Source organism: Halodesulfurarchaeum sp. HSR-GB (assembly GCF_031432215.1).
Taxonomy (GTDB): Archaea; Halobacteriota; Halobacteria; order Halobacteriales; family Halobacteriaceae; genus Halodesulfurarchaeum.
Window position 1 is genome coordinate 1,330,895 of record NZ_JAVKGN010000001.1, and the last position, 110,916, is coordinate 1,441,810.

Consider the following 110,916-nt stretch of genomic DNA (forward strand, 5'->3'; position numbering starts at 1 on the left):
CGCCCGTGTCGAACTAGACGAGTCCGCAGTCGAGGCGTTCACCGCCGAGTTCCAGGACATTCTGGGCTACTTTGACGCCCTGGAGGAGGTCCCGGCGGTCGAGTCCGAACCCGACCTCGTCAACGTGATGCGGGCCGACGAGGTTCGGCCCTCCCTCTCACAGGCAGACGCGCTTCGAAACGCCAGCGAGTCCGAGGACGGTCGATTCAAGGGGCCGCGGGTCTCATGAGCCTGAACGCCTTCATCACGCGCACGGAAATCGAGGGCGAGGCCGCGGGGCCACTCGCGGACACGACGGTAGCCGTGAAGGACAACCTCAGCACCGAGGGTGTCCGGACGACCTGTGGCTCGGAGATGCTCGAAGACTATGTCCCGCCCTACGACGCGACCGTCGTCAGCCGGCTGAAGGCGGCCGGCGCGACCATCGTCGGCAAGACGAACATGGACGAGTTCGGGATGGGGACGACCACGGAGACCTCGGCCTTCGGGCCGACCCGAAACCCGGTCGACGAGGACCACGTTCCAGGAGGCTCCTCCGGCGGGAGTGCTGCCGCCGTCAAAAACGGGGATGCCGACGTGGCGCTCGGAACGGACACGGGTGGGTCGATCCGGTGTCCCGCTGCCTTCACCGGGACGGTCGGCATCAAGCCGACCTACGGGCTCGTCTCCCGGTACGGTCTGGTCGCCTACGCCAACAGTCTGGAACAGGTCGGCCCGATCGCGCCCACGGTTCGCGAGGCGGCCGAACTCCTCTCGGTCATCGCCGGGCCCGACGAACACGACGGAACGACTCGCGAGGCGGGCGCCGATGTCGACTACGCCGCCGTCGCGGATGGCGACGTCGAAGGCCTCACGATCGGGATTCCTACGGAACTGGTCGAAGGGAGCGAACCGGGCGTGCGCGAGCGCTTCGAGGCAGGTCTGGAGACACTCCGCGAGCAGGGCGCCCGAACGGTCGAGGTCGATCTTCCCTCCGTCGAGTACGCCGTCGCGGCCTACTATGTCATCGCGATGTCCGAGGCCTCCTCGAACCTGGCTCGCTTCGACGGCGTTCGTTATGGCGTCTCGGGCGGCTTCGAGGGCGACTGGAACGAGGCGTTCGCGAAGAGCCGCTCGGCGGGCTTCGGCGAGGAAGTCATTCGCCGCATCCTGTTGGGGACCTTCGCGCTCTCGGAGGGCTATCACGACAAGTACTACAAGCAGGCCCAGGAGGCTCGCTCGTGGGTCAAACAGGACTTCGATGCGGCCTTCGAGGAAGCTGACGTGCTGGCGACCCCGACGATGCCCGTCCTGCCGCCGAAACTGGGTGAAAGCCTCGACGATCCGCTGCAGATGTATCGCATCGACGCGAACACCGTCCCGGTGAATCTCGCGAACCTGCCGGCCATCTCGGTCCCGGTCGGCGAGCATGACGGGTTGCCCGTCGGCTTTCAGCTGATCGGGCCGGCCTTCGGCGAAGAACAGATCATCCAGGCCGGAAGCGCACTCGAGTAGCTACTCCTCGTAAACGAGGTTCATGATCCACTGGGAGAACCGGTCGGACTCGGGATCGATGTTCTCCTCGCCGACGAAGGGCGAGAGCATGTCCCCGGCCATCAAGAGTGAGAAGTCGAGGTCTTCTTCCCGGATCACTGGTTTCAGCAGGTAGGTCTGGTTGCCCCCGTGGACGGTTCGTTCCCGCTCGATCAACCCGGTCTCCTCCAGGGCCGTCGCCAGGCGACTCCCCTTGCGTGAGGAGACATCGAGTTCCTTCCAGAATTCGGATTGGTGGATCGACCCTCGTTCTCTGACGAGTTCGAGGCCGGCCCGTTCGTCCGCCGAGAGTTCGGCCTCGATGGATTCCCCGCTCATTAGTTTACACTTCCGGCGAAACCGTTTAAAGGTTCATTCTTGACTGCCGGGAGTGTGCGCCTCGAACGCCCCTTCGAGTGCCGTCCGATCGACGGTGCCAGAGGCCGTCCGGGGCAGTGAATCGAGTGCGATAACCCGTTTTGGAAGCGCGTACTCCGGGATTTGCCCCCGGAGTATGTCTCGGACCGCCTCAGTTTCGATCGCTGTCGCTCCCGCTTCGAAGACCACTGCTGCAGCCACGCGCTCGCCCCACTCCGCGTCGGGAATGCCGAGGACGGCAACCGCTTCGACGGGGAGTGTCTCCCGGATCGCGGCCTCGACGGTGCGCGGCGAGACGTTCTCCCCGCCGGTGACGATCAGATCGTCGATTCGCCCCGTCACAGTGAGCCAGCCGGCCGGCGAGAGACGGCCACGGTCTCCCGTTCGGAACGCCCGTCGTGGCCGGCTTCGCTCGCTTGCAAGGGTTCCGGGGCTCACGATGGCTCCGGAAACGGCGATTTCGCCCACCTGGCCTGGATCCAGCGGCGCGCCGTCGGGCCCCAGAATCGAAACGCTCGCTGCACGGACTGGGCGACCCACGGTCTCTGGGTCCTGGCGGAGTTCAGCGGGGGTCGCCGTGGCGATTCCGGAGGCCGTTTCGGTCATGCCGTAGGACGCGAAAATCGGCACGTCGGCTTCGAGCGCCTGCTTCACGAGAGACGGGGGCGTCTCGGCCCCGCCCACGAGGGCAAATTCGAGGGTTTCGGGAACCCCAGGACCGTCCAGCAGTCGGCGGAGCATCGTCGGAACCAGGGAGACACCGGTTACCTCGTATGCCGCCATGGTCGCCGCCGTGGCTTCGGTATCGAATCCCTGACGCAGGACGGTCGTGGCCCCGAGCATCGCGGTTCTGATGGGAATCGAGAGCCCGCCGGCGTGGTAGATCGGCAGATCGAGCAGCCAGCGATCGGCGGCCGTGACGCCCAGTCGCGAGACCGTCGAGGCGGCACTCGCTCCCAGATTCCGGCCCGTGAGCCGAACGCCAGTCGGTCGGCCGGTCGTCCCGGAGGTGAACAGGACGACTCGTGTCCGATCGAGGCGCTGTGATCCCGCCTCGGGAGTTCGCTCGTCGGACTGCCGAGTCGTGGAGTCTTCCCTTGGCACGGACTCGATCCGAATCCGGTCGGTCCCGTCCGAAGCCACCGCTTCGGCCGTCCTCTCCGTCTCACTCCCGCAAATGCAGGCCTCGATTGCAGCCCGGTCACATCGGGAGCGCAGATTCTGGGGCGGTTCGTCGGCATCGAGTGGGACCAGCGTCCCGCCGGCCCGGAAGACCCCCCAGATTGCCGCGATCGCAGCGGGGTCGCGCCCCAGGAGCAGCGCGACCCGATCGCCCGGTTCGATGTTTCTGTCGACGAGCGCGCTCGAAATCGAGTCGGCCCAGCGGTCGAGTTCGGCGTAGGTCAATCGATTCTCACTGGCGGCGTCGATGAGGGCGACTCGATCAGGGGTCTCTCTGGCCCATCGCCGGAGGTACTCATCCATCGACTCCCACCTCCCCGATCCCAAGGCCGGGGCCGGATGGGGGGATCACGACGCCGCCCTCGACCGGGGCTGGATCCGCAGCGAGGTCAGTCACCAGTCGATCGGCCGTGGCGAGCCCGGCTGCCTCCGTCGTATCAAGTGCCGCGGCCAGGTGGACGGCCGCCGTGCGACCCACGACGCTCTCGAAGATCGAGGTGCAGATCGGGGTCCGGCCCTGGCGAGCGACCCGCTTCCCGACACCGGCGGCGACGTCGACCCCGCCGAGGGCCATCGGTTTCAGGACGTACCAGTCGGCGACGTCCGCGGCCAGGAGGTCCTGCACGGGGAACTGTGCGAGACTTTCGTCGACGGCGATTGGGGTCCCCAGTCCGCGCAAGTCTGTGTGGGCCAAGGTCTGTTCTACGGGGAGGGGCTGCTCGACCGCGGCCAGATCCAGGGCAGCGGCGTCCCGGAGAAACGCGGCCGCCGTCTCGGGTGACCAGGCCCCGTTCGCGTCGACGCGCACTGAAACCGTCGAGCCGACCCGCTCGCGAACGGCCCGGAGGCGTTCGAGGTCCCGATCGACGGCTCCCCGACCGACTTTCACCTTCACGGCCTGGAACCCCCTGTTTCGGGCGTCAGCGACCGACTGGGCGGTCTCGCTGGGGGAGCCATCACCGACCGTCGCGTTGACCGGGACCGGCGTTCGGGCTGTTCCGCCGAGCTGTTCGAACAGTGGTTCCTCCTGGGTTCGCCCCCGCCAGTCCAGCATCGCGAGCGAGACGGCGTGACGAGCGGCCGGATATTCCAGGCGGCCGTTGTGCCGGCTGGAGACGACTCTGAACGCCGCTGGCCAGCCCTGCTGGTCGTAGGCGTCTGCCGCACGCTCCAGTGCTGCTCGACTCTCCTCGTAGGGCTCCGTGAACGGCGGGAGCGGAGCTGCGTCGCCGATCCCACCCGGCCCCTCCTCGGCCCGGAAGAGCAGCCCTCGTCTGGTTTCCATCGTCTCGCGGGCCGTCCGGAGCGGCGGGTCGAGTGCCAGTTCGTAGGGCTGGACGCGGCTCATAGCCCCAGTCCGACCCCGAAGAGAACCCCGAAGGCCGCGACCAGCTTGCCGGTTCGTTCGAGGGCCGGATTGAGCGTCTCGGTGTCACGGCCGGCATAGAGCTGTCGCGTGGCCGAGATTGCCAGTGGGAGACTCAGGACGGGCAACAACACGACGGCTCCCGCACCCCGAGCGAAAAACCAGAGCGGAACCGCGTAGGCGAGGGCCGTGAGCAAGACGTACTCGACCCGACTCCAGCGATACCCGAGGTAAACGGCCAGGGTGTGCTTGCCCGCCGCCCGGTCGTCATCGATGTCCCGTATGTTGTTGACCACGAGGATGTTCGTGATCAGCCCGCCCATCGAGAGACTCGCCACGATGGCTGCGAGCGGGAGTGTCTCCGGGTGAACCGTCACCGGAATGGTCTCCAGCAGGACGGCACTCGCCTGGACGTAGTACGTCCCGGTAACCGCGATCACGCCGAAAAAGAGGAAGGCAAAGATGTCCCCGAGTGCGTGGGAGGCGATGGGGTACGGGCCACCGGAGTAGGCAACGCCGCTGGCGATGCTGGCCAGCCCGATCACGACGATCGGAAGCCCCCCGATCGACACGAGATAGATCCCCAGGAGGAAGGCAAGCCCATAGCAGAGCACGGCCGCCCCGAAGACGCGGCGAGCGGGGATCAACCCCGACTGCGAGACCCGGACGTACCCGGCCGACTCATCCGAATCAACCCCCTTCGCGTAGTCGAAGTAGTCGTTGGCGAAATCCGTCCCCGTCTGGATGAGCAGCGCGCCAAGCAGGGCCGCGACCGCCGGGAGCGCCGCAAACACTCCCTGATGAACGGCTAATCCGGTCCCGACGATCACGGGCGCTGCGCCGGCCGGTTTCACGTGTGGCCGGGCGGCGATCACCCAGGCCTCGCGGCGAGAGATGTCGGCTGTGTCCGCCATCAGTAGTGCCAGGGGAACTCCTCGAACTCCGGCTCGCGATCCTCCAGGAACGCGTCCCGGCCCTCCCGGGCCTCATCTGTCATGTAGGCGAGTCGCGTCGCCTCGCCGGCGAACACCTGCTGGCCGATCAGCCCGTCGTCGACGCCGTTGAAGGCGTACTTGAGCATCCGGATCGCGGTCGGACTCTTCTTCGTGATCGTCTCGGCCATCTCGATGGCCCGGTCCTCCAACTGTTCGTGTGGGACGACCTCGTTGACCATGCCCATCGCCTTCGCCTCGGCCGCGTCGTAGGTCTTCCCGAGGAAGAAGATCTCGCGGGCTCGCTTCTGGCCGATCTGGCGAGCGAGGTAGGCCGAGCCGAATCCCCCGTCGAAGCTGGCGACGTCCGGATCGGTCTGTTTGAACGTGGCCTGCTCCTCGCTCGCGATGGTGAGATCACAGACCGCATGGAGACTGTGCCCGCCCCCGACCGCCCAACCCGGGACCACGGCGATGACCGGTTTCGGGAGGTGGCGGATCTGCCGTTGCACTTCGAGGATGTGGAGCCGTCCGGTCGAACCGCCCTCGTCCGCGCCGTATTCGTAGCCGGAGTCCGAGCGGACGGCCTGATCGCCACCCGAGGAGAACGCCCAGCCGCCGTCATTGGGGGATGGGCCGTTCCCCGTCAGGAGTACTGCCCCGACGTCGGTCTGCCGTTTCGCGTGTTCCAGGGCCGTCGAGAGTTCGTCGACAGTCCGGGGGCGAAAGGCGTTGCGGACCTCGGGTCGGTCGAAGGCGATCCTGACTGCGCCGACCTCGGTCCCGCGGTGATACGTGATGTCCGAGAACTCGAACTCCCGGACCGGCGTCCACCGGTCGGGGTCAAAGAGCGTCGAGACCATTACCGAAATCCAACGGGCCGGTCCCAAAAAGTTTCGCTGTTCCTCACTCGTGATCGGCGAGTCGGTTCCCGACCGTCTCGCGGAGCCGTTCGCGAATCTGCTGGCTTCGTTCGGCGTCGGTTCGGACCTCGAGCACCTGGGTTCCGGGGGCCGTTGTGCTCGCAGCCACGGCCGCGCCGATCTCTGCGGGTTCGACGCGGTCGAAGTCTAGCTCGTAGAGCGCCTCGGTGGCCTCGAAGTCAAGTCCGTGTGGGGTCTTGAACTGGCGTTCGAAGGGCGGATCGAAGTCCGCGATCGGCAACTTGTGGAAGATGCCGCCGCCGTCGTTGTTGAGCAAAACGATCGTCGCGTCGAGCCCGAACCGGCCCAGCGCGAGCAGCCCGTTCATGTCGTGGAAGTAGGCGAGATCGCCCGTGATCGCGATCAGCGGGTCGCTGGTTGCGCTGCCGGCCCCGAGTGCGGTGCTCGCGATGCCGTCGATCCCGCTCGCCCCGCGGTTCCCGAGCACCGTCAGGTCGGCCTCCCGGGGGTGCCCGTACCGGTCGAGGTCCCGGACCGGCATGCTGTTCGAGACGAACACCGTCGCCGGATCTGGCGCGGCGGCAACGACCTGGTGGAGGACTCCCCCCTCCCAGCCCGGCGCATCGACGTCCGCGACGGCAGCCTGATGAACCGCCTCGGCCTGGCGGAACCGCTCCGTCCAGCCGGAGCGAACCGCGGCGTCCACGTCCCCCAGCGCCTCGACGAGCGCCGGAATCGAGGTCTGGAGTCGGTCCGTCGCGGTGAAGGTCGCCTCCCGCCAGCCGCCAGCCGGGTCGATAACGAACTGTCGGGTGTCGGCGTCCCGGAGCCAGTGTCGGAGGGGTTTCGAGGTCGGTGAGGCGCCGACCCGAATCACGAGGTCCGGATCGGGCCAGGCGGCCGTGCCTGCGGTGCCCAGATAGCCGTCGTAGCCACCCAGTATCAGTTCCGGCGGCTCCCGACCGTATCGCAAGTTCGAGAGCGGGTCTGCCAAAAGCGGGACGCCCGTTTCTCGGGCTAGCTGGTAGAGCGCGTCGCGACGTGCTGGGTCAGGGGCGAGCGGGCCAGCGACGAGCAATCCCCGCTCGGACTGTTCGATGGCCGTCCGAAGTTCGGCCACAGCGTCATCGCTGGGCGAGACCGTTCCAGCGTGCGTGCGAACGAAGGGGCCATCCAGTCCCGTTTTGCCCGGGCCGGTCTCGGGGAGCGGCCCGCGCAGGGCAGTCGAATCCTCCACCGGGGCCAGTGGCTTTCGCAGGGGAACGTTGAGGTGAACGGGGCCCGGATTCGGTGGCTCCGCGGCGGCGAGTGCTCGATCGACGGTCGTCCGGAGTGATCGGAGGCTCCGGTCGGCCGGATCGGGGGTGGGCAGCGTGCGATCGAAGCGCGTGGCCGACCCGTAGAGTTCGCGCTGGTCGATGGTCTGGTTCGCGCCGCTGTCCTGCAGTTCCGGGGGCCGATCCGCGGTCAGCACCACGAGCGGGGTTCTGGATTGATGAGCCTCGACGACGGCGGGGTGGAAGTTCACCGCGGCGGTCCCCGACGTCGAGACGAGCGCGGCCGGGGAGCCAGTCCGCTTGCCGATTCCCAGGGTGTAGAAGCCAGCCGAGCGCTCGTCGAGGTGCGTCTCGGTGTCGAGTGCCGGGTGCTGGTCTGCCGCGACGGTGAGCGGCGTCGAACGGCTCCCGGGGGCGATCACGACCCGGTCGAGCCCGGCTCGCGCGGCTTCCTCGATCAATACCTCGGCCCACAGCGTACTCAGGTTGGGGGCGGTCATTCGAGCACCTCCCGGATCGGCCGGAACTTGGCCGCGAGTTCCTCGTATTCTGTTTCGGGGTCGCTACCGGCCACGATGCCGTTTCCGGCGAAGAGCGTGACCCGTCTGTCGCGTGCGAGCGCAGATCTGATGCCGACGGCGAACTCCCCGTCGCCGTTCGCGTCGAACCAGCCCACTGGGGCCGCATACCAGCCACGAACCGTCGATTCGACGTCGTGGATCGTCTCCAGTGCCGCTTCCAGTGGATGCCCCCCAACTGCCGGCGTGGGGTGAAGCGTGGCGACGAAATCCAGTACGTGTGTGTCCGTATCGAGTGTGACGTGGATGGGAGTTCTGAGATGGTGGACGTTCGCCAAACTTCTGACCTCGCGGTCATCGACCGCGACCGTGGCCGCCCGCGCACGGAGTTGTTCGGCGATCCGGCTGGCGACGAACTCGTGTTCGGCAGCCAGGGTCGAATCCCGGGTTAGCCGTCTGACGTTCGCCGCATCGATCGCCTCGGTGGATCCACGCTCGACGGTCCCCGCGAGCGCTTCGGTCTCGACGGTCCGACCTCGTTTGCCGACGAGTTGCTCCGGGGTCGCCCCGAAGAACTGCGCCGGTGGGGTTTCGCCCGCCTCGGTGCCTGGGGGTGTGAAGCTGAACCGGTAACAGGATGGATACCGATCGGTCAGGGCCTCCAGCACCGCTCCGAGTGGGAGTGGGTCGGTCAACTCCACGTCCAGGGCTGCGGCGAGGACGGCCTTCTGGAGCGGGCCGGTTTCGATGCGATCCTGGATGGCCCTCACACGTTCGATCCAGTCCGGCCGGTCGGCCCGGAGGTCAGTCGCGGTCGCCGAGATGCGTGGTTCTGTTGTCGTCTGTTTTCCATCGCGTGCGTGTGCAAGTTGCTGGACGACTTGGTCGAGTCGAGACGGGGCTGCCCCGTCACCGAAGCCGGAAACGAGGGTCTGGTCTCGACCCAGCGTTACCTGGATCGCCGGCAGGACGAATGCGGCCGGCTCGAAATCGGTCCAGGGGGGTTCGAGTGTAGGCTGGTCGAAGAAGGAAAATCCACCAAACAGGCGCGGCTGGGCTCGTTCAGGCAGGTGGGCTGTCTCGACTCGTTCGAGCACTCGATCGCCACGTCTCTTCACCGCCTGGAACCGATCTGGTTCCGACCCGGTGACCGTTTCGGCCTGTCCCACCGCGAGGACCGGCGGGGCGTCTGGACTCGCCCAGACTGCGGTGATCGGATCCAGCGCTGTGATCGCCTCGCGGAGCGTGCGGGGGTCGGTCGTCCGGATCGCCGCGTCGAGTCGGTCTGCCTGCTGGAGTTCGCTTACGTCCTTCGCCATGGCTCCTCCGGGTGGTAAACGGTGGTTCCGTGGGCTGGTTCTTGCATCGGTCAGCTATACCGATCCTCGGCCCAGGGGTCGGCGGAGACCGAGTAGCCCCGCTTTTCCCAGTAGCCCCGGACGGGTTCGGTACGAAATTCGATACCAGTGAGCCACTTCGCGCCCTTGTAAGCGTATTTGTGGGGCGTGACGACCCGGAGTGGCCCGCCGTGTTCACGTTCGAGTGGGTCGCCGTCGTGTTCGAAGGCCAGGAGCACCTCCTGGCGCAACACGTCCGCTAGTGGAAGGTCGGTCGTGTAGCCGTCCGCCGCATGGAACAGGACGTGGGTCGCCGCCGGATCGATGTCGATCCGATCCGCGAGCGTGGGAACGGGGACGCCCGTGAACTCGTGGTCGAAGGAACTCCAGCCCGTGACACAGTGGACGTCCTGGCGCTGGGTCTCCGTGGGCAAGTCCCTGAACGTCTCCCAGTCGAAGGTCCGCTCGGTGGCGACAGCCCCGGTGATTTCGAGGGTGAGTGTCTCCCGATCGACGGCGGGAGTGTCGCCTTTCGTGAAGACCGGAAACTCCTCGGTCCGGTGCTGGCCCGGTGGAAGCCGGTCCGTACCGAATTCCGCGTAGAGCCCGGTCACGTCCCTCACAGCCATACGGCGACTATCGGGGGCTCGGATTAGTCCCTTGTGGTCCAGGCGACGGCCTCGATGCCTGTTGGGGGCCCGTCAGTCTTAAGAAGGGAGGGGGCCAAACCCGCTCGATAGATGCCGACGGTGGAAATCAACGTCCCCGACCACATCGAGATGCAGATCGCTCAGCTCGTCGACCAGGGGGAGTTCCTGAGCCAGGAAGAGGCGATCGAACAGCTACTGTCCGCGGGCATCAAGGCCTACAAGACATCCGGCCCGATCGAAGAGGAGGAGGGCGGGTTCGAGGACGAGGGAATGATGGGCCACGAGGACGAGTACGTCTTCTAAGGGCGTGTGGCCGCCTGGGGCCCCGAGAGACTTTTAACCCGCAACCCCCTCACCTTCGAGTAATTATGCACAAAGACGAACTGCTGGAGCTTCACGAGGAGATGGTCCACATCAAGGACCGATTTGCCGGCTTCGAGGAGATCAACGCCGAGCACTTCGAGCCCTACGAGGAACTCGACGTGGACCCCTCACACGTCCACAAGTCCAAAAGCGAGCACAAACACGCCGTCTTCGTTCTCGGCAACGCCCTGGCGTCGGCGATGAGCGAGGACGAGTTCAGCTCGGCGGGCCGGCTCTCCAAGCGCATGGCGGAGCTCGCCGAGGACGCCGAGGAAAAGCTGTAAACTGGCCAATAACTCTCTCCCGCAAACTGGCTCCCTGTCGCTATTTCCTATCGGTACCCTCACTGACGGCTCGGGAAAGTCTTTTTACCGGCATGCTCCCTTCGGTTGGGTATGCACTCACGCACGGTCGATCAGGTTCGATCCTGGGACTCTCGACCGTTTGCCGGCGGGCTGGGGGGCCTCTCCGAACTTTCAGAGCGCGATCACACCGGCGCGGTGGTCGCCGGGGACACCTGGCTTTTCATGCTGAACGGTCGGGTCATCGGCGTCTTCGAGGGCTCGCTTTCGGACTTCGAGGAATCGGGGACGGTGTATGGGGCACCGCACGACTCCCTGCCGCTGTTGTTCGCGATGCAGGAGCGAGGTGGGCAGCCACGGGCGCGGTACTTCACCGAGGACACGCCCCTGGCGGAGGCAGACCGCACCCTTTCGGAGGCCAACTTCACCGGCTACGTCGAACTCTCGGAGAACGTCCTCAGCGGGGATTATTACCTCGTCTACTACGGCGGGACCCGACGGGCCGCTGCCTTCATCGGGGAGAGCGGTCGCCTGGAGACGGGCGAGAAGGCCTACGAACTCGCCGCGGACGAAGTGGGACTGTACGAGGTCATGGACGTCTCCATGACGATCACGGAGATCCCGGAGCCGGCGGCCACCGCGGCCGGGACGGCGACGGACACCGCGACCGCCACGGCTGCGGATTCCTCGGAAGCGACTGACGCTGCCGTGTCGGCCCCAGACACCGAGTCGAACGAGTCACCGGCAGCGGAGGACCAGGGCAGCGAGGAGGATTCCACGCCGTCGGAGTCACCAGCGGAGGCAGAATCGAGCACTTCTGCGTCCGCCAGCACCGCTGACGGAAGTAATTCCACGACCCAGGAGGCGAGTTCGGCGGACGCCGAATCGCCGGCCGACCCTGAACCGGAGGCCGAATCGCCGGCCGACCCAGAACGGGAAGCCGGCCCGTCACCGAGTACTGGAACCGCGAACGCAGCCGCGGCCGAAGGGCAGGAAGCTCCCGAGACGGGAAAGGCGTCGACCGAGGCCGAGTCGGACCCGCGCTCGGAATCCGCCGTCGAAGCCGACGCGGACTCGGACCTCGACCGGATGTTCCGCGCAGAGGCGGAGTGGCGGCGGACCCGTGCCATTCCCGCGCTCGATCCGGACGAAACCGAACCGGTCGATTCCGATGCGGAACCGAACACGAGCAGCGCCGCCACGTCACAGCCAGCCGATTCGGCGGGGCGCCAGTCGAGCCAACCGACCGGACAACCGGAATCGGTGTCCAGCACTTCCTCGACTCCCACGGCAAACCGGGCAGCCACCGGTTCGAATGCTGGTCGCAGGAAGAAGCTCGAAGCGGCCCTGGCAAAGCGAGACGAGCGAATCGAGCGCCTCGAAGAGCAGCTCCAGTCGGCCGAATCCCAGCGGGAATCCCTCGAATCTGAACTCGAAGCGGCCCGGTCCGAGCGGGCCCGCCTGGAGGAGGAACTGGCCGATGTTCGGAGCGAACGCGACGACCTGCAGGCCCGTGTCGAAGAACTGGAGGCCGGTGGCGGGCCATCGGGAGCTGGGGGACCGGACGCCATCGACCCGGCGACAGCCCTGGCCGGCACGAACCTCTTTGTCAGGTACGAGTCCAAGGGCAAACCGACCCTGGAGGCGATCGCCGAGGCCGACCCGGACGCGATCAACGCGAACCTGCAACTCGAACACCACACGCAGTTCGAGAGCGAGTCAGCCAAGGTCGACGGGCAGCCCTACCGGTCCTATCTGGAGGGGACCGGTGCGTTCCGATTCGTCTCCTGGTTGCTCCGGGAGTTCCCGTACGAACTGCTCGAACTGGAGGCCGACTCGGCGATGGGTGAACTCTTCGAGGCGATCCCGCAGATCGATCGGGTCGAGTTCGACGGGTCGGTGACCGTCGATCCGGAGTCTGGTGCCCAGGAGGAGTTTGCCATCGTCATGCGGGACCGGATGGGCAATCCGCTCGCCGTCGCGGCGTACAACGAGGGGCGAAATCCCGTCCAGGGTGAGGAACTCGAGACGCTTCTGGACGGGGCCCGTGCGGTCGCGGGAGCCGTCGACTCGCTTGCGGGTGCCTTCTACGTCACTGCCAGTTTCTTCGAACCGCAGGCACTCGAAAGCGCAGAATCAGCCGCCTCCTCGGGCGGGCTCTTCAGCCGGAAAGAGAAAGCGAGTTACGTCAACCCGGACGGGGGCAGTGGCTTCCACCTCGGACTGATCGAGGACCGGAGCGAAGCGTTCCACGTGACCGTGCCCAAACTCTAATTACTCGGCTGCTTCGGGGACCGAATCGATCTTCATCGCTTCGAGTTTCTCCATGATCTCCTCGATCTCACCGTCGAGATCCTCGACGAAGTCCGCGGTGTCCTCCGTCGTGATGGCGCCCTGACTCGACGGCTCGATGAGGTTCTCCTCCTCGAGTACCCGCAGCGAGTATCGCACCTTGTGGTGGGGATAGCCGGTTTCGTTCGACATCTTCACGATCCCGATGGGTTCGCTCTCGATGACCATCTTCAGAACCTGCAGATGGCGCTCTAGCATATCGACCTCTTTGGCCAGGCGATCTATCATGCCATTTGTTAACTTGTCGTAGGTGGATTTAAACCTTGCCGTCCGGAGCAACCAGTATTTCCACGTTAGCGGCCCGCACGCTTAACGCTTCGGGTGGTAACATGTGACGGATTTTTCACTTGCCCGGGAGGCAGTGTGCTGCCAATTTGTCAGGTCTGTCCCCGGGCTCGGGTGCCCGAACGTTCCGTAATAAGTTTACCCCGGGGGTCGAAATTCCTGGGTATGACTGTGACGATCGTCGGGGCGCAGCTGGGCGACGAAGGGAAGGGCCGTGTCGTCGACCTGCTGGGCGAACGAGCCGACGTCGTGGTACGATATCAGGGCGGGGACAACGCGGGCCACACCGTGGTCGACGGGGACGAGGAGTACAAACTCTCCCTGGTGCCAAGTGGAGCGGTCCGGGGCAAGATCGGCGTGCTCGGCAACGGCGTCGTGATCAACCCGCGAACGTTCTTCGACGAGGTCGATCAGCTCCGCGAACAGGGGCTGGATCCCGACGTTCGGCTGGCAAAACGCGCCCACGTGATCATGCCCTACCACCGGGCCATCGACGGCATCGAGGAGTCCGCAAAATCCGACTCGGATCTGGCGGCTGGAACGACTGGTCGCGGCATCGGGCCCACCTACGAGGACAAGGCGGGTCGCCGTGGCATTCGTGTCGGTGACCTGCTCGATCCCGCGGTGCTCCGGGACCGCCTGGAGTACGTCGTTCCGCAGAAACGCGCGCTCTACGAGGAGGTTTACGGTGGCGAAGCCGACGAAGCGTTCGATGTCGCGGCCCTTTACGAGGAGTACAAGTCATTCGGCGACCGGATTCGGTCGGAGGGCCTGGCCGTGAACGCCGGCGAGTTCCTCGACGAGCGCATCCAGGCGGGCGATCAGGTCATGCTCGAAGGGGCCCAGGGCACCTCCCTCGACATCGATCACGGGATTTACCCCTACGTCACCTCCTCGAACCCGACCGCCGGCTACGCGGCGACCGGCTCCGGGCTCGGCGTGACCACCGTCGGACAGGGGGACGTGATCGGTGTGGTCAAGGCCTATCTCTCCCGGGTCGGGACTGGTCCGCTCCCCACTGAACTGGATGGCGATCTGGCCGAATACATCCGTGATGAGGGTGGCGAGTACGGCACCGTGACCGGTCGCCCGCGTCGGGTCGGCTACCTCGACATGCCAATGTTGCGCACGGCGACCCGGGCGAACGGCTTCACGGGCCTCGCGATCAACCACCTCGACGTGCTGGCCGGCCTCGAGGAGGTCAAAGTCGGTCACGCCTACGAGCACGAGGGCGAGACCCGGTATACGATGCCCGCGACGACCGAGCGGTGGGGCGAGTGCGATCCGGTCTATCGGACGTTCGATGGGTGGCCAGATGTCGACTGGAACGCGGTCGCGGCCGAGGGATACGAGGCGCTGCCGACCGCCGCCCAGGAGTACGTTTCCTATATCGAATCGGAACTCGGGGTGCCGACGGTGACACTGGGCCTCGGCCCGGCGCGGGAGACCGCCATCGTCCGCGAGAATCCCTTCGCCTGAGTCGCCGGTACCCGGCAGCCTTTTTTCGACCCCCCTCGATTATCGAGTCGGTGAACGGGTCGTGAACGAAGAACTCATGGACATCGTCTGTTGCCCGGTGGACAAGGCCGAACTTGAACTTTCAGTCGAAACGCGAGACGACGGGGAGATCGTGGCGGGATCGCTTACCTGCACGGAGTGTGGGACCGTCTACCCGATCGAAGACGGAATCCCGAACCTCCTCCCGCCGGACATGCGGGAGACGTCCGCCTGAACCTTTTTGACCAGGGTGGCCGTAGGTGGAGACGTGCGGGAGCTCACCGTCTACCTCAACCGCGACGGGATGAATACCGTCGAGACCGACGAGCGGACGGTCCGAGCCACCCAGTCGATGGCGCTGCTCCTGGAGAACCACGGAAAACCAACCCACATCCACTTTCACCCGGACGACGATCTGGCCGCGCTCGGGTCCATGACGGAGCATCACGTCTTCGTCCCGAAAGGTGAGTGGCGACGCGTCGAGTTGCAGTTCATGGAGACCGCCGCGGGGACCGGCCGGCTCGAAATCACTGCCGGCTACGGACAGGAGAAAACGACCGTCGACATCGAGGTCACCCCGGCCGAACCAACTGACTCGACCGAATCGAGTTCCGAATCGGCCGTCCAGACCGAAGGCGAGGCCGACACCGAGCCGTCACCGGACGGCTCGCTTCTGGCCGGACTCGATACCGAACGCCTCGAAAACCCCGTCGTGCTGGGTGCGGCCGGGGCGTTCCTCCTCGTCGTGATTCTGCTCGCCGTTGTCAACCCCCTCGCGGCCATCGCCTCGATCGTTGCGGCCGCGATCGTGGCCGTTGGCGTCGGGGGCTATCTCGCTGAGTGGGACCCATTCGAGTCAGAGGAACCTTGACTTCGGCGCGTTTTTGTCCGCTCCGATCGACCCGGCTGGTATGGGATCGATCGCCGCCGAGACCCGTCGTGCCGTCGACCGGACGCCGTACCTTCGGCGGGCCCTGCGAGCGGGGGTCCTGAACTACACGGCCGCGGCCCGCGAACTCGACGTGTCTGCGGAGACCGAAGCTGTCGCTTCCGCGCTCCGGCGGTACGCTGCGGAACTTCCGGCTCTCGAACCCGACACCTCGCGGGTCTCGGTCCGGATGGAACGGGACACCGACGAGCGCGTGAGCGTCTCCGGACAGTCCTCGGCGGCCGAGTCGCCCACGGCGATCAGATTGCGGGGCGACATCGATCCAGGACGGTTCGGGAACGCGCTCTGGGCCCTTTCGGTTTCGGACGTGCCCGTCTTAGGTGCTGGAACGGTCGGTGAGACCGCGGTCGTGTTGGTTCCTCGGGGCGACGGGCCGACGGCCCTTCGGCTGGTCGAGGACGCTTTGGACAGGGACTGACCGTATGAGATAAACCGCTCGGGCGAGCAAGTCACACGCAATGCCGCTTTCCGTGACGAACACGCTCACCGGCGAGCGCGAACCGTTCGAGCCGCAGGACCCCGACTCCGTATTGCTCTACTACTGTGGGCTGACGGTCTCGGACGACGCGCACCTGGGCCATGCACGCTCCTGGGTGCAAGTCGACGTGATGCACCGATGGCTCGAACACCTGGGCTACTCGGTTCGACACGTCGAGAACTTCACCGACGTGAACGAGAAGATCGTCGCCCGGGTCGGGAGCGACGAGTTGGGCACAGACGAGCAGTCGGTCGCGATGCACTACATCTCCTCGGTCATCGAGGACATGCGGGGGTTGAACCTCAAACGCGCCTCGGTCTATCCTCGCGTGTCCGAACACGTTCCCGAGATCATCGACCTCATCGAGCGACTCATCGAACGGGACCACGCGTACGTCTCGAACGGCTCGGTGTACTTCGACGTCTCCTCGTTCCCCGAGTACGGCAAGCTCTCCGGTCAGAACCTCGAGGCGATGGAGTCCCAGGGACCCGAAGCCGAACGCGCCGAGAAGAAGGCCCCCCAGGACTTCGCACTCTGGAAGGCCGGGCCCGTCGATCCCGAGACCGTCGCCGAACACCGCGACGGTGATCCGGCGGCAGTCGAGGCCGAGGGCCAGACCTGGGACGCCCCCTGGGGCGAGGGCCGACCGGGCTGGCACATCGAGTGCTCGGCGATGAGTATGGCGCACCTGGACGAGTCGATCGACATCCACGTCGGCGGCCAGGATCTCGTCTTCCCACATCACGAGAACGAGATCGCCCAGAGCGAGGCGGCCACGGGTCACCAGTTCGCGAAGTACTGGCTCCACGTCAACCTTCTCGAGACCGAGGGCGAGAAGATGTCGACGAGCCTGGAGAACTTCTTTACCGTGAAGACCGCGCTGGACGAGCTCGGGACCAACGCCGTGCGGATGTTCCTGCTCTCCGCGCAGTACCGCCAGTCCCAGACCTACTCCGAAGGAACGATCGAGGAGGCCATCGAACGCTGGGACCGCCTCGAACGGGCCTACGACCGTGCGGTCGACGCCGCGGACTCCCCAGACGCGTACGCGACCGAAGTCGACGAAACCCTCAGAGCGACGATCTCGGACCAGCAGGCCGCCTTCCGGGCGGCCATGAACGACGACTTCAACACCCGGGGGGCGCTGGCGGCCCTGTTCGAAATCGTGGGCGCCGTGAACGAACACGTGACCGACCGGGACCGGTACGACTACGAGGGGCTGCACGAGGCCATCGAGGCCTTCGAGACGCTCGGCGGCGAGGTATTTGGGTTCGTCTTCGCCGGCACGAGTCGGGATGGCGAGGTCGAACTCGCCGCGGAACTGATCGAGGAACTCCTCTCGGTTCGGGAATCCCGGCGCGAGGCGGGGGACTACGAGTCCGCCGATCGGATCCGGGACCGCCTTTCGGAACTGGGTGTCGAGGTTCAGGACACCGACCAGGGGCCGGAGTTCCGACTCTAGCCCACCGCGAGCGGCACGAAGAGCACGCCCATCAGGTGGACTCGTCGGCTGTCGAAGTAGATCGGCAGGTGACCGATCAGGGCGCTCACCCCGAGGACGAACACGCCGAGCGGGCCGGTGAAGACCCAGGTGAGGACGGCGATGAGCAGGCCGACGCCTATCGAGAGCCGTTTGCTGTCGGCGTTGCCGACCAGGTCCAGATATCGGTCGCCCAGGACGGGGACCAGTACCAACCCTGCCGCCGCGGCAATCAGGATCGCGACGAGCAGGAGGGGGAGGTTCGGCGGCAGTGAGGCCCGCTCGAACGCCACGAGCACGCCCGTTCGGGGTGCGCCCAGTGCGAGTAACGCGAACAGCGCGAACACCGTGTTCGCCGTGTTCACGCCGCTGATCGCCACGATGAAGCCCCGGTCGGTTGCCTCGCCTGGAAGACCGATGAACGCGAGGACGGCGGCGACGGCCGCGGAGACACCTGGCACGTACGCAACCACAGCTCCCGAGACGGCCCCGACGAGGCTCCACTGGCCGAGTTGGCGGCGGTCGGTCGCGAGTGTCGTCCCCGACTGCGGCGGCAATCCCCCGCCTCGGGCGGCCAGAACCAGAACCGGGATGCCGAAGAGCCCGGCGAGCAGGGGAAGCAGCATATCGCCACCCGGGAGCAGACTTTCGGGCTCCAGATCGAGGGTGAGCAAGCCCAGGCCCCCGCTGGCCAGGATCGCGAGTACGCCGCCCACTCGCGCCCGTTTCGACCGTTCGGTGAGCACCATCAGGGCCGCGACCACGAGGAGAACGATCCGGAGATGCTCGATCAAAAGCGGTGCGACCCGGCTCATCAGCCAGGTCACCGGGAGCCCGAGGACGACCGCAGTCAGGATAGCGCCGCCGCTACCCAGGGCCGAGAGCCGGAGCGCTTCCCGCCCCCGGCCACCGAGTACGAGCCGGTGGCCGGGGAGCGCCGAGACGGCCATCGCGGCGTCCGGGACGCCGATCGCGAGTGTCGGGACGATGTCGAGAAAGGAGTGGACCACACCCGCGGCCAGGAGTGCGGCCCCGACCAGATGGGGAGCGGCCGGGATCTGTGGGGCGAGCGCGGCGAGTAAGATCGCCAGCGTGTTGACGTGGAGTCCGGGGACCAGCCCGCTTGCCGTGCCGAGCCCCACCCCGCCGGTGATAAACCCCAGCGCGAGGATGGCTCCAGTCGGGTTCGAGACCATCCTGATCCCCAGCACCTCCATGGGCCGGCATGGTCCGGGCTTCGGGGATAAAGGGTCGGACAGAAAGCTGTCGCTGACGGAAGTCCTAAGGTGGGCCTCCCCCTTCGGAGTCACGTGTGATAATCGGCATCGATACGGGTGGGACCAACGTCGACGGTGTCGTCCTCAATGAGGATGGTGTGTGTGGCACCGCGAAGGTCCCGAATACCGAAACCAGGGCGAGCATCGAGGCGGTCATCGAGGCCCTCCGGGAGTCCTGTGACCGCTTCGAGATCAGCCGCGTGGTCGTCGCGACGACCCTCGTGGTCAACGCGGCCGTCCAGGATCGGCTCCCGTCCTGTACGAGTGTCCTGATACCCGGGCCAGGCCTGGCCCCCGATCGGAGCTTCTTCGGAACGGAGAATCACGTCGCCGAGGGGGCCGTCGACCATCGCGGACGGGTGACCGAACCGCTCGGCTACGACCAACAGCCGTCCCACGACGTCCGCGCCGTGACAGCGAAGTTCTCCGACCGGAACCCCGACCTCGAACGCGAACTCGCGGCGGCGTTCCCCGACGATCTGGAGGCCCTCGCGCTGGGTAACGAGTCCGGAGCGGGACTGACCTTCCCGGAACGGGCGGCGACCACAGTCGCGAACGCTCGGGCCAAACCCGTCTTCTCGGCGTACGAACGCGCCGTCGAGCAGGCGATCGCGGCGGCCGGGATCGACGCGCCGGTCTACTATCTCAAGGGCGACGGCGCGATGCTCGGGAGCGACGCGATGGTGACGACCCCGGCGCATACGATCCGAAGCGGCTCGGCCGCGAGCGCGCTCGGCCTCGTCGCGCTCACCGACATGGACGCCGGGATCGCGGTCGACATCGGCGGGACGACGACCGACGTGAGCCGGATCGTCGAGGGATTCCCGGACACCGAACCGGACGTCGCCGAAGGCGATCTGGAGACTGCGTACGCGGGAATCACCGCGACCAGTCTTCCGATCGGGGGCGATACGCTGATCCAGTCCACGACAGACGGATTCGAACTCGCCGACGAGCGTATCGGGGACGCGGTGGCGCTCGGCGGGAGCCAACCCACGCTCACAGACGCCCTCCACGTCCTGGGGATCTTCGAGGTTGGCGACGTCGAAGCTGCGCGCGCGGCCCTGGCTGCCCTCGGGCCGGCCCCCCAAACAATTGCCGAGGCGGTGCTCGGGGAGTTCGAAACCCGGGTCGGCGAGGCCATCGACGAACTTCGGCGGGACGATCCGACCCGAATCGCGGTCGGCGGAACCCTCGCACCGATTCTCGGCCCGCGGCTGAGCGATTCCCTGGAGACGGTCCAGGCGGCCGAGGTCCCGGGGTATGCCGACGTGGCCGGGGCCGTCGGCTGTGGCGTCGCCCGGGTGAGTGTCGACACCGCCCTCCACATCGACAGCCACCGTGGCATCAAGACGGTCACGGCGGTCGGCTCCGAACGGGTCGACTCGGTCGAGACGGGCCGGCAGTTCTCCGACCAGGAGGTCCGGGAACTCGCGGCGACGGCGGCCCAGGAGGCCGCGCTGGCTGCGGGCGGGGAGCCAAACAAGCCGGTCGAGATTCAGGCGACAGACGGCTTCAGCGTGGTCGAACGGGGCACTGTCGTGGGCCAGATCATCAACGCCCGGGCGCGTGTGGCTCCGGGTATCGAGCGCTGGTTCGTAGGTGAGCAGCCATGACGATGGGACTGATCTATCACGACGCGTATCTCAAACACGAACACACCCCCACCCATCCCGAGCGCCGCGAACGGCTCCAGTACACGATGGACCAGCTCCGGGAGGAGGGGGTCCTGGACGACGAGGACGTATGCCAACTGGATCCCATCGAGGTCACCGACGAGCAGATCGCCCGGGTTCACACCCAGCGATACGTCGACCGATTGCGGTCCATGTCCGCGACCGGGACCGGCCGACTCAGTGCAGACACCCACGTGTCGGAGCACACCTGGGAGACGGCCAAACTCTCGGCCGGTGGCGTGATCCGGGGCCTGGAAGCCGTCGAGTCGGGCGAGGTAGCCTCCGCGTTCGTGATGGCCCGTCCCGGTGGGCACCACGCCTTTGCCGACGACGGCCACGGTTTCTGTTATCTCAACAACACGGCCGTGGGCATCCGTCACTTGCAGGCCACGACTGACGTCGACCGGGTCCTGATCTGGGACTGGGACGCCCATCACGGGGACGGGACCGAATCGATCTTCTACGAGGATCCATCGGTGCTGGTCATGTCGACCCACCAGGACGGCCGGACGCTGTTCCCCGGGACCGGCGACGTCGAGGACGTGGGTGAGGGACCTGGCGAGGGCTACAACGTCAACGTTCCCCTGCCCCCAAAGACGACCGACGAGGCCTACATGCAGGTCGTCACGGAGATCTTCCGACCGATCGCCGAACAGTACGATCCTGATCTCGTCTTCGTCGAGGCCGGCCAGGACAATCACTTCACCGACCCGATCACGGACCTGGGTGTGACCGCCCAGGGGTACGCCGCGCTCATGGACGCGGCGGTGGACGCAGCCGACACCCTCGCTGGCGGCGACATCGTCGCCTCGCTCGCGGGTGGCTATGGGATCGAGGGTGGGCTTCCCTACACCAACCTCGCCGTGATTGCCACACTCCTGGACTACGAGACGGCCTACATCCGGGAACCGGCGATCTACGAACCCCCGACAGAGAATCCGGACGTCTCGGGAATCATCCAGCGGGTGAGAGAGGTCCATGAGGAGTACTGGGATCTCCCCTCGGAGTAAGTACCAAACTGTTTTGGGCCAATACTTTAGTTACAGGTTTCGCAAGACTAAACTGCCGGTCGTCGACCGGCGGCCAGGTGAATCCCCCTCGTCTGGCTAGTCACCCTCTCCCCTCACCGGAAAGCGGAATTCACCCGCTTTCTTGGTGACTTTCGAGATGTGCGACGTGTCGATTCGTCAATTCCAGGAGCCGTTCGGTCCAGGCTTCGAGGTCGAAATCGGCGTCGTCGGTGCGTGCAGCCGCGACCTTCGAGAGCGCCTGGTACAGATCGACGCCGAGTGCGTCGGCCTGGAACGCTCGATCGAAGTGTTCGGCAGTTGGTGTCTCGTCGAGATCCGCCTCCTCGATACCGAGTTTGGCGCCGACGTGTCCGGCCCAGAACGCGAGCAACCCGTCGGCCGCCGTCGAGGTGGCTCCCGATTCGAGGACGTCCTGTACCGTGTCCGTCAGTGTGAGCACGGCGTCGACCGTGTCGTCGGCGAGGTCGTCGTGTGACTTGGCGGCGATGGCCCGGCCGAGGTCTCGAGTCGCCGGCCGGTCGATCTGGGGCTCGTCCATGGCCCTGTTTGGTCGGGGGCACTCAACTGAGTTTCGAGGTAGAAAAACGCGGCCGGGATGAGAGCAGTCGTCTGGCAGTCGGTGGCCGCGTTGGCCAGATGGATCGGGTGTGGGCAGGTCCGTTCCAGTGGCCAAATTGCTACTTCCTTGGGGTCCTGTAAACCGTTGGTGGCATGTGCAATTGTTGCACCGACGACTGCAGTGCCTCCGATGTTGGCACTCCAACCCACGAGAATAGCTCGCACAGTCCGGCCCGCGTCCGAATCACAATCTTTACCTCTACCCTGTAGCAACTTCCAGTCGTCAGTCTTAGGGGTGCCTAATTATGGATAGCAACTATCGAGCGAGGTGGACCGAACGGGCGATCGGTCCCCTCTCAGTCGTCGATTATCGGTCTGTCGGGACGAATCGCAGTCCGTTCTGTCAGTCGAGACACCCAAACGCGGGGCCGGTTCTCGGTTGGCGCTTCAGGACCGCAACTGCTCATCGCGTCTCCCCTCTCCCTGACCGATGAGCGACTCACCCATTCTCCTGATGGGACACCCCAACGTGGGGAAAAGCGCGATGTTCAACCGCCTCGCGGGGGCGGACATCACCGAGTCGAACTACCCGGGAACGACAGTTGATTACACGGAGAGTGATCTGGCTGTCGAGGGGACGACTCGGCGGATCATCGACGTACCGGGGACCTTCTCGCTCGATCCGAAGGACAGCGCTGAATCAGTCGCTGTCGATCTGCTGGACGAGAACCCGGACGCGACCGTGGTGTGTGTTCTCGACGCCACCCGGATCGAACGGGGCCTCAACCTCGCTGTCGAGATACTCGAGCGGGGCTATGATCTAATCGTCGCGCTCAACATGTGGGACGAGGCCGCCTCGGGGAACATCGACATCGATGTCGACGAACTGTCCTCGGTCCTCGACGTGCCTGTGGTTCCAACCGTCGCCACGGAGGGAACCGGTATCAAGGCCCTCATCGACCGGCTTCCAGAGGCGAATCCGACGCCCATCGAGTCGGTACTCGACGCGGTTGGATTCGCGAGGGCGGAGGCTTTGGACTCGGCGACCCGCTGGGATCTGGTCGACGCGATCGTCGATGCGACCGTGGAGTACGGCGAGACCGAACCCACACTCCCGGAGTTGATCGGAACCCTGACGGTCAAGCCCTGGACCGGGCTGCCCTTCGCACTCGCCGCGCTCTACGGGATGTGGGCCTTCTTCAGCGCGGTAGCGGGCTTTTTCACCGACGGGTATTTCGTGCCACTCTTTGACGCCCACTGGTTGCCGTGGCTCCAGGAGACGTTCCCCTTCGAGGGGACCTGGCTTTACTTCATCCTGGTTGGCGATCCGGCGGCGACGAACTCATTCGAGGCGTTTGGCATGCTCACGAGTGGATTGTTCGTCGCGATCGGGGTCGTCCTGCCCGCAGTCTTCGCGCTGTATCTCGTCCTCGCGGTCTTGGAGGACTCCGGGTACATGGCCCGGTTAGCGGTGCTTCTGGACACGATCTTTCACAAAATCGGCCTCCACGGTTTCGCGATCGTGCCGATGGTGCTCTCCTTTGGTTGCAACGTTCCGGGGGTCGCCGCCACACGGTCCTTCGAGACGGAGAAACAGCGCTTCGTGATGATGACGCTGCTCTCGGTTTTCATTCCCTGTGGAGCCCAACTCGCGGTGATGCTCTCGCTGATCCCGCAGTATACCGGATTTATCGTGCTCTACCTGCTCGCCGGGTTCTTCGTGTTCGGCGCGATCCTGGACAAACTCGTCCCCGGATCCTCCCCCGAACTCATCGTGGACGTCCCGCCGCTGCGGGAACCCCGAATCGGTAACATCGCGACCAAACTCACGCTGCGGACCCGCGAATTCCTCAAATCAGCCGTTCCGTTCGTTCTGCTGGGGGTGGGCATCATCAACGTCCTCTATCTGGGCGGGGCGATCGAATGGCTCGCCGGGGCACTCGAACCGGTTCTCACCGGGTGGTTCGGCGTTCCGACCGATACCATTCCCGCGCTGATCGCCGGGTTCCTCCGGAAGGACCTCGCCGTGGCTCAGTTGAGTGCGATCTCGATGACGCCGTTCCAGACAGTCATGTCAGTGATCATGGTCAGTATCTACTTCCCCTGCCTCGCGACCTTCGCGATGCTCATCAAGGAAGGTTCGAAGAGTGGTGGCGTTGTCAAAATGCTGGGTGGCGCACTGTTGACGCTGGTCGCCGCGCTGTTCCTCTGGGGTGGGCTCTTCCACCTGGGTGGCATCCTCACGGGGGTGGCCTGAATGGGACGTTTCGATACGCCATACTTCGGGCTCGTCGGCGTTGTACTCGTGGCCGCCGGGGCGGTCTCGGTCCTGCTGGGACTGACCGGCGGGAGCCTCGAATACTGGCCGCTCGCGATTGCGGGTCCCTTCTCCATCTGGCGAGGCGCCGTTGTTCTCGCCGCGGGGGCCTTCTACCTCACGGCCGTCAACGGTCGGATTACGAATCGCGAGGACGAAGCCCTCGTCTTCATGGGAAGTCTGATGATCTGGATCGTGGGCGGCATGGAGGTGCTCTCGATCCTGCTGGGCGCGATTCCCGGTGGCCCGGAGGTGTGGATCGCCGGCCCCACTGAGTTCTTGGCTGCAATCGCTCCACCCTACTCGCCATCGGTGCTTGCGATCCCACTCTCGCTTCCGGCGTTTCGATACGCCGAGGAGGACGTTGTGACGGTACTCAAGCGACTCTTCTCCGGAGAAAATTGAAGCCAGTTGTTTGATTCACGCATTATTTTTTGTTGGATTTCTTTTTGGATTATTTTCTCAATGTCAAAATCCGCAGTCTCCTCGATAGATTGACATTTTCTTAAAACGATTTCACTCCGATCCGTGATGCCTCGAAATGGTGATCGAGCACTTCGGTGAGTATTAAGTACGCTCTCAATGATATATGGGTATGAAAGAAGGATCTGAGTTGGGCAAAAACTCGCGTATACAGCGACTCCGGACTGCCATGCGAGCAGCCAATATAGCGTGGTGGGAGATGGAGATGCCGGAGGGCACGACTAATTTTCATGATCGAAAAGCAGAAGTCCTCGGATATGATCCCTCAAACTTCAATAATTATGAGGATTTTACCTCGCTCCTACATCCCGATGACTACGACCGGGCAATGACTGCGATGAAACGGCATCTAAATGGTGAAGCAGAGCGGTATGAGGTTGAATATCGGATTGAAGCAAACGACGGGTCCTATCATTGGTTCCACGATATTGGTTCTATAACTGATCGTTATGACGACGGAGCTCCAAAGCTAGTTTCGGGGTTAGTTATTGACATTTCAGCTCGGAAAGAGTACAAAGAGCAAATAGCCGAACAGCGCGATAACCTTGAGGTACTCAATCAAGTACTAAGGCACGATATACGAAATGATTTACAACTTATATCGGCATACACTGATTTGCTTGCAGAAAACCCCGAAGAGAGCCAAGAGTATATTGACAAAATCCAGAAAAACGCAAGGCACGCAATCGACCTAACGACTACTGCCCGGGATATGGCAGAGGTGTGGGTGTCAGAAACGGAGAACTTAGTGGAGGTACCAATCAAGCCCGTCCTTGAAAGTGGGATCCAAAATGTCCAATCCACTGCTCGTGATCCTGGTGTGTCCACAAATGGCTCGATACCAGACCGATCTGTTCGTGCTGATAATATGCTCAATTCAGTGTTCAATAATATACTGATGAATGCCGTACAGCACAACGACAAGAGTAGACCAAAAATTGAAGTGGAAGTTGAGGAATCAAACGAGTTTCTGCAGGTGCGAATAGCTGATAACGGCCCCGGAATATCAGACGACCAAAAGGAGGCCATCTTTGGGAAGGGCGAAAAAGGGCTTGATAGTACTGGGTCCGGTCTAGGCCTTCACCTGGTGAAATCGCTTGTAGAACGGTACCATGGTGACATTTACGTCGAAGACAACAACCCAGAAGGCGCAGTTTTCGTCGTCGAATTACCGAAATACACTCCTTCCTCAAGCTAATGCCCGAGGTTTTCGGACTGTCACCCAAATTCTAAAGTCAAAAATCCCAGTTAAGTGAACCGACGAAACGATTCTGACGTTAGTTCTTCTGGATGTAGTAGATGACTGCCACCAGTCCGACCGGAACTAGCAGCTGTAGGAAGGAGACTCACAGTGGACCCCGGTCCGCGGTCGACGGGTCTTCCAGTGTGATAGTAGTGGTTGTCGAGGACCCGGTCGTTCCATCCGTTTGTGCCACCGTGACATCCCTGCTCGCGCCATCCGTCCGTCCAGCGTCGTTCGCGACGGCTACTTGAACAGTGTGCTCACCCATTCCAACAGATTCTCGTCACAGTTTCGCTCGTTTTTGCCAAGTTCGGCGTATTTCCGCCGACGATTTGGCCTTTCCTCTTGGTGAAACGTCCAACCTGGCGAGTAAGTGTAGTGCGGTGGATTTGCCACTATCACTTGTCCCTTCAAGGCCGACGATCTCCTCCGGAGCGACCGACAGCGAAACTGAATCTATGGCAACAACTGTCTGTCCGATTCGGCTCCGACTGAATAACCCGCAAGTAGATCCACCGCGGGTATACTCTTTAGTGACGTTTTGCCAGGCGACAAGTAACGACGATGGCGATTCGCCATTTAACTCTTACAGGCTAAGTCCCCGTCCTCAAGGAGCGAACCGCGCAAGCGGTGAGCGAGTAGGGTGGGGTATTTCACTGTATTGCGTGAGCCCTGGCCGAATTCTATTATCAATTGTCTACCCTGGAGTAATCAAAGTGATGCGCTGGCCGCTGAAAGACCCAACTCCGAAACCGGTTGGCGCAATTATTATAAATTTCAATCCTGGGCAAACATTTATGCTGGATACCGATAGTAGATACAATATGGTCTCGGTCGGCGACATGCAGATGGTCGATCCGGATGGCCCATACGCGGAGTTGATGCAGCGACTGCTGGAGGCCACCGAAGACGAGTTGCGGCTCGTCTTTCAGTACGACTCCGAATCGGTCGATATCGCCTTTCTTCGGGAGGACTTTTTGAGCGAGGACATGGTCCCGCGGGTCGACGAGCTACACAGCCGAGCCAAGATCATCGAGACAATGCCGACCGAGGATACACAGGCAGCCTACGGTGACCTGGAAGCCAACGTCACCGTCCACGAGGACGTTTTCGTGCTGCACTTCTTTGGGACGGAGGGGGACGGGCTCGTCGCCGTCGTCGACAGGGGAAATGGCTCGGTTATTCGATCTATCTTCTAGAACTGATTTTGGATTTGTTGGGAGGGGATCCTTCTAGTGGCCTGGTGTCGTAGGGGTCCCTATGAGCGCCAACGGCTGGACTGACGCCGACCTCCCGGACCTCTCAGGTCGAACGGCGATCGTGACGGGGGCCAACAGCGGAATCGGCTACGAGTTGACCCGGATGCTTGCCGAGGCGGGCGCACACGTTGTCATGGCCACGAGGAGTGTCAAACGCGGCCAGGCGGCCGCAAGGGACCTTCGGGGTGAGCTGGACGGTGAACTTTCCGTTCGGCGGTGTGACCTGGCGGACCTCGATTCGGTTCGTGCGTTCACGTCCGATTTCATCCGGGACTTCGAGCGCCTCGACTTGTTGTTCAACAACGCCGGCGTGATGGCGATCCCCCGCAGCGAGACCGCAGACGGCTTCGAGACACAGTTCGGCGTCAATCACCTGGGGCACTTCGCGCTGACTGGCCTGCTCTTCGAGATGCTACGTGAGACCCCCGGTGAGAGTCGCGTGCTGACCCAGTCGAGTGGGTTCCACCAGCGCGGGCAAATTGACTTCGAGGATCTCCAGAGCGAAGCGTCCTACGACAAGTGGGACGCCTACGCCCAGAGCAAGCTGGCGAACGTGCTCTTTGCCTACGAACTCGACCGACGGATCGACCGAGCCGGAATCGAGGGGATCACGAGTGTCGCCACCCACCCCGGCTACGCGGACACGAACCTCCAGCGCCGCGGCCCCGAGCAGGCCGGTTCGCAATTCCGGCTCTGGCTTATGAAAGCCGCCAACGCCCTCTTCGCCCAGTCACCTCGAAAGGGTGCCTGGCCGATGCTGTACGCCGCAACGGCCGAGGAACTCACTGGTGGGGAGTACGTGGGACCGACCGGACTGTTCAACATGCGTGGCCCACCGGGGACCCAGTCCTCCAGTGACCGCTCCTACGAACCCGAGACCGCAGAACGGCTCTGGGACGTTTCGAAGGGACTGACGGGGATCGACTTCGAAATCGAGTGACTACGCCTCCGGCGGTTCGACTTCGATGCCGACCTCGTTCCGACGCATGAAGGGCGGCGTCCCGGGGTCGTCGTATCGCAGCAGGAACGGCTCCCCGACCATTTCGATCCCGGCGGATTTGAGCACGGATCGCAGGCGATCGCGATAGGCCCGTACCCGCCAGTCCGGCGCGTACCACGAGAACTCGATGACGGCCAGCGTCCGGGCTGGCTCCTCGCGGAGCTCTACATCCGCGTCAGTTGGCTCGGGAGCGGACTCGAGGTCGTACTCCGCCGGGAGGTAGAAGGCCATCCGGGTCAGTTCGCCCTCGCCAGCCGATTCGGAGCGAACGGGGGCGGTCATCGAGATGGACTGCCCGGCTGCGGTCTTGACTGGCGCGGTCATCGAGACCGATTCGCGGGCCTCGTTCGAGCCCGTGATGTAATCGAAGAGTCGCCGGAAGGCGGTCATCTCGTTTCGAGCGGTCGTTTCGGCGACGACGGTTGGGGGATACTGGCGAATCTCAACGTCCTCGTAGGTGTCCCGTACTTCGTAGGGAACGGTCTCGGCCGACCGGCCGGCGTACAGGCCCCACGCGACCCAGCCTGCGAGGAGCCCGCCACCGATTGCAACGGCTTTCGTAAGTGTTCGCATACGTAGACCTTCGAATCCCCAACACATTAAGCTCCCGTCAATTTCCAGCACTGCCAGCCGTCGGCGCCAGGGACGGTTGCACGCAGGCTTTGGCAAGCCCTAAGAGACTGCACAAATTCATCGGGGATATGCGACGAACAGATCTCTTCGTTCCAACCTCGAAGGAGGCCGAATCGAGCGCCCAGGTCCGGAGCGCCGAACTCGCGCTCCGGAGTGGCCTCGTCGATCACCCCGGTGCGGGCATCTTCAGTTACTCCCCGACCGGCGAGCGTGTGCGCAAGAACATCTCCGATATCATCCGGGAGAAAATGAACGAGATCGGGGCTCAGGAGGTCTCCCTCCCCGGGCTCCAGTACGCCGATATCTGGCGGAAGAGCGGCCGGTGGGAGGAATTCGAGGGCGAGATGTTCACCTTCCAGAATCGGGAGGGCAAGGACATGTGCCTGGCGACCACCCACGAGGAACCCATGGCCGGTCTCGTCCGCGAACGGGTCCGATCCCCGAAGAACATGCCGCTGGTCCTCTACCAGATCGGCGAGAAGTACCGGGACGACCACCCGCGAAACGGGCTGCTTCGGGCCAAGCAGTTCACTATGAAAGACGCCTACTCCTTCACCACGGACGAGGCGGCCCTGGACGAGATCTATCAGGAGATGCGGGCGGCCTACATCGAGATCTTCGACGAACTGGGTGTGGAGTACGCCATCGTGGACGCCGACCCGAGTTCGATGGGCGGCACCGCCTCCGAGGAGTTCCAGGCCCCCGCCGAAGTCGGCTCCGACGAGATGGCCTACTGCCCGGCCCCGGACTGTCACTTCGGGACGCTGGATTTCGATGTCGATGCGTGCCCCGAGTGTGGAACCGACCTCGTCGAGACCAACTCGATCGAACTGGGCCACATCTTCAAGCTCGGGACCCGGTACAGCGACCCGATGGACCTGACCTACGACACCGAGTCCGGCCAGGAAGAGGTCATCATGGGCTCCTACGGGATCGGGGTCAGCCGGCTGATTCCCGCCCTCATCGAACAGCGAAACGACGAGAACGGCATCATCTGGCCTGAATCGGTCGCGCCGTTCTCCCTGAGTGTGGTTCCGCTCAACGAGGATCCCGAAATCATCGAGATGGCCGAGGAGATCCACGACCGTGTGGGCTCCGAGGAGGTCCTGCTCTTCGATGGCGACACCGCGATCGGCGAGAAGTTCGCCGAATCAGATTTGATCGGGGTCCCCGCGAAGGTGATCCTGGGGAACACCTTCCTCGAAGACGGCGAACTCGAAGTCGAGTTCCGTGACGGCGGCCGCGAGTACTACGAACCGGCGGACTTCTTCGAAACCTACGCTTGACATCCTGCCCGCCCTGAAGGGCGAGGATTCCTCGCGTTGGAGTCTCAGTCGTCCTGAGTCTCCACGGAGGCAACTTTCCCACTCGGCGTGGTACTCCGGTCTGTGTAGTCCTCGTTGGCCGTTGTCTCCACCGCGATGGAGGGCGGGCCATGATGTTCCCGCCATTCGTGATTGTTCCACTTGAGGTACACGGGCCGTGCCATCGGCCCAACCGCATTCGTCTGCCGTCTCAGGAACGATTCCGATGCCACGAGGTCAGCGTGCCCCTCGAATCCACACGGGCACGTCAACGAATCCTCGTGGCGAATCGTCTCTTCGCGTTCTCCACATTCGGGGCACTCCTGACTTGTCCACGCCTCGGACTCCTCCTCGACCACAATACCGTACTCCTCACACACGCTTTCGAGGCGGTTGATGAATCGGCGGTACGCCCAGAAGTTGTGCGTCTTCTCGTTCACAACTGGAGACCAGTGCGTCGAGAGAACGCCCTTGATGTCGCCAACGTACAGCGTCGAAACGCCCTCGTCATACAGGCGTTCCACGAGGTCTCGAACGAGGGCGTCTTGGGCATGGTCGCGTCGGTTCGTGCGTTTCTGGTACAAGCGGTCGATGCGCTTGCTAGTCTTCTTCTGGTCTTCGAGTCGCGACTGGAAGTACGCAATTCGCTCCGTGATGTTACGGAACTCCCCGAACAGGTCGCGCCCCTCGTACAGGAGTTGTTTGCCGGTCGATACCGTGCAGGCGACGAGGTTGTTCGCGCCCACATCCAGAGCGGCTGAATGGTCAGCCAGTGGTGAATCCAGTCGAGACTCGTTTATGGTGACTGGTTGGAAAGCCCTGAACGTGTCTGCGAGTTCGTCGTACACGAGTTCGAGTCGGCCTTGCTCGCCGCTCCACTTCGGGTCGCCAGCAATTTCAACGCGAAGGCGTTGATTCCGATTCAACCCGAGTTCGTCTTTGAGTTCGGAACCAATCGGTACTTCGAGGCGAGAGCGTTCTCCGTACTCGATGGTGTACTGGTCGTTGCGGACGTAGGTGCGGAGTATGCGCCCGTCTTCTTCGTTGCCCCAGTATCCCGGCGGCGATGGTTTCTCATCGAGTTTGCCGGCGTGGTACTTCTCGTTACTACTGAAAAACGAACGCCACGCTTCCGAGTTTTTGCGGATGATTTGCTGGGCGACACTACTGCTGAGAACGCCTTTGTATTTGCCTTCGAGTTTGCCGGTGTCGGCATCCCAGACGCTTTCGTCGTTTTCGAGGAATGCTTGGCGACGAGCGTAGTTTGTCTCGTTCCAGAGACTCGCAGAAGCGTCCAACCAGCGTTTGAACCCCTCACGCTCTTTAGCAGAGCGAGGGCGAACGTCGAACTGGTTGGCTCGCTTCATCACCACATTCTACGAAATGTTTGTTTGTAAAGGTATGGATTGGCTTGGAAGACTCGGCCCTGCCATCATCGATTGATTGTGGAGTGCTTCGTCGGATTCATCCCCGCCCTAAAGGGCGGGGCTTTCTCCTTGATTCTCCGTAATCCGAGGACTCGCTTTCTTCGAAAGGACCCGACTCAGTCACTCGCGCTCTGTCCCGCTTGCAGGTAGGCCGTTCCCTGTTCGGTGACCATGTAACTGGTCGGTCCCTGGATATCGCCCATCGGGCAGGAAGCGGACATCGGACACACGTCACAGGAGTCATCGACACAGCCGAGTTCCCGGAGATGCCCCTCTCGAAGCATCGACTCGACCATTCCACGGAGCGCGTCGGGACGAACGTCGAGGTCGGAACTCACTGTTTCCAGTGAGTGGCCACGGTGTATCCGTTCGAGGACGGTGCGATACGTGTTCATGTCAAAAACCGGGCGCTACTCGAGCGAAACGATAATCTGGCGGGCGTATTCGCGACTGAGAGAGGTCATGGAGTGACCGACCGAGACGACGACAGGTCCGTTGAAGGGCTGTTTCGTGTGAAATTCGAGTTCCTGTCCCGGGCGGACGCCCATGGAGGTTACCTGCTTTCGGATCTCGGCACCGACCCGTTCGATCCGGCCGGTCTGACCGGCCTCCATCTCCGCGACGACCGTCCCAGATTCCTCGGAACTGTTCATATCGGAACCCTGCGACCCTGTCAGACTTGGTTTAGAGGTGACACCCATGATTTGGCCCGCCTAATTTAGGCATTACTAACTGAGAACTCGGGGGCCATAAACCTAGCGAAGGTTCGCCGAACGCTGGAACGGGTCCCTGGTCGATTGACCGTTCGTTCAAAAGGTACTTGCCCCTGCTCCTGTTGGGGCCAGTGAAGTACCCCGCGCACGGTGGCGCGGGGCGTCCGTGTTTACGGAAAATCTAGGAGAAAGCCCCGTGCTTTAGCACGGGGATGAATCCGACGAGACATTTAACAAACCACCGGACGTAGCTCACTTGTAATCCATACGTTTATATTAATAGACATATTATCTTGACGTGTGAGCAACCGGCCACAACGAACGAACACGTACACTGCCGAGCCGGTAAGTGACCGGTATCGGGAGTGCCTGTTCGACTGGCTGGCCGCACACGCTCCGCTCTGGAACCAGATCAACTACCGCCGCCGTCAACAGTACTTCGACGAAGATGGCGACGTATGGGACGCCGAATACACTGATCTCTACGACGACTACGCACCCATCCTCGGCAAAGCAACGTGCCAGCAACTCGCCCGGAAAAACAGTGAGGCCTGGCGCAGCCACTTCAAATTGCTCTCACTATATCGTGATGAATCTGAGCAGACGGTGACGGAGAAACCGTCACCGCCCGGCTATTGGGGGAACCGTGATGAGGGCTACGAGTTGCACGGCGTCGTTCGAAATGACTTGTACGACTTCGACTGGAACGAACAACGCAGTACACTCGAATTCGGCGTCGGTGACGTGCTTGAAGACCGCTACGACTTCGATCATAATGAGCGCGTGACACTCAAAGTGCGTGGTAATCCGCACTGGCGTGGCGATGACAGTCGATTGGAACTCATCTACGAGGAACACGCTGACCAGCTTCGTGTCCAGCACCCTGTCCGCATTCAGTCAGATAAACTACAATCACAGCGGCAGGCTGCCTTCACTCACACACTCGAAACCGAGAACACGACCCACTCAGCAGCGATCGACGTCGGGGCAAACAACACACTCGCGATCGTCACCGAAGGCGGGGACACCGCCGTCTACCACGCTCGCCCAGAATTTGAACGGTTCCAGCAGCAGTCGGAACGAATCGCAACACTTCAATCGGAACTCCCGGACGGCCAGTACACTAGCACACAGATCCAACGCCTGTACGACGAGCGGACACGGCAGCGTGATCATGGCCGTGATGCCGCGGTGAAACACGCCGCCGAGTGGCTCCTCGAACGCAATGTCGAGACGGTGTACGTCGGTGACTTAACGGATGTACTGGAGACACACTGGTCGGCTGACGTGAACGAGAAGACACACGAGTTCTGGTCACATCGCCAACTCGTTGACCGAATCACACTCACGCTTGGCGATGTTGGGATCAGTGTACGGGAGACTGGTGAGTATAATTCGAGTAGTGAGTGCCCGAAGTGTGGGAGTACTTCTGTCATTCGGAGTGGTGATTCGTTCCGGTGTGACGCGTGCGAACTAGAGGCGCACGCGGATGTCGCTGGGGCGTGGAATATCTTGCAATCGGAAGTTGGGCCGATGGCTCGGCCTGCTGCCCTGTCTGCTGAACGCGGCAGGGACGCACCCTATGAGGGGGCGTACTGGCAGTGGAACGACCACGACTGGACACCCGCCAGTTTTGGGGAACAGTTATGGTCGCCTGACCAACCCAGCCTCAGCGAACCCGCAAGTTCACAGCCGGGGTAATCGACTGACTGGATTACCCACGGAGGAATCCCCGCCGTTCACGGCGGGGAGGAAGTCAATTGCGCGTGGTATCAGCGGGGGACCTGGCGGGAGAAGCGACTGGCCTGATCACTCGACGGTGACGTTGATGGGGTTCTCGGTGACGTGCATGTAGGTCAGGTAGTACCCCTCCGTCGTATTGAGTGAGACATAGCCCGTCGAGATCTCCTCTTCGACGGTATCCTGTGAGGAGTCGGCCACCGTGAGTTCAGCACTCGGCCCCATGAGCGCCAGATAGTGATTGGTAACGTGTGAAACGTTCGCCGTACTCCCCGTCGTGTAGGTCGTATTCTCGTCCGCCGGATGCTCGTCGAAGGTCACGCTGTCGTCGAAGGTTGACGCATCGAAATCGCAGTTCGACATCGAGTTCACGTTGTTTTCCTCGAAGTACTCCGCCGTTGCTGATCCCGTGAAATCCAGAACCAGCCGTTTGTCCTGCTGGTCGCCGTCTCCGTTCCAGTCAGCGTCCGCGGCAGCTTCCGTTTCAAACGTGAAGTCCTCTGTTTTCCAGGTCTGATAGCGCGAACCGTCAGGGGAGTAGTAGATGATCGTTTCCGCCGGGTCGCCGTCCCCGGTTCCCGTGTCTTTGCTGACTCGAATCTCGAACTCCTGACTGCCGGACTGGCTACACATCGACCAGTCGAGATTGTTGAATTTGGCGCTGTCATCCTGATCGTGAAACAGCGTTAGCGTGAAGTTCTCCACCTGGTGACCCCTGACTCCCTGGAGCGTGAGGCTGTTCCCATCCAGTGGCATATCAAAGCCCCCCATCGTCCCGGGGGCGACCAACTCTACGGCGGCCGTTTCGTTTTCGTTGTCGATGCTCACCTCCCCCGAAGTTCGAGTCCGGAAGTACTCGCCCCAGGCCCGGTAGTACGTGCTCTCGACGGTCACCGTTACGATGCCGCCGCCGACCGGATTGACCCACTCCTCGCTGCTGTTTTTCAGCGTCGCCGACTCGTTGGGGAAGACCACCGTGCTCGGGACCGGCTGTCGAACCACTCCCCGTGGATTCCCAGCGACGCTGCCCTGACCACCGATCCGGATGACTGGTAACGTCAGTGTCGACTTGCGATAGTGAAATTCCGGTGGCGAGAGCATGACACTGCCCTCGTCCATGCGCCACACGCCCCCGCCCTGATAGCCGATTTCGGTGTCGCCGTCGCTGTACCGGACGGCGCCGAACGGTTCGTCGTAGAATACCGTCGTGTCGTTGGTCTCCTGGTCCTCGTGTGTCACCCGGATCGAGCCGGCATCCGGATCGACGGTGTAGGTTCCCTGTTGGCCGGCCCCGAAATTGACCGTCTGGATATCGCTTCGGCCCAGGGCGACCATCGAGGCTCGCGAGTCGAACTGACTCATCGCGTGTTCGGCGTTTTGGGCCCCGATTTGGGCCTGTGTCGTGTCCAGGGTCGCCCCGCCGAAGGCCGCTATCGCGCCGACGCTGATCAGCGTGAACCCGAGGATCAGGGCGAACCCGATCGTCTCGCTTTGTCCCCGGGTCCGGTCCATAGTCTCACTCACTCCGCCCGAGGGAATGAAAGTGCCGGCCTGGATCGATTCTCCGAATTAGAGCACAGAGAGGACGACCTGTGCTATCGCGTCGGTGACCGTCTCCCAGACCGAGACGTCATAGAACACCGCAAGCAGGGTGTCGACGCCGAAGAAGGCAAAGAGCGTGGCGCCCACGTAGTGAGCCACGTGCAGATCGAAGTACTGGGAGAACCGATGGAAGAAAAAGGCGTTAACCATGCTCACTGGGATGATTGCGGCCATCTCCCCGAACCAGATCGCCGGATGAGCCCCGTACTGGGCAGCAAGCCCGATCGTCACGAGCTGGGTCTTGTCGCCGAACTCGCCGGCGGCCATCATCGCGAAAATCGGGAGGTACCCGCCGAGATACGGGGGGATATCGTACCCGAGGATCGTCACGTCGAGTTCGACGGCGTCAAGTTCCGCTTCCGAGGGCGTCCTATCCGCCGGGCGTGACCGCCAGAGCAGGACCGCAAACAGCAGGAACAGACCCGCCGTGAACAACTCCAGGTAAATACCCGGCAACATGTTCATCAACGCGTTCCCGACGACGAGTTCGATGGCGGTCCAGCCCGCAAAGGCACTCCCCGCGGCGGCCACGACGATCCAGGGGTTGAAGCGAGTCGAGAGGCCAGCGATGATGAACTGTACCTTTTCCCCGGGGAGCACCGCGAGCTGGGCCGTCATCGCGATCACGAAAATCTCGACCCAGCTCATGCCTCCTGCTCCGCCCGCGGGTCCTCGTGCCCGTCACGATCGGCCGGCCGAACCCACAGCACGTTTGCGGTCGATTCGGGGAGATGTCGGGTTGTTCCCTCGACTGTGACCTGATAGACCCCGAGTGGTGTCCGGTCCCGAATCACGAGTTCCGTTCCCGGTTCGATTCCGATCTCGCCGAGGTGGGTGAGAATCGCCGGGTCTTCGTCCCGGACTCGACAGACCAGCACTCGATCACCAGGTTCGAACGTCGTGAGGGGACTGGTGTCGTCCTCGGTCACGGTCAGATCCGTCCCTGGAATCGGGTCCCCGTGTGGGTCGGTTCGTGGGTGGCCAAGTGCCTCGGCGACTCGTTGCTCGAACTCCTCGCTGATGTGGTGTTCGAGCACCTCGGCCTCGTCGTGGACCTCCGACCACTCGTAATCGAGGTGTTCGGCCAGGTAGGCTTCGAGCAACCGGTGATGGCGCAGTATTTCGAGGGCAACTGTCTCGCCCTCCGGTGTGAGCCTGACGCCGGTGTACTTCTCCCGCTCGACGAGTCCTCGCTCTTCGAGGGACTCCATCATACTCGTCACCGTCGGAGCCGTCACGTCGAGTCGCGCTGCAATCTGGGAGGGTGGAATCGGCGGCTCCTCGCTCTCCTGGAGGGTAAAGATCGCCTTGAGATAGTCCTCCATGACGTCGCTCAGCATTCGATAGCTGGATTAGACGCATCTAACCAATAAATACGTCGATTCAAACAACTTCAGACGCGAGTCAGCAACGTTCAAATCGCTGGCGGATGACCCCGTTCACATGGAGTTCACATCTACCGAGCAGGGTATCGTCGTCCTGCTGGAACCGGGAGACGAGGTCCTCGAATCCCTGGCCACCGTTCGGGAAGCGGCCGACGTGACCGGCGGCTTTTTCACCGGCATCGGGGCGGTCGACCGAGCGACGCTCGGTCACTACGACACGGACACCCAGGAGTACACCGAGGAGACCTTCGAGGGGCAGTTCGAGGTGACGGCCTTCAGCGGGAACGTCGGGCCGGACAAGATCCACGCACACATCCAGCTCGCAAAACGGGACTTCTCGACCATCGGGGGGCACTGTTCCGGGGCGCGTGTCTCCGGGACGTTCGAAATTCTGCTTGTCCCGAGTGGGACGACACTCGAACACGAACTCGACGAGCGAACCGGCCTCGACGTGTTCGACCTGCCCGAGTAGTTACCCGGTGTTTTTCATCCCCGCTGCGATCCCTTTCACCGTCAGCCGCAGGGTTCGCTCCTCCTGGGGCGTGCGATGTGACCGGGAGAGCAACTGGATCTGGAGGAAGTTCAGCGGATCCACGTAGGGATTCCGTCGGTCCAGACTCTCGCGGAGCCAGCTTCGGTCGACCAAATCCTCGCGGGGGATGATGTCAAGCACTCGCTCTTTGGATCGCTCGTACTCGTTCTCGATGGCCGGGAAGATACGGGCCTGGAGATCGTCGTCCGCGAGGGTGGCGTACTCGCTGGCGATTTCCATCTCCGTGCGGGCCAACGAGAGGGCCGCGTTGTCGAGCATCGTCTGGAAGAACGGCCAGGACTCGTACATCGCCTTGAGCCGTTCGAGGCCGTCGTCGGTCTCTGCGAGGTAGGCGTCGATCCCCGAACCGATTCCAAACCAGCCCGGGATGATGGCCCGGGACTGCGTCCAGGCAAACACCCACGGGATGGCCCGGAGGTCCTCGACGTTCCGCTCGTCGCTGCGTGAGGCGGGCCGGGAACCCAGGTTGAGCCCCTCGATCGTCTTGATCGGGGTCGTCTGCTCGAAGTAACTGACAAAGCCCTCCGTCTCCAGGAGCGAGCGGTAGGTCTCTCGTGCCGTGTCGGCCATCTCGTCCATCGCCTCGACCCAGGGCTCTGGCAGGGTCGGGTCCGGCTCGCTCATGTTGGCATGCCGGGCGCGGATCTGTGCGTTGAGCATCTGTCCCATCTCCCGACGGGCGATCCGCGCGTTGCCGTACTTCTCCGAGATGGCCTCGCCCTGCTGGGTGAACTTCACTTCACCCGTGACTGTCTGCTTGGGCAGGGCCAACAGCGCGTCGTTCATCGGGCCCCCGCCACGGGAGATGGTGCCGCCTCGGCCGTGGAACAGACGCAACTCGACGCCGTAGTCGTCGGTGATCTCGGCCAGCCGGCGCTGGGCCCGGTCGAGTTGCCAGTTTGCGGCCAGGTAGCCGTTCTCCTTGTTCGAATCCGAGTACCCCAGCATGATCTCCTGGGTCTCGTCCCTGGCCCGCATCGCCGCGCCGTAGGCCTCGTTCTCGAACAGCGTGCCGATGATGTCCCGGGCGTTCGAGAGCGCCGATTCGGTCTCCAGAAGTGGGACGATGTCCAGCCCCGAATAATCGGGATAATCGACGACGCCGGCCTGATCAGCCAGGAAGAGCACTTCGAGAACGTGACTGGGCTCCTCGGTCATGCTGATGCAGTAGGCGTCGATGCTGTCGGGGCCGAACTCCTCGTGCCAGTCGGCCAGGCGGTCGAACCGTTCGAGGACCACTGCCGTCTCCGCGGTGAACTCGCCCCGATCCGCCAGGTCGAGCACGGGGGCCGACCGCGTGATCGCCTCCGTCAGGAACTCCTGGCGCTCGGATTCGTCCATGCCCGCGTAGTCGATGTCTTCGGCTCCAAGTGCCTCCGAGAGGGCCTGGGTGTGTTGTTGCCGGTGATCGCGCAGGTCCAGCGAGGCGAGGTGGAAGCCGAAGGTCTGGACCTGGCGTTTTAGTGGCGTGACGAACTCCGAGACGATCGAATCCAGGCCCTCGGCCGACAGTCCTGCTGCAAGCGCGGAGAGGTCCTCGAGGAGTGCCTCGCCGTCCTCGTACCCGCCAGGACGGACACTCTCGACGCGGTCGACACGCTCCAGGATGACCGTCGTCGCCTGGCGGAACGGCTCACGGGGGTAGCGTTCGGCGGCCGTCTCGGCGATGGATTCGGTCGTCGACTCCCCGGTCATGATCGTATCGAGGTACGTATCGACGTCCACCCGGGTCCCGTCCTGGCTCAGCACACCGAGTAAGTCCTCCAGGGACTCACGGTAGCGGGCGAGCGCGAGCGATCGCTGTCGGTGGAGGGTCTTGTCGGTAACCTCGGGGGTGACATTGGGGTTGCCGTCGGCGTCGCTGCCAGCCCAGGACCGGAATTCGAGCACGTGAGCCGGGTCAGGTGGGTCCTCGAAGTTCTCCTCGAGGGCCGCTTCCAGTTCGGCGTAGATCTCCGGGATCACGTCGAAGATCACGTTGTCGAGGTACCACTGGACGTTCCGGGCCTCGTCGAACGGTTCCGGTCGCCGGTCCCGAATATGCTTCGTGGTATAGAGACTTTCGACGACCGCGTTCAGGCGCGCGATGAGCGCTGTCTCCTCCTCGTTGGTCAACCGCCGCTCGTCGAGGTCCTCGAGAATCTGCCCGACTCGCTGAAGGATGCCCTTGACGGTCTTCCGTCGGGCTTCCGTCGGGTGGGCGGTGAACGTCGGCACGACGTGCACGTCCGAGAGGATCTGGCCGACCGTCTCGGCCTCTGCCCCCGACTCCGCGAGGTTCTCCATTGCCTCCGTGATCGAGTGGGAGATCGTTCCCTGCTGGCGGAAGGTTCGCAGCGCGCGCACTCGCTCTCGCTCCTCAGCGAGGTTGATCAACTGGAAGTAGATGGTGAAAGAGCGCGCGAGAACGGCGTTTACGGCCTCGGAATTCGAGCCGACGACCGAAGTCAGCGGTTCGCGATCGTCGGTTCGGCCACGCCGGTAGGCAATCGCTTCGTTACGTGCCGACTCGACGAGTTCGAAACTCTCCGGTGGGCTGTGAGCGGATACGACATCTCCGAGGAGCGCCCCGAGTTCGCGGATGTCCTGTCGGACGCTCCGGTTGTGTAGATCCATGCGTTGCCGGCACTACGGGCGGGGGGCCCTATGAAGTTCAGGGAAAGACGAAGATTTGAGTCACGAACTCGTGTCCGATCCGGTCCGCACTCCGGACCACAAAAGTTAGGCCGGTTCTGGGGCTCCGTCGGGCTATGCGACGAGCCATTGGCGGTGTCTTGCTCCTGGTTTTACTGGCCGGCTGTGCCGGCCTGCCGATGGGCCCTGGGACTGGGACCGCCGATCAGGCGGTGAACGTCACCGTCACCGAGGTCGTCGACGGTGACACCATCGACGTGCGGTTCGCCGACGGTCGAACCGACCGGGTTCGGCTCCTCGGGGTCGACACCCCCGAAGTCCACGTGGAGAACGATCCGGCCGAATTCGAGGGTGTTCCCGATACGGCCGCCGGGGAGCGCTGTCTCCGAGCCGCTGGGGAGAACGCCACGACGTTCGTCGAGAGTCGGGTGGCCGACTCGACGGTTCGGCTCGAATTCGATCCCCTGTCTGATCGCCGCGGGGGTTACGATCGACTCCTCGCCTACGTCTACCTGAACGAGACGAACCTGAACCACCAACTGGTCGAGACGGGCCACGCCCGGGTCTATGACTCCGAGTTCACGATGAGCGGGGAGTTCTACGCGGCCGAACGGGACGCCCAGGCAGCAACCCGTGGCGTCTGGAACTGCACGACCCAGGCGGCGAGCTAGTCACTCGAACACTCCCTCTAGAAGGTATCGCTCGCCGGTGTCGGGAAGGATCGTGACGACGGTCTGTGACTCGTCGGATTTTGCAACGCTGGTGGCGACGTTCACGGCCGCGCCCGCGGAAACGCCGGCCAACAGGCCAGTTTCCCTGGCGAGTTCCCGGGCCGTCTCCCGGGCCGCCTTGGGGGTCGTTCGCTCGACCGTGTCGATCAACGCCAGTTCGAGGACATCCGGAACGAACCCGGCCCCGATCCCCGGGATGTTCTCGTTGCCCGGCTCTCCACCCTCGAGAACCCGCGAGTCCGCCGGTTCGATCGCGACCACCTCGAAGTCCGCCCGGCCCAGGTCTCGCTTGAAGTACTGGGCGATCCCCGTGATCGTTCCGCCCGTTCCGACACTCGCGACCAGGACGTCGACCTGATCCAGCGCGGCCTCGATTTCGGGCCCGGTCTCCGTCCGGTGGGCAGCGGGATTGGCCGGGTTCTCGAACTGCCTGGGTCGGTAGGTGTTCCCCGTGGCGGCGATGGCGTCCGCCCGCTCGATGGCCCCAGGCATCCCCTCCTCGGCGGGAGTGAGTTCGAGATCCGCGCCCAGGCCCCGGAGGATCTGTCGGCGCTCCTCGCTCATCGACTCGGGCATCACGAGACACACCTCATAGCCCATCGCCGCGCCGGCGAATGCCAGCCCGATCCCCGTGTTGCCACTCGTCGCCTCCACGACCGTCGTCTCTGCGTCGAGTTCGTCGTTTGCCGCGGCCCTCTCCAGCATGTTGACGGCGACCCGGTCTTTCACGGATGAGAGCGGGTTGAACGATTCGACTTTCCCGTAGAGGTTCGGCGCGAACTCCTTTAGGTGCAAGATCGGGGTCTCTCCCACGAGGTCAGTCAACCGCTCGGCAACGGGGCCGGAGCCAGCGCGTTCGGGCATCGGGTGCTCTCCGGGGCCGAGACTGAAAAGCTCCGCCCCGGGACCGGTTGCAGTCTGTGTGAACCCGAGCGTTCATGACGATTGGGCAACAAACTAACCGTATGGTAGTTGGTGCAATCGTTTCGTTCGTCGTCGCCCTCCTCATCGGTGGCCTTGGCATCTATCTCGGTGCCGCCTTCGTCACGGACGTAGAGGATTACAAACACGCGGTGATTACTGCGTTCATCGGCGCGATCGCCTGGGGGCTGGTGAGCTGGATCCCACTGGTCGGCGGCCTGATCGCCCTCGTGGTCTGGATCGCGGTGATCAACTGGCGATACCCTGGCGGCTGGGTCGACGCCGCCGTGATCGGCCTGCTCGCGTGGATCGCCACGACAGTCGTCCTCTGGATCCTCAACTCCCTGTTCTCGCTCGGCATCGGTGCGTTCGGCGTGCCCGGGGTCTGATCAACTCGGTATTTGAGCGACGCGAACCTTCTTCCGGTCGGCCAGCGCAGTCCGGGGCAGATGCAAACCGAACTAACCCACCGGCCGTCTTTCACCCACCTGATCGTCGATCTCGACGCCGGCGAGTCGATTCGTGCCGAGCCAGGGGCGCTGGTCGGCCACTCCGAGACGATTCATGTCGAGACGACGACCAGCCGTGGCGGGTTGCTCAGCTCCGCGAAGTCCATGCTGGGCGGGGAGTCGATGTTCGCAAACGAGTTCGTCGCGGAGGACGGCCCCGGTCGGGTGACTTTCGCGCCCGGGACGCCGGGGGACGTCATGGAACACGAACTTACTGGGGAAACCCTCTATGCCGCCGATGGGGCCTTTCTGGCGGCCACGCCCGGAATCGACATCGACTCCGAACTCGGCGGACTGAAGTCCGTCCTTGGCGAGGCCGGGCTGACGCCGCTCGCGCTCAAGGGAACCGGGTCGGTGTTCATCGATGCCTACGGCGGACTCGAGCGGATCGATCTCGACCCGGGCGAGTCCTACGTCCTGGATAACGAGCACTTGATCGCCTGGGACAGTGAGATCGACTTCTCGACCCGGACGGTCGGTGGCCTGAAATCGACGCTTCTGGGCGGCGAAGGCCTGGTCTTCGAGTTTACCGGGCCTGGCACCGCCTGGTACCAGACCCGGGATCTAGACGCGTTCGTCTCCTCGATCGCGCCGCGGCTGCCAAACGACCAGTAGTCACTCGGTCCGGGTCGACCTGGCCGGTCGTCCCAGTTCAGCTTCGACGGACTCGACTTTCGCACTGGCGTCGTGATCGGCCGTTCGCTTGTCGTCGATCTTCAGAACCGTACTCACCCGGTCGGCCTCGATGGCCTTGTGGGCGGCTCCGACGGCTGCAAGCAACGTGTCGATGTCCGGGGCCTCGATGGTGGTCGCCATCGGGTTCGTCTCGTAGGCGACATCGTAGTCGTCCAGTGCCTCGATGGCTGCGGCCACGTCTTCGGCCATGTCCCCGTCCCGAACCGGTGCCACCGAGAGCAGTGCGAAAACGGTCATAGTCGGGCTACGGGTCTGCCGAAATTGAAGCTACCGGGCGAGTGCCCTGATCAGGGCCGCTCGGCAAATCGTGGAGTCGCCAGGTCGATCATCGTCGCCAGTCCCGGTCGGCCGCCTTTGACACGTGGGGCGGCGTTCACCACGACTGCGGGAGTGGTTACGTCACCGTGGAATCCGCCGTCGACGGTCACGTGCAGGTCCGGAGTCCCGGAAATCTCGATTTCGTCGCGTGGGTTTTCGGCCCCCAGGAACATGCTGAGGTCCAGTTCGATCGCCGGCTCGCCATCGACGTACCCCGTTCCAATCTGGTGGATGCCAGCGACTTCACCCGGTTCGGCAGTGAAATACTCGCTCTCGGTCCGGGTCTCGGCGACGACCGGGTCGATCGTCTCCTCGATCGACTCCAGGTCCCAGTCCAGCGCGGCTGCGAGCATGGCGATGGACTCGGGGAGGCCAACGTGGCCCGCCTCCGGCGCGATTTCCTCCTCCCAGACCTCCTCCGCGAGCCCCGCGCCGACCTTCTCCTGGAGTGGCTTGCGGCGCTGGCTCGCGTTCTGTACCCGGGTGATTTGCACTCGGTCGAGGTCCTGACAGGGCGTAGTGAGGACCGCCGGCAGCGTGTCCATCGCGAATCCGGGGTTGATCCCGGTTCCAAGCACCGTCTGGCCGTTCTCCCGGGCGATCTCGTCGAGTTCCGCGGCGGCATCCGGCTGGTGATACCAGGGGTAGGAGAGTTCCTCGGTGGTCGATATCACGTCCGCGCCGGCAGCGACCGCGGCCTCGATCTGTGGGGTGATGGCGGTGACGTCCGAGAGCGTGGAGTGAAAGACCACGTCGGGCTCCTCGGCGAGTGCCGTGTCGGGATCGTCGGTCACCGTTACTCCCGTCTCGGTATCGAGATTCGCGACTGCAGCGAGGTCCTGACCAACTTTCTCCGGGTCGATGTCGATGGCCCCGACGAAGTCGATGCCGCGTGCGGCTGCCACCTGGACGATTCGCCTGCCGATCGGACCGATCCCGTATTGAACTGCTGTCGTTGTCATAGAACCTCCTCCGCCTGTAGTTCCTGTATCACTTCCTCGCTCGATTCGAGCAGGTCTTCGAGTTGTGCCTCCGTCGTCTGGTAGGAGACACTCCCCATGTGTCCCGGGAGGTGGTAGTGTCCCCGGTCGATCAGCCGGTCGTGGAATTCCACGAGGGCGGATCGATTCGTTGCCGTCTCGACTGCTTTCACGTCGGTCAGGGGTGCTTCTGGCTCGAAGTGCGGACAGAAGAGCGAACTCGTTCCAAGTACCCTGGCGTCCACACCCCGGTCCGCGAAGATTTCAGCGAGTCCTGAGCGCACCGTCTCGCCCCAGGATTCGGTGTGCTCGTAGACTGGCTCTGATTCGAGCACCTCCAGGGTGGCCAGGCCCGCCGTCGCGGTCATCGGATTCATCGTGAACGTCCCGCCGCCCGCCAGGATTGCCTGCTCCGGAGGCACGTTGGCGTTCGGTTTCGCCCGCTCGAAAAGATCCGCACGACCGGCGAGGCCGCCGATCGGAAGCCCCCCGCCGGCGACCTTGCCGAAGGACGTCAGGTCGGGCTCGATACCGACTCGCGCCTGATAGCTTCCGGGTGAAACCCGGAACCCGGTCACCACCTCGTCGAAGATCAACTGGGCGTCGCGGCGTCGGGTCTCCTCCCGGAGAAAGGCCAGGAAATCCGCCTCGCACTCGACCCCACCGCCGGCGAGCAACATGGGCTCGACGATGACACCGCCCACGTCGTACTGCTCGAACAGGTCCTGGACGGCCGCTTCGTCGTTGATCGGGAAGGCGTGAACGTGCTCCTCGACTCCCGGCGGGAGTCCGGCTGTCGTCCGTCGGTCGAAGGGGCTGTGGACGGCACTCGACAGGTCCGAACTGCCCCCGTGCCAGCCGCCCTCGGCCTTGAGGATGTGGTCCTTGCCAGTCGTGGCCCTTGCGAGTCGGACGGCGTACATCGTCGCCTCGGTCCCAGAGGACGTAAATCGCAGGCGTTCGGCGGCTGGAAAGGCCTCCAGGATCTTCCGCCCGAAGGCGAGTCCCCGTTCGTTGGGGGTGCCATAGTGCAGTCCGTCGGCCGCCTGCTCCTGGACCGCTTCGACGACCGTTGGGTAGGCATGCCCCAGGACGCTCGTCTGGTGGTTCATCCAGTAATCGACGTACTCGTTGCCGTCGACGTCCCGGATCGTCGCGCCGCTCGCTGACTCGACGTAGAGCGGGTGTGGCTCGTGGTATCTGATGTTGTGTGAGACCCCGCCCGGGAAGACCTCGGTCGCGGATTCGTGGAGGCGCTCGCTCCCGGGGGTCGTCCGTTCGGCGTGGTGTTTGTTACCGCCTGATTCCATAGTCGGCAGTTCAGTTGGCCGCGCCATTACGTTTTGGTTCGTGATGGCCCCCATCGATTTTGTACTCGGGCGTCGAAGGGAGGGCCATGCCCGAACCCTCCCTCTCGCTCGGACTCTCCGTGGCCGTGGCCTTCGGGATCGGTGCGATCATCGGCATGGAGCGCGAGCAGAGCGAGTCGGGAGGGGCCTACGCCGGGAGTCGCACGTTTCCGCTCTTTGCACTGTACGGGGCCCTCGTCTCCGCGTTCTTTCCGGCAGGGGTTCCACTCGCGCTGTTCACCGTAGCGCTGCCGCTGACCGTTGCCTACGCGGCGAAGATACACATCGAGGGGGACATGGGGCTCACGACGCTGGTCGCGGGCCTTGTCACGGTGGTTCTGGGAGCGATGACCACCCACTCCGACCGGGCGATGATCGCGGCTATCGTGACCGCAGGGATCGTCGTCGTGCTGCTCTCCTCGAAGGGGTGGATTCACGGTATTGCCGACAACATCGGTGAGGCCGAGCGCCGCGCGAGCGTGAAGTTCATCGTGGTCGTGCTCGTGGTGCTGCCCCTGTTGCCCGACCGAAATCTGGACGTGCTGTTGGGGCTCAATCCGCGGTACGTCTGGTTGATGGTCGTCTTGGTCTCGGGCCTGAGTTTCGCCGCGTACCTCCTGGGAGAGACGATCGGGGCCAAGCGAGGGATCGTCGCGACCGGGGTGCTCGGTGGTTTCGTCTCCTCGACTGCGACGGCGATGTCGATGGCCGAACGGACCCGGGAGGCCCCGTCGCTGTACCACATCACGGCGTTCTCGGCAGTCATCGCGTCGATCGTGATGTTTCCCCGGGCGCTGGTCGAGGTCGCAGTCGTCAATCCGGCGTTGTTCCCACTCGTGCTCGTCCCGCTCGGGGGCATGACCGTCGCCGGGGCGGCGATCGCGGCCGTCGTCTACTGGCGGTCGACCGCTCACCAGAAAATCGAGGCCGACATTCAGAACCCGTTTCACCTCAGACCGGCCCTCGTCTTCGGGGCAGTGTTCGCCGTCGTCCTGCTGGTCTCGGAGTACGCCAACACCTGGTTCGGGGTCTCGGGGATCTACGGAACCGCGTTCGTCTCCGGGCTGGCGGACGTGGACGCGATCACGCTCTCGCTGAGTACCCTCTCGGCGAACGGTGAGATCTCGGATGCGGTCGCGACGACGGGGATCGTGATCGCCGCCATCGCGAACACGCTGGTCAAAGCGGGGCTCACCTGGGTGCTGGGGACCCGCGCGCTGGGACGCCTGGTGACGGCGATTCTGGGCACGGTGGCGATCGTGGGCGTGGTCCTCGTGCTCCTGCTCTGAGGAAGTTGGAACAACGGCGATTGTGACACTCCAAAAGTTAACCTGGTGACGTGTGAAGCATTCAAACACCGATACTCGGGAGACGAAATGAACGACAAACCGATCGAAACGCCGTGGGCGGCGGACGCCTCGACGGTCACAGAGCACTACGAGGTGGACCCTGAGACTGGGCTCTCCGATCGTGCCGTCGCCGCCCGGACGGACCAGTTCGGCCCGAACACGCTCCGGGAGCAGGAGCAGCGCTCGGCTTGGCGAACCCTTTTCGACCAGTTCCGGAGTGCGATCGTCCTGCTGTTGGCCGCTGCCGGGGTGGCCGCGTTCCTGCTGGGAAAGTTCGTCGAGGGGGTCTCGATCTTCGTCGTTCTGGTGATCAACGGGGCCATCGGGTTCGTCACCGAACGGCGAGCGATCGCCTCGGTCGAAAGCTTACAGGAACTCTCGGAGATCGAAGCCCGTGTTCGACGTAACGGGGAGGTAGTGACGATCTCGGCTGCCGAGCTGGTGCCCGGCGACGTCGTAATTCTGAACGCGGGGGCGGTCGTGCCGGCCGACCTGCGGGTGCTAGAGGCCTCGAAGTTACAGGCTGATGAGTCCGCACTCACGGGTGAATCCGTCCCGGTTGGGAAATCCAGTGCGCCCGTCGATGCCGACACACCCCTCGCCGAGCGGGAGAACATGCTCTACAAGGGGACTCACGTCACTCGCGGCACGGCGGAGGCGGTCGTGGTTGCGACGGGGATGGACACCGAACTCGGCACGATCTCGGCCTCGCTCGCGGAGACCGCGAGGGAAAAGACCCCGTTGCAGGCTGACCTCGACGAACTCGGACACACCCTGGTCCCGTTTCTGCTCGTCGTCGCGGCGATCGTCCTCGTTTCGGGGTGGTTCCGGGGTCAGGACCTCTTCTTGATGGTCGAGACGGCGATCGCGCTGGCCATTGCCACAGTCCCTGAGGGGTTGCCGGTCGTGGCGACGCTGTTGCTCGCGAGGGGGATGTGGCGGATGGCCGATCGTGATGCCCTCGTGAGTAATCTGGCATCTGTCGAGACGCTGGGCTCGACGAACGTCATCTGCACGGACAAGACCGGCACGCTGACGGAAAACGAGATGACTGTCACCGAGTATCTCCTTCCCAGCGGGTCCGTCTCGGTGACGGGGACCGGGGTCGATTCGACCGGGACCTTCGAGCAAGCGGGTGAACCGATCGAGACGCCATCGGGGCCGCTCCTGGAAGCCCTGGAAGTGGGTGTGCTTTGTAACAATGCTGCTGTGGAACCCGGATCCGAGGGTGACCTGGCGGCAACAGGTGACCCGACGGAGGTCGCACTCCTGGTGGCCGGGCTGAAAGCCGGTATCGACCGATCGGAACTGCTCGAAACCGTCCCGGAGGCCCGGGAGGTGTCCTTCGATCCGGCGCGGAAGATGATGGCGACCTACCACGAGGCGGATGGGCAATACCGGGTCGCTGTCAAGGGCGCGCCGGAGGCGGTAGTGGAAGCCGCGGACAGGGTGCTTGGGGAAGATGGGACGGATTCGCTCTCGGAGGCCGACCGAGAGGCGTGGCTCGCGGAGAGCGAACGCATGGCCGAGGACGGCCTTCGGGTGCTCGCGCTCGCGACGAAGACGGTCGGCGACTCCGAGGCCCCACCCTACGAGGGGCTCTCACTGATCGGCCTGGTCGCGATGATCGACCCACCCCGAACGGCGGTCGCGGAGACGATCCAGCGCTGTCAGGACGCGGGTGTCAGGGTTGTCATGGCGACTGGTGATCACGCCGGGACGGCCAGGAACGTCGGCCGGAGCGTCGGCCTGGCGACGGACGAGGATCCCGAGCCGGTCCTTGGGTCGGCCCTTGACGATCCCGAGTCCCTCGCAGAATCGGAGCGCGAGCGCCTGCTTGATGCCTCGATTTTCGCCCGGGTGAGTCCCGAGAACAAACTCGACCTCATCGAACTCCACCAGACGGCCGGGTCGGTCGTCGCCATGACCGGCGATGGGGTGAACGACGCGCCGGCCCTGAAAAACGCCGATATCGGGGTTGCGATGGGGCAGCGAGGGACACAGGTCGCCCGAGAAGCCTCGGACATGGTCCTCCGGGACGACAACTTCGAGAGCATCTATCACGCCATCCGCGAGGGGCGGGTCATCTTTCGGAACATCCGGAAGTTCGTCGTGTACCTCATGTCCTGTAACCTGAGCGAGTTGCTCGCGATCCTGCTGGCCTCGATCGTCGGATTTCCGCTCCCACTGTTGCCGCTGCAGATCCTCTTTCTCAACGTCGTGACCGACATCTTTCCGGCCTTTGCGCTGGGTGGCTGTGCCGGTGATTCGGAGATCATGTGTCGGCCGCCGCGGGACCAGGACGAGCCGATTCTGACCCGCGCTCACTGGACGGAGTTGGGTCTCTATGGGGCTTTGATCGCGGTCGCGACCGTGGGGGCATTTGCCCTCGGCGGGCAGCTCTACGGCGGGATGGGCCACCCGGAAGTCGTGACCATCTCGTTTTTGACCCTGGCCTTCGCTCAGCTCTGGCACGTGTTCAACATGCGCGATCCCGCTTCGGGGGTGTTGCGAAACGAGGTGACCGAGAACGGGTACGTGTGGGGCGCACTCGCGCTCTCATCGCTGCTTGTGGTGGGCACGGTCTACCTGCCCGGCGTTTCGCTGGCGCTCGGGACCGCACCGATTCAGGCCGAAGGGTGGCTGGTGGTCCTCGGGATGAGCCTGGTGCCACTCCTGGTGGGCCAGGTGGTGTTGGCGCTCAGAGATCGCCTGAACTCGCCCGACCCCGACAGTGGCAACCGTTCGTAACCGGGAAAGTGTCTTTGGGACTGCCCCCCACCCTCCGTTCATGGAACCGGAAACCGTCTCGCGGGTCTCGCCCGGATCGGCCCTCTACTATCTCGATCCGGGGGCGTTCGGGCCGGCGACCTACTGTTCGGTGTACGTTTATGACACTCCGCGACCGGCCGTGATCGACACCGGCCTGGGGACGAACTATCAGGCGATTCTAGACGCTCTGGAGGCGCTGGGCATCGACTGTGGGGAGTTGGCCATCATTCCAACCCACGTCCATCTGGATCACGCGGGCGGGGCTGGCTACCTCGCCGAGGCGTGTCCCGGGGCCGAGGTATTGGTCCACGAGGCGGGAGCGTCCCATCTGGTCGATCCGGCCCGGCTCTGGGCGGGGACGAAGGCCGCCGTGGGCGAGCAGATTCAGTACTACACCGAACCGAAACCGGTCCCGGAAGCACGGATCGTCGAACTCGGTGATGGGGACAGAATCGACCTGGGCGACCGAGAGCTTTCGGTTCACCACGCGCCAGGGCACGCGTTCCACCAGGCGGTGTTCCAGGACGAGGCCACTGGCGGAGTGTTCACCGCTGACGCGGCCGGCATTCATACTCCCGGTGTTGACGGTGTCCGACCGACCAGTCCGCCACCCGGGTTCGATCTGACGGGCTGTCTGGCGGACATCGACCTGATCCAAGAACTCGATCCGACGGCCCTCTACTACGCACATTTCGGTCCGGCCGAGCCAGCGGACTTGCTCGCGGAGTACGCCACAGTGCTCGAATCCTGGGTCGAGTCAGTTGCAGACAAGCGACGGGAGTTGGGTGCCGATGATGCGGTCGTGGAGTATTTCGTCTCGCGAACGGACACCGTCGAGGCCTGGGGCCCGGTCAAGGCACGGGCGGAGGTCGCGATGAACGTGCGAGGTGTGTTGGAGTATTTGGACGGCGAGTGAAGTGACGAAATCTCCGCAGACTGTTAGGGTGACGTCGCGCTCCCGCTGGTTCAGGATCACCCGCCGACCGTCGGGATCGCGGTAGTTTTTGAGTTGCATCTTCGTCCGAGTTATCGATAGCCCGGACCATAACCCAAAGATTTGGGCCTCGATCGAGCCCGATCGGCGGCGAACCAGACCTAAAGTGTCCGACTTCACCATGACTTCTCGGACATCAAATTACACCTGAATAAATTTGGGTCTATGTGAATACCAGTAACGCAGAGAGTATTCCAAACCCGAAAAGTAGTAAAAGAGTATTGTAAAATCTCCATTTGCTTACGTTTGTAGTTGTTTTCGCAATACTGTCATTTAGATCATTGTAGTACTCCATTAGGTTCCTTAGGGCCTCGGTATATTCGCTTGATTCACTCTCGATCTTTTGAAATAAACCAGGGTTATAGCCGATGTGATAATTTCCTGAATCACTATATTTGACAGCAGTATATGCGATTCCAATTAATGAGGGTGCTAACGGATATATGACTTCTACCCCATTTAGATATTCCATGCCTCCCGCTGGCATCACTCTGCTCGTTGTCAGGATAAATCCAATAAATACCAAATGGTAATAGATGAAATTGAATAATGATTCACGAGCTGAAGAAAGGGCCACTATTTGTCTCTTTGTTCGCAAATGAGCTTCGTTAAGACCTTTCTCCCAGAATTTCTCTTTGTGTGTTAGCTCTCCTTTTCCCCAATTATCAGATTCAGATTTCATAGTTCGGCATTGATGTGTTTTACAAATAAATCAACTTCCCCTGTCCGACTTGTCTACGGAAAGTCGGACACGGATTACGGAAGTGCAAGGAGAAAGCCTCGCGCTTTAGCGCGGGGATGAATCCGAGGTTACAAACAATAAACCACCAGACACAGCCTACCCGTAATCCTCACCTTTATATTAATAGACAATATATTTTTGCGTGTGAGCGACCGGCCACAACGAACGAACACGTACACTGCCGAACCGGTCAGTGACCGGTATCGGGAGTGCTTGTTTGACTGGCTGGCCGCCCACGCTCCGCTCTGGAACCAGATCAACTACCGTCGACGTCAACAATACTTCGATGAAGACGGTGACGTGTGGAAGGCTACCTACACCGACCTGTACGACCGATACGCCCCAATCCTCGGGAAAGCAACGTGCCAGCAGATCGCCCGCAAAAACAGTGAAGCCTGGCGCAGTCACTTCGAACTCCTCTCAGTGTACCAAGACGAGTCGAATCAGACTGTGACGGAGAAACCGTCACCGCCCGGATATTGGGGAAACCGTGAGGACGGCTACGAGTTGCACGGTCTCGTCCGAAATGACTTGTACACGTTCGACTGGGACGAGGATACCAGCACGCTCGAATTCGGCGTCGGTGAGGTCCTCAAAGACCGGTACAACTTCGAGCATAACGAGCGGATAACGCTCCAGGTACGCGGTGATCCGCAATGGCGCGGTGAGGATAGTCGATTAGAGCTCATCTACGATGAGCACGCTGAGACGCTTCGTGTCCAGCACCCTGTCCGCATTCAACCAGACAAACTGCAAGAACAGCGGCAGGCTGCATTCACTCAGACACTCGATACCGAGAACACGACGCATTCAGCAGCAATCGACGTCGGCGCAAACAACACACTGGCGGTCGTCACTGATGGGGGTGACACCGCCGTATACCACGCCCGCCCCGAATTTGAACGGTTCCAGAAGCAGTCAGATCGAATCGCAACACTCCAATCACGACTCCCAGCCGAACAGTACACGAGTGAATCGCCTCGGGGTCAAGCCCCGAGGCTTCCCGTTTCCACGACGCGCTTTGCAGACACACGCTGAAAGTCAGGTGTGTCCGTAGGGAGCGCAGTCTCCACGGGCGTGTCTTCGGGCCATCCCAGCCCTAGTTCAGAAAAGCCTCTCTGCAAGACGTTCATCGCCGCGTTCGCGTCCCTGTTTGTCTCGAATCCGCACGCCGGACAGGAGTGTTCCCGTACCCAGATGGGCTTCGCTGTCTCCACACCACACGACGCACATTCTTTGGTGGTGCCTCGCGCTTCGACCTGCACGACGTGACAGCCGTACAGGTCGGCCTTGTATTCGAGGAGGGTGATGAACTGTCGCCACGCCGCATCCTGCTTGTTGCGAGCGTTGTGCGACTGTTCCAACATTCCCTTCACGTCCAAATCCTCGACAAACACCGCGTCGTACTCACGGACAAGCCACGTCGTAATCTTGTGCTGATAGTCCAGCACCTTCCGCTTGATGTGACGCTTGACCTTCGCCACCTCACGACGCTGTTTCTTGTAGTTGTTCGACCCTTGCGCCTTCCGCGACAACTTGCGTTGCTCGCGTCGAAGACGCTCGTACTCGTCTTCGAGGCCAAGCCAATCCACCGTCTTGCCGTCGCTGGTGTGGACATAGTTGAGGATTCCGAGGTCGATACCCACACTGTTGCTTGAATCTAACTCATCCAGCGCGGGTTTCTCGGGTAAGTCAGCGTCGTCGGTTTCGAGACCGAACGAGACGAACCACTCACCGGTCCTCTCTTTTTTGACCGTGACTTCTTTGATGTCCGCTTCGTCAGGGACTTCGCGGTGGTAGCGGATTTTGATGTCTCCGATTTTGGAAAGCCAGAGTATCGCGTGTCGGCCACTCGTGTTTTTGAGTTCGAAGCCGGACTGCGAGTACGTCATACTCTGGAAATCACGTGGCGACTTCCACTTGAGTTTCCCAACCTTGTTCCCGTTCTCTTTCTGGTCGTTCAAGTTCGAGAGGTTCTGGTAGAACCGTGTGACGGTTCGTTGCAGAGCCTTCGAGTTGACTTCCGAGAACACGGGGAACTGGTCTTTCCAGTTGGGGAGTCGGTAGTGGTGTTTGTACGCGGAGCCAATATTGTCGGCGTCCACGTTCTCGTACTCGTACAGGGTGTAGTTGTACGCTTGACGATGAACGTCGATATGTCGTTCCAGTTCAGCCGCTACCTCTTGTGTCGGGTACGCGGGGTAGCGGTGACTGTACTCCATCGCTGTCTCTTGATTCGGGATATGTTAACTTAATGGTTTGTATCCCTGCCTATCGGATTCAACCCCGGGGTCAAGCCCCGGGGCATTCTCCTATACCGCTTGTAAACAGATTCGGCGCGTGTACGATAAGCGGTCACGACAGCGCGATCATAGCCGAGATGCCGCGGTCAAACATGTAGCTGAGTGGTTGCTCGAACGCAACGTCGAAACGGTGTACGTCGGTGACTTAACCGACGTGCTGTCGACGCACTGGTCTACTGAGGTAAACGAGAAAACGCACGCGTTCTGGTCACATCGTCAACTCGTGGAGCGAATAAAACTCACGCTCGGTGATGTGGGTATCACGGTGGCGGAGACTAGCGAGTATAAATCGAGTAGTGAGTGCCCGGCGTGTAGAAGTGATGCAGTCACTCGGAATGGCGATTCGTTCCGATGTGAAGCGTGCGATCTAGAGGCACACGCGGATGTTGCTGGAGCGTGGAATATCTTGCAGTCAAAAGTCGGGCCGATGGCTCGGCCTGCTGCCCTGTCTGCTGACCGCGGCAGGGACGCACCCACGGATGGGGCGTACTGGCAGTGGAACGACCACGAGTGGACACCCGCCACGTTTGGGGAACACTCGTGGTCGCTCGACCAACCCAGCGTCAGCAAACCCGCAAGTTCACAGCCGGGGTAATCGACTGGTTGGATTACCCACGGAGGAATCCTCGCGCTTCAGCGCGGGGAGGAAGTCAACAGTCTTGGTCGTAGATGTTTCGTCGATGACCCAGGGTAAGGACGTAGACAGTGCTCTCGTCACGATCCCAGTCAACAATGACCCGATAGTCACCAACTCGAAGGCGGTGCCCGTCCACATCGGAGAGAGCCTTTAGATCACGTTGCGGATCGAGATCCCGAAGGGCGTCCTTGATGCGCTCGGCTGTGTCGTTCTCCAGGTCGTCGAGGCGGCCGCGAGCTCGGTCAGAGAGGAGGACAGAAGGCATGGCCAATGGTAGCCCGACATCCAGTATAAGCCTACTCCCGGTGGGGCGAAAGTGAAATCAAAAACCCTACTCAAGATCGTCGAGGGAGACGACGTCGCCGCTATCGATTTGCTCACGACTGACCCGGATATCCTCGCGGGCCTGTTCGGATAGTTGGGGCTCTTTCAGGAGATGTCGGACTGCATCCCGAACGAACTCGCTTTTGTTCAGATAGTGCGGGTGATCTTCGAGGAAAGTGTCGATATCTTCGTCCATCTCGTCGGGGACTTTGACATTGAGTGTGCTCATGTTGTTACTAGGGAGTTACTCTCAGCACAAGAAAAAGATTGTGTATGTGAGTCTGCCTCTGTTCTTCGTTTAGGTTCAATGGGTAAACAGAATCAATGGCCTTTGTAGCTGAATTCAGGACTTTGACGTGTATCATACCTGCCCTTGATGCTCGAAGGTGGCGATAACCGCCGAGTGTCTCGTGATCTCCGATAAATTTGGCGAGTGCCTTGCGGAGCCACACGAGATGGCCCATTCGGGCCAATCTCCTCGAAGCCCAGACTGTCGCACCTCGCGACGAACCGACTCTCTTCGTTCAAACTCGAACATGAAACACATCCACGCAGTAGCATTCGTTGCTCTCGCCGTGCCCTTGGTAGTGATAGCATACCACGACGAGCGAAGCGAGTCGTGGTTTCACCGGGCGCGACCGCAGGGAGCGCCCGGCTTTTTTGGTGCAGATTTTTCGAGGAGTGGTGCGCCGAAGGCGCACCCGACAACGAAAAAGGTGCATGGACTCGCCGGGATTCCCGCGAGCGAGTGTTAACGAGCGAGTGGGAAGACGGCGAGGGAACGAGACGAACGAAGTGAGTCGAGTGGACTCGCCGGGATTTGAACCCAGAGGAAGACGGTCCTGCTCGCCTCGCTACGCTCGACTGTGCGGGCTGCGCCTTCCAGGGCTTCAAATCCCGTCGTCGCCGCTGAACACCTCGCTTCCAACCGCGAGCGACACGAGCGTCGCTCGCGGGTTGGGTACCGAGGAGAAGTGGACTCGCCGGGATTTGAACCCGGGGCCTCTCCCATGCCAAGGGAGTGATCTACCACTGATCTACGAGCCCGCATCCACCTGTATTCCAGGTTCACAGTTAAGCCCTCCGGATCGGAGCGAAGGCACACCGAAACCCTTTATGGGGCTGGCCACCCCGTTCCCTGTAGGGAACGCACGACCGCAAGTCTGACTCGCCGAATATCGGCTTGGGATTGCGGTAGTGCTCGACAGCGACTGTCGAGAACTCATCCTGCGGCTCGTGTCGTTCCAATCAGACATATGGCACGAATGCACACCCGTCGCCGGGGACAGTCCGGATCGGACAAACCGGCGACAGACGAACCACCGGAGTGGAGTGACGTCGACGCAGACACGATCGAAGAGCGAGTGCTCGAGCTGGCCGCACAGGGCAAAGACCCTTCCCAGATCGGCATCGCGCTCAGGGACGAGGGCGTCCAGGGCACGCCCATCCCGGACGTGAAAGCCGCGACCGGCAAGAAGGTGACCACGATCCTCGCGGAAAACGACGCGGACCCGGAGATCCCCGAGGACTTCCGGAACCTGCTCGAGAAGGCTGTTAACCTCTACGAACACGTCGAGGAGAACGGCCAGGACCACCACAACAAACACGCCCTGCAGAACCTGGAGTCCAAGATTCGCCGCCTGGCGAACTACTACCGGGGCGACCAGCTCCCGGCGGACTTCAAGTACACCTACGAGAACGCCAAGGACCTCCTCGAATAGATGGCGACGACGGGGACACCAGACGAGAACTGGACGCCTGACGGCCTGGCTGGCCACCTGCGCGAGGCTTCCCTCGCACGGGTGGTGAGCCGCGCCGACGGCGACGGCCTCGCTGCGGCGGCCATTCTCGGCCGCGCGCTGGCCGCGAGGAACATCCCTCGCCATCTCTCGCTGTCCCCGACTGTTGCCGACGCCACCACCCGCCTCTCCGAATCCAGCACGGCAGTCACGCTGGGATTTCCGGTCGGCGAACACGTCTGCGACGCGGAGGCCGCGGCGCTCTGTGCCTACGCGGTTGCCCGCGAACTCGGGACCGATCCCGACCCCGGCCTGGCGATCGCCGGGGCCGTCGCGGCTGACATTGAACCCCACGGGCCCGCACTCGATGCGGCCCGCGAACGGGGCCTCACCAACCGGGCCGGGCTGGCGATTCCGACGACCGATCCGGCAGTCGGACTGGCTCACACGGGGCTCGTCCACGCGGACTTCTCCGGGAGCGTCGAGGCGGCAAGCGACTTTCTCGCACCGCTCGATCTCCCAGCGGAACTCGAGGCCGATGCCAACGAACGACTGGCGTCGGCGGTGGCACTTGCGGCCACGGACACGGCCCGACCCGATCGGGCAACGCGAGCTATCGAAGCCGCGATTGCACCCCGGAGCTCGCCGACGGACTTCGAGACGGTCGAAGGCTACGCCGACGTGCTCAACGCGAGCGCTGCGATGGCCCCTGGTCGGGCACTCGCGGCGCTCCTGGGGACACCGGAGCTGGCGACTCTTCGAACGTTGTGGGAGCAGTACGGGACGGCCCTTCACCGGGCTGTCGACGATCTCGCCCCGTCCGCGGGGCCCGTCGCGATGGGCACCGTCGAGGCGATCCCGCCACGGGATGTCGCCCGACTGGGTCGAGATTTCCAGGTGGACGCCGATCGACTCTATGTCGCTGGTCCGGGTGCGATCACGCTCGCGACCAGCGAGGTCGACGCACGCGAACGGCTGGAAATCGAGTTCCCGTCGGAGGCGATTACCGGCACGGATCGACTCGCAACGGTCCAAACCGAAACTGACCTGGAGACAGTCCTCACGGAGGTCGAGCCCACACGATGATTCGACGAGCCACCATTCGATCCACGGTCGCTGATCCGGAGACGATCGCCGAAGCGCTCGCCCCGGACAACACCGATCAGATCGAGACCACGGTGGACGAGAACGAGGTACACACCACGATCGAACGGGAGACGACGGCTGGACTCCGATCGACGGCTGACGATTACGTGATGAACCTCTCGGTGGCGATCGAGGTTGCAGCGACGGCGAACAGACACGACACGAACGAGCGATCAGACCCTACTAACACATGAGCGAACGATCAGTATCCAAACGCAGTCAGGAAAAGCGGTGGTACTCCGTGCTTGCGCCCGAGCAGTTCGACCGGGCCGAACTTGGCACGACCCCCGCGATCGAACCGGAACAGGTTATCGACCGTACGATCCAGACCACACTCGGCGACGTGGTCGAGGGCGGTGAGAACAACGTCAAACTCACCTTCCAGGTGAACGACGTCGGGAGCGACTCGGCCTACACCGAATTCTCCCGGTACGAACTCACCCGGGACTACAAACGGAGTCTGGTCCGCCGCGGGTCCTCGAAGGTCAAGGCCGTCTTGACCCTCCGGACCGCGGACGACCACCGGATCTCCGTCCAGCCGGTCGCCTTCACCACGAAGGTCGCCGACCGCAGCCAGAAAGAGGCCATTCGGGCGAAGATGACCGAACTGGTCACCGAGGCAGCCAAGGAACGGACCTTCGAGGAGTTCCTCGACAGCATCATCCAGGGACATCTCTCCAGTGCCATCTACAACGAGGCCAAGACCATCTACCCGCTCCGCCGGGTCGAGGTCGAGAAGGCCGTCCTGGACGCCAAGCCCGCGGAAGTCGAGGCCGAGGAGGAGACCGCGGCCGTCGACGAGTAGGTCGAAATCGGTAAGTCCCTTCTCTCCCGAGAACGCATAGATGCGGCGAGCCCTGCGTGCACTCGGCCCGGCAGACCTCATTACCGCCGCGAACGCGGCGATCGGTTTCGTGGCCGTGGCCCTGGCTCCAGTTGACCCGGCCATCGCTGCTCGGCTGATCCTCCTCGCCGGCATCGCCGACGCACTCGATGGGATCGTGGCCAGACGGTGGGGTGGCTCCGAAGTTGGCGAGTTTCTCGATTCGCTCGCGGACGTGGCCTCGTTCGGTGTCGCCCCCGCAGCGATGGTGATCGCCACGCTCGGTGGGACACTGCAGACCGGAGTTGGGATCGCACTCGGGGCGATTTTCGTCGGCGCGGCCGTGCTTCGACTCGCACTGTACACCGCCTACGACACCGACCAGGCGTATACACACGGGGTGCAGACGACCCTCGCGGCGACCATTTTGGCGGCGGGCCTCCTCTCAGGGGTGCCCACTGTCGCTTTGCTTTCAGGGCTGGGCGTGTTCGCGCTGTTGATGCTCGGTGAGATGACCTACCCCGATCTGCGGGTTCGCGACGCCTTCGTGATGGGCACGATCCAGACGGCGGCGATCCTCGTTCCGACGACTGTTCACTCGCTTTTCCCGCGCGGCCTGCTCGCCTGGGCGCTGGCCTATCTGTTGCTCGGCCCATGGTTCTATCGCGGAGCGGAAGGGAAACGCTCATAGGAATTCTCCCGGAAGTCGGGGATATGAGTGACGGGGACGAAGAGCCAGCGGAGACGGAGGCCGATTCCATCGTATCGGAGTTCGAAGAACGACTCGAATCGGCATCACAGGCCGTCGAGGCGGCCGAGACGGAGGCCGACCTGGACGAGGTCGAAGCGACCCTCGAAGCGATCGGGGCGGACCTGGAGGACGCGGACATCCCGGTTCCCGAACCCGAAGACGAGGACGAGGAGCCAACCGATCCGGCCGAGGAACTCGAAGACGAGCTCTCGGACCTGGAAGACGCCGTGGCGGACAAACGCGGCCCGTACGGCGAGGACGTCATCGAGGCCATCGGGGATGTCCAAAGTACCATCACGGATACCCGATGGGCCGAAGAGGGCGAGAACGAACTCGTCCCGGGCGTCCAGGACTTCTTGGATACCACCGCGGAGATCCTCGATGCGGACTTCGGCGAGGCCGTTCCGGATCCGGAGGAGCTGTCGGTGACCCTCGGAACGGTCACGGACGCAGTTGCGGACGCCGAGTACGACGCCGACGAGGACGCCGAGACGATCGCCTCGCTGCTCGATGCCACGGATACCCTGGCCTCGGCCGTCGATTCGTCGACGGCGTGGACGGATCTGGAGATTCGCGAGCGTCTGGACCGCGAGGGCTTCTACGAGCCACTCGAGGGGGCCAAGCACAAGGACTTCCCGCCGGAGTGGTCGGCGCTCAAGACCTGGCAGCAGCGTGGCAACGTCGAGATGGTCGTGCTCCTGCTCGACCTGATGGGCGATACGGACTACATCACCCGTCACTGCATCGAGGCCCTGGAGTACATGGGCGACGAGGCGGGTGTGGACGCACTCACTGACCTGGCGAACCGCCGGAACCTCAACGCGATCGACGCCATCGGCAAGATCGGGGCCGAGTCCGGCGTGAGTGCCGTGGAGGGCCACGCCGAATCTGGTCGGACACCGGAGCTGCAGGCGCGAGCGATCACGGCCCTCGGTGCCATCGGGGACGAGTCCACGACGGGCACCGTCGCCGACCAGCTGCTCGCGGACAGCGAGCGCGTGCGAACTGCCGCAACCCGCGCGCTGGGCATGATCGGTGACACCCGGGCCATCGACCCGCTCGCGGACGTACTCGAGGACACGGACGAGGAGAACTCGGTCCGTGCGAGTGCCGCCTGGGCGCTCTGCCAGATCGGGACCGAAGCGGCGCTCTCGGCCGCTGCGGAGTACGCCGACGCCAGTTCGTACCTGATCGAAGCCGAGGCAGCCAAAGCCGCCGATGCACTCGGTCTGGAGGACGAGGACGATTCGGAGGACCCCGACGACACCGAGCAGGCAGCCGCCGAGGATGAGGAGTCGGACGAGGCGGCGGCCTAGGCCAGGAAGGTACCCGTCAGCTGAAGCGCGAACGCGACCGCGATGAGTATGGCACCGGCGCGACCGAAGAAGGTGTACTCGTCCGCGTCGTTCGGCGAGATCTCGACGCTGTAGCTCTCGAAGTCCCGGTCGAACCGAACGTAACTGGGTAGCTGGAAGAACTCCACGAACAGCAACATGGCTCCGACGACCCCGAGGGCCGACCCCGCGAGGTGGAGCTGTGTGGCAATGGCCATACCGTAGCGGGGCCGCCCCATCCAGATAAAGCCATCCGAACGTTTTTCCCCGAGAGTCGAACCAATCGGTCGCGTGCTGGCGGAACTACTCGTGATCACGTTACTGGCGACGGCTGGCCCCGTCACGATCGATGGGGTGTACCCCAACCCGACGACGGACGGCGATCGTGGTGAGTTCGTGATCCTCTCGGTTCCGGAGAACACGACCCCACAGAATCTGGAACTGACCGACGGCGAGGACACCATCGACCTCTCGGGAATCGAGGCGAACGGGCGGGTCGTCGTTACCGCCGATCCCGGCCCGGCGTCGAACCTGACCGATTTGCCGATCCACGAGACTGACTCCTTTCTCTCGCTCTCGAACGGCGGCGAGTGGGTCACGCTTCGAGGCGAAACTTCGGCGAGCAATCTCACCTATCCCCGCGCTCCCGAGGGCGAACTCTACCGGAATGGCCGGTTCGAACCGATCGCCCGCTCGAATTTCCGGCCGATGACGACTCGGAACGTCTCGGTTACAACTACAGTTCTGCCGGACGATCCGACGCCACTGACCCGAGCAATCGATTCCGCCGGGGACCGAATCCTCCTTGCCGGCTACACGTTCACCGACCCGTCGGTCACGGACGCGTTGATTAGCGCTCACCGGCGGAACGTGACCGTCAGGGCGCTCATCGAGGGCGGCCCGGTCGGCGGCATTTCTGGCCCGCAGATGACCCAGCTCGATCGCCTGCATGCTGCTGGAGTTCCGATTGCCGTGATGGGGACCGACCGGGCGCGCTATCGGTATCAACACGCGAAATACGCCGTCGTCGACGACCGCGCAGTGGTGACCTCGGAGAACTGGAAGCCAGGTGGAACCGGCGGCAACGGTTCCCGAGGGTGGGCAGCCGTCATGCACGATCCGAAGGTCGCAGCCGATCTGGCCCGCATCTTTCGAGCCGACACGGCCTTCGTCGACACGCGCTCCTGGGCGGAGAGTCGGCCGACGGAGCCGGTCGAAGGTGGGATGGACACGACGAGGTATCCGACCCGCTTTCCCGCACAGTCGAGCCAGGCCGAACAGGTGACTGTTCTCACGGCGCCGGACAACGCTGCGGGAGCCGTCCGTGGAATGCTTGCCAATGCGACCGAATCGATTCGAATTCAGCAGGTGTCGATCGACCCGTCGACGCCGCTTTTGAACGAGTCCATCGCTGCGGCGCGGCGTGGCGTCTCTGTCCGCATTCTACTCTCCGGGGCCTGGTACGCCGAGTCGGAGAATCGGGCGCTGGCGCGGTCCCTGCGGGATCGGGCCGAACGGGAGGACCTCCCACTGACGGTCCGGTTGGCAGAACCCCGGAGCCGTTACGAACACGTCCATGCCAAAAGCGTGATCGTCGATGGCGAGTCGGTGCTTCTCGGCAGCCTCAACTGGAACCCCAACGCACTCCGGGAGAACCGGGAAGTCGCGGTCCGGATCGACGATCCGAAGGCGGGCACCTACTTCGAGCGCGTGTTTCGGGCGGACTGGCGGGGTGCCGCCTGGCGGCTGCCCTGGGGCGTGCTGTTCGGGGCCAGTGTAATCCTGTTCCTCGGGTTGGCTGCGGCGAGATCCTTCGCCGACTTCGAAAATTAAGTCGAGGAGCTACTGAGCGCCTCGTCCAGTTCCGCGTCGGCCATTTTCTCGATCAGGGAACCGATCACGGCCTCGCGCATCCCCGGGACGAACCGGATGCTCCCGACGACGAGGTGGCCGCCGCCGCTAACACCCGCACCAGGCAGTTCGTCGTTGAGATCCGTCACCATCTCCGGGATGTCGAGTCGCACCCCGTCGCTTCGGAGCACCGCGAAGTCGGGCCCGTAGCCCACGGTGATCACGGGTTCGCCGGTGGCCTCGACCTTGCGGTCGTGGAGCTCGCCGGTGGTCTTTCCGGGCGGGGGATACGTGAACCGGTGGGCGAACTCATCGAGGTCGAGCCGATAGAGGTGGGCGCCGTTGGCGAGTCGCTCGTGTTCGACGTGGTCGGTGTTCGCCTCGAGTTGGCGCTCAGTGTCCTGACGGGCCCGATCCGCGAGCAGGTCGATCAGCTCCCGGTGGCGCTGCTCGTCGTCGATTCCCAGGAGATCGGTCACGAACCCGCGACCGGCGTCGTACCGGAGCACGTAGGCCGCATAATCCAGTGCGGCGACGATGTCGTCCAGATGGGACTCGTCGTAGCCCGCCTCGGCGGCCAGTTCCAGGTAGTCCGACATGGCGTCGGCCTTCGAGCGGTCCGCGAGCCCGGCGATCGCGGGGACGTGATCGAGTTCGTCGCCGAGCGAGGGATGGAGCATGCGGGCGAGTTCGACGCTGAGCATGCCCGAGGTGATCCGGTAATCCTCGCCGTAGAGGTACGGGTTCACGTGCGTGTCGACGTAGGGATCGACCGCCTCCGGATCGGGATGGTGGTGGTCGATGACGATGACCGGGATGTCATAGGAGTCGAGGGTGCGGTAGGCCGGGGTATCCTCGGCGGTGCTCCCGTTGTCGATCATCAGGAGGACGGGGAGTTTCTGGCCGTGGCGTGCCCGGTCGCCAAGCGAGTAGTTGAGGTCCCGCGTGGCGTCTTCCATCTCGTAGTACGGCGCTTTCGAGGGCAGGCGCTTGAGGAGGTGCCGCGGGGCCTCAGTGTCCTCGTGGACGTCCTCGATCAGGCGTTCGAGTGCGATCTCGACCGGGGCGGCCGCACACATGCCGTCGCCGTCGGCGTGGTGGCGAATGCGGATCGGTCGGCCCTCCAGGACCGCCCGTCTGAGCTGTCTGGCGACATCTGCGAGGTCGGAACGCATCTCGTCCAGGGCCGGCCAGTCGATCGTGGGCTCGACCGCGACGGGATCCGACTGACTTGCACTCGCGGCTTCCAGTCGCGCACCGACTGACTGCTCCTGGTCGCCCTCGAGCACGTCGAGTCGATCCACTTCGACCTGCACGCCACCGTTTCGGGAGCCGGCAGTCCCGGCGACGTGTACGAGGTCCCCGATTTGGACTTCGGGGTAGGATCTGACACCGGCTCCCTCGTAGGCCGTACAGGGGACGATTCCGGTCTCGTCTCTGACCTGGAAGACTGTCGGGCCACGGGTCTGTTTGATCTGGACCACGGACCCCTCCAGATGGACGGTGTCGCCGTTCGATTCTCCAAGCGTCGACACGACACGTCGCTCGTACGCCGGGCGTTTCTCCACCAGGTCGTAGCTGTCGAGGTCCGCCGGCTCGAAGGAGACGTCACCGTCGGCCTTGATCTCGGCGACTTTCACGATCACGTCGTCCCCGACGGCGTACTCCGTGTCCAGACTCGATTCGTGGACCAAACCGGAGACGGAGTCGGAGACGTCGACGAAGACGCCGTACTCGACCACGCCGTTGACGGTTCCGCGGTAGTACTGTCCTGCTTCGAGATCCGAGCGCGTACACTCCGGATCGAGGTCATAGACGATGGGGGTGCCATCCGACTGGGATGACGATTCACTCATTGGGCATCGATTGGTCAAGGGCGCGTTTACCGCTTACGAACGAGGGGCCGGAGTTTCGCTTCTCTGTCAGTCTGCGCCGTAGTTCCCGAGGTCGGTCTGTCCCGTCTCGCCCCCGACTGGTTCGACGACGGCAGGCGAATCGTTTGTCGGATCGTTCACGAGCGTCGAGATTTCCCGGGCTTGCAACATCGGTTCCGGCGTTTCGAGCAGGTCTTGGGCCGTTTCGGGATCGCCATCGAGCCAGGACCGCTCAGCCGACCGATCCAGGACGACCGGCATTCGGTCGTGAATCGATTCCAGGCGGGCCGTCGCCTCGGTCGTGAGGATCGTGACCGTCGATAGCGGTTGGTTGGCTCCTTCCCATCGACTCCAGAGCCCGGCCATCGCGAAGAGTTCGTCGTCGGGGCGGGTGATCCGATACGGCTGCTTGCCCCCGCGGTCGCCGGCCCACTCGTAATAGCCGTCGGCGAGGACGAGGGCTCGCCGACTTTCGAAGGCATCCCGAAAGAGCCGGTTTTCCGACACTGTCTCGACGCGGGCGTTGATCGGGCGGGGGCCTGTATCGGGGGACTCGGCCCAGGTGGGAACGAATCCCCATTCGTCGCTAGTGATCGTTTGCGGCGTCTCGTCGTGGATCACGTGGAGGTCCTGCTTCGGAGAGATGTTGTACCGCTCCTCGTACCCTGTCGCAAACTCGGCGTCGAACCGTCGCTCGATCGTGGATTGGGCCGCGAAAAGCGAGGTGCGCCCGCACATGGTCTTCCTTTCGGCGGCAATGCGGGTAGTCGTTTCGTCAGGTTCCCGTACTGTGAGCCCTCGAACGGGTACCAAGCTGATAGTGTTGGAGCACCAACAATCTGCATGGTCGAAACACTCGAACAGTATGCCGCCGGTGGCGGGTTGGTGATCGGTGCCGGCGTTGGTGGGACCGTCGCGACGCTTTTCGGCCAGGACGGGTTCGCACTCATCGCAGGCTTCGGGGCGGCTGGTGGCCTTCTCGTCGGTGCGATGGCTGGACGCTATGCGACCGGGGCCCGGAATCGGGCGAACTGGCGGTATGCCGTCGTCGCGTTCACCCTGGCGCTCAGTTTCCTCGTCGGCAGCGTTCTCGGCGTGCTCACGGGATGGATGCTTGACTCGTCGCTCCTCGATGCGGGCGTCGCTGGAGCCGTGGCTGGCGGGGTATTCGCCGTGTTGCTAACAGCGATTTTGCTTCGGACGGGCCACACGCAGTAGCCCCTCTCGGTTCACTCGAAGATGTCTGCGGGGTCGGCCCCGAGGACGGTCACGAGGTCCGCTGGATCCACGGCGGCGACCGTCTCTGGGGTTCCAGCCCCGCCCCAGATCGTCTCGAACTGCTGGAGCGCAGGGTCGATGAGCGTCCGATCGATTTCGTGACCCACTGGTGGGACGCCACCAATCGGCCAGCCACTGACTTCTTCTACCGTCTCCGGGTCGGCCAGTTCGACCACTTCGGCATCGAGTACCTCGGCCAGGGCGGATTCCGCAACCTCGTGGTGGCCGGCGGTATAGACGAGAACCGGCTCGCCGTCCCCGAGAAAGACGATGCTCTTGACGATGGCCTCGATCGAGCAGTCGAGAGCGGCTGCGGCGTCGGCGGCACTGTGCGTGCCGGCCGGTAGCTCGCGCACTTCAGGGGTCGTTCCCAGCGTTTCGCGGGCGCGCCGACGGAATCGTGCAGTGGGTTCGTCCATGTCTGTGGAGGATTGCTCGGTGCAGGAATAGGTTTCGAGGAGGTTCAGCCCCACACGACCGGGAGCCAGAGTGAACTTGCGACCGTGAGAAAGGCGATCCCGACGAGGTTGAGCCAGAAGCCGACCCGCGCCATGTCCGGAATCGTGAGATAGCCGCTTCCGAAGACAATAGCGTTCGGTGGGGTCGCTACTGGGAGCATGAATGCGAAGGAGGCGGCCACTGAGACCGTCGCCATGAGTGCGAGCGGGGAGACCAGCAGTGCAGCACCGAGACCGGCCATGATCGGGATGAAAAGCGAGGCAGTAGCACTGTTCGACGCGATTTCCGAAAGGAAGACGACGAGCGTCGCAATCGCGAGGAGGACCCAGACGAACTCCACGCCCCGGAGGCCGACGAAGTGGCCGGCGATCCAGGCTGAGAGCCCACTCACCTGGAACGCGTTCGCGATCGAGAACCCGGCTCCGAAAAGGACCAACACGCCCCAGGGAACTCGCGTCGTGTCCTGCCACCGAAGGAGAAACTCGCCGCGACGGAGATCGACCGGGACCAAAAAGACCAGTATGCCGGCGACGACGGCGATTACCGTGTCGGTGAGCCCTGGGACGAGTGGCTCCAGGACGAACGGCCGGAGCAACCATCCGAGGACGAGAAACAGGAAGACTGCCACGACTCGCCGTTCGCCGGTGCCCATCGGGCCAAGGGCGTGCAGTTCGGATCGGATCTGTTCGTGTCCCGTCGGGAGAACCGTCTCTTCGGGTGGGACCAGGCGAAGGAGCAGGACCCAGGTGACGAGCAGAAAACTAACCGCCAGCGGGAGTCCGAACTGCATCCACTCGACGAACCCGATCTGGATTCCGAGTTGCGCGCGGGCGACACCAGCTAGAATGGCATTGGGCGGGGTCCCGATGAGGGTCGCGACCCCGCCGATCGAGGCCGCATAGGCGATCCCGAGCAACAGGGCCGTCCCGAAGTTCGACTGCTCGACCGAGCCGGCGTCCAGAACGTCAGCCGTCCGATCCGCTAACGGGTTTGCTTGTGTTGGCTCTCGAAGGGCCTGTCGCTGGGCTACCACGCCCATCCCGATGGGGACCATCATCATCGCGGTGGCGGTGTTCGAAAGCCACATCGAGAGGAAGGCGGTGATGAGCATGAATCCCAGAATCAGCCGTCGGGAGTCGGTCCCAAAACGGACGAGCAATTTCAGGGCGATTCGGCGATGGAGCCCCCAGCGTTCGATCGCGAGCGCGACCAGAAACCCGCCCAGAAAGAGAAACACGATCGGGTTGGCGTACGGAGCTGTTGCCCCCTCGGCGCTTGTGACGCCACAAACCGGAAAGAGGACGATGGGAAGCAGGCTGGTGACTGGAATCGGTGCCGCCTCCGTCACCCACCACGTTGCGATCCAGAGTGTGCTCGCCAGGACCGCGTTTGCTGCGGGCTGGAGGCCAGCCGGGGTGACAAAAAGGTGAGTCAGGACGAACAGGGCCGGGCCAAGTCCCAGGCCGATCTGCTGCCGACGGTTGTACGAGGTGGCTTCGCTCATCGGGCCAGAGGACGTAGATCGGGGGCTGGCTCACTCCTCGTCGCCGCTGTATCCGCCGCTATCGACGATCTCGAAGAGCGATCCCCACCCCTCGTCGGACTCGCTTTCGGGCAGCGCATCCCGGAGTTGCCGGAAGTCCGAGGCCGGAACCTGGTCGTGCACCAGGTCGATGATGACACGGGCGTGGTAGGCTGCGTCCGCCCGGTCCGCGTTCTCGATTTCGCTGACACGGGTGAGAAACTCCGGCCAGTCGAATCGCTGCCCATGTTCAGCAACTGCGCCAGTCATGTACCACTTGATCTCCATCGGGAGCGAGGCGGCCAGGTCTGCCGCATTGCCCTCGGGAATCCGTTCGCCGAGGGTCATGAGTGTCGCTCTGATGGCCCGAAGCGTCTCGCCGGTGCCCGGAAACGACAGACGGTGCTGGACTGTCCCGGTGAATTCGTCGAACTGCATCGGTTCATAATTGATAGTGGGCCAACAAATACTCGCGTGACTGTTCCCAAGTGGTGAAAACCAGGCTAGCGGTGGGTTCGATTTCGGTGATGTCCCGGCAACAACCTATTTGGGGAAACCTGCCGTCGGTTTAGCCCACGCATGTACGACGACATCCTCTTGCCGTTCGACGGGAGTGACGGGGCGGCCGCGATCCTCCACCACGCGAGTGAGATCGCCCATCGGTTCGACGCCACGATTCGGGTGCTCTACGTCGCGGACACGACTCGCTATAGTGTCACCCGTGTTGGCGAGCAAACCGTCGATACGCTTGTCGGGAAAGGCAGGGAGGTCGTCGAGGAGGCGGGTCAGGTGCTTGACACGCTCGCCACGCCTTACGAGACCGACGTCGTGCAGGGCAACCCGGCTCCGACGATCGCCGCGTACGCCGAGGAGTACGATTATGATCTGATCATCCAGCCGACCCACGGACGGACCGGCCTGTCCCGACACGTACTGGGCAGCGTCTCGGAGAAAGTCCTCAGACTCGCTTCGGTACCCGTGCTCACCGCCCGAATGCGACCCGATGAGGAGACACTGACATTCCCGTACGAACGGATTCTGCTGCCAACCGACGGGAGCGAGGCCGCCCGCCGAGCGGCCCGACATGGACTGTCCCTGGCGGCGTCAATCGACGCCTCCGTCCACGTACTCGCAGCCGTACCGGAAAATGTGCCCGAACGAAGTCTCTTGGGGGACGAGGCGGTGGGCGAGGCGGCCGCGACCGAAGCGGTCGAGGCCGTTCTCGACGTCGCCGAATCGATGGACGTGGCCGAACCGAAAACACACGTGGCACACGGCGATCCTGTGGAGCGCATTCGGGAGACGATCGACGAACACGCGATTCACGCCGTGGTTATGGGGACGACTGGTCGGCGTGGCACCGATCGCATTCTGCTGGGGAGTGTCGCCGAGCGGACCGTTCGCACGGCTCCAGTGCCGGTCATCACGATTGGCGGCGAGTGAGCAGGCGCGGGACGAAGGCCTTATGGAGACTAAACGATCATTCAATATCAGATGCAGACGGTGTTTGGACCGCTTCTCGACTCCTCCTCATTTGCTAATTCCGGTGCCGGTGTCTGGTCGAATCGGTGCGGAGAACCCGGCGTGATGGATTCGGGGCGAGGATCGTGAGCAACCGCGAGGTCAACGTCACTGACGGGGCTTTGCTGAAGCCCCTGGTCGTGCTCTCGCTGCCGATCGTGCTCTCCCAGATGCTCCAGGTCGGCTACAACCTGGCCGATACCTTCTGGGTGGGCCGGGTCGGACAGGAAGCCGTCTCGGCGCTCTCTTACTCCTGGCCGCTGGTCTTTCTGATGATCTCCGTTGCAGGAGGTTTCACGGTGGCGGGAACGGTACTCGTCGCCCAGTACAAGGGCGCTGGCAAGTCCGAACTCGTGGATTACGCGGCCGGGCAGACGATCGCCTTCGTGGTCGTCGTTGCCGCGTTCTTCTCGATCGTCGGGTTTGCCCTCACGCCGTGGCTCGTGGATCTGGTCGGGGCCAGGCCGGGATCGACCGAGTATTTGCTCGCCGTCGAGTACACGCGGACGATCTTCCTGGGCGTGGTCTTCATGTTCGGCTTCTTCATCTTCCAGGCGCTGCTCCGTGGCTGGGGGGACACCCGAACGCCACTCTACCTGATGGCCTTCGGTGTCGCCCTGAACGTCGTACTGGACCCGTTCCTGATCCTGGGGTTCGAGGAGAACGTTCTCCTGGCCTGGCTCGGGCTGGACGGCCTGCAGGCGTGGCTGTATGGCGTGACTGGGTTCACCGGATTCGGCGTCCAGGGGGCAGCCATCGCGACGGTCTTCTCCCGAGGGGTCGGGGCCATTTTCGGCATGGTCTGGCTGTTCTCCGGGCGGGTTGGCATCCACCTCTCGCTCTCCGATCTCATGCTGGAGCGTGAGATGGTTCGCCGAATCATCCGGCTGGGCGCACCGTCGAGTGTCGAACAGTCCACCCGGGCACTCGGTGTCACCGTTTTGACCGCGCTGGTAGCACTCGCGGGAGACGATGCCGTGGCCGCGCTCGGCATCGGCAACCGACTGAACTCGCTTGTCTTCCTGCCGGCACTCGGGCTGGCCCGTGGGACCGAGACCGTGGTCGGACAGAACCTGGGGAGTGAACACGTCGAGCGGGCGAAACGGGCCGTCGGGTACAGTAGTGGCATCGTCGCCGCGGTGCTGGCTCTCTTGAGTGTGCTCGCGTACGTCTTCGCGGAACCGATCACCGCTGCCTTCATCCCCGGCGAACCGGACGTCATCGCCATCGGGGCGGACTACCTCCGGATTATCGGGCCGACCTTCCTGTTCATCGGGGTCTTCCAGGTCGTTCAGGGGGCCTTCCGGGGGAGTGGTTCAACCCGCCTGGCGATGTTCTTTGCTATCCTCTCGTTGTGGGTGTTCCGTCTCCCGCCGGCCTACGCCCTGCTCGTCTGGGCTGGCATGGGCGCGACTGGCGTCTGGTATGCCATCGCGCTCTCGAACGTGCTCTCGATGGTCGCAGCCTCGCTTTACTTCCTCCGGGGGACCTGGACCGAGAACGTGGTGGAGTCCGAACCGACTCCCGAACCCCTGGAAGACTGATAGTCATCCTTTTCATTCTACCGTTCTCAAAACGCACAATGGCGACACTTCGGTCCCTGCTTCGGGCCGGCTGGTCACAGTTCGTGGCCGACCTCCGGACCGACCGCTTCCTCCGCTACATTCTGCTGCTCGCAGTCGTTTTGACTGGATTTTTCTTCTGGCATCGAATCCCGAACTTCGCGACCCGCGATGAGTTCAGTCGGATTCTCGACGCGCTTGTCCCCTACGGCTCGGTCATCGAGGATCCGAGCTGGGAGTCACTCCGATCGGGGGTGGTCTGGGGGCGGACACCATTCGGGGCGACGACGTTCCTCTACGGGTTCCTGTTGCTACCGGTCGTCGTGATCGCGCTGTTCGCCGGCCAGGGTGAGGCCATCGCCGCCCTCGCATCTCCGGCCTGGGAGTTCGGGTTCTACGAGGCCTGGCATACTACTCCCGAGTGGATCTGGACCTTGTCTATCGCGCTCGTACGGCTCGCGAACGTCGCCTTCGCGGTTGGCAGCGTCTATCTCACCTACCGGATCGGCGTCGAACTCGCCTCCCGACCGGCCGGGCGACTCGCCAGCCTGTTCCTGACTCTTTCCTTTGGCTTTCTCACCATCGCCCACGAGGGCGGCGAGGACATGCCCGCGACCTTTCTGGTGCTGCTCTCGATCCTGCTTCTGGCCCGCTACGTTCGCCAGGGTGACACCCAGCAGTTCCTCGCCGCGAGTGTGACTGGTGGACTGGCGATTGGGTTTAAACTCACGGCTGCGCCCGTGATCGGGGTGATCGCGGTGGCCCACCTGCTCCGGGTGCACCGGAGCGACCAATCCGGACTGGCCCGACTTCAGCCTGGACTGGTTCTGACCGGGGCGCTCCTGGGCCTGCTCTTTATTCTCGTCAGCTTTCCGACGGCGGTCGTGGGGAGACTGGATCTGGTCGTCGAACGGATCGTCGGTGGCTCGCTTTCGCGGGCCAGTCACCCGACCGGCCCGGATGCGCCCATCCTCTGGTGGTTCCTGCGAGGATACCTCAGCGCCCTGGGGCTCCCGCTTTTCGTCGGCTCGGTAACCGGCATCGCGGCCAGCCTCTGGCATCTCCGAGACAAACCCGCGTCCGCTCCGGCCGCAGTACTCGTTTTCACCGGGCTGTTTGGCTATCTCCTGCTCTTCTCGGGGTGGCACGATTTTCGGGTCCACCATTTGCTCCCGACCATCCCGCTCGCCGCGATCTTGCTCGGCTGGACGGTAACTCGTTTCTGGGATCGTCGCCCCTCCCTTGCGGGCCCCCTTCTCGCGATCTTGCTGATTACCTCTAGTCTCTATGCGGGTGTTGGTGTGGCTGGCTACGCCGATATGCCCCGGGACGACGCGGTAACGTGGCTCGAAACGGAGGCCGAGGAGGACGCCGTGCTGGAGGTCTACCGGCGTCACCTCCAGGACACCGCGGTCCCACACTCGATGACCGTCCAGCACGCCTACGGCGCGAGCGATGCTGGCGAGACACTCGATCCCTGCCCCACGTATATCCAACTCGGGTATCGTGATCTGCTCTATCTGGCCGAGGACACCTACTACCGGAACGGAATCGTCAGGGCATCCTACGTTCGCTCGCTTGTCTCTGAAGAGTACGGCTACGAGATCGTCGCCGAGTTCGGCCCGCGCCCACCGAACTTCGTCCCCGACCGGCCAACTCCGGGCGTCTATCACGAACTCATCCGACTGGGTATCGTCCCGCAAACTGACCAGTACGCGGACGAACAGGAGCTTCGACCGAACCAGTACACCCTCATCCTGGAGCGGACTGGCGAGTGTGACCAGTCCCGGGAGCAGCCCTTCTAGTCCTCGACCGAAAGCGTGGAGAGGTCCAGTCGGGCCGCCGGAATCCAGCCCAGCACCGCCGGCAGGTAGATCCCGAAGACCCGGTCGATGAACACGATCGGAACGATGGCACTTCCAGGAACGCCCAGGGAGACGAACACCGCCGTCGCAGTGGCCTCTGTGACCCCGACGCCGCCCGGCGTGAGTGGTAGCAAGGTCACGCTGTAGGCCGTGACGAGGTAGAACGGAAGCAACACGAGTGGCTCGAAAGGCACCCCGAATGCGGCCAGCAACACCCCGACTCTGATTGCCGGGGCCACGACGAGTACGACCGCCCAGCTCAGGCCATACTGCAGCCAAACGTCGCGATCGGTCGCGAGGGTTCGGAACGCAGTCGTCGAAGCCTCGGTCATGTCGGTGAGTCCATCGATCCTGGTCGCGAGTGTGTCGCCGATGGCCGGGAGCAGGGAGGCGACGCTGGCCAGACCCCGCACGATCGGGTCGAGATATCGGAGGTTCGCCCCGGCCAGCAGGACCGTCGTGCCCGCGACGAAGTACAACCCGGTCGAGGCGGCAAGCAGTCCCAGGAGCCCGATGGGGACCGATTCGAGCATGGCGATCGCCACCAGGCCCAGCACCGAGATCGAGCCGTATAGCACGGCGTAGATTCCCGTGTGAACTCCCGTCACTGCGGCGGCGTCGGCGTAGCCGAGTCCCGTGTAGCTCCGCACGACGAAAGGAGCGGCCAGCCGCCCCGAGAGTCGGGACGGGAGAAGCTGATTGACGAAGTTGACCACCAGGGATGTGCTCGCCGCGGCCCTGAGGGTTGTCGGGGTGACCGCCCTGAGCACTGCGCGCCAGGTCTCGAACTGGGCGAGTGCCCCGAGCAGGCTCACCAGGAGCAGGATGGCAATCGTCCCGGCGTCCAGGCTGGCCAGCCGATCGATCACCGTCCCGACTTCGATCTGGGTGAGGAGCCAGCCGACTGCCAGCAGGGCGATCCCGTACTGGAGCACCGTGACCGCGAGTTCGCGAGGGCTCCGACGGCTCATTTCGTCGCCCCATTGGGCCCCTGGTCGGGGGCGGCGGTATCGAGATCGGCCTGGCGGAGCGCTTCACTGGCCGTCACGAACTCGAAATCGGTCGCAAGGATCCGTTCGATCGCCCGGCGCATCCACGCGCCGGTGTGCCAGTACACCCGTTTCGGGACGCCCTCGATTGACGGCAGGTCGACGAACTCCCACGGGTGGACATAAAGCACGGGAACCACCCCACGCCGCGCGAGCAGTCGCATGCCCAGAATCGTGTACCGCGGGCCGAAAAACCGGAGCCAGGTCCCGGTTAGCGGGAGCCTGAGCCCGGGCATGACACTCGTGGGCAACTCGGCGATCGCCGGCGGCGCGGAGTCCCAGACTGCGGTGGCGGGGGCTGGCTCTGTGAGTTCGAACTCGCCGCCGTACCAGCCAGGAATCGATCGACTCGCGACGACACTCGCATCGTATTCGTAGCCAGCCGCTGCCAGATCTTGGAAGTGACCGGGGGCGATGTCGAAGGCGGGGGCCCGGAACCCCGTGACTGGCGCGTCGCTAACTGCTTCGAGGGCCTCCCTGGAAACTCGCATCTCCTCGCGACGCGTATCCGTGTCGAGTTCGCTCAACAGGCGGTGGGTACGAGTGTGTGAACCGATCTCGTGACCCGCCCTGGCGATCGACTCGACGGCGGCTGGGTTGGTCTCGGCTAGCTCCGAGACGGTGAACCAGGTCGTGGACACGCCGTGGGTCTCGAAGGCGGACTGGAGAAACGCCACGCCGTCGAGCCCGACAGTCTCGTCGGCCATTGTCCCCGACGCCGTCCGGTAGGCTGGCGTGTGTCTGAACAACTCGAAGTCGACTGAGAGCACTGCCCGTGGTGTCTCACTCATCCCGGTGGTCCTCGAGTTCGGCTCGCAGCAGGCTCACTTCCTCGTTGAGCCGCGAGACCTTCTCGTAGAGGCTGCCGATCCGGTTCAGCAGGTAGGTCACCAGAACGAAGAGGGTCAAATTCGCCATCACGAGAATGGCCCGGGCCTTGAGTTCGAGTCCCAGGACCGCCGCGACGAACTGGAAGGCGTCCGGGAAGAGCGCGACGAAGATCAGGCCCGCACCCACGAGCACCGACGTGGCGAAAAGGACCATATCCTCCCGTCCCCGCCGGACCATGTGATAGCCGTTGGCCAGAAAGATCACGCCGACAGCGAGGGCGATGGCATTGACGACGGTGAACTCGGCCATGTTATCTGAAGAGAAGGACACGAAGGGCGACATCGGTCATTCGCAGCGGGTAAAGGACGAACGTGTCCAGGGTGAACTGCGAGTTGCCCGTCTCGCGGGTCGGGATCTCGGTCGAGACCTCCGTGATGGTAAAGCCCCGCTTTGCCGCCTCCAGGGTCTGTTCGACCGCCCAGTGCTTGTCGGAGTGATGAAGAATCTCGGCCAGCATCGAGACGCGATAGACCCGGAACCCGCTCGTGACGTCGGTGATCTCGATGCCGCCCAGCGTATTGACCAGCCCCGTGAAAAACTGGATGCCGAGGGTCCGAACCAGGGAGTACTCCTCGTGGCTCTCGTTCAGGTATCGGCTCCCGATCACCATGTCGGCCTCTGTCGCGGCCGAGAGCAACCGGGGGATCTGGCTCGGGTCGTGTTGCCCGTCGGCGTCTACCTGCACGACGAAGTCGTACGCCGCCTCGATGGCGTAGCGATAGCCGGTTCGAACCGCGCCGCCAACACCGGTGTTGAACGTGTGTTCGAGCACCCGTGCGCCGTGTTCCCGCGCGACTTGCTTGGTCTCGTCCGTCGAGCCGTCGTCGACGACGACCACTTCATCGACGTACTCCCGGGTCCCGTCGATAACGGACCCAACCGTGTCTGCCTCGTTGTACGCAGGAACGACGGCGACGGTTCGCACTAATTGGGTGACGGCTGGCCGAGCCCTTGAATGTACCGTTCGATCAGTCCACGCGTGACGAAACAAAATTGAGGCTTCGTCCCCAGGTGCCAGCAATGACGAGAACGTTCGTCGTCGGCCTGGATGGGGCGAGCTGGCGCTTGCTCGAACCCTGGATCGAGGCCGGTGAGCTGCCGAATCTGGAACGGCTCAGGGAAACGGGAACCTGGGCCGGCACGCGCAGTGAACTGCCGCCGGTGACGTTCCCCAACTGGAAATGTTATTCATCCGGGAAGAATCCGGGCGGCTTCGGGGTTTACTGGTTCGAGCACGTCGATCTCGAGGCTGGAACTATCGATGTGGCCGACGGGAGTGACTTCCAGACGGTCGAACTCTGGGATTACCTGAACGACGCGGGCCAGTCGACTGGCGTGGTGAACATGCCGACGATGTATCCGCCCCGGGAGATCGACGGACCGATCGTCTGTGGCGGGCCCGACGCCGCCGAGGGCGAGTACCGGGCCATCGACTCCGGCTACACCTCGCCGCCGGAGCTAGCGGCTGAGCTAGAGGAGCGCTTCGATTATCGGGTTCACCCCGACCCGCTGCTCTCGGGGAACGACGAGCGGGGTGCCGAGGTCGAGGCCATCCTGGAGCTACTCGATACGCACTTCGAGGCCGCACTTTCCCTCTTCGAGGAGCAGGACCTGGATTTCGTCCACGTGACCCTGTTCTATCTGAACGTGCTCCATCACTTCTTCTGGGACGAGGAGCCGACCAGGCGGGCCTGGACCCTCGTGGATGAGTGGCTCGGCCGGATTGGGGAGCTGGAGGACACGAACGTCGTGCTCATGTCCGATCACGGAAGCGCCCCCACGACGACGGAGTTCTACATCAACGAGTGGCTCGCCGAGAACGGCTATCAGACCCACAGCCGGACCGTCGACGACACGTTGCAGCAACTGGGGCTGAACCGGGAGACCGTCCTGGGCATCGCAAAACGGCTCGGGCTGGTCGACACCCTCGCGGCGATCGTTCCGGAACGCCTCCAACAACTCGTCCCGCAGGCGGACGGGCTCAAACGACAGCGAAAGCTCGAAGCGATCGATCTGGAGCACACACAGGCGGTCGCCAGCGGTCAGGGGCCGGTCTACCTCAACCCCGCCTTCGACGTCGATTCGGTTCGGGAACAGCTCATGGCCGACCTCCGCGAGGTCGAGGACGAACAGGGCCCCATTTTCTCGGCCGTCCATCCCGGCGAGGAGGTCTACAGCGGGCCCTTCCGCGACAGCGCGCCGGAAATCGTCGTCGACCAGCGCCCAGGGGTCCACGTCAACGACGGAATCGGCGGCGGCACCATCATGTCCGGTCCGGATCGCTGGGCGGCGGAGAACACCCCCTTCGGCATCTTCGTCGCGAACGGGCCGTCCTTCGAATCCCACGGCGAACTGGATCGCATCAGCATTCTCGACATCGCTCCGACGGTGTTGGCCGCTCAGGGGGCCGACGTGCCGACCGACATGAACGGGTCGGTACTTCCGATACTCGCAGGCGACTCCGATTGGGACTTCAGAGAACCTCTTGCCTTCGACGAACGCGCGGGGAGCGAGGACACCGCGACGGTCGAGAAGCGCCTTCAACAACTTGGGTACATGGAGTGAGCCCGGTTCGAACCGCCCGGTAGTTCCTTGGTACTGGCACACATAGTATCTGAATATGCCATCGGATAGCACCAGACGAATCCGTGAACTCGAAGACCGCGTCGAATCCCTCGAAGCGTTGCGGGATACGCTACTCGAGGCCCTCGAAGCCACCGAGACCTATGCCTGGGAGTGGGACATCGAGTCGGACACCGTCGATCGCCATCCCGCGTTCGAGACACTCTTTGGGGTGGACGCGACCGAGTTGGAACCGATCTTCGAGAACTTCGTCGAGCGAGTCCATACCGCCTACCGCGAGGACGTCGTCGAGGCCTTCGAGACGGCTATCGAGGAGGGCTCCTCGTATCACGTCCAGTATCCCCTGACCCTGGGTGACGAGGAGATCTGGCTCGAAGGACAGGGACAGGTCGTCCTGAACGATGATGGAACGCCCGGGCGGATCGTGGGCACGACGCGTCGAATTCCCGAGCCCGAAGACACCTGATCGGTCGGTTCCGAGCCGTTATTCCGCACTGGGGAGTTCGATCCGGACGAGCGTCCCCCGCGGATCGTTTTCTTCAAACGAGATCGTTCCATCGGAGACCGTGACGATCCACTGGGTGAGCCAGAGCTCGAGCCCACTGGAGTGAGCGAGGGGCGTTTCACGTCCGGCTTCCAGCGGGTCGATCTCGGCTTCTGGAATTCCAGGCCCGTCGTCGGCCACCGTGATCTCCACCGTCTCAGTCTCCGGCGGGTCGGTCACCGTCACTTCGACGGTCGGGGAGTCCCGATCGTTGTGTTCGACGGCGTTCGAGAGCACGTGATCGAGGGCGAGATCGAACCGTTCGCGAGCACTTGCAGTCGCCGATTCGGGGACCGACACCGAAACGGTGGCCTCGGGATACTCGTTTTTGAAGCCGATAACTTTCGTCTTCACCCGGGTCGCGACGTCGATGACGTTTTTCTCGGCCCCCTGGTCGTCGATTGCACTCTCGATGTGGCGGACGCTCTCGGCGATTCGACGCAGCCGATCGGACTCGTCGATGACCGTCTCGAGAGCGGTTTCGAGCTTCTGGGAGGAGGAACGGGCGAGTTCCGCGTTGCCCTTGATGATGTTGACCGAGGACCGGATGTCGTGGCGGAGAATCCGGTTCATGACCGAGAGGCGCTGGTGGAGTTGCTCGACGTGTTCCTTCTCGGCTTCGAGTCTCTCCTCGCGGCGCTTTCGTTCGGTTACGTCGCTGTTCACGGCGACGAACCGTTCGATGTCCCCCGCGGGACCTTCGATCGGTGCGATGGTCTGGGAGACGACGAATGTCTCGCCCTCGGCTGACTCGTTTATGACCTCCCGCTGGAAGGTCTCCCCCGAGAGGATCGTCTCCCAGAGCGCCTCGTAGTAGGAGTCGCTCATCTCCCCGGACTGGAACATGCGTGGGTTCCGACCGATTGCTTCGGTTCGGTCATAGCCCGTGATCTCCTCGAAGGCGGGGTTGGCATACTGAATCGTGCCATCGGTGTCGGTCCAGTAGATCGAGTGGCCGGCGTTCTCGACGGCAGCCTTGAAGGCCCGGATGTCAGCTTCCTCCTTGACCGTTTTGCCGGTGTCCCGGACCGTCGCGAGCACGTATTTCTCATCGCCGATCTCAGTTGCTTCGAGCGTGATCGCAGCCCAGAAGACACTCCCGTCCCCGGCGGTCGCCTGACGGCGCAACGTTACCGGCTGCCCGTTTGTGACCGTACTGAACACGTCGGTGGCCCGGTCCCGGGAGTGAGCTCCCAGGTCCGAACTCAGCGTGGCGATCGAGGTGCCCCGGAGCTCGTCTCGTGAATAACCGAACAGTGCCGTCGCCTTTGGGTTACACTCGACGACCCGGCCCGTCTCCGGGTCGAAGACGAGGACGGGGTCCGGCAGCGCCTCGAACAGATCACGATAGACATCCCCCGGTGTCGTCGCGTCGAACAGTTCGGGGGTGCTTGATTGGGTGTCGTCCATGGTCGGGTTTTGGATCGGCCGGGTGGTATCGGATGGGGGTACTCAGAACTAAAACATAACTGTTCTTCGTTCCGATGGTATCCGCCCGGTTGATGGGGATTAATCGGCTTCGGACTCAGTGTCAGATTCCATCGGTTTCAGAGTCGGTTTCGATGGCGCTTCGAACTCGGGCCCATCGGATCGGCGGAGCGCGTAGACGCCGGTGAGCAGGACCAGAAGCGACTGGATTCGGACCGCTGTGACGAACCACTGACGGGGCTCCAGATCCTCGGTATTTCGATAACTCGGTCCGAGCGCCAGGGTTTTCGACACTTCGATCACGCGTCTGGGAAAGAGCGATCCGACGACGCCGAGCAGGACCGCCAGGAGTTTCATTTTCATACTAACAGGTTTGTCGGCCCCATAGAAAAATTTGTGCCCAATTGCCGGGGTGTCCGTCACGGGAACTGATCGCGGTGGTAACTGTCCTGTTCCATCTCGCAGTTGCCGTCCGCGTCGATCACCAGGCGGCCGGAGTACCCACAGGTTCGGGAACTGTTGTACTTGCAGCTCGTGTTCATGCAGTCGACGGCGTGTCGGTTGTCGCCAAAACTCATACGTTCACGTAGGAGGAGCAGTATCTTGAATCCAGGTGCTGCCCCGTGGAAAGCATGAAGGGGGTTCCACGCCACTCCATTGATATGTACGACCGGATCGTCGTCGCCGTCGATTCGAGTGCGGAGGCGGCCCATGCCGCCCGGACGGGCTTTGCGCTCGCCCAGACCCTCTCGGTCCCCGTCGACGTGGTGACTGTGCTGGAAGCTTCGATTCTCGACGCGTTGCGATCCGGGACCGGTCGTGATCGACTTCGCTCGGAGCGCGAGCAGTTGCTCGCCGATATCGAGTCCAGAGCCGGGGCGGTCTCGATTTCGACGACCCTGCTCGAGGGGCGGCCTGCCGATCGGATCGTGGAATTCGCACTCGACAGCGGGACGAACCCGTTGGTCGTTCTCGGTCGGCAAGGCCGGTCTTCCGTGTCTCGCCGGCTCCTCGGCGGCGTCACTGAAGGGGTCCTCGAACGTGGGGACCTGCCGGTACTGGTGGATCCAGGGCCCGGGGAAGCCGAGTCCGATTTCGACCCCTCGCGGATCCTCGTTCCGACGGACGGGAGCGAAAACGCCGACGTCGCACTTCCCCATGTCGCTGCGCTGGCGAACCAGTTCGACGCTGCGGTCACCGTTCTCTCCGTGGTTGACCTCCAGCGGGCAGGTGGCGTGTTCAACGCTGGCGGCCTCGACGCGGAATTTATCGAGGCCCTCGAGAGTCGGGCCGAGACGGCCACCGCGGCGGCCGAGGAGACGATTCAGGCGACGGAGTCGAGCCTGTCAGTAGAGTCGATGGTCCGCCGGTCGAAGGACTTCGAGGGGGTCTCCGGGGCGATCTGTGAGACCACCGTGGCCGAGAACGTCGATTTGGTCGTGATGGGATCACACGGTCGTTCGAACGTCCGTCGTCAACTGCTGGGAAGCGTGACGAGCACGGTGTTGCGCTCGATCGACGTGCCGACCCTCGTGGTCCCGCGCTCGCGGTCTTAACTCGATTCCGGTACCAGTCCGTCGATCCCGTCCCCCGCGCTAACCGAGTCGGTCTCCTGGTCGCCCCACCCATCATGAATCGTGATTTCGGCGTCCGTCGGTGGCGTTCCATCGACGGTCACTCGCAACAGCGCCGACGGATAGGTGATAACCGTCGCACAGGCCTCTTTGTCACCTGACTTGACGACCCGGGCGGTGGCCCGAAGCGTGCCGTCGATCAGGCGAACGTTCTCGAATTCCACCGTCCGGTAACAGGCCGACGGGCCGACTGACTCGACGAGTAGCAACCGTTCGGTCTGGTGATCCAAGCCTTCCAGCGACGATTCGATAGCATCCACCCGCTCGCCCGGGAGATCGAACGCTTCGAGGGCTACTGCCTGATCCTCGTCGCTCCCGATGAGCACGGCGTGTCCGACGACCCCCTCGTCGTGCCAGGCTGGCCGGGTGCTTCGTACCGCCAGCGGCACTGTCTCGGTCTCCGTAATCGTCGAACCCGATCCGGGAGCCGAGAGGCACCCGGCAAGCGTGAGTGTGAGCCCGCTCCCCAGGGCCCCAAGCGTCGACCGGCGTGTGTACTCCATAGTGGTCTAGAGGGGGCCGACCAGCGTCACCGTTTCGGAGCCTCAAAAGCCCCTTTGAGAACAGCCCTGTTCAGTCGTCCGCCACTTCGTTGCCGACCCGCTTGCCGGCGTAATCCCGGCCCAGGTAGTAGTTGAGCCAGGAGGAGGTCCCTTCCAGGTCGTAGTCGGGCGGCGGGATGTAGGTGTCCCGAAGTTTTTCACGGGCCTTCTCGAGGCCGCCGTCGGCCTTGAGTTTGCGATAGGCCCGGACGTAGATACACTCCTGCTCGCCGGGATAGACCTCACACCAGCCGTCGTAACTCCCGCCACAGGGGCCGTTGCGCTCGTTTTTCGGACACTGTGACATCGGACAGAGGTAGGCCAGATCGAAGAGCGCACAGTTGCCACACTCCTGGCAGTCATTTGAGATGGTCTTGGTGACCCGCTCGAAGGTCGTAAACGGCTCTTCGAGGGCCGAATCGTCGACTTTCTTCGAGAACCAGCGCATCGGGCCGAACAGCGGGCCGTCGGGCTCGAACATCAGTTCGTGGGCGACCTTGAAGCCCTTGTACTTCAGCCCAGTGCTGGGGTTCTCGGGGAGGATGGCGTGTTCGTCCGCGTTGAGCCCCGTCTCCGGGTCCCGCTCGTAGTAGTAAAAGCCGTCCTCCATCGGGAAGTCGAACTCGGAGACGTACGTCTCCCAGTCCGGGGCGAGCTCCTCGCCGCGCTCGACGATGTACTCGACGTCGTCGTAGTCCGCAGCGTGCCCACCGATGTGGACCCCGGCAAAGCCCATGCCCTTCATGAAGGCGTACATCTTCGCCGCACGTTCGAGCATCGCCTGATGGGGATCCTCGCCCTCCTGTTCGGCCTCGACCTCCTCGCGGAGGTCGTCGGTGACGATGGCTCCAGGGATCCGGTTCTCGTTCATCGCCCGGGCCGAGCCGGGATCGAGGACATAGAGGTTGCCGATCACCGGCACGTCGAGGTCTTTCTCGTCGATGAATTTGATGAGTTCGTGGAACTTCCGGGCGTCGAACCCGACCTGTGGGATGATGAATTCGGCCCCCTTCTCCACCTTCATCTCCAGCTTCCAGTACTGGGGCATCAACTCCGCTTCCAGGCGCTTGAACGGGGAGACGACCGCACCCGGGAAGAAGTCCGTCTCGGCGAGTTCGTTGTGCCGGCCGAAGTTGTCCTCGAACTCGAACCCGTCATTGAGATCGGAGACGAAATCCAGGGTCTGGACCGGGTCGAGGTCGTAGACGGCTTTCGCCTGGCCCTCGAAGGCCGGCCCCTGGTGATCGCCACTCATAATCAGGATGTTGTGGAGGTCCTCACGCTCCAAAGCGTGGAGCAGGCCCTCGATCTGGTTGCGGTTCTTGTCCTTGGTGGTGAAGTGAACGAGCGGTTCGATGCCCCGCTCTTTGAGCTTCATCCCCAGGTAATCGGCCGAGAGCGCGGGTGTCCCGCCAGGGTTGTCGGTTAGCGAGACCGCATCGACGACGTCCCCCGACGCCGCCGTCTCCGCGTCCTCGAACACCTCCTCTTGCTGGGGTTCGTGGGAACCCCGTCCGGGGATTAGCTCCCAGGTCACCGCGAAGCGGTCCTCGTCCTCGACGGCCGCACGAAAGTCTTGTCTGGTCATCGGTTTGCCCTCCGGCCCACCACCTGACTCGGTCGGACTCCGTCACTGTTCCCCGTCCCGCCCGACCGGCCTGTCGTGATTCGGCGTCGACACGTGCTGGACATCGCAGTAACTGGGAGTAAGCCGGATGCAATCTTGAACGTTTTCATCCTGGAAAAATAGCCCTGAACGACCGAAATCTGGTGGCCGCGGACGAATCAAAACGTTGATACTGGTCACCGATGATTCTTCGACACTGTCATGTCCATGGACGACCTGCTTGCAGTTTTTTCCGCCGAAATCGAGCGAGTGAACGGCGATTACGTGATTTCGATCCCTGAGCGCGAACTCGAAGTGGGGGAACTGGACCCCGATTCGGTGTACCGCTTTGGCGTCCTGGGATCGGTCTCTCAGGGGACGACTCGGTCGAAATCCAGCACTACCGAGCGCTCGACCCCGCCGGTCGACGAGGGGGACACCCTCGAAGTCGAGATCGACTCGAAAGGGGAGGAAGGGGACGGAATCGCCTACGTCGAGGGCGGCTACGTCGTCTTCGTTCCGAATACCGCGATCGGAGATATCGTCACGGTCGAGGTCGTGAGTGTTGGCCCGCGCTTCGCCCGGGCCGAACCGGTCGATGGGACCCCGTCGGATTCTGATATCGAAGCGATCTGATCGGCTACTGTTCGGGTAGTTGAATCTCGACCCCATCCAGCGACGGGGCTTCGAGCACGCCGCCAGTTGCAGCGCTCGTCGCCATCGCTGCGTACTTCTCCAGCACGCCTGTCACCTCCGGTTCCGGCGGCGACCAGGATTTGGCTCGCGAACGAAGTGTCTCCGCCGGAACGTCGAGTTCGAGTCGGCCCGCATCGACATCGATCAGGATCTGATCGCCTTCCTCGACCAGCGCGATGGGACCGCCAGACGCGGCTTCCGGGCTCACGTGCCCGATGGCTGCGCCCCGCGTGCCCCCAGAAAAGCGCCCGTCGGTGATCAACGCCACCTCACCGGAGAGCCGGGGCGAACCGCTGACTTTCGACGTCGGCTCCAGCATTTCCGGCATGCCGGGACCACCACGCGGCCCCTCATAGCGGATCACGATGACATCCCCCGGATCGATCTCGCCCCCATCCAGTGCTTCCAGGGCCGCACTCTGGGATTCGAAGACACGTGCCCGTCCCTCGAAGTGATGCATCGATTCGTCCATGGCGCCGGCCTTGACGACCGCGCCGTTCGGCGCCAAATTGCCGTCGAGGACGGCCAGACTTCCCCCGTCGTGAACGGGATCCGCCCGGGGCTGGATGACCGTGCCGCGCTTGTCCGCGTTCTCGATCCGATCGCCGATCGTGATGCCGTCGACCGTCTCTCGGTCCTGATGCATCTCGGCTTTGAGTTCCGCCATGACGGCCGGCACTCCACCGTCGTCCCGGAGGTGTTCCATCCGCCACGGGCCGGCCGGACTCATGTGTGCCAGGTGGGGTGTCTCCTCGGCCAGGTTCTCGAAGTCCTCCAGGGTGATGTCGAGACCGGCCTCTGCGGCCACCGCTGGCACGTGGAGCATGGTGTTGGTGCTCCCGCCCAGTGCCAGGTCGACCCGGAGGGCGTCCTCGAAGGCCGCCTCGGTGAGCAAATCCGAGGGGCGGATATCCTCCTTGACCAGCCGAAGGATCTCGCGACCGCTCTTGCGTGCGATCTCCTGTTTCGCCGTGTCGGTCGCTCCCGAGGTCGCACACTCCGTCCAGGAGAGGCCCAGTGCCTCGGTTACACAGGCCATCGTGTTGGCCGTGAACATGCCAGCACAGGATCCCTCGCCCGGACAGGCCGAACACTCCAGTTCGTAGAGCTCGTCGTCACTCATCTCGCCCTCGTGGTGCTGGCTCACGCCCTCGAAGACGGTCACCAGATCCGCTGGTTCGTCGTCGAAACTCCCGGCTGCCATGTGGCCGCCGGTGACGACGATGGCCGGAATGTCGAGCCGCGCCACGGCCATCAACATCCCCGGGACGATCTTGTCACACGAGGCCATCGCGATCAGCCCGTCGAACTGGTGGGCGTTGACCATCAACTCGACCGAATCCGCGATCGTCTCCCGCGAGGGCAGACTCGAACGCATCCCCTCGTGTCCCATGGCGATGCCGTCGTCGACCGCGATCGTGTTGAACTCCAGTGGGGTCCCACCGGCCTCGCGAATCCCGTCTTTGACGTGGGTCGCGAGTTCGTCGAGGTGGACGTGGCCGGGAACGATCTCGTTCCAGGAGTTCGCTACCCCGATGAGCGGTTGATGGATCTCCTCGTCGTCCAGTCCTGCCGCCCGGAAGAGCGAGCGGTGGGGGGCCCGATCGACGCCCTCGGTCACCGTCGCGCTCCGCATGTCGCTGTCCTTCTCGGTAAAGTCGGCCATCCTAGTCTGTTCGTACCTGGTCGTGGGGACCTTTAACCCACCCGATCAACGCGAGATCTGATCACCGTGAACGCGACTGACGTGGCGTCCGACACACCCATGTCGGTAGAACGGGAGTCCACCGACAAGCCAACGGCTTCAGCCGTTGGTAGCTGACTGGCGTCGATAGACAGCTTCGAGGACGAGCAGTGCGAGCAACCCACCGACCAGGACCATCGCTCCGGGCTCAACGAGGAAATTCCCGATCTGCTCGATCAAGCCCGGTGTCGCGTTCGCGGATTCCGTCGCGGTCTGGAGCATGACTTGATCGCCACCTGACTCCCCGGGCGAGATCCGCTCACCCAGGGCGAACTGCGCGAGAACCCCGCCCGCGAAAACCGCCGAGAGGCCCCCAACCATGCGTTTGAGTTTGTTTTCCATCTCCGATCGAGTGTGCTCTCCCTCGACGATCACCAGGGGATCGCTGGTCGGGGCGTAGACTGACATCTCCGCTCCCTTCTCGGAGTACCGCGTGCCGACCGACTCGACGAGGTCGACCTCGCCGAGTTTCTCCAGGTGGTAGTGGACGTTCTGGAGGGATGTGTCGGTCGCGTCGGCGAGTTCGGAGGGCGTGGCCGGGTCTTCATAGAGGTGTTCGAGCATCCGTCGACGGGTCGCCGAAGAGAGGGCCTCGAAGACCGCGTCCACGTTCGGCCCGTCCAGGGGAACGACTCTGGGCTCGGTGGCCGCAGCTGACTCCCCCGGCCGAATCTGGGTGAGCGGGCTCGACATGGGTACTTGCCACTTGTACTCACCCGTGGGTTAAAACTCTACCAGAAGATCAAACCGTGACTGTAGTCTTTCCTGGATCGGCCGGTGACCCTATGTGTCCGGTCCCCGTTGGATCGGTCTGATGTGGAACTACCGCGGGACGACGCCCATGGCGGACCGTCCGGACGGGTTTTTCGCGGACGGGCATTTCTGGGTCCGGGAGTTCGTCCTCGGCCGGGCCGTTGCGGTTCGGATGGACGAGTCGGGATTGCTCACGTTCGCCGGCCCCGAGGGTGAGTTCGATGCCGAGGAACCCCCCTGGTCGCTCCGTCGATCCATCGAGGCCGTTCGGTCGAACCTCGACCGTGACCGGCTTCGCAACGCCGCTGATGACGCCGGGGCGTACACCTTCTACCTGCTCGCGCCGCTCTCGATCGGTATCGACTACGATTTTGATACCCTCCCTCCGGCACTGGGAGTGGATATCTGGGATAGCTCCGCCGGGGAGTACACCACCCTCGACGTGACCGAGCGGGTTTTCGAGGGAATCGGCCTGTGGACGGCCCCGACCATTGCGCGGGAAGTGCCTGCACGGGACCTCTCGCCGGAGACCTACGAACTCCCGAGGTCGCACTGGGCGGACGAACAGGCCGCCGGCGTCGTCTTCCGGAAGAAACACGGTGGGGCCGTCAGACTCCTTCGAACCCCCTTCGAAAACACGACGTGGGAATCCCCGGAGTCGGCCGGCGTCCCGGATTTCGACGATTGGATCGGAGCGCATCTGGATGCTGACCGCGCCAGGTCACTTCTCAAGCGGACTGATCAGTCCCTCGATTCCGTGGGAATCGAAGCGGCGACTGCCCTAATCGGGGCTTCACTGGCCCAGCGGCAGTACGCAACGGTGGGTCAGATCGCCGATTCGGATCCGGAACGGTTCCGAACGGCGATCCGAGACCGCCTCGTCGAAATACGCGAGACAGAAGCAAGCGAATCGGCTTCCTAACCTCCTACAACTTTAACTGCGTGGTCGGTTAATCGGGGCATAATGGGAACTGAGGAGGGTGGTGGGGAGGACGGGGCCACGAACCCGTCAGTCGATCCGGACGGTGGGGCGAGGGCACCGGATCAGGCTGAAACGAGCACCGCGGACAGAACGGACATGGAACGGGACGACAACGGAGATTTTTCCGGGCCGGCCGATCTTCGAGAAGCCATTCAGCGAGGTGTTACCGTAGCGGCTCGACTCGACGAAACCGTCACTCGTGCCCGACTGGGCCAGGCCGCGACGGACGCGGACAACCTCGACACGGCGGTCACCAATCTCATCGAGGGCACCGTCCCCGTCCGGAAAGGCGTCTACTCCTGGCTTCACTTCAAGTGGGAATACTACCTGGACGAGGTGGGCGACCCACCACGGGACGACGACGGGACCCCTGAACCCTTCGATAAGGCAGCGTATCTCGGGTTCGAGCCCGGGGACATCGAGTCCACACTCAGCTACGGGGAATCACGCGCGGACGCCCTTGCCGATCTTATCGAGGAACGAACCGTCAACGTCCAACCAGACCTCGACGAGGACGCCTTTTTCTCCACGGTCTCGGGGGCGACGACGCTCACGAACCGCTACGACCTCGAACGGGCCGTCCCGATGGCGAAGAAGACCCACTTCGTCGAGGAGGAGCGCTACTGGGTGAACAAGCCCTATGCCTTCGTCGTCATCTTTCACTCCCGGAAGGAAAACGAGAAGAAGTACTACCTCATCGAGCCCTACCGCACGCCGATCGAGGCCGACCTCCGTGAGTTTCTCACCGAAAAGCTCCGGACGGCCATCAAATACGCCGAGGAAGGGGTTACAATCGGCGGGTCAGACGCCGAACGCCGGGCCGTCATCGAGCGTGAGACCGACCGGCTGTTGAACCGCTATGATCTCTACGACACGGCGCCGGACCGTGGGTTCAGGGAGACGATTGCCGACGGACTGGACTTCGGAGACCGGGATGGGTTCCTGGGCCGATTCACTGGGGACACTGGGGCAGTGGGCCAGCTCCGGAACTGGCTCGCCCCCGAGGCTGGACCCGAGGCAGATTCGAACCCGGAAGCACTCTCGGGAATCGCGGCCAGGCCCGAACCGGCCCTTCTCGCGGAGGACGATCCCGAGTTAAACGAATACCAGGTGGAGAAGCTCCGGTACTTTCTGGCCCGGGATTTCACCGGGTACGAGCGGATCGACGGTATCAAACACGACATCAACGTCGAGGACATCTCGTGTGACGGCTACGAGAGCCCCGTGTTCGTCTATCACACGGATTACGAACAGCTCATCTCGAATGTCACGCATGGCACCGAGCAACTCGATGACTTCGTGGTGAAACTCGCCCAGCGCTCGGGCAAGGGGATCAGCAAGCGCCAGCCACAGGTCGATGCGACCCTGCCGGACGGCTCCCGTGCCCAGTTGACTCTCGGAACCGAAGTGTCCGATCACGGGACGAACTACACCATCCGGCAGTTCAAGGACGTCCCGTTCACGCCGGTCGATCTCATCAACTGGAAGACCTTCTCGCTGGAGGAGATGGCCTTCCTCTGGCTCTGTATCGAGAACAACAAGTCCCTGCTCTTTGCCGGCGGCACGGCCTCGGGGAAGACGACCAGCCTGAACGCGGTCTCGCTTTTCGTCCCCAGCAACGCCAAGATCGTCTCCATCGAGGACACCCGGGAGGTGGAACTGCCCCAGCGCAACTGGATCGCGTCGGTCACACGCCCCTCGTTTGGCGAGGACGAAGCCGGCGACATCGACGAGTTCGACCTCCTGGAGGCGGCCCTGCGCCAGCGCCCCGACTACATCATCATGGGTGAGGTCCGGGGGGAAGAGGGGCGAACGCTCTTCCAGGTCATGTCGACGGGCCACACCACCTACACCACCTTCCACGCGGACAACGTCAGCGAGGTCATCAAGCGGTTCACCACCGAACCGATCAACGTCTCGAAGACCCTCTTTACCGCCCTGGATCTGGTGTCGATCCAGGCCTCGACCAGGGTCCGCGGGAAGAAAGTACGGCGCAGCCGAAATATTACCGAAATCCGGCGGTACGACGCCGAGAACGACGAGATCAACGTCAACGACGTCTTCCAGTGGCGGCCCGAGACCGACACCTATCGCAGCACCGCCGAGTCGACCACGCTCGACGAGATCAAGTTCGACCGGGGCTGGTCGGAAGCCGAGTTGCAACAGCAACTCTTCGAACGGCGGGTCGTCCTCGCCTCGCTCATCGAGCAGGGGCTCAACACGTACAGCGAGGTGGCAGCGACTCTCCAGGCCTACATCAACGACCCGGAGACGCTGCTTACCCTCATCGCGAACGACGAACTCGAGGAGGCACTCGGTGACCTTCGGGAACTGGAAAGTGTTCTGATCGACGTCGATCCCGAACTCGAAGCGATGGTGCCACGGCCCGAACCGGACGCGGACATCCTCGAAACGACCACCGAAATCCTCGACCGGGCCGAGGAGGAACTCTTCCCCGAGTATCGCGGCGAGCGAGGGGCCGAACTCGTCGACATCCTTCCCGATCAGGACGACAGCAAGGCGCCGAGCGAAACTGACAGGCCGGGGGCGGATGAGCCCGATCACTCGGAGGATTCGACCGCATGAGCACCGACCATCTGGGTGGCCGCTCGGAGCAGTTCGCCGACCTGTTCTATCCGCTCTTCGAGTGGCTATTCGGCGAGGACTCCGAGTTCGTCGCTGACCTCGAACGCAAACTCGCCGAGGCCCGGATGGAGGAAACTGTCGAACTGTACGTCTCCCGGGCGATCGGGTATGGCGTTCTCGCTGGCCTGTTTCTCTGGGTTCTTGGAACCGGTCTCGGATATGCGCTCTTTGGATTGGGGCTCGTTGGAACCGACGTGTCGATCGGGTTGCCGGTCTCGAACCCGGCGATCGCTGCGTTCCTGGAGGCACTCAAAGTGCCCGCGCTCGTCCTCGTCACTGGCCTCTTCTTCGGGGCGATCGGGTTCGTCACCGGCTTCGGGATGCTGGTGCTCATGCCCTACAACAGGGCCGCCTCGCGAAAGCGGGAGATCAACATGTTGCTCCCCGACGCCGTCTCGTTCATGTATGCGCTCTCGATCGGCGGGCTCAATCAACTGGAGATTCTCGAGGCGATGGCCCAGGCCGAGGACACCTACGGGGAGGTCGCCCTGGAGTTCCGGACGATCGTCCAGGAGACTGAATACTTCGACGTGGACTATCGAACCGCGATCCGCCGGCGCTCGATGGAGACCCCCAGTGAGGACCTCTCGCAGTTCTTCACGGACATGCTCTCGATCATCAACAGCGGCGGGGACATGGCGGCGTTCCTCGAGGACAAGAAGGAGACCCACATGCGAACCGCAAAACAGCAACAGGAGCTCACCCTGCAGACTCTCGAGCTGTTCGGCGAGATGTACATGACCCTCTCGCTGTTCCCGCTCTTGCTCATCATCGTCCTGGTCGTGATGAGCATGCTGGGCCAGTCCCAGGAGTTCCTCCTCTACGCGACGGTCTATGTCCTGTTACCGATGGTGAGTGTCGCCTTTCTCGTCATGGTCTCCACGGTCAAGCAGGACGAACCCGGGGATGGCTATCTCGATCTGGGGGCCGTGCAGGACGGCGACGAACTCACCCGGACGGTGGGTGACGGCGGGGCTACCCCACCGGCCGAAACCGCTCTCCACCGCCGACTCGAAAGCCGCGAGCGCAGGTACGCCCTCTCACAATTCCTCCGCCAGCCTCACTACTACTTCCGGGAACACCCGCTTATCACGCTCGTCCTGACACTTCCCCTTACCATCGGGATCCTGGCGCATGCGATCACCAGCGGGTTGGTTCCGCTCTCGTTCTCGGGACTGGTCGACAATCCCGTCGGATCGACGTTCATCTACGTCTACGTGCCACTCTACGTCGTCGGAGTCCCACTCGCCGTGTTCTACGAGTGGAACCAGCACACCCGGAATCGAATCACGGGCAAACTTTCGGAGAACCTTCGAAAGCTTTCGAGTGCGAACGACACGGGACTCACACTCCTGGAGTCCATCAGGACGGTCGCCGATACCTCGAGTGGCCGGCTCGCCGACGAGTTCGACGAGATGTACGCCAAGGTTACCTACGGCATGACCCTCTCCCGCGCGCTCGTGGAGTTCAACAACAAGTACCACGTGCCTCGACTCGCCCGAACGGTGAACCTCGTCACGAAGGCCCAGGAGGCTTCGAGTCGCATCACGGCCGTCCTTTCGACGGCCGCCCAGGCGAGTGAGAACCAGGACGATATCGAACGGGAACGGACCTCGCGGGCCCGCATGCAGGTCGTCATCATCGTGATGACCTACCTGACGCTTCTGGCCGTGATGGTGATCCTTCAGACCCAGTTCCTGGAAGTCCTCTCGGGCCTGACCAGTTCGGCCGAGGGGGCCAGCGGCGGTGCCGTCGGTGGGGCATCCTTTGGCGCCAGCCTCGACGTGGAGCTCCTGAAGTTGCTCTTCTTCCACGCGGTGACGATTCAGGGCATCCTCGCGGGGGTCATCTCCGGGTACATCAGTCACGCCCGCCTGCTTGCCGGGTTGAAGTACGCCATCGTTCTCCCGACCATCGCACTCGTGGTGTGGGCTTTCATATGAACGACCGTGGCCAGTCCACTCTCGACTTCCTGCTGGGGATCGTGCTCTTCCTGCTCGCCGTTACGATGGTCGTCGGGTTCGTGCCCGGGATGCTCGATCCGTTCGTAACCGGAACGGAGGGTCATCCAGTGACCGCGGACCGGGCGGTGTCAACCCTCACCAGCGACAAACTGGCGACCGGAGAGTCTCCGTACGTCACGACCCGTGAGCGGGTATGGGCCGTCATCAATGATTCCACCGAGGCTGAACTGGCCACGGCTCTCGGTGTCGGCAACGGGGCTCGACTCAACGTCACCGTGACGAACCGAACCGCGCCGGTCGAACAGGTCGGCCCGGTCCCACCTGATACGGGGTCGGTGACGACTGCCCACCGGGTGATATCGATCGACGGCCAGGCGGCGACGGTGACACTCCGGGTGTGGAAACCGTGAGCCGGACCGAGCCACGCGAACGGTTCGGCGACCGCGGCCAGGCCCACGCACTCGAAGGCATCGCGGCTGCCCTCCTGGTGCTGGCCAGTCTCACCTTTGCCCTCCAGGTCACGGCGGTCACGCCATTGACCGCGAGTACGGCGAGTCAACACCTCCAGACCCAGGGGAGTGGGGTCGCAAACGGCGTCCTGGTGACGGCGGACGAAGCCGAGGAGCTCAGAGAGACCGTGCTTTACTGGAACGAGAGTGCCAGCCCCCCTCGCTTTCACGACTCCGGGACGAGTGGGACCTACGCCGGAGCACCACCCACTGCGTTCGGGGACCGGCTCGCCGGGACCCTGGGGGAGACGGGAATGGTCTACAACGTACATCTCAGATACCTCAGTTCGTCGGGCGATCAGCGAGTTCGGACGCTGGTCGATCAAGGGAACCCATCAGACCAGGCAGTGACCGCCTCCCGGACCGTCGTCCTGTACGACGACGACCAGATCCGGGCCGCAGATGGGTCCCCGACCGACCAAACGGTCTCGGACGTGTCGGGATACTTCGCCCACGACACCGCTCCGGGTCCGCTTTACAACGTGATTCGTGTGGAGGTGGTCGTATGGCGCGTGTAGATCGAGGCGTTTCGACGGCCGTGGGCTACGTCCTGAACCTCGGGATCGCGACGCTGCTCGTCACGGGACTGCTGGTCGCCGGTTCCGGACTCGTCGCGGACCAGCGGGAGCGCGCTGCGGGGGCCGAACTGGATGTGATCGGCAATCGAATCGCGGCCGACCTGGAGACGGCTGACCGGCTGGTCCGGAACGGGAATGGCTCAGTGACGGTCCGCACGTCGCTTCCGAACACCGTCGCTGGCAGCAGCTATCGGGTGGCCATCGAATCGACCGGCGGAAATGCGACGGTGATCGTCTCGACCAACGACCCGTCTCTCGCCCGCACGGTCCCAGTCGTGAACGAGACGCCGATCCGACCAACGACGGTCAGCGGTGGCTCAATCGTCGTGCGTGGCAATCAAACCGGACTGGAGGTGACCGATGGATAGAGCCGTCAGTGACTTGGTTGGCTATGTCCTCATATTCGCGTTGATCACCAGTTCGGTCGCGGTCGTGACCGTCGGGGGGTACGACAGTCTGGGCAGCGTCCGTGACGCCGAGCGGTTCGAGAACGCCCAACGTGTCTTTGACGTGCTGGGGACGAACGTCGACGATCACCTCGAATCACACGTCGAATCCCGCGGCACCGAGATTCGCCTCGCGGACGCCCGTCTCGGGTTCAGTGATCCAGTGACGGTGAACGTCACCGTCGAGGGTGTCGGTTCCAACCAGACGACGATCGATCCACTCGTGTATACCCAGGGTGCCGACAGACAGATCGCCTATACCGGCGGGGCGGTGCTCCGTGCCGAGGGGGGCGGTGCACTCGTCACGACCGGGCCGCCGTTCCGCTTTGGCGATGAAATGATGATCACGATGGTCAAAACGCGGGGTCGAGACCCCGGTATCGCCGGGTCGGGTCGGGTGCTCGTCCGGACCGAGGCGACCACCCGGTCGACGCATGCCTACACCGACGGCCCCTACACCATCTCCGTCACCGTCAACGATTCCTATCCGGATGCCTGGGAACGGTGGTTCGAATCAGAGACCGACGAGGACTGTACGGCAACCGGTGGGACCGTTACCTGTGACGGAGTCGAGTCGGTGTACGTCCGGACTGTCGCGATCGACATCTACCTCGAGTGATCACTCGGTGCTCTCGGCCTGCGTGAGGGCGTCCTCAAAGGTTGTTTCGGGAAAGAGGCCCCGAACCTCGGGGTACCCAAGTGTGCGGATCAACGCGTCTGCGGACCCGGTTACCAGCAGGACGCCCATCTCTTCGGCGTTCTCGGCGACGCTGAGCCGTTCGTCCGAAGCGATCCGGTCTTCGAACGTGGCTGCGGCCTCGCCCAGTAACTCCTGCTCGGCCGCGTACAGTTGCTGTTGTGCCTCGGTCTGGTTGAGCGACCCGTTCTGGAGCTGTTCGGAGAGCGAGGTCTGTTTTTCCTGGAGTGTCTCTTGGTCGATTTCAAGCGCGATGGTGACCGTGGCCGACCCGTCACCCTGTTCGTCCGTGGCTGCCTGACCGTCCGACGGTACGGGTGCGCTACAGCCGGCGATCGACAAGGTGAGTCCAGTACCCGCAGTCTGGAGGAAACGGCGACGATTCGTTCGAAGTTCCATACCCGGACATTCAAAGGTGGGCGGAAAAGGGTTGGCAAATAGCCGTGTCCGTCCCCGGAGGTTTTAACCCGACAGTCGGGAAACAGGGAAAACAGTTATGCCAGAGGGGCGATCGATCACGGCACTCGTCGTCTTGCTCGTCACGCTTTTGATGGTCGTGAGCCTCGTCCCCGTTGCTGGCGCCGCAGACTCGCCCCGAATCCAGGTTTCGGTCAACGAGGACCCGATCGAAGACGGTGAGTGGATCGTCGTCGACGAGTCGAACTTCTCGATCGGGGTTTCGGCAAACGACACGATCGAATCGATCGTGGTTCGGGTGAACGACCGAGACGTCGTGGAGGCCACCCCGGAGGGTCGAACGTACCAGACGAACCTGGTGGCCCCACTGACTGCCCGGTGGAATACCGTTCAGGTGGTCGCCACGACCACGTCGGGCACACTCTCGACACATCAGTTCAAGATCTACAAGGACACGATCGCACCCGAAATTGGGCTCACCAGTCCCGTCTCCGTCGAGGCTGGGCACCGATTTCCCGACGAGACCCGACTCACGGACGGGGCCATCAACCTGACCGGCACCGTCGAGGACACCTCGAATGTCACTGACTTCTCCGCGACGCTCAGCGGGGCCGGCCAGTCGGTCGAACTCACGAACCACTCGAATGGCAGGTTCGACCTCAACACCACCCTCGCCCCCGGGAATCACACGCTCAGCGTTCGTGCGACCGACGAATACGGAAACGAGGTGCGGCGGTTCACCCGACTCCGAGTGATCGACGAGGACGACCCAAGCGTCTCGATCCGCGACTGGCCGACGAATACGAGTGCCGACGCCATTGCGCCCACCGCCGTGGCGACTGACGATATCGCCGTTCGCTCGCTCTCGTACCGTGTCTCCGGCCAGCCAGAGCGAACAGTCATCGAACCCACGAGTCGGTTGCTCGGGGCCGGCCGGACGAACGTCAATCGATCGATTCCCATCGAGTTCTACCGGGCCGGGACCTACGAGGTAACCTTCAACGTGACCGACTATGCCGGTCGCTACACCACGCTCACGAAGGAACTCAGGTACGACCCCGTCACGCCCGAGGAACGTGCTGCCCCCGAGATCACCGTTCACGAGAACCGGTCCGGGCTCGTGAACGAGACGTTGTACCACCTCGAAGCGAGTGTCGATAACGGGTCGATCGAGCGTGTCGTCCTCGAAGCCGCCAGCAACCGATCCGGCCGGGTCACGGCGTACGAACGAGTTTACGACGGAAACGCGACCACAACCGTCTCGGTGCGGCAGAACCTGACACTCGCGTCTGGAGTAACCGATCTCACACTCAATGCGACGGATTCCGTCGGTGAGGAACACACGGTCACGTGGCAGGTAGATCTCGAAACTACCCGCCCCTATCGAACGACGGCGTCGGGGAGCCCGACTACCGACGAGGATTCGACGGTGCGAACATCGCCGCAGCCCACCGAAATTTCAGTTACCGAACCGACACCATTGGCTCCGGTCACGGAGACGAAAGCGCCAATATCGCCCGTGCTGACCGGTGTGGCACTCTTGCTCGTGAGTGGTCTCCTGGTTCGCTGGTTCCGCTAAGCTGATACGTCAACCGTCAGCGAAAAGTGTTAAGTTCCTAACTGGCATAGTGTAACATCCCCCAAGAGAGTCGCGGGGGTACGCTGGTCGCCACGTTCCGGATCGAAACGCGAAACGGAACGCGGTAGGGGCCACAACCAAAGCGTCCGTCACAGGGCGGCAAGGTCACAGGTCCCGAAGGAGAACCACACCGACCCAGCTTCGACCGCCATGGCGGTCGAATGAGAAGGCCGAGTACCGGAGTACGCGAAAGCGGACTTCGGGAATCGATGACGGCCGGTGAAAATCCGGTTCGTTAGCTCGGGACCGAATCGAATCGAGCCGACCCCGTTCCTTTGAACGGGACCGGCGAGGTTCGAGCGCCCGAGTTGGCAAGACCGGATCGACTCCGGGTTTCCGTCGTCGTGCGCCGTACGGGTCGGGGACAACGTCTCCCGTCCAGGCCCAAGCCGTGACTTTCTGGGGTTTTCGACCCGTTAGTTATGTAGCGGAGAGCCGCGGGAGGGATTCGAACCCTCGACCAGTTGATTACAAATCAACTGCTCTACCAGGCTGAGCTACCGCGGCGCAGCCGATCATTGGCAAGGGGGGGCCAAGTGCGTGACGATTCGCCGGCAGTCAGTCCATCCCGTTTGACCTGGTCGTTGCGGGCACGTCGAGAGTCACGACCGACCCCCTGGGGTCCCGTTCACTGAACGAGACTGTTCCGCCCGCGATCTCTGTTCCCCACTTGATCAACCAGAGCCCGAGCCCGCTCGTGTGTTTCAGCTGTGATTCCGAGCCCTCTTCGAGGGTCTCGATCTCGTACTCGCCGAGGCCCGGTCCGTCGTCGGCCACCGAGATCTTCACCCGCCCGTTCGCGCGTTCCACGGTCACCCAGACCTGTGGGTCCGGGGCAGGATTGTGTTCCACCGCGTTCTCGATCACGTTAGTCAGCACCGTTTCGATCAGCGAGGAGACCTCAATTTGCTCCTCGGGAGGGCGATCGTGAATCGTCGCGTTCGGATACTGGGATGCCAGGGTCCCAACACTTCGTTCGATGGCCCCCTGAAGATCGACCTGGCGATCGGTGTTCGCGTCCCGCTCGAACATTGCTGTGAGGTCTCGAGCCTTGTCGCCGATCTTCTCGATAGCCCTCGCACGGGCTTTGATCGATTCGACCGGGTCTGATTCCTTGGGCAGTCGCTCGGCCTGGCCCAGGATCAACTGTGATTCGGTCCGAAGGTTGTGTCTGAACACCCGGTTTAGAACCTGGTACCGCTGCTCGCGCCGGACGTAGTCCGTCACGTCGTGGAACGTGAGCACGTGGCCGATCTTTCGGTCGTGCAAATTGGTGATCGAAGTGACTCCAACCTGGTAGGTTCGCTCGGATCCATCCAGACACTTTTTCATTTCCATCGACTCCCCCTGCATTTCGAGCAAATTTGAATAATCGGAGAGGACGTCTGGCACCGGTGTTCCCAGCAACTCACCTCGCTGTTGTTCGAAGAGGGACTCGGCACTCCGATTCAAATCGACGATGTGGTCATCGTTGTCGACGACGATGGCCATCTCCTCCATCCCTTCGAAGACCAATCGCTTGCCACGTTTGTTCGGGGCCGGATTCGCACTGAGTAGTTCGTATCTTCTGATGGCAAACAGGTATGCGACCCCGGAGAAGGAGAACGCAATCGGCGTCGGATCGATTCCGATATCGACGACTCCCGTGATGTGTGACAGGTTTGTTGCCCAGGGTACCACCAGGCCCACGAACAGCGCGAGCCCCTGTTTTCGAAAGGTGAACGCCTGACTCACGATCAGTTCGAGGAGCAATGCGATGCCGATCGCTCCAAGCGCGTAGGTGTACGCCGCCACCACCCAGTACCAGTTGCCGGTGTATTCGGCTCGAAGCACCCCGTTCGGGGTGTAACCCACATGAACGACGTTTAACAGGTCGTGGAAGGATCCTGTGGCGACGAGTAGAATCGTGAGCAACGGAATCGGGGTGATCAGAGCCAGATACTTGGTTTTCAAGAACCGGTCTCGACCCGAGTATTCGAGCGCGAACAGCAACCAGGCCAGTGGGATGATGACGACACCGACCCACAAAACCATCAGCCAGAACAACTTCGACTCCACGGTCGCAGCCCGCAAACGGAAAAAACTCGAGATGGACCACCAGACCTGCCCCACGAGCAAGAACGCGAGGGGCCTGGCACCGGGTTCTGGCCCCTCCCGCCAGGCCAGAATCGCCGCTGCAGACCCCAGAACAATCGAAAGCGAGAGTGCAGCGAGAAGGATAAGCGGAGTTGTCACGTGTCTGCTGACAACTACCTCCACCCTTAAGAATTGTTGTGGCCACTTTTCGGATTGAAAATCCTGCGACGACCGACCTGTCTTGGAAAGGAAGAACCGCTTTCTCAGCTCAGAACGACCACGAGCAAGAGCAGACCGACGATGACATGTTTCATCTCACCGAGCAGTTCGAGTTGGCGGTAATTCTCGACCCGTCCAAGGAACCCGTTCAATATGATTCCGTAGAGGCGACCGACAATGATCGCTCCAACGACGACCAGCGGAAGCCACTCGTGGACGTAGGCGATGCTGATGATGGCGACGAGGAAGATGTTGATCGAGTAGAGAATGTGGCGAGTCCGGCGCGTCCCGAAGACGATCGGGAGCGTCGAGACGCCGTTTGCTGCATCGTCCTCGATGTCGCGGAAGTTGGGGACTTCGGCATTGATGTAAATGTCAAAGAAGAAGTACGCGAAGAGCACGATGACAGTCGGCGTGATCGAGGCGTTGGCAAAGGAAACTGGGAGGAACACGACGGCTGTAGCCCAGGCGAAGGCCACGACCGAGGAATTGACGAAGAGGATGTTCTTCAGCCGTTTGACCGACGTACCGACCGAATCGAGCCAGTCGGAGGCGTATAAAATCCAGAATATGCCGGGAACGAGGGTTATGGCGAGTGCCAGGGGGCCACCAAACACCGAAATCGCAATCGCTAGGCCGTAGGCAAGCGCCGAACTGACCGACAACACGCTCTTGTGTCGACGCATGAACGCGGAGCGGTCGGAGGTCGCATTCGGTTCACGTTTGATGTCACTGATTCTGTCACCGACGTACACGCCGAAGGTGACGAGTCCGATGACGAGGGGGGCCGGCGAGAGCGGCAGTGACATGACGAACATCACCGTCAGCACCCCAGCGACTCCCATCCCCACGATGTCGAGTTGGGTGTACACGAAGAGATCTTTCACTCGCTCACCGAATTTGAGCAATGATGCGAGGAACTGCCAGTACAATTTCGGGGTAGCCCCCGTTTGTTCGGGTGTGGTTATTGTTTCACTTGACATAGGTTTTACGAGCAACCGATCGGATGGCACCGATCATCTGGTCGCTCTATTTTTGTTAGAAGTTCTCACATTATCAAACCTGGGTGCCGTTTTCACACCGTTTTCCCGTCGAAATCGCAAAATCCGGGCTCCGCCGGCGAATAAGCGTGTTAGAATTGCGAAACAGGGTCGTGATAGATCCATGATACTACTGTGTGGGAAACGACTTATATTTGGTAACTGATAAATAACGTTCGTATGTTGCCGCTCGAACAGAACCGCCGTATGGCGACAACGGCACTGCAACACGTCAGGCTGATCGAGATACCTGATTCGAGCCGTCCGGTCTCGAATGTGAGCATCCTAGTCACCGAGCAAGAAGCTAACGAGGAGTTCAGCGATGACCGTGAGTTGAGGGAAGACGAGTAATAGGTTTTCGCTAACCGACAGCGGTTTTTGTCCGCTCGGGTTGGATTCGCTGTAGGAGATGCATTATGTCTACCTTTTGCACTGCGGTGACGGATCTCTCTACACAGGGTACACCACCGACGTTCGTCGCCGGGTAGCCGAACATCGAGCGGGCGAGGGTGCGAAGTACACCCGCGGTCGGGGCCCGTTGACCCTTCGCCGAGTGGAGGCATACCGCTCCCGTTCCGCCGCCCAATCTCGGGAGTACGAGATCAAACAGCTCTCGCGGTCGGCGAAAACGCGACTCGTCCCCGATCAGACCGATCGAATCGCACTCGGTGGGCTGTTCGTCGGCGACGCGGTTCAGTGACGGTGACGACCGAGTTCGAGGCATGGACAACCGGGGGCACCGTCAACAAGCCAGAGTAGACCGACCAACAGGACAAAGATCAATTCGATCCCGACCCATCCGAGGGCGGAAAATTCGCCGGCCACGAGCAGTCGGAGTTGACCGCCGAGTTCGGAGAGTTGGCCCACGAAGGAGTAGTCATTCGAGAGGGTCGGGTGCGGAGCAAAGGGCCAGTTCCAGAAGAAGAGCGCTTCGGGATCACCAGCCACCAGGTCGGGGACGGCATCGGCGAGAATGTGGCCGACGTATCCAAAGAGGAACACGCCGGCTTGGCGCCGCCGGCCCGGATTTCTGATCAGCAGAACACTGCCGGCCCCGAGAACCCCGGCCGTGAGAAGCGAGTGAGCCAGCGAGCGCCCGCTCGGGAGGATTGAGAGGGTCCAGGCCAGTGGTTTATCGACGAGATCGGGGGCCAGAGCACCGAGTATTAGGATCCCCAGTGTTCCGCCGGCAATCGCGGCCCGACCCCGCAAACGTGTCCACCCTCGATAGGTCACGTAGGCGAACGCGAGGTGTCCCCAGGGCCACATTGGCCGTTGATACGGGAGCGTAACCGTTTGTCAGCTTCGATTGACCCGGTCACGCAGCCCACGGTTGGGCGATTGGCAGAACCGGTTCGGAATACGCCGCTGCCCGAAAGGTAATACGTATTGAAATGCTTACTATTGGTATGGTAGAACTCAGCAATGGTGTTGCGGTCGTAACCGGCGCGGGATCGGGAATCGGACGGCAGACCGCCGAAGAGTTCGGGGAGCGAGGGGCGGCCGTCGTCGTCGCAGATGTGGACGTCGAAGGCGGCGAAGAGACCGTCTCGCGGATCGAATCGGCTGGCGGCGAGGCCCGGTTCGTCGAGGCAGACGTCACGGATCCCGAACAGACCGAAGCGATGGTAGCAGTCGCTCTCGAGGAGTTCGGTCGACTCGACTTTGCGTTCAACAACGCCGGGATCGGCGGGCCACAGACCCCAATCCAGGAGACCGACCCCGAGGACTGGCAGACGGTCGTCGATATCAACCTGGTGGGCGTGTTCAACTCGATGCACGCCGAGCTCGATGCGATGCAGGACCAGGAGGAGGGCGGCGTGATCGTCAACAACTCCTCCGTGCTGGGGCAGGTCGGATTCGAGGGTGCTTCCGGATACGTCGCGGCAAAACACGGCGTCCTCGGGTTGACGAAAACGGCGGCGCTGGAGAACGGGGAGACTGGTGTGCGGATCAACGCGATCAGCCCCGGATTCATCGATACGCCGCTACTGGAGGAAGGGGGCATCACGAGCGATCCCGCAGTCCGGGACGCAATCGAGGGTCGCCACGCGATGAACCGTCTCGGGGACCCTGCGGAGATCTCGTCGGCAGTCGTCTGGCTCTGTAGTGACGAGGCGTCGTTTGTAACCGGCGAGACGCTCGCGGTGGATGGTGGCTACCTGAGCCAGTGACTTCGGGGTGGTACCGTTCGTCGGAAAATGGGCGTTGCAGGATTTGAACCGGAGGAAGGATCGCTCCCGCTGGTCGCTCTGCTTCCAGGGTTCAAATCCAGCCAATTTCCACGACTCGCTGACGCTCGTCGGAAAATGGGCGTTGCAGGATTTGAACCCGCGACCCCTTGGTCCGAAGCCAAGTGCTCTGTCCAAGCTGAGCTAAACGCCCGCAAATCCTGGTATGCCGAGGGGCCTGTTAAACTTCCCGATGCGACGGCGCGCACACGACTGTAAGAACCCCGCGGGCCCGTCGATACCAATTTGTGAAAACACGAAAACATCTCTATGGATGTACCGAACTATCCCCGCGCGTCCGCTCTTAGACCCGCACGGTTGTGAAACCGCGAGGCGGAGGTGGAATTCGGGATGACCCGCTTCGAGACTGGTCGGGAGTGGCTCGACGCCCCGTTGCAGGATGGCATTTCGACACCGTCTGCGACAGTCATCTCGGGCCCAGGTGGCGCCGGCAAGCCCCTCATCGCGCTCGGTGTCGTGACCTCGTGGCTCCAGGCCGGCGGGAGCGTCATCGGAGCCCCGCTGCAGTTCCCCGATCCGGATTTCCTGGCCCATGCAGCGGCTGATCTCTACGATTACGATCTTCGTGAATCCGGTGAGTACGTCCACGTCAGGTTCGACCCGGACATCGACGGGGTGCAGCACACCGGTGAGAAAGCCCTGCGTGCGAACCTGGTCGATCCCGAGAACTGGGAGCAAACTCTCGACACCGCGATCGAGTCGGTGGGTGGCGGGGGTCCCGGCATCCTCTTTTTCGCCACCGCGTTGAACCTGCCCCTGCTCTCCCCGACCCATGCCGACCCCCTGATCGAGACGGTGGGTGACGTGTTCGATCGTGAGGTAACCTCACTGGTCTGTGTGTCGACCTCGATGCTCGCGAATCGAGCCCGGGCGGTCGGTGACCTCGCCGACACGCTGGTAACCGCTTCGGTTCTCGAAGCGCCCAAACGCCTGCAGTTCACGGTCGAACGACAGGACGGGGAGCCAGTCGAGTCGAATTCGGTCGAGGCGCCATTCGACCCGACGCTCTTGGAGTCGATCCAGCAGCGGGCCGAGCGCGCGAAAGTCGTCCCGACCGAGACGATCCGGAACATCTGACCCGCCGACTGGAGTCGTCTCACTTATCCCCCCGGCGACAGTGAGCGCCTGTATGAGCGGGGCCCCGTGGAGCTATCTGGAACTCACACGGCCGGTGAACAGCGTTGCAGCCGGCGTTCTCACGCTGATTGGTGGATTCGTCGCTGCCGGGTTGGCCGCCGATAGCTGGCCGCTCGGCGCAGCCGTGCTTGCGACTGTCCTCGCGACCGGTGCGGGCAATGCCATCAACGATTACTTCGACCGGGAGATCGACCGGATCAACAACCCCGAGCGCCCGATTCCACGTGGCGACGTGCCCCCAATGGGGGCGCTTCTGTGGAGTGTGGGCCTGTTCGCTGTCGCGATCGCGCTCGCGGTGACGCTGCCACCGGTGGCAATTCTGATCGCGATCCTCAATTTCCTCGGCCTGGTGGCCTATACGACGCTGTTCAAGGGTCGCCCGGGAGCGGGGAACGCACTGGTGGCGTACCTGGGCGGAAGTACGTTCCTCTTCGGTGCTGCTGCTGTGGGCCGGGCCCGTGACGGGGTCGTCCTGTTCGCGCTCGCGGCGCTCTCGACGTTCGCCCGCGAGGTGATCAAAGATATCGAGGACATCGCGGGCGATCGGGCCGAGGGCCTCAATACGCTCCCGATCGCGCTGGGGGCGGATCGCGCCCTCGGGATCGCGGCAATCGCACTCGTGGTTGCCGTCCTCGCGAGTCCGGTCCCGTATCTCACCGGCCTGTTCGGATTGTCCTATCTCCTCGTGGTAGTTCCAGCCGACCTCCTCATGGTCGCGGCCCTGCTGCGAAGTCGGGCGCACCCCGACACCGGTCAGCAGTGGCTGAAGTACGGAATGTTTCTCGCGGCGGCGGCGTTTATCGTCGGCAGAGTCAGTGTCGTTTTTGGCTAGTTCCGGGGCCTGTACCTACTGAGCGTTGTCGGCCGGATCGGAGTCTGTCCCTTCGGAGTTTGGTAGTTGGGAGTCTGTTTGTTCAGTGTCTACCTGTTCGACCTCGATCCCTTCGGCGACTGCGATTTCTTTCAGAAGTTCGCGTTGGTCGGCTAGCTCCTCTTCGACGGATTTGACACGGCTGTTCGTCTCTTCGATCGTGTCACGCATCGCCGCGAGATCCGATTTGAGGTCGTTGATCTTGGCGTAGAGGTCGTCGGCCACGTCGACGACCTGCTGTAGTTTCTTCGCCGTGCTTCCCAGTCCCATACCCGATTATGGGAGAGTGGCCCTTTGGCCGTTTCGGCGTGTGGACGGTCGCCGACCCGAAAGGCCCTTAATGGCGAGTCGTGTATCGCCAGGTGGACTAGGCCGGGCGGTTTGGCCCCGCCCTTCGCCCGCACCATGGTCATTAGCGGGGGCCGAACGCCGAGGGCGTCCGGACAGACCGGTCCGGACCCCGGAAGCCGACAGCGAAGCCTCGTCCTTCGGGGACACCGGCTTGCGGGTCACCCCTGCAGGGGGGTCGATACCGCGACTTGTCGGTGGCAACCCGTCAGGCACGGAAGTGAGCAGCGGACCACCGAACGGGCGTCGCTCGAAGGGTCACGGGGTGGAGGAGGCGACCGGGACTATCCGGGTCGGAACGCCGGGCCACCTCGGCCCGTCCACCTATTCATCTCGCTATTCGATCAGTCAGCGAGTGCCGACTCCTCGACCGAGAGGTCCCCGTGCAGGACCCGCTGGGGATACGGAATGTCGATCCCTGCATCCTCGAGGGCCTCCTTTGTCGATTTGACGAACTCGGATTGGACCTTGACGAAATCGGACCGACTCGGATCTTCGATCCAGACTCGGGCCTGTAGCCCCACCGATGAGTCATCGAGTGAGACGACACGCACGGAGGGACCGGGCTCGTTCATGATGCCCTCGTGGGCGGTCGCCTCGTCGATGATGATCTCGGTGGCTTCCTCGATGTCGTCCTCGTACCCGATCCCGAAGACGAAGGTTCGCCGGAGCTTATCGCCATCGACGGGATTCTTGATGACGCCGTCGGTCAACTGGGAGTTTGGAACTGTCAGCAACTCGTTGTCGAAAGTACGGATACGGGAGACCCGCAGCGAGATGTCTTCGACGACCCCAGAATAATTGTCCCACTCGATCCAGTCGCCGATCCGGAAGGGCCGGTCGGTGTAGATGAACACCCCCGCGACGAAGTTCTTGATGACGTCCTGGAGGGCAAAGCCGATGGCTAACGTTCCGGCGGCAGCGATCGTCGCGAGTGACTGCAGAAAGCCGGTGAAGCCAGCCGCACCGAATGCCACGGCGATCGCCACGAAGACGATCAGTCCGTTCATGAGCCGACGGATCGGTGTTCGGGCGTGGGCGTCGAGCTTTCGACGGTCCATCCCTCGATTGATAAGCGGCTGAACGAGGCCTTTCCCCAGGGTGTAAATGATCAGGAACACGACGACAAAGGTAATCGCCGAGCCGAGCGGGGCGGCAAAGGGAATCCCCATCCCGTCGAGAGCGGACCCGACGGGGCCCACCGCGAGTGGGGCCCCTATCATCGATGGTATACCCCCGTGTTGCCTCGTGTCTCGATCAGTTCAGCGTCGACCATCTCAGCGAGGTCGGCCGCGAGTTCGTCAGTCGAGGTTCCGCCTCGGGCAGACCGAAGGAACTTCACCTTCACCAGTTCCCGATCGGTCAGTTGGTCGTCCAGTTCGTCCCGGACAGCTTCGATGCCGGACTTGCCGACCCAGACCGTGACGTCGAGGTCCTGGGCCTGCGCGCGGTACTTTTCGCTCATCGATTCGAACAAACCGGGGTAGCCACGTCAAAGTTTGTTCTCCGGGCCGCTAGTAGGGATAGCGCTTCTGGGCCCCACACGAGCAGGTCAGGACCACGTGTCCCGACTGCGTGCGGACTCTGGCGTTCCGGCCAGGGATGAGATAGGCATCACAGCCATTACAGGTGAAGCGATCGAGTCGGGTCGGGAGGGATAGCCGATTTCGCTCGGCGATCCGGCGGGCCAGTCGCACGTACCGGCGGGCCCGGTCCATCCGGTCGGCCTTCGCGGCGGCGTGAGCGAGATCCGTCAACCGCTCGATGCGTTCTGCCGGGATGGACATGGGAGTGGAATCGGTACGGGCGGAAAAGAACGTGTCGCGTCACGCCCGGAGTGGTGGATATTTATTGCCGCCTCGCCTGGCCTCACACGACACCGGGGCGAAAATGAGGGTAAGTCACTACTTCGAATGGGAGCAGCACATTACGGGCGGGCACGCACAGTCCGTCAAAAATCAGCGGACGATGCTGGACCGGGCCGGCATCGAGTACACCACCCGCCCCTCGCTGGACGTGGACCTCCTGCATCTCAACAACATGGGGCCCCGCTCATTGCTCGCGGCCAAGCGTGCCCAGGCCGCCTCCGTTCCCGTTCTCATCCACACCCACCAGACTGCGGAGGACTTCGAGGGGAGTTTTGCCCTCTCCGATTTCCTCGCGAAACCGCTGCGCCCCTACCTGGAGTACGCCTACGACCAGGGCGATCACTTGATCTGCCCCTCCGAGTACAACCAGCGAACGATCCGCACCTACACCGACACGCCCTCCACGGTCATCTCGAACGGCTACGATCCCGAGAAGATCGCCGGGTTCGAGTCGTTGCGTGAGACGTATCTGGATCGGTATGACCTCTCGCCGCCAGTCGTGTTCAACGTCGGGCACGTCATTCCCCGGAAGGGCCTGGAGACGTTCGTCGAGACGGCCAGGCGGCTCCCCGACCTCGATTTCGCCTGGTTTGGCTTCCTGAACCCGACCGGGGGCCACTTCGATCGGATCCTCCGGAGTCGTGAGACCGAACGGCTCGTCGAATCCGCCCCCGAGAACGTCACGTTCACGGGATACATCGAAGATATCCGGGGGGCCTACGCGGCCGGTGACATCTTCTTCTTCCCGACGCACAACGAGAACGAAGGGATGGCGCTGCTCGAAGCGATGGCCGCCGGGGCCCCGCCGGTCGTGCGGGACATCCCGACCTTCGAGTGGCTGGATGAGGGCCGGGACTGTCTCAAAGCCGAGACCGATTTCGTCCCGGCGATCGAATCCCTGCTGTCCGAAAAGCGGCGTGCGGAGATCGGGGCCCAGGCCAAGGCCCGAAGCGAGGCGTTCACCCTGGATGCGGTACAGGCCGATCTCGTCTCGCTTTATCGGGCGATCGTGGGCGAGTGAGTAGGCTCTTAACGACCGACCACAAACCCGGGACTAATGCCACCTGCGGTCGCCGCCTTCACGGACACGTATCTGCCGACCGTGAACGGCGTGACCTACACGATCTCCGCCTGGCGGGACCGCTACATCGAACGGGACGGCCGCATGGACGTGGTCTATCCCAGCAGTTCCTATGATCCGGCTCCGGGCGAACATCCCGTCCGGAGTTTCCCGTTTCCCTTCTACGAGGGCTACCGGCTGGGCGTCCCCAGCGTGCCCGAGTCGGTGGCCGACGTGGATCTCGTCCACGCACACTCACCCTTTGCCGTCGGCGTGGCTGGATACCGACTTGCCCGTCGCGAATCGCTTCCGTTCGTCGTGAGCTATCACACCCCCACGGCCGAGTACGCCTCCTACGTCGCACCAGGGCCCCTCGCGGGCCCCGTGGCGGCCGTGAGCAGTCGGTGGGAACAGTGGTTTCTCGAGCGTGCTGACCTGGTTCTCGCTCCGAGCGACCGGACCGCCCGCTCGCTCCGAAAACGGCTCCACGGGGTGGTCGTGGAGGACCTTCCAAACGGCGTGGACACCACTCGGTTCGAGCCCCAGGACCCGACGACGTTCAAGGAAACATACGGGCTCCCCATGGATCGACCGCTCGTGGGATACACGGGCCGACATGGTCACGAGAAGAATTTGGGAGCGATCATCGACGCGGTCGAACCGCTTGACGTCACGGTCGTCTTCGGCGGCGAAGGTCCGGCGACACAGTCCCTTCGGGAAGCAGCCGCGGCCCAGGACGTGGACGCCCGCTTCCTTGGCTTTCTCGACCGCGAGGAGTTACCGGCCTTCTACAGCGCTCTCGACGTTTTCGCGTTCCCGAGCCCCGTCGAGACCCAGGGGATCGTCGCCTTGGAGGCTACGGCCTGTGGGACGCCGGTCGTGGGAGTGAACGCAGGAGCGCTCAGAGAGACGATCGTGGCGGGTGAAACTGGCTATCACTACGAGCGAGGGGATATCGCTGACTTCCGGGATGGAATTCAGCGTGCACTGGCCGCCCAGGAACAACTCGCCGAAACCTGTCTGGCCCACCGATCCGAGATCAGTCTCTCGAACGCCATCACCCAGATCGAAACCGCGTACGATCGGGTGCGTTGATCCCGGTCGAGTTTGATACCAAACGTTACGGCCACGTCGGGCGAACCGCGGGTATGATCGAGACTGACGATCTGGATACCGAATCGGTCCTGGAACTCGCAGCCGACTATGCGGACGAACACGACATCGAGGACGTGGTCGTCGCTTCGACGTCCGGGGCAACTGGCGAACAGGCCGCGGAGATTTTCGACCTCGCTGCGCGAAACCTGACCGTCGTGGGTCACGCCGTGGGCTACAGCGAGCCTAACGAGCAGGAGTTCGACGACGGCGCACGCGAGGCCATCGAGGCGGCCGGTGGCACGGTGTTCCTGGGACCGATGGTCTTCAGCAACGTCGGCGCGGCCATCAAAGAAAAGGACGGCTTCTCGGCCCACGAACTGGTCGCAGACGTGCTCAGGCTCTTCGGTCAGGGGACGAAAGTCACACTGGAATGTGTCCTGGAGGCGTGTGATGCCGGGCACGTCCCGGCCGGAAAGACTGTCCTGGCCGTGGCCGGAACCGGCGACGGGGCCGATACGGTGCTCGCGATCAAGTCCGCGAACAGTCGGGACCTCTTCGAGGCCCGAATCTTGAATGTCCTCGCGAAGCCAAGCGACCCCGAGAACCTCTTCTACTGGTAATTACTCGTCTTCCAGCGCGTCGGCGATGCGTTCGAGCTGGTCGGTCGCCGCACTGACCTCGTCACGGAGCGCTTCGATCTCTCGGGCCAGGCGAACGTTGTCGCCGCCTTCGCTTCGGCCGCCGCCCATGCCGCCGGGGCCGCCACCCATCATGCCGCCCATCATCTGTGCGAAGGGGTTACCGCCCATGCCGCCGGGTTCGCCACCCATCATCTCCTCCATTCGCTCGCGGCGATCCTCTTCGCCCCCTTCTTCCTCGCGCTGCTCGCGGATCTCTTCGACGCGTTCCCGGAAGGACTTCTCCTCGTCGTCAGCGGATTCGTCTGCCATGGCCCGGCTTTTGATGGGACGACTGAAAAGCTACCCGCAATCGGTTAACGTCGGTCGAACGCGCCCAGGCTGGCCTGTCGTTCAGACTCGGCAGCGTCGTCCTGCAGTTCGAACCCGACAAGATCGCGCAAATCGATGGCATAGGTACTCTCACCGCGCTCCAGGACGAGCACACGGCCTCGTGTCCCACGCACCGTTCCGGCTGCCATGGTAGCCGTGATCGGGCGCGTCGAGAGGTCCAGGCCCCAGTCGAACTCGACCGCTTCTTCGATGGTGTGGGATTCGATCACCGATTCCCAGGCTGCGTGGTCCAGCGTCTGAGCGAGCCCGTCGATTTTCCACTCGACTGGGATTCTATCGGGAACCTCGGCTGCCAGGTCGGCCTCGATCTGTCTGGCGATCCGCCCGTTCTCGACCGTCTTGATCTGTACCCCACGGCGTGCGCCCTGCTCAGCGAGACGGCGCTCGAACCGCCAGGAGCGGGTCACGCCGACTTTGAACGTCGCCGGCTCGAACGCGGCCAGGTAGACCACGTGTTCCTCGTGACACGTCTCCAGGGGCATCCCACAGTTTCCACGGCAGGTCGCACAGGCCCAGGTCGTCGAGTGGATGTCACAGTAGGGAGCCGTCGGACGAGCGCAAGCATGGTGGTCCGTTCCGTCCGTCGCACCTGCACAGTGACGCTCACCGAGGCCGTAATCAAGGGTTTTCCCCCGAGTGAGTTCCAAGGTACTGACGGTGCCGTCGGTGGCGAGTTCGAGGGCCGCCGGTGCCGTCGGCGTCCCGGGTTCGTAGCCCACTACTTGCACGTTCGCAGTTCGGGCAGGGGGCGGTAAATCGGTACCGTTCCGTTTGACGGGGGCGACATGCTTTTCGGCGTTCACCCGGAGTGTTTGCGCATGGATAGCACGAACCCGCTCGCGAGCCTCCGGGCACAGGTAGCCCGGGCCGCCGAGCCCCTGGATCTCGATCCGGGGATTCTTGACGGCCTCAAAGCCCCCGATCGGCTCCTCGAAACGACACTCGAAGTGCGGATGGACGATGGCCGGATCGAGACCTTCACGGCCTATCGCTCGCAGTTCGATGGGGCTCGCGGTCCATACAAGGGTGGGATCAGGTACCACCCCCAAGTGACTCGCGAGGAGGTAATCGCACTCTCGGGGTGGATGACGTTCAAGACCGCTGTCGTGGGACTGCCCTTCGGCGGGGGCAAGGGCGGCATTGCCTTCGACCCTCGCTCGTACTCGGCGGCCGAAATCGAGCGGATCACGCGCTCGTACGCGACCGAACTTCGACCCATCATCGGAGTCGACACAGACATTCCAGCCCCCGACGTAAACACCGGGCAGCGCGAGATGAACTGGCTGAAAGACACCTACGAGACCCTCGAAGGGACCACCGAACCGGGGGTCGTGACCGGGAAGGCGATCGAGAGCGGTGGGAGTGCCGGCCGCGTCGAGGCGACCGGGCGCTCTGTCTTTCTCGCCGCCCGGGAGGTCTTTTCCTATCTGGACCGGGGCCTGCGTGGAGCCACGGTGGCCGTCCAGGGCTTCGGGAACGTCGGGGCGACGGCCGCCCGATTCCTCCACGAGGCCGGGGCCAACGTGGTCGCAGTGAGTGATTCCTCGGGTGGGGTCTATCTGGAGTCGGGCCTGGATCCTGAGGCTGTGCTGGGGACAAAGCGCGAGGAGCGTTCGGTGGTCGATCACGAACCCGGGGAACAAA

112 protein-coding genes, 3 tRNA genes, 1 other RNA gene and 2 pseudogenes (2 of these 118 only partly in view) are annotated in these 110,916 nt (G+C 63.1%); 61 read left to right on the forward strand and 57 right to left on the reverse strand.

Annotated features, from left to right (window positions below; genetic code table 11):
- Both gatC and gatA read left to right on the forward strand, forming a co-directional pair.
- A protein-coding gene (gatC, locus tag RH831_RS07010) for an Asp-tRNA(Asn)/Glu-tRNA(Gln) amidotransferase subunit GatC (RefSeq protein WP_310553506.1) crosses the window boundary here: on the forward strand, positions 1-229 show its 3' portion. 50 nt of this gene lie to the left of the window's left edge; 229 of the gene's 279 nt are visible here — the last part of the coding sequence; its start codon lies beyond the left edge, outside the window; the stop codon is at positions 227-229.
- A complete protein-coding gene (gatA, locus tag RH831_RS07015; protein ID WP_310553507.1) occupies positions 226-1,494 on the forward strand; it encodes an Asp-tRNA(Asn)/Glu-tRNA(Gln) amidotransferase subunit GatA in 1,269 nt (422 codons plus the stop codon). Before gatC ends, gatA begins: the two co-directional genes overlap by 4 nt.
- Here gatA and RH831_RS07020 read toward each other — a convergent pair whose 3' ends face one another.
- From RH831_RS07020 to RH831_RS07055, 8 genes are read right to left on the reverse strand one after another with little or no spacing between them, the layout of a single operon-like run.
- The gene (locus tag RH831_RS07020; protein WP_310553508.1) at positions 1,495-1,851 is read right to left on the reverse strand and encodes a MarR family transcriptional regulator; all 357 of its coding nucleotides are present in this window, start codon (positions 1,849-1,851) and stop codon (positions 1,495-1,497) included.
- 33 nt (positions 1,852-1,884) lie between these two features.
- Positions 1,885-3,375 carry a class I adenylate-forming enzyme family protein gene (locus RH831_RS07025; RefSeq protein ID WP_310553509.1) on the reverse strand — a complete coding sequence of 497 codons (1,491 nt, stop codon included), beginning with the start codon at positions 3,373-3,375 and terminating at the stop codon, positions 1,885-1,887.
- Positions 3,368-4,420 carry an o-succinylbenzoate synthase gene (locus RH831_RS07030; protein ID WP_310553510.1) on the reverse strand — a complete coding sequence of 351 codons (1,053 nt, stop codon included), beginning with the start codon at positions 4,418-4,420 and terminating at the stop codon, positions 3,368-3,370. The genes RH831_RS07025 and RH831_RS07030 overlap by 8 nt, the downstream gene beginning before the upstream one ends.
- Positions 4,417-5,352 (reverse strand): 1,4-dihydroxy-2-naphthoate polyprenyltransferase, encoded by a 936-nt coding sequence (locus RH831_RS07035; RefSeq protein ID WP_310553511.1) that lies wholly within the window; start codon positions 5,350-5,352, stop codon positions 4,417-4,419. Before RH831_RS07035 ends, RH831_RS07030 begins: the two co-directional genes overlap by 4 nt.
- Positions 5,352-6,233, reverse strand: a complete 882-nt coding sequence (locus RH831_RS07040; RefSeq protein WP_310553512.1) for a 1,4-dihydroxy-2-naphthoyl-CoA synthase — start codon at positions 6,231-6,233, stop codon at positions 5,352-5,354. The genes RH831_RS07035 and RH831_RS07040 overlap by 1 nt, the downstream gene beginning before the upstream one ends.
- Positions 6,234-6,276: 43 nt before the next feature.
- Entirely contained in the window at positions 6,277-8,031 is a 1,755-nt protein-coding gene (menD, locus tag RH831_RS07045) for a 2-succinyl-5-enolpyruvyl-6-hydroxy-3-cyclohexene-1-carboxylic-acid synthase (RefSeq protein WP_310553513.1), read from the reverse strand.
- Positions 8,028-9,368 (reverse strand): isochorismate synthase, encoded by a 1,341-nt coding sequence (locus tag RH831_RS07050; RefSeq protein ID WP_310553514.1) that lies wholly within the window; start codon positions 9,366-9,368, stop codon positions 8,028-8,030. The genes menD and RH831_RS07050 overlap by 4 nt, the downstream gene beginning before the upstream one ends.
- A gap of 50 nt (positions 9,369-9,418) precedes the next feature.
- On the reverse strand, positions 9,419-10,015 hold the full coding sequence (locus tag RH831_RS07055; RefSeq protein WP_310553515.1) for a molybdopterin-dependent oxidoreductase: 597 nt from the start codon (positions 10,013-10,015) through the stop codon (positions 9,419-9,421).
- 111 nt (positions 10,016-10,126) lie between these two features.
- Here RH831_RS07055 and RH831_RS07060 point away from each other — a divergent pair, with 111 nt between their 5' ends.
- The 3 genes from RH831_RS07060 (at position 10,127) to RH831_RS07070 (ending at position 12,975) form a co-directional block, all read left to right on the forward strand.
- A complete protein-coding gene (locus RH831_RS07060) occupies positions 10,127-10,339 on the forward strand; it encodes a cell surface protein (RefSeq protein WP_070365153.1) in 213 nt (70 codons plus the stop codon).
- Between the two features lie 65 nt (positions 10,340-10,404).
- Positions 10,405-10,683, forward strand: coding sequence for a UPF0058 family protein (locus RH831_RS07065; RefSeq protein WP_070365152.1), 279 nt, complete (start codon positions 10,405-10,407; stop codon positions 10,681-10,683).
- 111 nt (positions 10,684-10,794) lie between these two features.
- On the forward strand, positions 10,795-12,975 hold the full coding sequence (locus RH831_RS07070) for a hypothetical protein (protein WP_310553516.1): 2,181 nt from the start codon (positions 10,795-10,797) through the stop codon (positions 12,973-12,975).
- On the opposite strand, the gene RH831_RS07075 is transcribed toward RH831_RS07070, so the two are convergent.
- Positions 12,976-13,281, reverse strand: a complete 306-nt coding sequence (locus RH831_RS07075; protein WP_070365150.1) for a hypothetical protein — start codon at positions 13,279-13,281, stop codon at positions 12,976-12,978. It abuts the gene before it with no gap.
- Between the two features lie 222 nt (positions 13,282-13,503).
- Between RH831_RS07075 and RH831_RS07080 the strand changes: the two genes are divergently transcribed.
- The 5 genes from RH831_RS07080 (at position 13,504) to cysS (ending at position 17,724) form a co-directional block, all read left to right on the forward strand.
- Complete coding sequence (locus RH831_RS07080) at positions 13,504-14,817, forward strand: adenylosuccinate synthase (protein ID WP_310553517.1); 1,314 nt, start codon at positions 13,504-13,506, stop codon at positions 14,815-14,817.
- Between the two features lie 61 nt (positions 14,818-14,878).
- Positions 14,879-15,070, forward strand: coding sequence for a methytransferase partner Trm112 (locus tag RH831_RS07085; protein ID WP_310553518.1), 192 nt, complete (start codon positions 14,879-14,881; stop codon positions 15,068-15,070).
- 33 nt (positions 15,071-15,103) lie between these two features.
- Positions 15,104-15,706: a hypothetical protein gene (locus RH831_RS07090; RefSeq protein WP_310553519.1), complete on the forward strand. Its 603-nt coding sequence runs from the start codon at positions 15,104-15,106 to the stop codon at positions 15,704-15,706.
- 40 nt (positions 15,707-15,746) lie between these two features.
- The gene (locus tag RH831_RS07095) at positions 15,747-16,202 is read left to right on the forward strand and encodes a hypothetical protein (protein WP_310553520.1); all 456 of its coding nucleotides are present in this window, start codon (positions 15,747-15,749) and stop codon (positions 16,200-16,202) included.
- A gap of 40 nt (positions 16,203-16,242) precedes the next feature.
- A complete protein-coding gene (gene cysS, locus RH831_RS07100; protein WP_310553521.1) occupies positions 16,243-17,724 on the forward strand; it encodes a cysteine--tRNA ligase in 1,482 nt (493 codons plus the stop codon).
- On the opposite strand, the gene RH831_RS07105 is transcribed toward cysS, so the two are convergent.
- Positions 17,721-18,959 carry a tripartite tricarboxylate transporter permease gene (locus RH831_RS07105; protein ID WP_310553522.1) on the reverse strand — a complete coding sequence of 413 codons (1,239 nt, stop codon included), beginning with the start codon at positions 18,957-18,959 and terminating at the stop codon, positions 17,721-17,723. The genes cysS and RH831_RS07105 overlap by 4 nt on opposite strands.
- A 95-nt stretch (positions 18,960-19,054) precedes the next feature.
- On the opposite strand from RH831_RS07105, the gene RH831_RS07110 reads away from it, so the two are divergent.
- Positions 19,055-20,635: a hydantoinase/oxoprolinase family protein gene (locus RH831_RS07110; protein WP_310553523.1), complete on the forward strand. Its 1,581-nt coding sequence runs from the start codon at positions 19,055-19,057 to the stop codon at positions 20,633-20,635.
- A complete protein-coding gene (locus RH831_RS07115; protein ID WP_310553524.1) occupies positions 20,632-21,705 on the forward strand; it encodes a histone deacetylase in 1,074 nt (357 codons plus the stop codon). The genes RH831_RS07110 and RH831_RS07115 overlap by 4 nt, the downstream gene beginning before the upstream one ends.
- A gap of 130 nt (positions 21,706-21,835) precedes the next feature.
- On the opposite strand, the gene RH831_RS07120 is transcribed toward RH831_RS07115, so the two are convergent.
- Entirely contained in the window at positions 21,836-22,264 is a 429-nt protein-coding gene (locus RH831_RS07120; RefSeq protein ID WP_310553525.1) for a hypothetical protein, read from the reverse strand.
- A gap of 510 nt (positions 22,265-22,774) precedes the next feature.
- Here RH831_RS07120 and RH831_RS07125 point away from each other — a divergent pair.
- From RH831_RS07125 to RH831_RS07145, 5 genes are all read left to right on the forward strand, one after another.
- Complete coding sequence (locus RH831_RS07125; protein ID WP_310553526.1) at positions 22,775-24,541, forward strand: ferrous iron transporter B; 1,767 nt, start codon at positions 22,775-22,777, stop codon at positions 24,539-24,541.
- Entirely contained in the window at positions 24,542-25,006 is a 465-nt protein-coding gene (locus RH831_RS07130) for a hypothetical protein (RefSeq protein ID WP_310553527.1), read from the forward strand.
- A 190-nt stretch (positions 25,007-25,196) separates the two neighbouring features.
- A complete protein-coding gene (locus tag RH831_RS07135; RefSeq protein WP_310553528.1) occupies positions 25,197-26,282 on the forward strand; it encodes a PAS domain-containing sensor histidine kinase in 1,086 nt (361 codons plus the stop codon).
- A gap of 869 nt (positions 26,283-27,151) precedes the next feature.
- Positions 27,152-27,526 (forward strand): hypothetical protein, encoded by a 375-nt coding sequence (locus RH831_RS07140; protein WP_310553529.1) that lies wholly within the window; start codon positions 27,152-27,154, stop codon positions 27,524-27,526.
- 61 nt (positions 27,527-27,587) lie between these two features.
- Positions 27,588-28,526, forward strand: coding sequence for an oxidoreductase (locus tag RH831_RS07145; RefSeq protein WP_310553530.1), 939 nt, complete (start codon positions 27,588-27,590; stop codon positions 28,524-28,526).
- Here RH831_RS07145 and RH831_RS07150 read toward each other — a convergent pair whose 3' ends face one another.
- Entirely contained in the window at positions 28,527-29,159 is a 633-nt protein-coding gene (locus RH831_RS07150; RefSeq protein ID WP_310553531.1) for a heme-binding protein, read from the reverse strand.
- A 128-nt stretch (positions 29,160-29,287) separates the two neighbouring features.
- Here RH831_RS07150 and RH831_RS07155 point away from each other — a divergent pair, with 128 nt between their 5' ends.
- Positions 29,288-30,505, forward strand: coding sequence for an aminoacyl--tRNA ligase-related protein (locus RH831_RS07155; protein WP_310553532.1), 1,218 nt, complete (start codon positions 29,288-29,290; stop codon positions 30,503-30,505).
- Between the two features lie 44 nt (positions 30,506-30,549).
- Here RH831_RS07155 and RH831_RS07160 read toward each other — a convergent pair whose 3' ends face one another.
- The 3 genes from RH831_RS07160 to RH831_RS07170 form a co-directional block, all read right to left on the reverse strand.
- The gene (locus tag RH831_RS07160) at positions 30,550-31,890 is read right to left on the reverse strand and encodes a transposase (protein ID WP_310553533.1); all 1,341 of its coding nucleotides are present in this window, start codon (positions 31,888-31,890) and stop codon (positions 30,550-30,552) included.
- 176 nt (positions 31,891-32,066) lie between these two features.
- The gene (locus tag RH831_RS07165) at positions 32,067-32,345 is read right to left on the reverse strand and encodes a FeoC-like transcriptional regulator (protein ID WP_310553534.1); all 279 of its coding nucleotides are present in this window, start codon (positions 32,343-32,345) and stop codon (positions 32,067-32,069) included.
- 15 nt (positions 32,346-32,360) lie between these two features.
- A complete protein-coding gene (locus RH831_RS07170; protein WP_157754383.1) occupies positions 32,361-32,603 on the reverse strand; it encodes a FeoA family protein in 243 nt (80 codons plus the stop codon).
- Between the two features lie 360 nt (positions 32,604-32,963).
- On the opposite strand from RH831_RS07170, the gene RH831_RS07175 reads away from it, so the two are divergent.
- Complete coding sequence (locus tag RH831_RS07175) at positions 32,964-34,364, forward strand: transposase (protein WP_310553535.1); 1,401 nt, start codon at positions 32,964-32,966, stop codon at positions 34,362-34,364.
- A 108-nt stretch (positions 34,365-34,472) separates the two neighbouring features.
- On the opposite strand, the gene RH831_RS07180 is transcribed toward RH831_RS07175, so the two are convergent.
- Genes RH831_RS07180 through RH831_RS07190 form a run of 3 tightly spaced genes read right to left on the reverse strand, consistent with a single transcriptional unit; the run spans position 34,473 to position 37,345 of the window.
- The gene (locus tag RH831_RS07180; RefSeq protein ID WP_310553536.1) at positions 34,473-35,915 is read right to left on the reverse strand and encodes a hypothetical protein; all 1,443 of its coding nucleotides are present in this window, start codon (positions 35,913-35,915) and stop codon (positions 34,473-34,475) included.
- Between the two features lie 57 nt (positions 35,916-35,972).
- Positions 35,973-36,653, reverse strand: coding sequence for a TMEM165/GDT1 family protein (locus RH831_RS07185; RefSeq protein WP_310553537.1), 681 nt, complete (start codon positions 36,651-36,653; stop codon positions 35,973-35,975).
- Positions 36,650-37,345 carry a metal-dependent transcriptional regulator gene (locus RH831_RS07190; RefSeq protein ID WP_310553538.1) on the reverse strand — a complete coding sequence of 232 codons (696 nt, stop codon included), beginning with the start codon at positions 37,343-37,345 and terminating at the stop codon, positions 36,650-36,652. Before RH831_RS07190 ends, RH831_RS07185 begins: the two co-directional genes overlap by 4 nt.
- Positions 37,346-37,448: 103 nt before the next feature.
- On the opposite strand from RH831_RS07190, the gene RH831_RS07195 reads away from it, so the two are divergent.
- The gene (locus RH831_RS07195; protein WP_310553539.1) at positions 37,449-37,862 is read left to right on the forward strand and encodes a DNA-binding protein; all 414 of its coding nucleotides are present in this window, start codon (positions 37,449-37,451) and stop codon (positions 37,860-37,862) included.
- Here the strand turns inward: RH831_RS07195 and ppc are convergent, their stop codons facing one another.
- Entirely contained in the window at positions 37,863-40,559 is a 2,697-nt protein-coding gene (gene ppc / locus RH831_RS07200) for a phosphoenolpyruvate carboxylase (protein ID WP_310553540.1), read from the reverse strand.
- Positions 40,560-40,693: 134 nt separating this feature from the next.
- Here ppc and RH831_RS07205 point away from each other — a divergent pair, with 134 nt between their 5' ends.
- On the forward strand, positions 40,694-41,248 hold the full coding sequence (locus RH831_RS07205; RefSeq protein ID WP_310553541.1) for a thermonuclease family protein: 555 nt from the start codon (positions 40,694-40,696) through the stop codon (positions 41,246-41,248).
- On the opposite strand, the gene RH831_RS07210 is transcribed toward RH831_RS07205, so the two are convergent.
- Positions 41,249-42,172 carry a pyridoxal-phosphate dependent enzyme gene (locus RH831_RS07210; RefSeq protein WP_310553542.1) on the reverse strand — a complete coding sequence of 308 codons (924 nt, stop codon included), beginning with the start codon at positions 42,170-42,172 and terminating at the stop codon, positions 41,249-41,251.
- Positions 42,173-42,273: 101 nt separating this feature from the next.
- Here RH831_RS07210 and RH831_RS07215 point away from each other — a divergent pair, with 101 nt between their 5' ends.
- Together RH831_RS07215 and RH831_RS07220 are read left to right on the forward strand one after the other, a co-directional pair.
- The gene (locus RH831_RS07215) at positions 42,274-42,618 is read left to right on the forward strand and encodes a hypothetical protein (protein WP_310553543.1); all 345 of its coding nucleotides are present in this window, start codon (positions 42,274-42,276) and stop codon (positions 42,616-42,618) included.
- A gap of 60 nt (positions 42,619-42,678) precedes the next feature.
- On the forward strand, positions 42,679-43,353 hold the full coding sequence (locus RH831_RS07220; RefSeq protein ID WP_310553544.1) for a TIGR00266 family protein: 675 nt from the start codon (positions 42,679-42,681) through the stop codon (positions 43,351-43,353).
- Here RH831_RS07220 and RH831_RS07225 read toward each other — a convergent pair whose 3' ends face one another.
- The 3 genes from RH831_RS07225 to RH831_RS07235 are packed head-to-tail and all read right to left on the reverse strand — an operon-like array spanning position 43,354 to position 46,042.
- The gene (locus RH831_RS07225) at positions 43,354-43,671 is read right to left on the reverse strand and encodes an MTH1187 family thiamine-binding protein (RefSeq protein ID WP_310553545.1); all 318 of its coding nucleotides are present in this window, start codon (positions 43,669-43,671) and stop codon (positions 43,354-43,356) included.
- A gap of 50 nt (positions 43,672-43,721) precedes the next feature.
- Entirely contained in the window at positions 43,722-44,714 is a 993-nt protein-coding gene (locus RH831_RS07230) for a hypothetical protein (protein WP_310553546.1), read from the reverse strand.
- Entirely contained in the window at positions 44,711-46,042 is a 1,332-nt protein-coding gene (locus RH831_RS07235; protein ID WP_310553547.1) for an aspartate aminotransferase family protein, read from the reverse strand. Before RH831_RS07235 ends, RH831_RS07230 begins: the two co-directional genes overlap by 4 nt.
- A gap of 86 nt (positions 46,043-46,128) precedes the next feature.
- Between RH831_RS07235 and RH831_RS07240 the strand changes: the two genes are divergently transcribed.
- The 3 genes from RH831_RS07240 to RH831_RS07250 all read left to right on the forward strand — a co-directional run bounded on the left by RH831_RS07240 (position 46,129) and on the right by RH831_RS07250 (position 51,118).
- A complete protein-coding gene (locus RH831_RS07240; RefSeq protein WP_310553548.1) occupies positions 46,129-47,370 on the forward strand; it encodes an MgtC/SapB family protein in 1,242 nt (413 codons plus the stop codon).
- Positions 47,371-47,457: 87 nt separating this feature from the next.
- Positions 47,458-50,181, forward strand: a complete 2,724-nt coding sequence (locus tag RH831_RS07245) for an HAD-IC family P-type ATPase (protein ID WP_310553549.1) — start codon at positions 47,458-47,460, stop codon at positions 50,179-50,181.
- Positions 50,182-50,221: 40 nt separating this feature from the next.
- Positions 50,222-51,118, forward strand: coding sequence for an MBL fold metallo-hydrolase (locus RH831_RS07250; RefSeq protein ID WP_310553550.1), 897 nt, complete (start codon positions 50,222-50,224; stop codon positions 51,116-51,118).
- Positions 51,119-51,359: 241 nt separating this feature from the next.
- Here RH831_RS07250 and RH831_RS07255 read toward each other — a convergent pair whose 3' ends face one another.
- Positions 51,360-51,878: a hypothetical protein gene (locus RH831_RS07255; RefSeq protein ID WP_310553551.1), complete on the reverse strand. Its 519-nt coding sequence runs from the start codon at positions 51,876-51,878 to the stop codon at positions 51,360-51,362.
- Between the two features lie 204 nt (positions 51,879-52,082).
- Between RH831_RS07255 and RH831_RS07260 the strand changes: the two are divergent.
- A pseudogene (locus RH831_RS07260) lies at positions 52,083-52,913 on the forward strand (transposase); the annotation flags it as partial.
- A gap of 11 nt (positions 52,914-52,924) precedes the next feature.
- Here the strand turns inward: RH831_RS07260 and RH831_RS07265 are convergent.
- A complete protein-coding gene (locus tag RH831_RS07265; protein ID WP_310553553.1) occupies positions 52,925-54,160 on the reverse strand; it encodes a transposase in 1,236 nt (411 codons plus the stop codon).
- A gap of 103 nt (positions 54,161-54,263) precedes the next feature.
- Here RH831_RS07265 and RH831_RS07270 point away from each other — a divergent pair.
- Positions 54,264-54,836: pseudogene (locus RH831_RS07270) on the forward strand (zinc ribbon domain-containing protein); the annotation flags it as partial.
- 55 nt (positions 54,837-54,891) lie between these two features.
- Here RH831_RS07270 and RH831_RS07275 read toward each other — a convergent pair.
- The 3 genes from RH831_RS07275 to RH831_RS07285 form a co-directional block, all read right to left on the reverse strand.
- Entirely contained in the window at positions 54,892-55,143 is a 252-nt protein-coding gene (locus RH831_RS07275; RefSeq protein ID WP_310553555.1) for a type II toxin-antitoxin system RelE/ParE family toxin, read from the reverse strand.
- Between the two features lie 66 nt (positions 55,144-55,209).
- Positions 55,210-55,431 carry a ribbon-helix-helix domain-containing protein gene (locus tag RH831_RS07280; protein WP_310553556.1) on the reverse strand — a complete coding sequence of 74 codons (222 nt, stop codon included), beginning with the start codon at positions 55,429-55,431 and terminating at the stop codon, positions 55,210-55,212.
- 746 nt (positions 55,432-56,177) lie between these two features.
- Positions 56,178-56,249 (reverse strand) — tRNA-Ala (locus RH831_RS07285).
- Positions 56,250-56,458: 209 nt separating this feature from the next.
- Here RH831_RS07285 and RH831_RS07290 point away from each other — a divergent pair.
- From RH831_RS07290 to RH831_RS07315, 6 genes are read left to right on the forward strand one after another with little or no spacing between them, the layout of a single operon-like run.
- Entirely contained in the window at positions 56,459-56,923 is a 465-nt protein-coding gene (locus RH831_RS07290) for a 30S ribosomal protein S15 (RefSeq protein WP_310553557.1), read from the forward strand.
- A complete protein-coding gene (locus RH831_RS07295) occupies positions 56,924-58,027 on the forward strand; it encodes a hypothetical protein (protein WP_310553558.1) in 1,104 nt (367 codons plus the stop codon).
- Entirely contained in the window at positions 58,024-58,281 is a 258-nt protein-coding gene (locus RH831_RS07300) for a KEOPS complex subunit Pcc1 (protein ID WP_396275433.1), read from the forward strand. Before RH831_RS07295 ends, RH831_RS07300 begins: the two co-directional genes overlap by 4 nt.
- Positions 58,278-58,892: a 30S ribosomal protein S3ae gene (locus tag RH831_RS07305; RefSeq protein ID WP_310553559.1), complete on the forward strand. Its 615-nt coding sequence runs from the start codon at positions 58,278-58,280 to the stop codon at positions 58,890-58,892. Before RH831_RS07300 ends, RH831_RS07305 begins: the two co-directional genes overlap by 4 nt.
- A gap of 40 nt (positions 58,893-58,932) precedes the next feature.
- Positions 58,933-59,601, forward strand: a complete 669-nt coding sequence (locus tag RH831_RS07310) for a protein sorting system archaetidylserine synthase (protein WP_310553560.1) — start codon at positions 58,933-58,935, stop codon at positions 59,599-59,601.
- Between the two features lie 23 nt (positions 59,602-59,624).
- A complete protein-coding gene (locus RH831_RS07315) occupies positions 59,625-60,977 on the forward strand; it encodes a HEAT repeat domain-containing protein (protein ID WP_310553561.1) in 1,353 nt (450 codons plus the stop codon).
- Here RH831_RS07315 and RH831_RS07320 read toward each other — a convergent pair.
- Positions 60,974-61,213, reverse strand: a complete 240-nt coding sequence (locus RH831_RS07320) for a hypothetical protein (RefSeq protein WP_310553562.1) — start codon at positions 61,211-61,213, stop codon at positions 60,974-60,976. The two genes, RH831_RS07315 and RH831_RS07320, sit on opposite strands and share 4 nt — an antisense overlap.
- A 73-nt stretch (positions 61,214-61,286) precedes the next feature.
- Here RH831_RS07320 and RH831_RS07325 point away from each other — a divergent pair, with 73 nt between their 5' ends.
- Positions 61,287-62,828 carry a phospholipase D-like domain-containing protein gene (locus tag RH831_RS07325; protein ID WP_310553563.1) on the forward strand — a complete coding sequence of 514 codons (1,542 nt, stop codon included), beginning with the start codon at positions 61,287-61,289 and terminating at the stop codon, positions 62,826-62,828.
- On the opposite strand, the gene RH831_RS07330 is transcribed toward RH831_RS07325, so the two are convergent.
- Together RH831_RS07330 and RH831_RS07335 are read right to left on the reverse strand one after the other, a co-directional pair.
- A complete protein-coding gene (locus RH831_RS07330) occupies positions 62,825-64,702 on the reverse strand; it encodes an OB-fold nucleic acid binding domain-containing protein (protein WP_310553564.1) in 1,878 nt (625 codons plus the stop codon). The genes RH831_RS07325 and RH831_RS07330 overlap by 4 nt on opposite strands.
- A gap of 66 nt (positions 64,703-64,768) precedes the next feature.
- Positions 64,769-65,458 carry an SOS response-associated peptidase gene (locus RH831_RS07335; protein ID WP_310553565.1) on the reverse strand — a complete coding sequence of 230 codons (690 nt, stop codon included), beginning with the start codon at positions 65,456-65,458 and terminating at the stop codon, positions 64,769-64,771.
- Between the two features lie 105 nt (positions 65,459-65,563).
- Between RH831_RS07335 and RH831_RS07340 the strand changes: the two genes are divergently transcribed.
- On the forward strand, positions 65,564-65,938 hold the full coding sequence (locus tag RH831_RS07340) for a hypothetical protein (protein ID WP_310553566.1): 375 nt from the start codon (positions 65,564-65,566) through the stop codon (positions 65,936-65,938).
- An 11-nt stretch (positions 65,939-65,949) separates the two neighbouring features.
- On the opposite strand, the gene RH831_RS07345 is transcribed toward RH831_RS07340, so the two are convergent.
- From RH831_RS07345 to RH831_RS07355, 3 genes are read right to left on the reverse strand one after another with little or no spacing between them, the layout of a single operon-like run.
- Positions 65,950-66,417: a YbaK/EbsC family protein gene (locus RH831_RS07345; protein ID WP_310553567.1), complete on the reverse strand. Its 468-nt coding sequence runs from the start codon at positions 66,415-66,417 to the stop codon at positions 65,950-65,952.
- Between the two features lie 44 nt (positions 66,418-66,461).
- On the reverse strand, positions 66,462-67,961 hold the full coding sequence (locus RH831_RS07350; protein WP_310553568.1) for a DASS family sodium-coupled anion symporter: 1,500 nt from the start codon (positions 67,959-67,961) through the stop codon (positions 66,462-66,464).
- A gap of 30 nt (positions 67,962-67,991) precedes the next feature.
- Complete coding sequence (locus RH831_RS07355) at positions 67,992-68,417, reverse strand: DUF2267 domain-containing protein (protein ID WP_310553569.1); 426 nt, start codon at positions 68,415-68,417, stop codon at positions 67,992-67,994.
- A 141-nt stretch (positions 68,418-68,558) separates the two neighbouring features.
- On the opposite strand from RH831_RS07355, the gene RH831_RS07360 reads away from it, so the two are divergent.
- The 3 genes from RH831_RS07360 (at position 68,559) to RH831_RS07370 (ending at position 72,867) form a co-directional block, all read left to right on the forward strand.
- Entirely contained in the window at positions 68,559-69,422 is an 864-nt protein-coding gene (locus RH831_RS07360) for a universal stress protein (protein WP_310553570.1), read from the forward strand.
- A gap of 164 nt (positions 69,423-69,586) precedes the next feature.
- Positions 69,587-71,044, forward strand: a complete 1,458-nt coding sequence (locus tag RH831_RS07365) for an MATE family efflux transporter (protein ID WP_310553571.1) — start codon at positions 69,587-69,589, stop codon at positions 71,042-71,044.
- A gap of 38 nt (positions 71,045-71,082) precedes the next feature.
- On the forward strand, positions 71,083-72,867 hold the full coding sequence (locus RH831_RS07370) for a glycosyltransferase family 39 protein (RefSeq protein WP_310553572.1): 1,785 nt from the start codon (positions 71,083-71,085) through the stop codon (positions 72,865-72,867).
- Here the strand turns inward: RH831_RS07370 and RH831_RS07375 are convergent.
- The 4 genes from RH831_RS07375 to RH831_RS07390 are packed head-to-tail and all read right to left on the reverse strand — an operon-like array spanning position 72,864 to position 75,792.
- On the reverse strand, positions 72,864-73,898 hold the full coding sequence (locus RH831_RS07375) for a lysylphosphatidylglycerol synthase transmembrane domain-containing protein (RefSeq protein ID WP_310553573.1): 1,035 nt from the start codon (positions 73,896-73,898) through the stop codon (positions 72,864-72,866). The two genes, RH831_RS07370 and RH831_RS07375, sit on opposite strands and share 4 nt — an antisense overlap.
- A complete protein-coding gene (locus RH831_RS07380) occupies positions 73,895-74,767 on the reverse strand; it encodes a polysaccharide deacetylase family protein (protein ID WP_310553574.1) in 873 nt (290 codons plus the stop codon). The genes RH831_RS07375 and RH831_RS07380 overlap by 4 nt, the downstream gene beginning before the upstream one ends.
- The gene (locus RH831_RS07385) at positions 74,760-75,116 is read right to left on the reverse strand and encodes a DUF2304 domain-containing protein (RefSeq protein WP_310553575.1); all 357 of its coding nucleotides are present in this window, start codon (positions 75,114-75,116) and stop codon (positions 74,760-74,762) included. Before RH831_RS07385 ends, RH831_RS07380 begins: the two co-directional genes overlap by 8 nt.
- A gap of 1 nt (position 75,117) precedes the next feature.
- Positions 75,118-75,792, reverse strand: coding sequence for a glycosyltransferase family 2 protein (locus tag RH831_RS07390; protein ID WP_071933156.1), 675 nt, complete (start codon positions 75,790-75,792; stop codon positions 75,118-75,120).
- Positions 75,793-75,887: 95 nt separating this feature from the next.
- On the opposite strand from RH831_RS07390, the gene RH831_RS07395 reads away from it, so the two are divergent.
- Both RH831_RS07395 and RH831_RS07400 read left to right on the forward strand, forming a co-directional pair.
- Positions 75,888-77,432, forward strand: a complete 1,545-nt coding sequence (locus tag RH831_RS07395; protein WP_310553576.1) for an alkaline phosphatase family protein — start codon at positions 75,888-75,890, stop codon at positions 77,430-77,432.
- A 55-nt stretch (positions 77,433-77,487) separates the two neighbouring features.
- Positions 77,488-77,916, forward strand: a complete 429-nt coding sequence (locus tag RH831_RS07400; RefSeq protein ID WP_310553577.1) for a PAS domain-containing protein — start codon at positions 77,488-77,490, stop codon at positions 77,914-77,916.
- An 18-nt stretch (positions 77,917-77,934) separates the two neighbouring features.
- On the opposite strand, the gene RH831_RS07405 is transcribed toward RH831_RS07400, so the two are convergent.
- The 3 genes from RH831_RS07405 to RH831_RS07415 form a co-directional block, all read right to left on the reverse strand.
- On the reverse strand, positions 77,935-79,404 hold the full coding sequence (locus tag RH831_RS07405; RefSeq protein ID WP_310553578.1) for a PAS domain-containing sensor histidine kinase: 1,470 nt from the start codon (positions 79,402-79,404) through the stop codon (positions 77,935-77,937).
- Between the two features lie 99 nt (positions 79,405-79,503).
- Complete coding sequence (locus RH831_RS07410) at positions 79,504-79,785, reverse strand: hypothetical protein (protein ID WP_310553579.1); 282 nt, start codon at positions 79,783-79,785, stop codon at positions 79,504-79,506.
- Positions 79,786-79,841: 56 nt separating this feature from the next.
- Positions 79,842-80,000 (reverse strand): hypothetical protein, encoded by a 159-nt coding sequence (locus RH831_RS07415; RefSeq protein ID WP_157754382.1) that lies wholly within the window; start codon positions 79,998-80,000, stop codon positions 79,842-79,844.
- Between the two features lie 84 nt (positions 80,001-80,084).
- Between RH831_RS07415 and RH831_RS07420 the strand changes: the two genes are divergently transcribed.
- Positions 80,085-80,978: a universal stress protein gene (locus RH831_RS07420; protein ID WP_310553580.1), complete on the forward strand. Its 894-nt coding sequence runs from the start codon at positions 80,085-80,087 to the stop codon at positions 80,976-80,978.
- Here RH831_RS07420 and RH831_RS07425 read toward each other — a convergent pair.
- On the reverse strand, positions 80,975-81,559 hold the full coding sequence (locus tag RH831_RS07425) for a hypothetical protein (RefSeq protein ID WP_310553581.1): 585 nt from the start codon (positions 81,557-81,559) through the stop codon (positions 80,975-80,977). The genes RH831_RS07420 and RH831_RS07425 overlap by 4 nt on opposite strands.
- Positions 81,560-81,629: 70 nt before the next feature.
- On the reverse strand, positions 81,630-83,186 hold the full coding sequence (locus RH831_RS07430) for a methylenetetrahydrofolate reductase C-terminal domain-containing protein (RefSeq protein WP_310553582.1): 1,557 nt from the start codon (positions 83,184-83,186) through the stop codon (positions 81,630-81,632).
- 240 nt (positions 83,187-83,426) lie between these two features.
- Here RH831_RS07430 and RH831_RS07435 point away from each other — a divergent pair, with 240 nt between their 5' ends.
- A complete protein-coding gene (locus RH831_RS07435) occupies positions 83,427-83,840 on the forward strand; it encodes a TRAM domain-containing protein (RefSeq protein ID WP_310553583.1) in 414 nt (137 codons plus the stop codon).
- Positions 83,841-83,844: 4 nt separating this feature from the next.
- Here the strand turns inward: RH831_RS07435 and ilvD are convergent, their stop codons facing one another.
- Positions 83,845-85,566: a dihydroxy-acid dehydratase gene (ilvD, locus tag RH831_RS07440; protein WP_310553584.1), complete on the reverse strand. Its 1,722-nt coding sequence runs from the start codon at positions 85,564-85,566 to the stop codon at positions 83,845-83,847.
- 138 nt (positions 85,567-85,704) lie between these two features.
- Positions 85,705-86,337, reverse strand: coding sequence for a helix-turn-helix domain-containing protein (locus RH831_RS07445; protein ID WP_310553585.1), 633 nt, complete (start codon positions 86,335-86,337; stop codon positions 85,705-85,707).
- Positions 86,338-86,485: 148 nt separating this feature from the next.
- Between RH831_RS07445 and RH831_RS07450 the strand changes: the two genes are divergently transcribed.
- From RH831_RS07450 to RH831_RS07480, 7 genes are read left to right on the forward strand one after another with little or no spacing between them, the layout of a single operon-like run.
- Positions 86,486-87,319: a hypothetical protein gene (locus RH831_RS07450; RefSeq protein WP_310553586.1), complete on the forward strand. Its 834-nt coding sequence runs from the start codon at positions 86,486-86,488 to the stop codon at positions 87,317-87,319.
- Positions 87,320-87,361: 42 nt separating this feature from the next.
- Complete coding sequence (locus RH831_RS07455) at positions 87,362-89,965, forward strand: type II/IV secretion system ATPase subunit (RefSeq protein ID WP_310553587.1); 2,604 nt, start codon at positions 87,362-87,364, stop codon at positions 89,963-89,965.
- Positions 89,962-91,968, forward strand: a complete 2,007-nt coding sequence (locus tag RH831_RS07460) for a type II secretion system F family protein (RefSeq protein ID WP_310553588.1) — start codon at positions 89,962-89,964, stop codon at positions 91,966-91,968. The genes RH831_RS07455 and RH831_RS07460 overlap by 4 nt, the downstream gene beginning before the upstream one ends.
- Positions 91,965-92,399 (forward strand): hypothetical protein, encoded by a 435-nt coding sequence (locus RH831_RS07465; RefSeq protein WP_310553589.1) that lies wholly within the window; start codon positions 91,965-91,967, stop codon positions 92,397-92,399. Before RH831_RS07460 ends, RH831_RS07465 begins: the two co-directional genes overlap by 4 nt.
- Positions 92,396-93,016, forward strand: coding sequence for a hypothetical protein (locus RH831_RS07470; protein WP_310553590.1), 621 nt, complete (start codon positions 92,396-92,398; stop codon positions 93,014-93,016). Before RH831_RS07465 ends, RH831_RS07470 begins: the two co-directional genes overlap by 4 nt.
- A complete protein-coding gene (locus RH831_RS07475; RefSeq protein WP_310553591.1) occupies positions 93,004-93,444 on the forward strand; it encodes a hypothetical protein in 441 nt (146 codons plus the stop codon). The genes RH831_RS07470 and RH831_RS07475 overlap by 13 nt, the downstream gene beginning before the upstream one ends.
- Positions 93,437-94,141: a hypothetical protein gene (locus tag RH831_RS07480; protein WP_310553592.1), complete on the forward strand. Its 705-nt coding sequence runs from the start codon at positions 93,437-93,439 to the stop codon at positions 94,139-94,141. Before RH831_RS07475 ends, RH831_RS07480 begins: the two co-directional genes overlap by 8 nt.
- Here RH831_RS07480 and RH831_RS07485 read toward each other — a convergent pair whose 3' ends face one another.
- Positions 94,142-94,618: a hypothetical protein gene (locus RH831_RS07485; protein WP_310553593.1), complete on the reverse strand. Its 477-nt coding sequence runs from the start codon at positions 94,616-94,618 to the stop codon at positions 94,142-94,144.
- A gap of 97 nt (positions 94,619-94,715) precedes the next feature.
- Here RH831_RS07485 and RH831_RS07490 point away from each other — a divergent pair, with 97 nt between their 5' ends.
- On the forward strand, positions 94,716-96,215 hold the full coding sequence (locus RH831_RS07490) for a hypothetical protein (RefSeq protein ID WP_310553594.1): 1,500 nt from the start codon (positions 94,716-94,718) through the stop codon (positions 96,213-96,215).
- 493 nt (positions 96,216-96,708) lie between these two features.
- Here the strand turns inward: RH831_RS07490 and RH831_RS07495 are convergent.
- The 3 genes from RH831_RS07495 to RH831_RS07505 all read right to left on the reverse strand — a co-directional run bounded on the left by RH831_RS07495 (position 96,709) and on the right by RH831_RS07505 (position 99,457).
- Positions 96,709-96,782: transfer RNA gene (locus RH831_RS07495), tRNA-Thr, on the reverse strand.
- 51 nt (positions 96,783-96,833) lie between these two features.
- Positions 96,834-98,510: a histidine kinase N-terminal 7TM domain-containing protein gene (locus RH831_RS07500; protein WP_310553595.1), complete on the reverse strand. Its 1,677-nt coding sequence runs from the start codon at positions 98,508-98,510 to the stop codon at positions 96,834-96,836.
- Positions 98,511-98,614: 104 nt separating this feature from the next.
- Positions 98,615-99,457 carry a UbiA family prenyltransferase gene (locus RH831_RS07505; protein ID WP_310553596.1) on the reverse strand — a complete coding sequence of 281 codons (843 nt, stop codon included), beginning with the start codon at positions 99,455-99,457 and terminating at the stop codon, positions 98,615-98,617.
- Between the two features lie 333 nt (positions 99,458-99,790).
- Here RH831_RS07505 and RH831_RS07510 point away from each other — a divergent pair, with 333 nt between their 5' ends.
- Positions 99,791-99,961 (forward strand): hypothetical protein, encoded by a 171-nt coding sequence (locus tag RH831_RS07510; protein WP_310553597.1) that lies wholly within the window; start codon positions 99,791-99,793, stop codon positions 99,959-99,961.
- Between the two features lie 58 nt (positions 99,962-100,019).
- Entirely contained in the window at positions 100,020-100,310 is a 291-nt protein-coding gene (locus tag RH831_RS07515; RefSeq protein WP_310553598.1) for a GIY-YIG nuclease family protein, read from the forward strand.
- Here the strand turns inward: RH831_RS07515 and RH831_RS07520 are convergent.
- The gene (locus RH831_RS07520; RefSeq protein WP_070365075.1) at positions 100,304-100,879 is read right to left on the reverse strand and encodes a metal-dependent hydrolase; all 576 of its coding nucleotides are present in this window, start codon (positions 100,877-100,879) and stop codon (positions 100,304-100,306) included. The two genes, RH831_RS07515 and RH831_RS07520, sit on opposite strands and share 7 nt — an antisense overlap.
- Before the next feature lie 140 nt (positions 100,880-101,019).
- On the opposite strand from RH831_RS07520, the gene RH831_RS07525 reads away from it, so the two are divergent.
- On the forward strand, positions 101,020-101,784 hold the full coding sequence (locus RH831_RS07525) for an SDR family oxidoreductase (RefSeq protein ID WP_310553599.1): 765 nt from the start codon (positions 101,020-101,022) through the stop codon (positions 101,782-101,784).
- A gap of 136 nt (positions 101,785-101,920) precedes the next feature.
- Here RH831_RS07525 and RH831_RS07530 read toward each other — a convergent pair.
- A tRNA-Arg gene (locus tag RH831_RS07530) sits at positions 101,921-101,995 on the reverse strand.
- Positions 101,996-102,192: 197 nt separating this feature from the next.
- On the opposite strand from RH831_RS07530, the gene RH831_RS07535 reads away from it, so the two are divergent.
- Positions 102,193-102,939: a hypothetical protein gene (locus tag RH831_RS07535; RefSeq protein WP_157754380.1), complete on the forward strand. Its 747-nt coding sequence runs from the start codon at positions 102,193-102,195 to the stop codon at positions 102,937-102,939.
- Between the two features lie 52 nt (positions 102,940-102,991).
- Positions 102,992-103,831 carry a geranylgeranylglycerol-phosphate geranylgeranyltransferase gene (locus tag RH831_RS07540; RefSeq protein WP_310553600.1) on the forward strand — a complete coding sequence of 280 codons (840 nt, stop codon included), beginning with the start codon at positions 102,992-102,994 and terminating at the stop codon, positions 103,829-103,831.
- A gap of 15 nt (positions 103,832-103,846) precedes the next feature.
- Here RH831_RS07540 and RH831_RS07545 read toward each other — a convergent pair whose 3' ends face one another.
- The gene (locus RH831_RS07545) at positions 103,847-104,140 is read right to left on the reverse strand and encodes a DUF5798 family protein (protein WP_310553601.1); all 294 of its coding nucleotides are present in this window, start codon (positions 104,138-104,140) and stop codon (positions 103,847-103,849) included.
- Between the two features lie 90 nt (positions 104,141-104,230).
- Between RH831_RS07545 and ffs the strand changes: the two genes are divergently transcribed.
- Positions 104,231-104,544, forward strand: an RNA gene (ffs, locus tag RH831_RS07550) — signal recognition particle sRNA.
- Positions 104,545-104,562: 18 nt separating this feature from the next.
- On the opposite strand, the gene RH831_RS07555 is transcribed toward ffs, so the two are convergent.
- Genes RH831_RS07555 through RH831_RS07565 form a run of 3 tightly spaced genes read right to left on the reverse strand, consistent with a single transcriptional unit; the run spans position 104,563 to position 106,005 of the window.
- Positions 104,563-105,441: a mechanosensitive ion channel family protein gene (locus tag RH831_RS07555; RefSeq protein WP_310553602.1), complete on the reverse strand. Its 879-nt coding sequence runs from the start codon at positions 105,439-105,441 to the stop codon at positions 104,563-104,565.
- Positions 105,438-105,683, reverse strand: coding sequence for a YhbY family RNA-binding protein (locus RH831_RS07560; RefSeq protein ID WP_310553603.1), 246 nt, complete (start codon positions 105,681-105,683; stop codon positions 105,438-105,440). Before RH831_RS07560 ends, RH831_RS07555 begins: the two co-directional genes overlap by 4 nt.
- Positions 105,684-105,732: 49 nt before the next feature.
- The gene (locus RH831_RS07565) at positions 105,733-106,005 is read right to left on the reverse strand and encodes a ribonuclease P protein component 4 (protein ID WP_310553604.1); all 273 of its coding nucleotides are present in this window, start codon (positions 106,003-106,005) and stop codon (positions 105,733-105,735) included.
- Between the two features lie 103 nt (positions 106,006-106,108).
- Here RH831_RS07565 and RH831_RS07570 point away from each other — a divergent pair, with 103 nt between their 5' ends.
- From RH831_RS07570 to RH831_RS07580, 3 genes are read left to right on the forward strand one after another with little or no spacing between them, the layout of a single operon-like run.
- The gene (locus tag RH831_RS07570) at positions 106,109-107,107 is read left to right on the forward strand and encodes a glycosyltransferase family 4 protein (RefSeq protein WP_310553605.1); all 999 of its coding nucleotides are present in this window, start codon (positions 106,109-106,111) and stop codon (positions 107,105-107,107) included.
- Positions 107,108-107,143: 36 nt separating this feature from the next.
- Positions 107,144-108,241, forward strand: coding sequence for a glycosyltransferase (locus tag RH831_RS07575; RefSeq protein WP_310553606.1), 1,098 nt, complete (start codon positions 107,144-107,146; stop codon positions 108,239-108,241).
- 53 nt (positions 108,242-108,294) lie between these two features.
- Positions 108,295-108,861, forward strand: a complete 567-nt coding sequence (locus RH831_RS07580; RefSeq protein WP_310553607.1) for a pyruvate kinase alpha/beta domain-containing protein — start codon at positions 108,295-108,297, stop codon at positions 108,859-108,861.
- Here RH831_RS07580 and RH831_RS07585 read toward each other — a convergent pair whose 3' ends face one another.
- Both RH831_RS07585 and RH831_RS07590 read right to left on the reverse strand, forming a co-directional pair.
- On the reverse strand, positions 108,862-109,191 hold the full coding sequence (locus RH831_RS07585; protein WP_310553608.1) for a hypothetical protein: 330 nt from the start codon (positions 109,189-109,191) through the stop codon (positions 108,862-108,864).
- 44 nt (positions 109,192-109,235) lie between these two features.
- Positions 109,236-110,000 (reverse strand): DUF2797 domain-containing protein, encoded by a 765-nt coding sequence (locus RH831_RS07590; protein ID WP_310553609.1) that lies wholly within the window; start codon positions 109,998-110,000, stop codon positions 109,236-109,238.
- Between the two features lie 90 nt (positions 110,001-110,090).
- Between RH831_RS07590 and RH831_RS07595 the strand changes: the two genes are divergently transcribed.
- A protein-coding gene (locus tag RH831_RS07595; protein WP_310553610.1) for a Glu/Leu/Phe/Val dehydrogenase crosses the window boundary here: on the forward strand, positions 110,091-110,916 show its 5' portion. The gene runs 425 nt beyond the window's last position; the window shows 826 of its 1,251 coding nt (coding positions 1-826); its start codon is at positions 110,091-110,093; the stop codon falls past the right edge of the window.

Excerpts from the sequence above, each read along its gene's own strand:
- RH831_RS07160 (WP_310553533.1), bottom strand. The coding sequence starts at position 31,890 with ATGAAGCGAGCCAACCAGTTCGACGTTCGCCCTCGCTCTGCTAAAGAG.
- RH831_RS07545 (WP_310553601.1), bottom strand. The coding sequence starts at position 104,140 with ATGGGACTGGGAAGCACGGCGAAGAAACTACAGCAGGTCGTCGACGTG.
- RH831_RS07240 (WP_310553548.1), top strand. The coding sequence starts at position 46,129 with ATGCCCGAACCCTCCCTCTCGCTCGGACTCTCCGTGGCCGTGGCCTTC.
- RH831_RS07410 (WP_310553579.1), bottom strand. The coding sequence starts at position 79,785 with ATGAAAATGAAACTCCTGGCGGTCCTGCTCGGCGTCGTCGGATCGCTC.
- RH831_RS07065 (WP_070365152.1), top strand. The coding sequence starts at position 10,405 with ATGCACAAAGACGAACTGCTGGAGCTTCACGAGGAGATGGTCCACATC.
- RH831_RS07335 (WP_310553565.1), bottom strand. The coding sequence starts at position 65,458 with ATGTGCGGGCGCACCTCGCTTTTCGCGGCCCAATCCACGATCGAGCGA.
- RH831_RS07280 (WP_310553556.1), bottom strand. The coding sequence starts at position 55,431 with ATGAGCACACTCAATGTCAAAGTCCCCGACGAGATGGACGAAGATATC.
- RH831_RS07360 (WP_310553570.1), top strand. The coding sequence starts at position 68,559 with ATGTACGACGACATCCTCTTGCCGTTCGACGGGAGTGACGGGGCGGCC.
- RH831_RS07180 (WP_310553536.1), bottom strand. The coding sequence starts at position 35,915 with ATGGACCGGACCCGGGGACAAAGCGAGACGATCGGGTTCGCCCTGATC.
- RH831_RS07310 (WP_310553560.1), top strand. The coding sequence starts at position 58,933 with ATGCGGCGAGCCCTGCGTGCACTCGGCCCGGCAGACCTCATTACCGCC.
- ppc (WP_310553540.1), bottom strand. The coding sequence starts at position 40,559 with ATGGATCTACACAACCGGAGCGTCCGACAGGACATCCGCGAACTCGGG.
- RH831_RS07540 (WP_310553600.1), top strand. The coding sequence starts at position 102,992 with ATGAGCGGGGCCCCGTGGAGCTATCTGGAACTCACACGGCCGGTGAAC.
- RH831_RS07570 (WP_310553605.1), top strand. The coding sequence starts at position 106,109 with ATGAGGGTAAGTCACTACTTCGAATGGGAGCAGCACATTACGGGCGGG.
- RH831_RS07465 (WP_310553589.1), top strand. The coding sequence starts at position 91,965 with ATGAACGACCGTGGCCAGTCCACTCTCGACTTCCTGCTGGGGATCGTG.
- RH831_RS07515 (WP_310553598.1), top strand. The coding sequence starts at position 100,020 with ATGCATTATGTCTACCTTTTGCACTGCGGTGACGGATCTCTCTACACA.
- RH831_RS07295 (WP_310553558.1), top strand. The coding sequence starts at position 56,924 with ATGGCGACGACGGGGACACCAGACGAGAACTGGACGCCTGACGGCCTG.
- RH831_RS07435 (WP_310553583.1), top strand. The coding sequence starts at position 83,427 with ATGTCCATGGACGACCTGCTTGCAGTTTTTTCCGCCGAAATCGAGCGA.
- RH831_RS07050 (WP_310553514.1), bottom strand. The coding sequence starts at position 9,368 with ATGGCGAAGGACGTAAGCGAACTCCAGCAGGCAGACCGACTCGACGCG.
- RH831_RS07330 (WP_310553564.1), bottom strand. The coding sequence starts at position 64,702 with ATGAGTGAATCGTCATCCCAGTCGGATGGCACCCCCATCGTCTATGAC.
- RH831_RS07395 (WP_310553576.1), top strand. The coding sequence starts at position 75,888 with ATGACGAGAACGTTCGTCGTCGGCCTGGATGGGGCGAGCTGGCGCTTG.
- RH831_RS07585 (WP_310553608.1), bottom strand. The coding sequence starts at position 109,191 with ATGGCAGACGAATCCGCTGACGACGAGGAGAAGTCCTTCCGGGAACGC.
- RH831_RS07205 (WP_310553541.1), top strand. The coding sequence starts at position 40,694 with ATGCGACGAGCCATTGGCGGTGTCTTGCTCCTGGTTTTACTGGCCGGC.
- RH831_RS07255 (WP_310553551.1), bottom strand. The coding sequence starts at position 51,878 with ATGAAATCTGAATCTGATAATTGGGGAAAAGGAGAGCTAACACACAAA.
- RH831_RS07215 (WP_310553543.1), top strand. The coding sequence starts at position 42,274 with ATGGTAGTTGGTGCAATCGTTTCGTTCGTCGTCGCCCTCCTCATCGGT.
- RH831_RS07150 (WP_310553531.1), bottom strand. The coding sequence starts at position 29,159 with ATGCGAACACTTACGAAAGCCGTTGCAATCGGTGGCGGGCTCCTCGCA.
- RH831_RS07535 (WP_157754380.1), top strand. The coding sequence starts at position 102,193 with ATGACCCGCTTCGAGACTGGTCGGGAGTGGCTCGACGCCCCGTTGCAG.
- RH831_RS07225 (WP_310553545.1), bottom strand. The coding sequence starts at position 43,671 with ATGACCGTTTTCGCACTGCTCTCGGTGGCACCGGTTCGGGACGGGGAC.
- RH831_RS07425 (WP_310553581.1), bottom strand. The coding sequence starts at position 81,559 with ATGGAGTACACACGCCGGTCGACGCTTGGGGCCCTGGGGAGCGGGCTC.
- RH831_RS07055 (WP_310553515.1), bottom strand. The coding sequence starts at position 10,015 with ATGGCTGTGAGGGACGTGACCGGGCTCTACGCGGAATTCGGTACGGAC.
- RH831_RS07350 (WP_310553568.1), bottom strand. The coding sequence starts at position 67,961 with ATGAGCGAAGCCACCTCGTACAACCGTCGGCAGCAGATCGGCCTGGGA.
- RH831_RS07370 (WP_310553572.1), top strand. The coding sequence starts at position 71,083 with ATGGCGACACTTCGGTCCCTGCTTCGGGCCGGCTGGTCACAGTTCGTG.
- RH831_RS07125 (WP_310553526.1), top strand. The coding sequence starts at position 22,775 with ATGAGCGACTCACCCATTCTCCTGATGGGACACCCCAACGTGGGGAAA.
- RH831_RS07030 (WP_310553510.1), bottom strand. The coding sequence starts at position 4,420 with ATGAGCCGCGTCCAGCCCTACGAACTGGCACTCGACCCGCCGCTCCGG.
- RH831_RS07105 (WP_310553522.1), bottom strand. The coding sequence starts at position 18,959 with ATGGAGGTGCTGGGGATCAGGATGGTCTCGAACCCGACTGGAGCCATC.
- RH831_RS07315 (WP_310553561.1), top strand. The coding sequence starts at position 59,625 with ATGAGTGACGGGGACGAAGAGCCAGCGGAGACGGAGGCCGATTCCATC.
- RH831_RS07220 (WP_310553544.1), top strand. The coding sequence starts at position 42,679 with ATGCAAACCGAACTAACCCACCGGCCGTCTTTCACCCACCTGATCGTC.
- RH831_RS07480 (WP_310553592.1), top strand. The coding sequence starts at position 93,437 with ATGGATAGAGCCGTCAGTGACTTGGTTGGCTATGTCCTCATATTCGCG.
- RH831_RS07025 (WP_310553509.1), bottom strand. The coding sequence starts at position 3,375 with ATGGATGAGTACCTCCGGCGATGGGCCAGAGAGACCCCTGATCGAGTC.
- ilvD (WP_310553584.1), bottom strand. The coding sequence starts at position 85,566 with ATGGCCGACTTTACCGAGAAGGACAGCGACATGCGGAGCGCGACGGTG.
- RH831_RS07455 (WP_310553587.1), top strand. The coding sequence starts at position 87,362 with ATGGGAACTGAGGAGGGTGGTGGGGAGGACGGGGCCACGAACCCGTCA.
- RH831_RS07430 (WP_310553582.1), bottom strand. The coding sequence starts at position 83,186 with ATGACCAGACAAGACTTTCGTGCGGCCGTCGAGGACGAGGACCGCTTC.
- RH831_RS07095 (WP_310553520.1), top strand. The coding sequence starts at position 15,747 with ATGGGATCGATCGCCGCCGAGACCCGTCGTGCCGTCGACCGGACGCCG.
- RH831_RS07020 (WP_310553508.1), bottom strand. The coding sequence starts at position 1,851 with ATGAGCGGGGAATCCATCGAGGCCGAACTCTCGGCGGACGAACGGGCC.
- RH831_RS07400 (WP_310553577.1), top strand. The coding sequence starts at position 77,488 with ATGCCATCGGATAGCACCAGACGAATCCGTGAACTCGAAGACCGCGTC.
- RH831_RS07485 (WP_310553593.1), bottom strand. The coding sequence starts at position 94,618 with ATGGAACTTCGAACGAATCGTCGCCGTTTCCTCCAGACTGCGGGTACT.
- RH831_RS07415 (WP_157754382.1), bottom strand. The coding sequence starts at position 80,000 with ATGAGTTTTGGCGACAACCGACACGCCGTCGACTGCATGAACACGAGC.
- RH831_RS07190 (WP_310553538.1), bottom strand. The coding sequence starts at position 37,345 with ATGCTGAGCGACGTCATGGAGGACTATCTCAAGGCGATCTTTACCCTC.
- RH831_RS07490 (WP_310553594.1), top strand. The coding sequence starts at position 94,716 with ATGCCAGAGGGGCGATCGATCACGGCACTCGTCGTCTTGCTCGTCACG.
- RH831_RS07450 (WP_310553586.1), top strand. The coding sequence starts at position 86,486 with ATGGCGGACCGTCCGGACGGGTTTTTCGCGGACGGGCATTTCTGGGTC.
- RH831_RS07565 (WP_310553604.1), bottom strand. The coding sequence starts at position 106,005 with ATGTCCATCCCGGCAGAACGCATCGAGCGGTTGACGGATCTCGCTCAC.
- RH831_RS07035 (WP_310553511.1), bottom strand. The coding sequence starts at position 5,352 with ATGGCGGACACAGCCGACATCTCTCGCCGCGAGGCCTGGGTGATCGCC.
- RH831_RS07355 (WP_310553569.1), bottom strand. The coding sequence starts at position 68,417 with ATGCAGTTCGACGAATTCACCGGGACAGTCCAGCACCGTCTGTCGTTT.
- RH831_RS07115 (WP_310553524.1), top strand. The coding sequence starts at position 20,632 with ATGACGATGGGACTGATCTATCACGACGCGTATCTCAAACACGAACAC.
- RH831_RS07290 (WP_310553557.1), top strand. The coding sequence starts at position 56,459 with ATGGCACGAATGCACACCCGTCGCCGGGGACAGTCCGGATCGGACAAA.
- RH831_RS07235 (WP_310553547.1), bottom strand. The coding sequence starts at position 46,042 with ATGGAATCAGGCGGTAACAAACACCACGCCGAACGGACGACCCCCGGG.
- RH831_RS07170 (WP_157754383.1), bottom strand. The coding sequence starts at position 32,603 with ATGAACAGTTCCGAGGAATCTGGGACGGTCGTCGCGGAGATGGAGGCC.
- RH831_RS07195 (WP_310553539.1), top strand. The coding sequence starts at position 37,449 with ATGGAGTTCACATCTACCGAGCAGGGTATCGTCGTCCTGCTGGAACCG.
- RH831_RS07210 (WP_310553542.1), bottom strand. The coding sequence starts at position 42,172 with ATGCCCGAACGCGCTGGCTCCGGCCCCGTTGCCGAGCGGTTGACTGAC.
- gatA (WP_310553507.1), top strand. The coding sequence starts at position 226 with ATGAGCCTGAACGCCTTCATCACGCGCACGGAAATCGAGGGCGAGGCC.
- RH831_RS07405 (WP_310553578.1), bottom strand. The coding sequence starts at position 79,404 with ATGGACGACACCCAATCAAGCACCCCCGAACTGTTCGACGCGACGACA.
- RH831_RS07420 (WP_310553580.1), top strand. The coding sequence starts at position 80,085 with ATGTACGACCGGATCGTCGTCGCCGTCGATTCGAGTGCGGAGGCGGCC.
- menD (WP_310553513.1), bottom strand. The coding sequence starts at position 8,031 with ATGACCGCCCCCAACCTGAGTACGCTGTGGGCCGAGGTATTGATCGAG.
- RH831_RS07460 (WP_310553588.1), top strand. The coding sequence starts at position 89,962 with ATGAGCACCGACCATCTGGGTGGCCGCTCGGAGCAGTTCGCCGACCTG.
- RH831_RS07300 (WP_396275433.1), top strand. The coding sequence starts at position 58,024 with ATGATTCGACGAGCCACCATTCGATCCACGGTCGCTGATCCGGAGACG.
- RH831_RS07070 (WP_310553516.1), top strand. The coding sequence starts at position 10,795 with ATGCACTCACGCACGGTCGATCAGGTTCGATCCTGGGACTCTCGACCG.
- RH831_RS07130 (WP_310553527.1), top strand. The coding sequence starts at position 24,542 with ATGGGACGTTTCGATACGCCATACTTCGGGCTCGTCGGCGTTGTACTC.
- RH831_RS07305 (WP_310553559.1), top strand. The coding sequence starts at position 58,278 with ATGAGCGAACGATCAGTATCCAAACGCAGTCAGGAAAAGCGGTGGTAC.
- RH831_RS07580 (WP_310553607.1), top strand. The coding sequence starts at position 108,295 with ATGATCGAGACTGACGATCTGGATACCGAATCGGTCCTGGAACTCGCA.
- RH831_RS07060 (WP_070365153.1), top strand. The coding sequence starts at position 10,127 with ATGCCGACGGTGGAAATCAACGTCCCCGACCACATCGAGATGCAGATC.
- RH831_RS07140 (WP_310553529.1), top strand. The coding sequence starts at position 27,152 with ATGGTCTCGGTCGGCGACATGCAGATGGTCGATCCGGATGGCCCATAC.
- RH831_RS07560 (WP_310553603.1), bottom strand. The coding sequence starts at position 105,683 with ATGAGCGAAAAGTACCGCGCGCAGGCCCAGGACCTCGACGTCACGGTC.
- RH831_RS07475 (WP_310553591.1), top strand. The coding sequence starts at position 93,004 with ATGGCGCGTGTAGATCGAGGCGTTTCGACGGCCGTGGGCTACGTCCTG.
- RH831_RS07375 (WP_310553573.1), bottom strand. The coding sequence starts at position 73,898 with ATGAGCCGTCGGAGCCCTCGCGAACTCGCGGTCACGGTGCTCCAGTAC.
- RH831_RS07340 (WP_310553566.1), top strand. The coding sequence starts at position 65,564 with ATGGTCGAAACACTCGAACAGTATGCCGCCGGTGGCGGGTTGGTGATC.
- RH831_RS07155 (WP_310553532.1), top strand. The coding sequence starts at position 29,288 with ATGCGACGAACAGATCTCTTCGTTCCAACCTCGAAGGAGGCCGAATCG.
- RH831_RS07525 (WP_310553599.1), top strand. The coding sequence starts at position 101,020 with ATGGTAGAACTCAGCAATGGTGTTGCGGTCGTAACCGGCGCGGGATCG.
- RH831_RS07250 (WP_310553550.1), top strand. The coding sequence starts at position 50,222 with ATGGAACCGGAAACCGTCTCGCGGGTCTCGCCCGGATCGGCCCTCTAC.
- RH831_RS07385 (WP_310553575.1), bottom strand. The coding sequence starts at position 75,116 with ATGGCCGAGTTCACCGTCGTCAATGCCATCGCCCTCGCTGTCGGCGTG.
- RH831_RS07275 (WP_310553555.1), bottom strand. The coding sequence starts at position 55,143 with ATGCCTTCTGTCCTCCTCTCTGACCGAGCTCGCGGCCGCCTCGACGAC.
- RH831_RS07265 (WP_310553553.1), bottom strand. The coding sequence starts at position 54,160 with ATGGAGTACAGTCACCGCTACCCCGCGTACCCGACACAAGAGGTAGCG.
- RH831_RS07120 (WP_310553525.1), bottom strand. The coding sequence starts at position 22,264 with ATGGACGAGCCCCAGATCGACCGGCCGGCGACTCGAGACCTCGGCCGG.
- RH831_RS07555 (WP_310553602.1), bottom strand. The coding sequence starts at position 105,441 with ATGATAGGGGCCCCACTCGCGGTGGGCCCCGTCGGGTCCGCTCTCGAC.
- RH831_RS07165 (WP_310553534.1), bottom strand. The coding sequence starts at position 32,345 with ATGAACACGTATCGCACCGTCCTCGAACGGATACACCGTGGCCACTCA.
- RH831_RS07080 (WP_310553517.1), top strand. The coding sequence starts at position 13,504 with ATGACTGTGACGATCGTCGGGGCGCAGCTGGGCGACGAAGGGAAGGGC.
- RH831_RS07145 (WP_310553530.1), top strand. The coding sequence starts at position 27,588 with ATGAGCGCCAACGGCTGGACTGACGCCGACCTCCCGGACCTCTCAGGT.
- RH831_RS07075 (WP_070365150.1), bottom strand. The coding sequence starts at position 13,281 with ATGATAGATCGCCTGGCCAAAGAGGTCGATATGCTAGAGCGCCATCTG.
- RH831_RS07320 (WP_310553562.1), bottom strand. The coding sequence starts at position 61,213 with ATGGCCATTGCCACACAGCTCCACCTCGCGGGGTCGGCCCTCGGGGTC.
- RH831_RS07520 (WP_070365075.1), bottom strand. The coding sequence starts at position 100,879 with ATGTGGCCCTGGGGACACCTCGCGTTCGCCTACGTGACCTATCGAGGG.
- RH831_RS07510 (WP_310553597.1), top strand. The coding sequence starts at position 99,791 with ATGTTGCCGCTCGAACAGAACCGCCGTATGGCGACAACGGCACTGCAA.
- RH831_RS07185 (WP_310553537.1), bottom strand. The coding sequence starts at position 36,653 with ATGAGCTGGGTCGAGATTTTCGTGATCGCGATGACGGCCCAGCTCGCG.
- RH831_RS07135 (WP_310553528.1), top strand. The coding sequence starts at position 25,197 with ATGAAAGAAGGATCTGAGTTGGGCAAAAACTCGCGTATACAGCGACTC.
- RH831_RS07575 (WP_310553606.1), top strand. The coding sequence starts at position 107,144 with ATGCCACCTGCGGTCGCCGCCTTCACGGACACGTATCTGCCGACCGTG.
- RH831_RS07230 (WP_310553546.1), bottom strand. The coding sequence starts at position 44,714 with ATGACAACGACAGCAGTTCAATACGGGATCGGTCCGATCGGCAGGCGA.
- RH831_RS07445 (WP_310553585.1), bottom strand. The coding sequence starts at position 86,337 with ATGTCGAGCCCGCTCACCCAGATTCGGCCGGGGGAGTCAGCTGCGGCC.
- RH831_RS07040 (WP_310553512.1), bottom strand. The coding sequence starts at position 6,233 with ATGGTCTCGACGCTCTTTGACCCCGACCGGTGGACGCCGGTCCGGGAG.
- RH831_RS07345 (WP_310553567.1), bottom strand. The coding sequence starts at position 66,417 with ATGGACGAACCCACTGCACGATTCCGTCGGCGCGCCCGCGAAACGCTG.
- cysS (WP_310553521.1), top strand. The coding sequence starts at position 16,243 with ATGCCGCTTTCCGTGACGAACACGCTCACCGGCGAGCGCGAACCGTTC.
- RH831_RS07380 (WP_310553574.1), bottom strand. The coding sequence starts at position 74,767 with ATGAGTGAGACACCACGGGCAGTGCTCTCAGTCGACTTCGAGTTGTTC.
- RH831_RS07245 (WP_310553549.1), top strand. The coding sequence starts at position 47,458 with ATGAACGACAAACCGATCGAAACGCCGTGGGCGGCGGACGCCTCGACG.